Consider the following 115,343-nt stretch of genomic DNA (forward strand, 5'->3'; position numbering starts at 1 on the left):
AAAAGAAGCAGGAAACAAAGGAGGGTGAAAATATCAAAAAGTTTATCCTTGGGAGGGAAAAAGAACATTATATTATCACCAAAGCAGTTAGGGATGCTGTTCACGAAGAAATTGAAGCACAGCCCTGGCAACGCAGGCGTGTAATCAGGCTTTTTTTTTGCGGTCAACCCACCAAAAAAATCGCAGAGATCATCGGCAGGGATGAACAGACAGTGAGGAATGAAAAAAGGTTAGCCCGCATAGCCATATTTGAAGCCCTGCAACAAAGGAATTTATTATTCAGCGATACTTTACCCCCCTGTAATTCATCAGGCCTTAATTCAGAGCCTGAAGTATAACCTTTATTTACCTTAAACTAAAACAATTGGAAGCCCAAAATAACAAAATTGCGAGTCTTATAATTAAGTATCGCAAAACAACATTAAACAATAAGGAACAGGAAGAATTGAATGCCTGGCGCAGCCTTTCCGAAGAGAATGAGACGTTATTTCAAAGTCTTACAGACGCCCCCTATTTGTCGGAATTGAAGGTAGATCTTCGGGCAGACTGGAAAAAAGTAAAGCAGCTTTATAAAGCAGAAACAGGCAGGCCCTACCCCATGGGCAGGTCGAAATTCCTTTCTATTGCAGCCAGTATAGTCGTTCTTCTAACTGCAGGAATTATCTGGTTATCGCTCCCTTCTTCCCGTAACGAACCCGTTTTATCGAAAATTGAACCGCCTAAACAGCGCAATACACCTTTAATTGTAAAGAATTCGCCGCAGCTCCCAACAGAAGTAACCCTGACCTTTTCAAACGGCTCTACTTGTCAACCCGACAAAATGGATAATGGAAGCCATATAGATTACAAAAGCAGCCGGGTTGTAAAAGTATCAAACAAAAAACTGAAGATCATCCCGCTTCCTGTAAAGATCAATACACCCAGCGGTGAATTAAACGAGGCGTTCCATACACCCAGCAATGAATTAAACGAGACGTTCAATACACCGGGCAGTGAATTAAACGAGGTGACAGACATTGCTTTAAACACCCTGCAAATACCCAGCGGCAGAACGTATGAATTAGAACTATCAGATGGTTCAACGGTATTGCTGAACGCAGCTTCCACTTTTCGCTTCCCCACTGTTTTCAGCCCCACACACAGAAATGTTGAATTGATCGGGGAAGCTTTTTTTAATGTCAGACAAGTAACATTGGACGGAACAAATAAAATACCCTTTACGGTCAGTGCTTTAGGAACGATCGTCAATGTACTCGGTACTCAATTTAATTTAAACGCTTATGACGACGAAACTATTACAACCACGCTTATTACCGGGGAAATAGATCTTATTCATGAAGGATCAACTACTCATATACAACCGGGCCAAAAGGCTGTATTAAATAATGGGCATTTTTCTATCCGGGAGAATGTGAATATAGCAGAAGAAATTGCCTGGAAAAAGAACCTGTTTGAATTCCGGGATACACCGTTAAGGAATATCATGCAACAGTTAACCCATTGGTATGATGTGGAGTTTGTTTTCAACTGTTGCGACTCAACCTCCTATACTACTACTGCATCACGGGGAGAACCATTGCCTGAGTTCTTAGAGAATATGGAGGAAACAGGGGATGTTCATTTTGAAATAAACGGAAGGAGAATTCTTGTAACCAGTAAATAGGCCATTGTTAATGATCGTAAAGTACCTGGTGCTTACCTGCCTGCTTCTGATCTCAACAGCAGGGCTGGCTCAAAAAATTTCTATTTCCGTAAGGAATGCCCCATTGGAACAAGTTTTTGATTTAATTAAAAAGCAATCTAATTATCTTTTCACTTACAATTCCAAACTCTTACTTCAAAGCAAAAGGATTGACGTGCATGTTACCAATGAAACTGTAGAATACACCCTTGACCTTTGCTTTAAGGGCCAACCTGTAACTTATTCAATCAGGGGAAATCAGATCATAATAAAAAAAAGACCGGCCCCGGAAAATGAACCGGCCACATCACCTCAACCACGAACCGCAAATAGTGCAGAAAAGAAAAATCCGGGACCTCAACTTCTTGAGGAAATGGTAAAGACCGGCTATGGAAAAACATCAACCCGGTTGAATACAGGCTCCATAGGAAAAATCCCGAATAGTGAAATTGAAAAGCAGCCAGTAAACAACCCATTAGCCGCCCTGAATGGTATACCCGGCTTATCAGGAAGTCAAAACAACGGGCTTCCGGGTTCAGGTTATAAATTGCAAATAAGAGGTCCAAGTAGTATTGGTACCACACCAGGTATTATACCCGATAGTAAGATATTATATATTATTGATGGCGTACCCAGTGCCACCAACAATAATTCACAGCAGACAATTGGTTCCGGTTCTGCATTGAGTGAAAAAGGCAATAGCCCTCTTATGATCATTTACCCGAATGATATTGAAAGCATAGAAGTGCTTAAAGATGCCGATGCGACGGCCATTTATGGCAGCCGCGGCGCAGATGGTGTAGTGTTGATCACTACCAAACAGGGAAAGGCAGGCAAGCCATATATTACCGCTCATGTTCAAACGGGTGTAAACCTTCTTGCAACCATTCCTTCCATGATGAATACCAGGCAATTTGTTGACATGCGAAACGAAGGGTTAAAAAATGACAGCCTGACCCCTACCCTCGACAATGCACCTGATCTGATGCTATTTGATACAACCCGCTATACAGATCTAAAAACCCTGTTACTTAGAAACAGCGCTAAAACTATGGATGCCCAGGTTTCCGTTTCCGGCGGAGATAGCAATACGGTATATCTGTTCAGTTTAAGTCATTATCTCGAAAACACCGTTTTCACGGGTAACTCAGGCTATAAACGTACCTCACTGCATCTTCGTCTTTCCAATAATTCATTCAAGCGTAAATTATCAACCCAGCTATCCGCAATTTATTCGGCTGACCATAATGAATCTATTATAACCGACCTCGCCTCCACACTGCCACTACCACCCAATATTCCATCCTTACGGGACTCAATAAATAACTTTACCTGGCAGCAGGCTGGCGTGCCCTATCAAAATCCGCTGGCCCTTTTATTGCAGCCCTATCTCGCCAGAACAAGAAACCTGATAACTAGCCTGCAATTGAGTTACAAACTGAGCAAAGGCTTACAGCTTAGATCAAATTTTGGTTACAACGGGGTTTCCTTTATAGAAGAAAGTAAAATACCAGTGAAATCATTGAACCCCTATACTAACAGCAATCCTACCGGATCACTCTTTGCAGGAAAGAATAATTTTAATTCCTGGATCATTGAACCGCAAGCTGAATATTCAGGAGACATAGGTAATAGTAAGTTCACCACACTTATAGGCAGTACTTTTCAGGGGTTGATAAACAACAGAAACAGTCTCAACGCTACAGGCTACACCAGTGATTCACTCCCGTTCGATATAAACAACGCACCTGTTGTAAATACTACTTATGATCAAAACGTTTACCGGTATATGGGCGTATTCGGACGCTTGAATTATAACTGGCGGGATAAATATATAGTAAATCTCACCGGCCGGCGGGATGGTTCCAGCCGTTTTGGCCCTAAAAAACAATTTGGCAGTTTTGGCGCCATTGGCGCTGCCTGGCTCGTTTCCAGCGAACCCCTGTTAAAGAAACTTCCATTCATCAGCTTTTTCAAGTTGCGGGGCAGTTATGGCACCACGGGGAATGATCAGATCGGCGATTATAAATACCTTGACCGGTGGGCCTCTGCTGGCCGTTCCTATCAGGGAAATTCCGGAACAGTTCCCACGCAGATCTCCGACTCATCATACAGCTGGGAAATCACGCGAAAATTAGAAGGCGCACTTGAACTGGGCTTATGGGAAGATCGGCTATTTATAGTTGTTAATTATTTTCGTAATCGCACCAGCAATCAGCTCATTACCTACGAGGTGCCTTATACAACCGGGTTCAGCAGTATTGCAGCCAGGAACTCGCAGGCTGTTGTTCAAAACTCGGGTTTCGAGATCCAGCTGAAAAGCAAAAATATAGAGTTCAAAGACATAAAGTGGACAACTGAAATGACGGCCACTATTCCCCGCAATAAATTATTGGCGTTTCCTGGCCTTGCCAATTCCAGCTATGCCAACTTCTATGAAGTGGGATATTCACTCACCAGCACCAATGGATATAAATACATGGGTGTTAATCCCAACACGGGCGTATTCCAATTTGAGGACCGGAATAAAGACGGGCAACTGAATTACCAAAACGATTATATCCGCATTGGCAACCTTGACCCTGCTTTTTATGGATGGTTCAAAAACAGTGTCACAATTAAAAACTGGAATTTAAGTATAGCCATAGAATTCAAAAAGCAAATGGGCTATAGCGAGTTGTATAAAGTTTACGCATTAGCCTTACCAGGCACGGCCATGCTAAATCAGCCGGTGGCGGTTTTAAACCGGTGGAGAAACCCTGGAGACAAGGCTATCTTTCAACGGTATACTACGGTTTCCAATTCGCCGGCAGCGGAAGCCAGTTATAGATTATTGCAGTCTTCCGGCAGTTATGAGGATGCCTCCTTTATACTTTTAAGGAACGCGGATATCAGCTTTAACTTTCCCGAAAAATGGTTTAAGGGACGTTATTTGAAAAAGGCAAAGGTGTATATGAAGGCGCAGAACCTGTTTACCATAGCTGGCCAAAAGATCTTCAACGAACAACAGCAAACGCCCTATAGCCTGCCCCCTTTAAGGACCTTTGCAGCAGGATTTGAGTGTAGCTTTTCTAAATAGTATATCCCCATGCATAGAACGAATAGAACGATCGCGTGCTTACTCGCGCTTTTTTGTTGCATCGGCTGCGAAAAGTTTATCAAGGTCGATCCACCCAAAAATGAACTCACCGCAGGCGCCGTTTTCAGCACTGACTCCCTGGCCCAGGAAGCCGTTACCGGTATCTACATAAAGATCATGAGCACTAATCAATGTTTATTGAACGGTGGTATGAGCGTTTATCCGGCGCTTTCTGCCGATGAATTAATCCGGACGCGTTTTATTATCACCGAAGACCAGTTCTTCACCAATTCACTGCTTCCCGATAATTATTTGGTTCTATTTAATTTTTGGCGATCCGGTTATGCAACCATTTATCAAACCAATATCTGCCTTGAAAACCTGTCGAGATCAACGGCAATAAGGGAGACAACCAAACAACAGTTAACCGGAGAAGTTAAATTTATCCGCGCCCTTTGTTACTGGTACCTGGTAAATTTATTCGGCGATGTACCGCTAACAACCACTACCAATGTAGATGTAAATGCTACGTTACCCCGTGCCCCGGCAGACCAGGTCTATCAGTTGATAACAACCGATTTGCAATCCGCCCTTTCCCTTCTTTCTGATACAGGCACCAACATAAAACCCACCAAATTTGCAGCAGCGGCGTTACTGGCAAGGGTATATTGTTACCTAAGCAACTGGAGCCAGGCTGAAGCGTTTGCCGATTCTGTGATCAATGCCGGGTTGTATACCCTGCCTGCCGATTTGAATAAAGTATTTTTAGCTACCAGCCCTGAAACTATTCTTCAATTTGCACCTGTTTTAAACAATAACAGCACCTCCGAAGGTTTGAGTTTCGTACCTGCGAATAACAGCATTCCGCCCACCTATACCCTGACAAATTCGCTGTTGGCTTCTTTTGAACCCAATGATCACCGCCAGGGCTACTGGACCCGAAGTGTTACTATAAACAGGCAAACCTATCACCATCCTTACAAGTATAAAATAAACGCTTCTTCAAGTGCCGCTACAGAATTTAATGTAGTGCTACGCCTTGCAGAACAATACCTCCTCAGAGCAGAAGCGGAAGCCCATAACAATAAAATTGAAGACGCAGTAGCGGATATAAATACGCTCCGTAACCGGGCAGGACTGGCGTCGATACAAAGTAATATAAGTATGGACAGCTGTTTATCCGTTATTGAACAGGAAAAAAGAAAAGAGTTTTTCGCTGAATGGGGACACCGTTGGTTCGACCTGAAAAGGAGCACCAGGATCGATACAGTATTAACGATCAATAAAGGCAATGCCTGGCAGTCAACCGACCGTTTATACCCTATCCCGTTATTGGAAATGCAGCAAAACGCTTACCTTACGCAAAACATGGGATATTGATCACCTTTATATGTTGCTGTGTGAAATTAAAATCAGGGATGGATATACAGTTTCTTAGCAGGTAAATAAGGATTGTGAGGTTGTGGCGGCCAACCTGAAACCGCAGCAGGCGGATACCCTTTTTCCATTAATGTGAAGGGTGCAGCCTGTGACTGATCGTACCCCGTTAGGTAGATCTCAAAATCGATGGTATTTTGCCGCCAGGTATAATCTCCCGAAGCATCAAACCAATAGTACTCCGTCCAGTCATCTTTGGGTTGCACATTACTTCTTTCATAAAATGCAACAGCCGTTACAGAAACGACCAGGATACCTGTCAAAACCAGGACATGTGAGACATGTAATTTTTTCATGATCTATCATGCTTTGTTACTCAAAAGCAAGAAAACTTTCTAAAAGGTTGATGAATCATGCTGATCCATAAGGATAGTTACGAAGTAATATTCGTTTTGGAGGGATGGGAAATCATATGTTGTTAGAACATCTTCCTATACCATAAATACAAACGGACGCAATATTTGACAACAATAAAATTGAAAAAAATAAAAATAAAAGAGATTTATCAGGCCTTATTACCTTTGATCCTTACCGGTCAAAACAAGTGCCGATGAAAATAAGCAACCCATTGCCATGCGAAAAGATCAGCAGTTATGTGGACAGGATCCTGGTCATTGAAGAAGTACTGGTCACCAACCCATTCACATTACCCTTATACGCCAATGGGGCGCCTACCCTTTTATTTCAAACCGCTAAAGGAACTATCAGGAACAACAGCAACAACCTCACGCTGTTTGGACAAACTGTTTTTCCCGAAACGCTTACCATTCGCGACAACTTCACCCTGATAGCTTATTTCTTTAAACCCTTTGCGTTGTTTACCCTGTTTGGCGTTTCGGCCCAGGAACTCACCAACAATCCCATTGACCTGAATTTACTGGATGCTATCAAAACCACGCAATTGCAGGAACAGTTATTGAACGCGGCCACTACTACCGACATGCTCAACCTGCTTGATGAGTATGTATTCAGCCTGATCACCAAAACCAGGGCTGATTGTCAGTTGATCCGTTTCGCGACCCTTGCCATTGCACAAAACGCTTCCAAAGACGCCCTGTTAAAAGTGCAGCAGGAATTACACATTACTGAACGCACCTTTCAACGGATGTTTGAAAAGAACATCGGGATTGCGCCCAGTCTGTTCAGACGGATCTCCCAGTTCAACAACGCCTTTCAGCAGCTTAATAACCGCCAATTCTCCAAACTCAGCGACATCGCCTTTACCAATGGCTATGCCGATCAAAGCCATTATATCCGCGCTTTTAAGGAATTTACCGGCATTACGCCCAAAGAATACCTGAAATTCGGGCAGTCTGAATAATGTCGGGTTTGTTCTATTTTGAGGATTGGATCCGCCGTTTCTTTGTGTTATCAAATTACAACACAAACAAACAAAACATGACCAATCAAATTTATCCCTGCCTTTGGTTCGATGGAAAAGCGCAAGCTGCCGCCACCTTTTATTGCTCCATTTTCAAGAACTCAACAATCACGGCCGACAACCAAATGGTAGTGACCTTTGAACTGAATGGCAAAAAATTTATGGGTTTGAATGCTGGTCCACAATTCAAATTCAATGAAGCTGTTTCTTTTGTAGTGGATTGCGAAACCCAGGAAGAGATTGATTATTATTGGGAGAAACTTACCGCGAATGGTGGCAGCGAAGGCCAATGCGGCTGGTTAAAAGATCAGTTTGGCGTAAGCTGGCAAATTGTGCCTACTATATTACCCAAACTGTTAAGCGACCCCGCCAAAGCACAAAAGGTGATACAGGTGTATATGCAAATGAAAAAATTTAATATAGAGCAATTGAAGAATGCGTAAATAATAGCCGTGCCACGGTTTTGAACCGGGCCACGGCTATTATTGCTAGGCTTTCACCGTATATTGCAGATAGCGTTTGTTTGAGATAAAATCTTTTTCAAACGCTTTCCTTTCTTTATCCGTCATACTGTTTCGTGCATCCTCAATTTTATCTTTCATCGGCACTTCTTCATTAAAATCGTAGAACAACCCTTCTTCATTCATGATCATCAATCGGCCCCTGGTGCGCAATAACAGTTCCTTTATCAACGACCGGTTAGGCATGGTACTGGTCCACCCATCGTTTATTTTATTATAATCCAGGGTAGCCATGGCTGCCAGGTCTTTGTGTTTCATCATTTCCAGTCCCAGCCGTTGCGCCGTACCATTGTGGCTCAGGTGGTGGGCCACTTTATAAAACACCGTACGGTTGAGCAGGTCTTCGGTGAGGTGTTTTTGTTTTTTACCATCCGTATTTCCATTACTGCGATCGTCTTCTTTCCAGTCAATGGTGTGCCAGCTTGCCCAACTGCCAAACTCTGCATCGCCCGGAAACAACATCACCCGGCCGCTGTCGACAAATTCAATGGCCACAGCCAGGCTCAGGTTATTGGTAAGCCCGTTCATGCGAAGCGCAAAAGCACCTGCACTGAAGAGCCAGTCATAGTCGATGCGACGCCAGTCTTTTGCTTCATATATTTTTTTTATCGTGTCCATACTGTCTACCTCTTTAAGTATTGCTTCCTTCCCTTCTGGTTCCTGTATATATTCCAGCCTTTTATCTATATCATAATACTTCTCATCAAATGGCAATACCCCCGCATCCATTCCATTATCATTGCCAGCTAAATGTAAGATGGCAGCGCCAAATGTATCAGACTCCCGTAAGACCTTGTTGTGTTGATATGACTCCCCTTCGCCTCCTGCTTCCTGTGCAATTTCCTCCTGCAATTCGGGCGGCCCCAATACATAGATCCTGATCCCTTCCACATTGCCGATACCCTGAATTACATCTCCGGGTTTGTAGTATTTGACCTCCTTTTTCTTGATGTCTTTTTTTACCACCTCCATACCGGCCAACCCTCCTTTGTACACTTTCCCTGTGGACGATGCCTCGAAAGCAACATGCAGATCGGCAAAGCCATTGAGTACCTTGCCAAAGGTTTCCCTGGCGCCCAGCATTTTTGCAGCATCTCTATTACCTTCAAATTGCTTTTTAAATTCAGGAGAGGCCATCGTTTCCTGAAGTGTTAAAGCCGCTATACCAAGGGCCTTCTTTTTTTCACCATAATCTTCTTTCCATTCCTTTACCTTTTTTAACCGGTCGTTTTCGGTCCACCCCATCCACAACTCACCCACTTCAAATTGTTTTCCCTTTGTATCTTTTTCCGTGAAAAGCTCCTTACAAACATCAAAGGCATGCACATGGTCTTTGTGTTCATGGGTTACGATCAGCACATCGGCATAATTGTCCAGGTATTGCTTCAGGTCCTTGATGTAGGGCTCCAGGTCGGTGCCTGACCCGGACCAGGTGCCGGCATCGATCATTAGTTTACAAACAGGTTCTTCCTTTTCTTTTGAAAAAAATTTTATAGCAAAACAGTCGCCGGTACCCAGGCGGTACATGCGCACTTCCGCGTGTGAGATCTTTTGCATATAATAAGTTTAATGATTGTGCAGGAAAGCGAATGGCTCGTTAAAATTATTGTTGATCCCTGCACCAAAATACAGGCTTTGTTCGCTAAGGTGCAGTATTGCTTCTTCTGTCTGATACCTGAACTGCTTCAAGATCCTTTTCTCATTCAATTGCCGGATACCCTGACGCAATTTATCAGGATCCAGTAAAGGCTTGGTTATGGCATAACGCAGACTGGGATTAGCCATATCAAAGATCATGGTACAACCACCCCAGCATTCAAATCCTCTTTTGGGCGGTTCCTGCGCATCATCGGGCACGTAAGTGCTTATGGTGCCATCCTCATTCACAATAACCCCGGCACGCTGGGTCAAAGAAAAAATGATATAATTTAACTGATCACCATCAGGACCAACCCGGGATACCAGCCGTAAGTTCTCAATTCTAAAAGATGGACCTTTGTATTTTGGGGAAGTGCGGACACCATATTGCTCCCAGTTTTGGGTCAGGAATACCAAACCCGTAAGCTTTTCAAATTCCCCGGGATCTTCCATCGAAAAAACGATCTTCTTATTCAAGCCTTCACTGGTTGTAGAACCACTAATGTGAGATTTTGATAACCGGTAGATCTCCGCCCTGTCTTTAGTATAGATAGTTGCATCCCGGAATTCTTTCAGGAACTTTAACAGGACCCCAAAAAAGTCCTGCTGTTGTTGCCCCAGGAAAGGTTCCTGAGCATAGCGCAGGCTTTCTTCACTTAATGTTTTGATCCCTTCGGGATAGATGCCCCTTCTTCTGAATGCATCGATAAAGGCCAGCCGATAATTGCGACTGTCATTGTTCACCAGGTCTGCGTCGGCAGTAATAATGGCCCGTAGATATTCACCAAAGGTAATATCTACAGGCGGGCAATAATCCAGCGCCCTGATACACATACTCAACACATGGCTGGCAGCTGCGGATGCCTCGCCCGACAACCGGTTCACCAGGTCTGGATGAAGGTCGCCCTGTGGTAAAATACCCGTGCCATTGGTGGCAATGCGCAACAGATCGGCCACCCTTGATTTATAAATAGTAATGAATGCTTCAAACACGGCGGCCACCAGAATGCTGCCCCGGGCATGTGGCTCCATCTCTCTTTTATAATCATTGGGGTTGGGTTCCCGGGGTTTCCATTCCTTTGTTTTTTCGTCTATTTCACCAATGGCATCGCGCAGGCTGCCGTAGTTTCCAATGGCGGCGCCAAATTCCTGGGCCAGTTTTCCCAATAGATTCTGACTGCCCAGATCACCCCTTGTTTGTGCGATCTGGTGTTGTAAAACGGAGGGGAAAGTAAAATGCTGGAACAGGGCTACAATATCGGCAAACGCTTCGTGAAAGGCCAGCACATCGGGGTTGGAAGGTTCGTTATAATGATATTGCATCCCATCCAGGATGGCATGGGTGGTCTCATGCGCAATAATATCGTGGCTTAAACAGGTAAACACCAGCGCATCGGGCATATGAATGACATTATTGGCGGGAAAAGAAGAAAAATAACCAAACAGCAATGATTTCTTCACCGGGCTGTAATAGGCGTTGGCTTCGCGTAGTGCATGGGGATAAATGCGGAGTTTTTGAACATATTCTTCAAACTTTGCCCGGTCTTCCAGCAAGCGGGGCGCCCAAAGGATCTTACGCCCAAGGGCCTTTTCAAAATTCATGATGGTGGTCATGGCCACCGCATACACCATTTGCTGATGGAACTGCGGATTGCTTTCACTGGGGTCCAGGCCGTTTTGGGCCAGTAGATAGGGATGATTAAGATCAACTGGTTTGAAATACTTTTTAACGGTAGGATCATAATCCACCACTTCAATGTATTCACCGGAGGGCCCGGTATCCAGATCTTCCCAGGGTACCTTATAAACCAGCTGGTTGATACCGGCGGTGTCTATTTTAAGGGAAAGCGACGGATCGAAAGCATAGGCTTTTAAACTGCGGAACGCAGGTTTTTTAACCGTGTTTGGTTGAATGGCATTCATAACAATAAATCTGATTAATGGTCGAAAAGCTGGATCCTGGGTTAATTTACCAAATCTAAAGCGCTGCTGCAACCGTTAAAACACCCATATTTTCAGACATCCGCCATTCGCCTTTTATCCGGCAAATCCCTTGAAAATGATGTACTTTTGCCGCATGGTGGAATCTACATTTTCTATTGAGAACACGCTTTCCAATTTACAGATCGATACTTTGAACGAGATGCAGCAGGCATCTCTGGAGGCCAATAAAACCTCCAATGAAGTGATATTACTGGCCAATACTGGTTCTGGCAAAACCCTGGCGTTCCTGCTGCCCATTACGCAGCTGTTAAAAAAGGACCAGGTTACCCAGGCCCTGATCATTGTACCATCCCGGGAACTGGCCCTGCAAATTGAAACGGTTTTCAAGAAAATGGGAACAGGGTTCAAGATCACCTGCTGCTATGGCGGTCATAAACGGGAGATCGAAGAAAACAACCTGCTGCAGGCACCTCAACTGATCGTAGGCACCCCTGGCCGGCTGGGCGATCACATCCGCCGCGGCAATATTACCACCAGCCATATTGAGACCCTGGTGCTGGATGAGTTTGACAAATCGCTGGAAGAGGGGTTTGATGAAGAGATGTCTTTTATTATAAGCTCCCTGCCCGGCCTGAAAAAGAAAATATTGACATCCGCTACGGAAGCAGTGGAGATCCCGGATTTTGTGGGCTTGCAAGCGCCTGTTAAAATAAACTTCCTAACAGGCGAGAAATCCCCTGCCCTTGCGGTCCAAATGGTATTGAGTGATGATAAGGACAAAACCGAGACCTTGTTCAGACTGATCTGCCACCTCGGCAACCGGTCAACCATCGTGTTTTGTAACCAACGCGAATTTGTAGAACTGGTAAACACCAATTTGAAAGAGAAAGGGATTGTGAGTGTATTTTACCACGGTGCTATGGAACAACGGGACCGTGAAGTAGCTTTAAGCAAGTTCCGCAACGGCAGCTCCAATGTGCTGGTAACAACAGATCTTGCTGCCCGCGGACTGGATATCCCGAACATCCGTTACATTATACATTATCAACTCCCCCATACACAGGAAGCATTTACCCATCGCAATGGGCGCACGGCAAGAATGGAAGCCAGCGGGACAGCCATTTTAATAGTGGCGCCACATGAAAGAGTGCCTGAGTATATTACGCCAGCACCCGAAGCAATTAATTTGCCTGAGACTGCTGAGTTACCGCAAAAACCAGGCTGGACCACCTTCTTTATTGGGGCCGGTAAAAAAGACAAAGTAAATAAGGTAGACATCGTAGGCTTTTTCACTAATAAAGGACAGCTGAAAAAAGAAGACATTGGCTTAATTGAGGTGAAGGATTTCTTCTCGTTTGTAGCTATCCGTAAATCAAAAGCCAGCCATACATTACATACGATCAAGGATGAAAAGATCAAAAACAAAAAGGTAAAGATCGATGTAGCAAAATAGTTATAAAAAGGGGCCGACGTCGGCCCCTTTTTAATTTCGTTTACTTATTTATGTGGCAAAAATAAGCCGGCTGTTTATACATGTTGTTTTATCAGATCAACCAACTGTTTTTTATTGGCTACCCCAGATTGCCGCCAAACGGGCCGGCCATTCCTGAACAGGATAAGGGTGGGCACACCACTGATCTGATAAGCCTGGGCAATAGCGGGCATTTTATCAACATCTATCTTGATGATCCGGGCGCTGTCGCCTATCTCTGATTTTACTTCTTTCAATACCGGGGCCTGTACTTTACAGGGACCACACCATTCTGCAAAAAAATCAACCAGTACAGGTTTCCCTTCATTCAACACACTTTGAAAATTCTCTTTCATACCATTAACTTTTTTGTTTTTTAAAACTATCCTGCAATTGCTTTATCAGTTCCTTTTGTTCTTCCGTAAACGAGTCCGGCAATTTGGCTTCCACTTTTATATACAGGTCGCCTACGGCCTGTTCATTATAAACCGGCATTCCTTTTCCTTTCAACCTGAACTTCTTGCCGTTCTGTGTTCCTTCCGGAACTGTTATGGTCACTTCGCCTGAAAGCGTGGCAACCGGCACTTTCCCGCCCGTCATTAATGTAAAAGCATCTACCGGAACGTCTATGTGCAGGTCGTTACCGGTCCTTTTAAACACACTGTTGGGTTGTATATGTACCGTTATATATAGATCCCCGGCTTTGCCTGAACGGCCTTTCATTCCTTTGCCTTTCGATTTAAGCACCAGTCCTTCGTAAGCGCCCGGTTTTATTTTTACCTTAAGCTTTTCTGTTCCCAGGTCTATGATACGCTCAGTGCCCGAAAAGGCTTCCTGCAGCGTTATGGCTGCTTCCCCTTCAATACTCCGACCCGGCACCTCCTGTTGATAACCGCCATAACTTCTTTCAGAGCCACTACCGCCAAAGAAAGAATTAAAGAAGTCAGAAAATCCACCGCCGCCAAAAATGTCATCAGGGTTACCGTTATATTCGTAATAACTTTGTCCGCCCCGCTGGCCACCAAAGCCACCACCGCCGGCACCATTAAAATCTGCGTGCTCGTACTGTTTCCAGTTAGCACCCAGCGTATCGTATTTCTTACGCTTATCTGGATCGCTCAATACTTCATTTGCTTCCGATACTTCCTTGAATTTTTCTTCGGCTTTTTTATCACCCGCATTTTTATCGGGGTGATACTTAACAGCCAACTTACGGTAAGCCTTTTTTATTTCGTCTTGTGAAGCACTTTTAGCTACTCCCAATACTTTATAGTAGTCTTTATATTCCATTGGTATCTGCTGTTTTGTCAAGAGAATTGTTTCAAATACTGTACCTTTTCATAATCTGGCGCGGATTTGGGGAATTGTGCATTAACAAAAGTCAAATTGGCATAAAACACAAAATTATAGTAACAATTTGTCCCATTATGCCATCATAGGTTTTACCTATCAAAGTATAGAATTAATTGATTTTGCTTATTTCCCCAATATCCTAATTTTAGCTCCCCTACCCAAAGAATTAAGCAATTGTTTCTTCAATACCATAAACTTAGACAAATGGAAAAAGATCAAAAAGACATTAGTAAATGCCCCTTTCATAACGGCAGCCTGAAGCAGAATGTGGGCGGAGGCGGCACCCGGAATCGCGATTGGTGGCCCAATCAGCTTAAGGTGAACATCCTTCGTCAGCATTCAGCAAAATCGAACCCAATGGGTGATGACTTTAATTATGCGGAAGCATTTAAAAGTCTTGACCTGGAAGCGGTAAAAAAAGACCTGCATGCCTTGATGACCGATTCGCAAAGCTGGTGGCCTGCTGATTTTGGGCATTATGGTCCCCTGTTCATACGTATGGCCTGGCACAGTGCCGGTACCTACCGGGTTTTTGATGGCCGCGGTGGTGGTGGTTCCGGCCAACAACGGTTTGCGCCCCTGAACAGCTGGCCCGATAACGTAAGCCTTGATAAAGCACGCCGGCTGCTTTGGCCCATTAAACAAAAATATGGCAATAAGCTCTCCTGGGCCGATCTAATGATCCTTGCCGGAAATATTGCCCTGGAGTCGATGGGTTTTAAAACATTTGGCTTTGCTGGCGGCCGGCCCGATGTATGGGAACCAGATGAAGATGTGTATTGGGGTGCTGAAAACACCTGGCTGGGTGGCGACGTCCGTTATGCGCACGGCTCACCCGGTGTAGTGGAAAGTCATGGCGTTTTATCGGCTGATGAGCCCGCAGATGGCGATATTCACAGCCGTAATCTGGAAAGACCGCTGGCTGCCGTTCAAATGGGTTTGATCTATGTAAATCCTGAAGGACCCGATGGCAACCCTGACCCGATCGCTGCCGCAAAAGATATTCGCGATACGTTTGGCCGCATGGCTATGAATGATGAGGAAACTGTTGCCCTTATTGCGGGCGGTCACAGTTTTGGTAAAACCCATGGCGCGGCGCCTGCTACCCATGTTGGCAAAGAACCCGAAGCCGTTGACCTGGAATTACAGGGTCTTGGCTGGAGCAATAGTTTTAAATCTGGTAAAGGCGCTGACACCATCACCAGCGGCCTGGAAGTTATCTGGACAAAAACCCCCACCAAATGGAGCAACAACTTCTTTGAGAACCTGTTTGGGTTTGAATGGGAGTTGACAAAAAGTCCGGGCGGCGCCCACCAATGGGTTGCTAAAAATGCAGAGGGTATTATTCCTGATGCCTTTGATGGTTCAAAGAAGCATTTGCCTACGATGCTTACTACCGATCTTTCTTTACGGTTTGATCCTATATACGAGAAGATCTCCCGCCGCTTTCTGGAAAACCCAGAGGCATTTGCGGATGCCTTTGCGCGTGCCTGGTTTAAATTGACCCACCGCGATATGGGTCCACGCGCCCGTTACCTGGGTTCAGATGTACCGAAGGAAGAACTGCTTTGGCAGGATCCTATTCCGGCAGTGGACCATCCATTGATCAATGATAAAGAGGTGGCCGCGCTGAAGGAAAAAGTACTAACCTCAGGACTGACCGTATCAGAACTGGTTTCTACTGCATGGGCTTCTGCATCAACATTTCGTGGTACTGATAAACGCGGTGGTGCCAATGGCGCCCGCATTCGCCTGGCCCCGCAAAAATTCTGGGTGGCCAACAATCCGCCTCAATTACAAAAAGTATTGAGCAAACTGGAAACCATTCAAAAAGAATTCAATGAAGCGCAATCAGGTGGCAAGAAGGTTTCAATGGCCGATCTGATCGTACTGGCTGGTTGTGCCGGGATCAAAAAAGCGGCTAAGGATGCCGGTTTTGATGTAACCGTTCCGTTTACTCCTGGCCGAATGGATGCCTTGCAGGAACAAACCGATGTGGAATCTATAGGCTACCTGGAACCACATGCCGATGGTTTCCGCAATTACCGCAAAACAAGATCGCATGTTTTAACGGAAGCATTGCTGATAGATAAAGCGCACCTGCTTACGTTAACAGCACCCGAATTAACGGTACTGGTGGGCGGTATGCGCGTACTGGATACTAATTTTGATGGCAGCAAACATGGCGTGCTTACCTCTCGTCCTGGCAAGCTTACCAATGATTTCTTTGTAAACCTGCTGGACATGAACACTGCCTGGAAGTCGGCTACTGAAGACAGGGAGCTGTACGAAGGTACCGACCGTACAACAGGTAAGGCCAAGTGGTTAGCTACCCGCGCCGACCTGGTGTTTGGTTCCAACTCAGAATTGAGAGCCATTGCCGAAGTGTACGGCGCTGCTGATGCCCAGGAGAAATTTGTAACCGATTTTGTGGCTGCCTGGAATAAAGTCATGAACCTCGACAGGTTTGAGCTATAGTTGACGGGTTAACCAGTTGACCAGTTAACAAGCGCGAACGTCCACTCGATACATCGGGAGGACGTTTTTGCTTTTTAGACCTACATGCTTGCACTTGCGCCTGTGTACGCGTATATTTGTGATTTTTAATGGACTACCATTAATTCCCTGGTAGTTCAACATAATCCAATATCGTATATTTTCGATCCGGGCCCGTTAGCCGGTAAAACACACAACCCCTACAACCACATGCGATTACACGTTCGCCCTTTACTGGCGATGCTTGCTTGCATCCCGGCTCTTTTGCACGCGCAAACTTTTTCGGTTCCCAGGTATATTGGAAATACGCAGCAAAGCTCAAATCCTGCCCGTTTTGCGGTAATGAATGGCGTTACCTATTTTGCAGCCACCGATGGAATTAATGGAACGGAATTATGGCGTACCGATGGTACTGCTGCTGGTACAGTACTGGTAAAAGATATTAATCCCGGCTCCTCCAACTCCATCAATTCTAACCTTTTTGCTATCAATAACACGCTGTATTTTGCCGCCTCCGATGGCACTAACGGAACGGAATTATGGAAGTCAGACGGTACAGCTGCAGGTACTGTTATGGTGAAGGATATAAATCCAGGTTCGGCCAATTCTAATATCACCCAATTTGTTGCGTTAAATGGCATTGTATACTTTTCTGCCATTACGGCTAATGAAGGCCAGGAATTGTGGCGTAGTGATGGCACCAATGCAGGCACCTATATAGTAATTGACCTATGGCCTGGCAACATCGGTTCCCCTATAACAGGACTGACCGAGCTAAATGGCGCCCTGTACTTTTCAGGAAACGATGGTTTATTGGGTCAGGAACTATATAAAACCGATGGTACAGCCGCAGGAACGGTGCTAATAAAAGATATCATCGGAGGTATCACTGGTAGTAATCCAACCGGAATTGTAAATGTAAATGGCACCTTGTTTTTTTCAGCACAGCCAGTGGCCGGACAAACGCAGTTATGGAAAAGCGATGGTACCGCCGCAGGTACCGTAATGCTTACCAGTACCGCGGGTTCCGGCGCCAATCCAGTTAATTTAACCAACGTGAACGGCACCTTATTTTTTGCCGCAACTGAAACTACCACAGGTACTGAGCTTTGGAAAAGTGATGGTACGCCTGCAGGTACCGTAAGCGTAAAAGATATTTATCCCGGTACCAACAGTTCCAATTGCACCAACCTCTTTAATATGAACGGGACGCTGTACTTTTCCGCAATTGACGGTACTACTGGCCAGGAACTGTGGAAATCGGATGGCACAGCAGGAGGCACTGTTTTAATAAAAGATATTAACCCGGGTACCAATGCCAATAATAGCAGCCCGGCATCCTTTACTGCCGCGAACGGTGTATGTTTCTTTTCGGCCATGGATGGCACCAACGGGATTGAATTATGGAAAACCGATGGTACCGATGCCGGCACTACACTGATAAAAAATATCAATATCCAAAACGCCAATTCCAGCCCTGGTAATTTGGTCAATAACAATGGGGTTATCTATTTTAGCGCTACCGAGGTATCTTCAGGCACTGAATTATGGAAATCGGATGGTACGGCTGCAGGCACCATAATGGTAAAGAATATCAACAGAATAGGTTCAGGTGGCACTGCACTCAATTTAACTGATGTGAATGGTACGCTGTTTTTCCAGGACAATGATAGTTATGGACAGGAATTATGGAAGTCGGACGGCACCGAGGCAGGCACCATTATGGTAAAAGACATTAATGTAGGCAGCGCAAATTCTACGCCCGCCAATCTTTATAATTTCAATGGCACACTCTATTTTCAGGCAAATGATGGCACAAATGGGGTGGAATTATGGAAATCTGACGGTACGGAAGCCGGCACTGTGCTGGTAAAAGATATAAACCCCAACGGGGCGGGCTCCCAGCCTGGCAATTTTACCAACGTTAACGGGACGCTGTTTTTCACTGCTAATACAGCCGCAGCCGGTGTGGAGTTATGGAAAACGGATGGCACCACCGCCGGCACGGTGCAGGTAGCGGATATCTGGTCTGGTAACAACAGTTCTTCTCCAACAAACCTGGTAAATTTAAATGGCACCGTTTATTTCGTCGCCAGGACTACAGCAGCCGGCCTTGAATTATGGAAAAGCGATGGCACCAGCGCAGGTACCGTAATGGTAACAGATATTTATCCCGGCAACACCTCTTCAAACATTAATTATCTGACAGTAATAAATGGCACACTGTGGTTTCAGGCAAGGAATGCTACAACCACCGGAACGGAATTGTGGAAAAGCGATGGTACTGCGGCCGGCACGGTGATGGTAAAAGACATTAATACCAACGCTAACGGTTCTTCCTTGCCCCAATATTTTACAGGCATTGGTAATATCGTTTATTTTTCCGCACAAGATGCCGTTTCGGGAATAGAGCTATGGAAAACCGATGGAACAACAGCCGGGACCGTACTGGTAAAGGATATTAATACCTCAGGCAGTTCCACTCCTGCCCTTCTTGTAAACATAAATGACATCCTGTATTTTACTGCCAATACCCCAGCCAGTGGTACGGAGCTTTGGAAAAGCGACGGTACAGCTGCTGGCACTGTACTGATAAAAAATTTAGATGGATCAGCTTCCAGCTCAACCCCCATCAATTTAACCAATATACGCGGCACCCTGTATTTTACAGGCACAGATGCTGTTAATGGTTATGAACTATGGAAAAGCGATGGCACCAGCGCCGGCACGGCGATGGTCCAGGACATGAATCCGAATGGGAACAGCAGTAACCCCAGCCCCATTGTGTTGAGCGGTGCTAATATTTTTACGGCAGCAGTCGATGCCAATGGAACTACCCAGCTATGGGTAGCTACAGCCCCCATTCCATTGCCACTGCACCTGCTATCGATGAACGCCCGTGAATATAATGGTGATGGTATCTTACACTGGCAAACAACCGCAGAAGAGAATACCAGTCATTTTGAGATCGAGCGCAGCATGGATGGTAAAAGCTTTTCGCGCATTGGCAGCCTTGCAACAACAGGCGGCGTAATGCTTACCAACAATTATTCCTATGTTGATAAGAACATCAGTCAATTGGGCGTACAGAAAATATATTACCGGTTAAAAACTGTTGATGTAGATGGTCGCTATAGTTATTCGGGCATTGTTTCCATTGCGCTTAACGCAAATGCAGCAACGGTCCGGGTATACCCCAACCCCGCACAACAGACTGCACATATTCAGGTTAGTGTGTTGGAGAAAACAACCGTGCAGATGCAGGTAACTGATCTCAGCGGTCACACTATTATAAACAAGCGCTATGCACTGGAAGCGGGCAGCAACCTGCTAAATGTTCCGGTAAATAACTTAAGCACCGGCATTTATACAGTTACTATTTCAGGTAATGGTATTCGCAGCCAGGTGCAGCTGGTAAAAGAATAATCAAGGCCCTTAACTTATAAAAAAACCTCCCCATGATACTGTGAGGAGGTTTTTTTTATCTGATTCGCCAGATAGCCTTTACTTGATATTTTTCCTGCAGCTAGGAGAACATGCACGGATGCTTGTGTTCTTTTTTCTTTTCGATCTTTTGTTCCTGTTTTACCGGAGCCTTTTCCTTTTGAGTTCTGTTTGTCCAGTTTAATCTGGCATATGCTACCGCACCTAAAAGGGCAAGTAGTACAACAATCACTACAGCTCGTTTCATAACCCGGAATTTAATTCTCATAAGTTACGATAAACAGCACAGGTTTCCCTATTTATTGTATGAATGGTAACAATAATAAAAACATGCTTCACCTCTGCTGAGCCGAGGGGGAAGCATGTTTCAACTACTCAAGATATCGTGAACAATTAAGGAACTGCTGTTACCGTATTCTGGTTAACTATAGGCCATACGCCGGGTGTTGGCACACTCACCCCTTTGGTGTTGCCACGCTTTGCAGAGTCGGGGCCAAAATAATAAAGCGGCCAGCCTTTAAAAGTAACCTGGTTCCTTCCGAATACACTTGTCTTATTAAAGTCGGCCGTATTAAAGGTAGAAGGTATACTTTGCTGCATCAACGAATCAATAGGCCAGGTACCGTTATTGCTGAAATCTGACTTGGTATATTTATTCGTATTAAGCCTGTCGTTTGCGAACGCATATAGAGTGCGGCCATAGGCATCAGTGAGGTAGGGAGTTATTTCATCACCTTCCACATACTTACTGGTATAGTGCTTTGTATCTCTACCAATTAACTGGGTATAGGCCAGCATGATGGAATAATCAGGTTTGGCAGTGAACCATTTACCGCCCACTCCTTCGCCTTTTACATCGCCTTTTGTTGAATCCTTTACATAGTAATACAAGGGCCAGCCTTTGTATGTTGATTGGGGTGATCCATCTGCGCGGGTAATGGTGCCAAAATCAGTAGCGGTGAGGCCTGCAGGAAGATCCGGCGTTTCTACAAAATAAGGTGGCCAGTTGGTGGCGCAACCGCCGCTACAGGCCGATTGCCCGTTGGCATCCATTGAATAGAAATAGAGCGTTTTGCCTTTACCATCGGTGATGATGGTACCCAACTTAGCATCTGATGTCAATTTGAAATTATTAGGATCAGGATGTTCTTCCGCTTTATGGGTACAGGCAGCAGTTAGCAATAACAGGCCACCCCCTATCAGGAGCATGGATCGTTTCATGTTAGAATTTTAATTTAATAGTTATGGTTAACGTATTTGCAGAGCGCTCTGCAAACAAAACCTTCTGGTTATTAGCAACCAGATACGCTAAATTGTTAATGCGGGTTTCCTTGACCAGATAAAAAAATTAAAAAGCCCTTAAACTGGGGATATCTTTCGTTAAAAGGGCATGGTATAATTTTTTAGGTAATACTATCCAGGGTCTGAACCGATGAAGCAATTAAAGAACATAGGAAAAGCACTGGTGCAGTGTTTCAAAAATTTGATGGATGACAAGCTCCTCAAATTGAGTGCCTCACTTGCCTATACCACCGTATTTTCCTTTGGGCCTTTGCTGGTAGTTGTTATTTTTTTATGCAGTATTTTTTTGGGGCAGGAAGCTGTACAGGGGAGAATTTATGATCAAATGAAACAGTTTGTAGGCCCTGATGCGGCGCTTCAACTGCAAGACATTATAAAGAATGCTTCTCTAAGCGGTAAAGGCACTACAGCGGCCGTAATTGGCATAGTGACCCTTATATTCAGTGCAACGGCCGTATTTGCTGAAATACAGGACTCTATCAATACCATCTGGGGCTTTAAGGCAAAACCGAAAAAAGGGTTATGGCTTTTCCTCAGGACCCGGTTCTTATCTTTTTCTCTTGTCATTAGCCTTGGCTTTTTATTGCTGGTGTCACTTGCAGTAACTACCATTGTGGAAGGGCTGAGCGACCGCCTTAAAAGCCACTTCCCTGATGTTACGGTCGTTATCTTCTATATTTTAAACCTGGTGATCTCCTTTTTAGTGATCACCGCCCTGTTCCTGATGATCTTTAAAGTACTACCCGATGCAAAAACCAAATGGAAAGATGTGCTGCCTGGCGCCATTGCCTCCAGCGTGTTGTTTATGATAGGTAAATTTGGCATCAGCTTTTATATTGGTCAAAGCAAGATCGGCACCACATATGGGGCGGCAGGTTCATTGGTGATCTTGTTATTATGGGTATATTATTCTGCCATTATTTTATACCTGGGCGCTGAGTTTGCAAAAGCATGGAGTGCACAAAAAGGCACCTACCTCCATCCCAATGATTATGCAGTGGCGTTGAAGAAGATTGAAATAGAAACAGACAAAGATCATAATACTACAGTAAAAGAAATTAATAAACAACCCGATGTTAAATAAAACAGGCCGCACCCTGTTCAGATGCGACCTTTATTGCTCATTAATTATTTATTGTCTTCCTCTTCCCCTTCCCCATCAACATACTCTTCTCCTTTTTCATCTATAGCCTTTCTTTCTTTATTCAGCAGGGAACTGAGCGGTCCTTTCATATTTTCCTGGGGATCAGTTTTATGAAGCGTTTCAGGATCGGGTTGTGAAACCGGGTTGTCTTTCTTTTCCTGATCCTTGTTGAGATCCTTCTTTTTATTGTCTTCCATAATCAAGCTTTACCCTGATCACGAAAAAAATTATGCCACCCTACCTCTTATAATACACGTTATATGTTTGAACAAGTAGCGAATCATCATTTAATATATTCGTGGGGAATTTTTCATCAAATACAATACTAATGCGCAGCAACTGATGAAAATAACTACAAAGAACCACTTATTAAAAGACAAACTCATATTTAGTTTCTTAGGGGTAAGACAAAGCTAATATTCCATTTTAATATGTGCAAGCGAACGTACGAGGCCGATAATGATCATGATATTTCACTATCTTCCAATATCAAACGCTTTTATATGGCATCAGTAAACAGAAGAGACTTCCTGAAAAATTCCGGATTAGCCACCTTACCTATGTTGGTTGCCAACCCTGTTTTGGCGGCCATGAATACCGGCCACCAACAACCGGCACCACCAGCCACACAAGTGATCAAATTCATGGGCGATGGTGAAATGTTTGAACCAACCGAATACCTGAACATTTTACAGCAGGCAACCATTGTGCGGGATTCCTATGGTGCCGGCGGATCAGTGGAAGCGCTGGAAAAAAAGTTTGCTGGGATAACCGGTAAGGAAAAAGCCATTTATATGCCAAGCGGCACTATGGCCAATCAACTGGCCATTGCCGTATTGAGTGGTGAGAACAGCAAGGTGTTTGTACAGGAAACCAGCCATGTTTACCGGGATGAAGCCGATGCGGCACAAGCTGTTTTTCAAAAAAGACTGATGCCGCTGGCAAAGGATGAACCATTTTTTACTGCGCAACAATTACAGACAGCGGTAGAAGCCCTTCCTTCAGAGGAGGTATTTAAAACCGGCGTGGGTGCCGTATCGATAGAGAACCCCGTTCGGCGAAGTAGCGGACGAATGGTGCCTCTTGAAGAATTAAGAAAGATCAGCACCTATTGCCGCGCCAACAATATAAAGCTGCATTTCGACGGGGCCAGGATCTATATGGCGGCTGCCTGGTCGGGCGTATCTATAAAAGAATATGCCTCGTTGTGTGATACGTTCTATATTTCATTGTATAAATACTTTGGCGCTGCAGGCGGCGCTGTACTGTGTGGCGATAAAGCCGTAATTGATAAAATGCCGCACCTGATAAAAGTGCATGGCGGTAGCATGTATGGTAATTGGACCAATGCCGCCATGGTCCTGTATCGCCTGGAAGGTTTTGAAGACCGCATGAAAAGTACCGTACAAAAAGCCAATGAGCTTTTTGACGCATTAAATAAGATCTCCGGCATAACGATCAAAGCTTTGCCGGGTGGCACCAATACATACGCTTTTGCGTTATCGCCTAAAATAGAGATCACCAAACTAAGAGATGCATTAAATACGAATTATAATATCCGCATCGGTAGGGTGAACGAAAAAAACGAAGGCTTTTTAACAGTAAATGAAACCCTGCTGTACCAGGACAATAACTACATCATCAATGCATTTAAGAAATGTATAGGATGATCCTAATTTATAAGTTTTTAAAGCGGGCAGACCTGTCGATCTGCCCGCTTTATTTTTAATGAACGTTACAAAGCCACAATCTGCCATTGCTGGTTCCGTCCTCCATTGGAAGGCCATTGAATAATAGTGGCCCCATTGGCGGTAGAAGCGCCATTTACATCCAGCACCTGATTACTATTCTGGTTCAGCAGCTTATAGTAACCAAAGCCGATATCGATCACCCGCCATCTTTGACTGTTCCCGGTACTTACGGTATTTTGAATAACGGAAGCACCATTGGCAGTAGAAGCGCCGGAAACATCCAACCGAAGCGAGCTGTTGCGATTAGTAAGATTAAAATAACCGCTTCCCAAACCAGCGAATGACCATTGCTGATTATTGCCCCCCCAATATGACCATTGTATGGCACTGGCACCAGCCGCAGTGGATTGACCGTTAATATCTACTACCGATCCACTGTTGCGATTGGTTATCCGGTACCAACTGCCGGCGGTAAATGAACCATAGGGCTGGTTGATGCTCACATTATTCCAGGCATATTGCAACCGGCTTAATCCGCTGCTGTTGGTCACTGAAACCGTGCTGCCTGAAAGGGTCAGCAAGCTGTAGGTATCACCCGTTCTTAACCCCGGCCAGTATACGCCCCCGATACCACTTGCCCGTAACTGATTGGTAATACCCTGGAAATACGCAATGTCTCTGTTGGAACCAGGAGCATTGAGATAATTATTACCGGTGGTCATGGGAATCCCAAACTCCGTCATGATTGTACGCGCCGGATAGGTGATCCCCTGTATTTGTCCTTCCCAATCGGCGGCGGTGTTTAAACTGGAATTGAACCAGGTGTAATTGTGATAGGAAAGCAAACAGGCGCTTAACCGCGAGTCGGCCCCTACGCCATTCACATTGGTGGAGTAACCGGCTCCATCCAACAAAACCCGGCTGTTGGGTACCGAAGTGTATTTACCAAGCCATTGCGCATATAGGTTGTTCAGCGCCGTTACCGAATAGCCATGTGGCTCATTGAACACTTCAAAATAAACAGTTGCCGTGCCGCTGTATTTATTGGTTACAGTTCGCCACATGTTCCAGAAGCTGGCCGTATCGGCAACAGTGCCATTGCCACCAGGTGCTTCCCAATAGGCAAGGATCACATTCATGCCTTTTGAAATGGCTGCATCTATAGCCCCTGTATAGGCGTTCCACCAGGTGCCGGCAACGGTAAACGTATTAACAGGCAACCGCACCGTGTTGGCACCTTGTTGTTGAAAAGCAGTGAGGATAGTATTGGCTTTCGATTGGGTACTCGCATAATTGTCAGTGGCGCTTAAACCAGACGGCACCACATTACCACTGGAAAAATTATCATTGGGATCGGCCCAGTTCAATCCTTTAAAACCGCTGGTGCTTTCCACCGCGGGGGTTACCGCTGCAACACCGGTGCTTGTTGTAACCGGATCTTCACTGGTTATTGATTTTTTACAGGACGACAGGCAAAGCAAAGAACAAGCGATCACACCGATGTAAAAGACGGCGGCGCTCCGTACAGGCAATCGTTTCATGTTAAATAGAATTTGGTTTAATAAATATTGATCAATGGGAATGTTGTCTATCAAATTACAACCTAACCAGGGGTAACACGGGGGATAAATCCACTAAATAAAGGGGGTAAACCGGGTTTGTGGTTTGTGGTCTTGACGCGATCTTCCCCTTTGCCCATTCCCCATTGCCTATTGTATTTCTGTCTGCCGTTTGCCGTCTGCCGTTTGCCGTCTGCCGTCTGCCGTCTGCCGTTTGCCGTTTGCCGTCTGCCAGCCCACTGTTAAATAAAAAGCCCTGACGATACCGCCAGGGCTCTTAACAAACAAGAATATACTTATATTAAACTGTTGCTTTCTTCGGCCGCTCGATATTCGGTAGAAACCCGGTGATAATACCTAACAGGGGTAAAAAGGCACATACTTTAAACACGTAGGCTACGCTGGTCATATCCGCCAGTTTTCCCAATACGGCAGAACCAAGTCCACCCATGCCAAAGGCAAAACCAAAGAACAGACCGGCTATCATTCCCACTTTACCAGGCACCAGTTCGGTAGCATATACCAGGATCGCAGAGAATGCCGAAGCAATGATAACGCCAATGATAACCGATAATACCCCTGTCCAGAACAGATTGGCATAGGGCAGTAACAAAGTAAACGGCGCCACGCCCAGGATAGAGATCCAGATGATATATTTTCTTCCAAAACGATCGCCCAGTGGACCACCCATTAAAGTACCAGCGGCAACAGATGCCAGGAAGATAAACAGGTGTATTTGCGATTGCTGAACGGAAAGATGGAATTTATCGATCAAATAAAAAGTAAAATAGCTGCTCATACTGGCCATGTAAAAATACTTTGAGAAAATAAGCACCAGTAAGATGGCCAGGGAGGAGATCACTCTTGACTTTGTTAAATGCACCTGTACCACCGGTGCAGCCACTTTGTTTTTCTTTCTCAGCTCTAAATGATCTCTATACCAGCCGCCTACCTTTATCAAAACAACAATGGCCAAGATGGCCGCCAGTCCAAACCAAATAATGTTGAATTGTCCGTAAGGCACCACGATCAATGCTGCCAGCAATGGTCCAATGGCGGAACCGGCATTGCCACCTAACTGGAAAATAGATTGTGCCAGTCCTTTTTTACCCCCAGAAGCCAGGTGTGCCACGCGTGAGGATTCAGGATGAAATACAGAAGACCCCATACCAATTAAACTTACACTAATAAGTATGGTAATAAAGTTAGAGGCCAGTGATAGTAAGATCAGTCCTGTTAAGGTAAAACCCATGCCTATGGCCAATGAATACGGGCGGGGTGTTTTATCGGTAAAATGCCCTACAAATGGCTGCAGCAAGGAGGCTGTTAATTGAAAAGTGAACGTGATCAATCCGATCTGGGTAAACGACAAATGATAACTGTCTTTTATCATCGGGTAAATAGCCGGGATGACCGACTGCATCATATCGTTCAGCAAATGTGAAAAACTGATCGTAAACAGAATGGAATAAACAGTTGTTTGCGCCAGTGTTTTGGGATCAATAACTGCGGGGGAATTGGTTGTCTTCATCATAACTAAAGATCATCTGATGGTTAATTAGAAATTTTTTTATTGAGCAGTATGTCCTATAATTTTTGCAGCTATGTTCCAGGCCTTTCTGGTATCATTTGCCTCAATGGCCTTTAACAATTGTTCATGCATAGTTTGTGTTTTCCTGAAATCGGTGGCATCGTTATAAACTGTCAGGAACCAGTTTTTTATTTGGATCGTTAGGCTTTTGTACAGATCGGCCAGCACTTCATTTTTGGAAGCCACTGCAATGGCCGTATGAAACCGGATATCGGTCTCAACACTTTCTACCAGATTATCTTCTAAGGCCGCTTTTTTGCGAGCCGCCAGCCAGTGCCTTATTTCTGCGAGGTCATCATCTGTACGATTGGCCGCGGCCTTTTCAGCGATCTTCATTTCTATCAGTTGCCGAACCTCATCCAGGTCTTTAAAATCGGCGCGTTTCAACCGTTGCGGCAATGGCTCTTTTATTCCTTCCGCGCCTTCTACAAATGTGCCCAGCCCTTGCTGTACCCGCAACAGCCCCGAGTTTACCAGGGTTTTTATCGCCTCACGAATGGTAGAACGACCAACTCCAAAAGTTTTCATCAGCTCGGGTTCAATAGGCAGCTTTTCCCCGGTCTTATACTTCCCCAGGGTAATCTGTTGTTGTAATTGGGCAGCCACTTCATCTGCCAGTGATCGGCGTGGAACTAAATTATTCATCATATCATCTGATGATTACAAAGGTAATCCCTCTCCTGTTAAATCCTACATTTATTTCTGCCTATCCCAAAATTTAATCACATTAACTATTTATTTAGTTGTTCAACTAAACAAATAGTTATAGGTTTGTGCCATGCAGCAGATACTTCGATGTGCCCTATTCATTTCGGGATTGTACTCTTATTACAATGCAAACGCCCAACAGGATACAACCTCCGTAGGAAGGCCGGCCATGGACTCAGCCAAAACAAAACAGTTGAAGACAGTGGTGGTGACCGCACAGAAGACCAGGCTTATCGAACATCAGCTTGACAAAATAGTAGTGAACGCCAATGCATTGGTTTCAACGGCTGGTGGCAATGCCATTGATGTGTTGAATATGGCCCCTGGGGTACTGGTTGATGAAAATGGAAGCATCAGTTTAAAAGGCCGGGAAGGCGTGATCATCTATATCGATGATAAACCCACCCGGCTTACCGGCACAGACCTGGTAAATTATTTACGTTCCCTGTCCGTTTCCATGATCGATCAAATTGAATTGATGCCGAACCCCTCATCGCGGTACAATGCAGATGGCACCGCTATCATTAATATAAGACTGAAGAAACTAAAGACTGGTGGGTTTAACGGAAATGCCACTGTTAGCGCCCGACAGAGCCGATATTTCAGATCGAACAACAGCCTGCTGCTTAATTACAGGAATACTCACTTTAATATATATTCAACAGCGGGGTATAGTGTCTTTAACGGCTATTTCAGTTCGCACCGGCAAAGAGTATACACCTATCCTAATAATTCATTGTCGTATACGTTGTTACAAGATGTACACGAGAATAATCATGACCAGAATTTCAATTATAATGTGGGCATCGATTATTTTGTAAGCAAGAACACTACGGTGGGTGTATTGTGCAATGGGTACAGGCAACCTTATAGAGAAAAAGGTAAATACAATAACCAGTTTTATGGCAATACAGATAAGTCCGACTCGGCTATTAGCTCAAACAGCCGCTTCACCACTAATACGCATCGAAATGCGCTAAACCTAAACCTGCAACATTTTTTGGCAGGACATCGCCGGGAAATAAACGTTAACCTCGATTACCTGCAATATGCCAATCAGGCTAATCAACACCTGGAAAGCGAAGTTCATCACCCGGATGATCCAATCGCAACACCTTCTGTATTGATAACTGCAAGTCCTTATACAGCCCTTATTTATAGTGCAAAAGTCAATTACACTGATACGTTGTTCGGCAGCCTTAAATGGGAACAGGGAGTTCAAACCATTTATTCAGAAAGAAACAATACGAGCAATTATTTCAATCAATCGGGCAATGATTTGTATCCTGACCACCGGCTAACCAACAAATTCCGGTACCGGGAAAATATTCATGCGGCCTTTGTCACGTTGCAAAAGAGCTTCAATCGGTTTTCTGCACAGGCAGGTATACGGATGGAAAGTACAGCCGGGAATGCCTTACAATATAATATGGCCCTAAAACCAGACACCGCATTCACCCTACACTATACTAACATGTTCCCTACCCTTTACCTGCTGTATAAGCTAGACAGCAGCGGTAAAAACACCCTGGGCTTTTCGGCAGGCAGAAGAATTGAACGGCCCAGTTACAACGATCTGAACCCCTCTTCTTTTTATTTCGACAGAAACACATCCAATACAGGCAACAGTCTGCTGCAACCAGCTTTCAGCAATAATTTTGAATTAACCTACACCCATAACAGGTTTATCGCCGGTATCAATTACAGCCGTACCAAAGGATTGATAACCCGGGGCAGTAAACAGGTAGGTGATGCTTTTATTACCATGCCAGTAAATGTTGACCTATATACGACCATTGGCACCAGCATAAACTGGACATTCAATATTACCCGCTGGTGGACAGTAAACATTGCTCAGGAACTTATTAACAGTCATTACAAAGGGGAAATTTTTAATGAGGGTTTATATAACAATGAAAACCTGACTACCTTTTATTTAAAGACCTATCACCAGTTCAAATTCAACAACGGCTGGTCAGGCGATCTTACCACCACCTACAGAAGTAAATTGCTGTTGTGGCAAACGACCAATCAGGGTCGTTCGATGATATATGGCGGCATACAAAAAAAGCTTACTGAGAAAGCAACCATTTCCTTAACTGGTTCAGATATTTTTCATACCGCCAAAACAAGAAGGCTTACAAAGATCCAGCATGCAGAAGTATATTATTATTTGGAATCTGACACACAAGGTCTCGGCATTAGTTTCAGTTATCGTTTTGGAAAATCAGTTAACCGGAGGGAGCGAAAAACGGGCATTGAGGCTGAGGCGGGAAGAGTGAATTAATTCCTGCTTAATAATCAACATTTACCTTATGCCGGTATGTCTCAACTTTTGTTAGATCAATCGCATCAATATCCGCCAGGTAAACATAATTTCCACCCTGACTGCCGCTTTCCAGACAGACAATAAAAATATACTTCATATCATTTGAATATTGAAAAGCCCTCATTGAGAGACTTTGCAGTTTAATACTTCTCCAAATATTGCTGCCAATTATTGGGATGAAGCCTTTGGGCTTTCTTTTTGACGAATTCTGAGATGGGAACAGCGTTGCAGTCTACGCCCCTGGTTTTTAAATAATCCACCACCTGCTTTTTGAGTTGGTGATCTTTTGAGCCAAGATCAGGCATAAAAAATCTTAATTCATCTACTAAATAATATGTTTTATGCTGCGTCTCATTGTATGTAATTGGCAGTTTGTAATCAACGCCATTTTGCAATAAAAACAATAACACGTCATAATGTTCGAGGATCACGGCCTGGCTTAATGCTGATTGCTTATATTCATTTTGGTAATCGATATTTGCTCCATTTGAAACAAATAATTTAACCATATCCAACCTACCCTCTTTAGCGGCCTCCATTAAAGGCGTAAACCTTGTAGAATTTCCTTTCCTTCTTTCACCCACTTCCACATCATTTACGTTGGCGCCATTTTGCACAAGTATTTCTGCAAACCGGATGTCGTACCAGGGATACCGACAGGCTTCAATAAGAGCAGAAGTACCGTCGTATGTATCATGAATATGTATATTGGCCTTATTAGCCAACAGCAATTTAAAAGACTCCAATTGCTGGTTCCTTATAGTAAGTTGCAAAAGTGTATGCCCAAATTTGGGTTCCTGAAAGTTTACCAATCCAGGGTCTTTCACTAAAATCCCTTTTATCCTGTCTTCGTTCTCATCCTGCACTGCTTTTGCCAATTCCCAGGCCGGTGTATTTTGAAAAAGGCGATAATCATCTCCTTTTAATTTAGCCTTATTAACTGGCTTCTCCCTGTCAATACAGGAAAGCAGCAAAAAGGAGATCAAAAAATGAAGTGTAAATATTCTCATCTTTGCATTTTTAATTCCTCCGGGGATGTAGAGGAAGCTATTTTTTGGCCCAATCTTTTCCTCCTATCGATCACGATCATATCCAGATTATACATGTATTCTATATTCCGGTCAAGTGCGCTTTTAATAGATCTGCTTAACTGAGCTGATTTAACCAGCACCACTGTACGATCCAATGTATCTACGCAATCATTTAAGCTGTTCTTTAGTAAGCATATTCCAAACTGACTGTTTGGCGGAATAAGCTTAACAAAAGACAGTCCGGTTATATTTAACCTTTTGTCAAATACCGATTCCTCATTTAAGATGTCCAGCAATGAAAAATCGCCTTTTAGCAAATAAAAGTATCGTTTCAAATTATCATACACACGCTCGCTCTTCTGTGGATCGAACCACATCCATACACTGTCTTTCGAATCATTTTTTATTACGTACGATACCATAAAGACAGAATCATTTTGAGGGGTAACATAAAAGTCTTCACCCCTTTTTATGACTTTCTGAGCAAACAGACCATTAGCTGCAAGAACAGATAAGATTAAAATCAACTGCAATTTCAAAGTTATTTGGCCTGCCATTTCTTCTTCTTATTAAAGCTGTTAACCAGTTTCCGGATCTTATTTTTTAATACAAACACCTTTGTTTTACGATTGCTATCATAATAGATATTTTTCTCGCCTTCTTCATCAAGCTTGTTTACATCATTTACATCAATCTGGATCTTCGGGCTGCGGCAGTTGCCACAGCCAATAATAATTAATTGTATAATACATTATTTCGTAACCGAAAAAGGAACCAGTCCTCTTACATCCTTACCTGCACCCGACCAGAAATAATTGAACACGCTTTCGGACCTGTCACAGACACAACCATGCGTATAATTGACAACGGCTTTTTTTCCATGCAGGTAATAGCCCGCAGACTGCTGGTCCATAGGGATCATATTCAGATTGCCATCCGTTTGATTCAACCGGATACGTCCATTTCCATAAGGGCCAGTTATACCCTCACTCATCGGTTTAATTTTCCCATCGTTAGCAATGTATGTATTATTGTCAGGTATTGCCTGAATACCGCCATATGGCATCGGGTTGTCGTCATTGGGCTTTTGCCTTTTAGGCCCTCTTGCATCTCTTTGGTTCAGGTTCATCATATAATTGCCGGATGGAAGAGGAGCAAATTTGTCGATACTATTTGCTCCGGAAAACGCATCAAACGGAACAGGTACTTCTTTGTCCTGATCATAAATGGTAATTTTTCCAGTTACAGCGCCCATTTCGTTTGTACCGGTTATCTGAAAGGTCACTAAATGGGAAAATCCTTTAGAAGTAGTCACTTGTTTTCCTTTTGTATTGGTATAAGTGGCCGTGTGCCCATCATGATAATGCCATGACTTGCCTTTCTCATTCTTCGCCTGATAATAGAACCAGTCTTTACCATCGGGATCGACCATCACCACAGGATTGTCGCCGGAAAACACATAAGGGCTCCACCGGTTGTTCTTTTCCGCTTCGGGGTCTACACTTGCCCAAATACTTGTTCTTGGGTCATAATACCGCGCCCCATAATAATATAATCCTGTTTCCTCATCCAGTTCCTTTCCGTTGAACAGATAAGGTGTACGTTCAGTATTGCTATGCTCTTCCACAAAAGTTTCACCAAACGGAATGTATTCCATATGCTGATACACTTCGCCTGTAGCATCTGTAACATAACCGGTGCTGCCCAAATGATCGGCATGATAATAATACAGGAAGTGAGAACTGTCGCTGTTACCTGAATTTCCCCCCTTACCATTCTTGTAATGCCCGTAAGCGTAGTGATTGCCGGGATTAGTAGCGCTGCCATTACCATTGTTGCCATTGTTGTTCGCAACAACATTATCACTATTACCTCTGGCATCCTTGCCAGTAACACTGGCTGAATTCGATCTGCCATTATTCTGCAGCGCCTGCTGATCACGAACGATACCCGCTATCATGGATTTTTCCTTCCTGGTAAAAGAAATCGTATCTCCTGCATCTGCCGCAGTAACCTGCTGGTCCCAGCCATGCATTAACCTCGTTGCAATACGTTGGGTGCCTACAAAATAGTGATTGGAATATTCGCCACTTTTTACCACTACGTATGGGCTCACATATACTGTAAAATTCCCTACGCCACCCGACATGCTGCTGATATCACCGTTTACAAACACTGATTGTCCTGCGCCAATGCCCTTCAACACGCGTTCACCACCAGCATCATATACATAGCTATTGAGCTGCCCGTTCACCGATACGCTCCGCAGCCTGTTTTCCTCATCCCATACCAGTTTCTGCCGCTGTCCTGTTTTATCATCCGTCCAACCGGTCTGGTTGCCATCAGCATCATAAGTATAGGTCTGCCCGCCAATATGCGTGGCCGTATGCGGCTGTTTGGCATCATACTTATAAGCTATATCATAGGTCATTTTCTTTTGCGGGATCCACTTGTTATTTCCATTGGGGCTCTTGTCGCTGGTTTGTACCTTATGAGTAATACCACCCACACTATTATACTCCATGGTAAGGCTGAACCGGTCTTGTTCATTGCGCGACTTATACTCACCAGAGGTGGTCGTTAACCGGTACAGATCATCATATCCATAGCTATACTGTGAAGAACCGCCCATCTGGTTGCTGGAAGGCACGGGAGCGTTATTGGTAAGGCTAAGAATATTGTCCATCCTGTCATAGGCATAGGTGTTATCCATGATACGCCGGCCATTTCCGATTGTAACAAGCAGGTTTTGCAAGCGCCGGCGATCGGGTTCATAGCTATAACTGGTATGCGTTCCGTTGGCATATTCCTGGTAAACACGGGACTCGAATTTATCCCACCCAAGCTGAGCTATATAATTAGTTACCCGACCCGCCCTGTTACCGTTCATCGACAACAGCGTGCCACCCACATTATACGAGTAGTTCACCACCTCACTATCGGGATATATCATGGATGTAAGGCGGTTCCAGGTATCATAAGTAAACTGGCTTACATAGGTCTGCTGACCAAAGCGGGGGATCACGACCGTACGTACATTCTTTACCGTTTCACCCAATGGTCCATAAAAGAATTCCTGCGCCCCCGATCCATCTTCCTGTACAATTACCCTGCCCGCCCGGTTGAATGGGTCCCCTGCTTTTCCAAAAATACAATGCACATTATTCTCCGGGTTTTGCGGATAATTGATATCAGTAATGCGGTTAAAATCGTAACCATAGTTAATGGCCATATTTTCCTTTTGCAGGTTCGCCGTTACCCGTTTTGTTACGTTACCTGCCAAATCAAAACTAAAGAGCGTGGCACCTTCATCGGGATGTGTACGCCTGATTCGCCGGCCCAGCATATCATACTCCGAGCTGGTAACAGCGCCAATGTCATCGGTAGCGGTTAACAGCTGCTTCATGGCATCATAAGTAAAGCTGGTCCACACGTCGCCATTTGAAGTATAACTCCTTGTGGCGGTCGTTAGTTTGCGCACATTGGTAAACTGTTCGCTCATCTTGCCATTAGCATCCTGTACTTTTGAACTGAACTGTGTCTGTTGCTGACGGTCGTTTCCAAAACCATATGAATTCTTTGTGATCGAACCATCCGGAAGTGTGGTACTCAGCACCCGGCTTAGCACATCATACGTTTTCACGGTCGGAGCAATATTATCGAAGCCGGAGTTGAATACGCTGTCTGTTCCTTTATCTTCCGTCATGGGATAATAAGCGGCTGCAGCACGACCCAGGCCATCGAAGAGCATGCGGCCCGAAATGATCATCTGCTCTTTATCGGCTTTTCCATTGCCCTGGAAAATGGCGCCGTCCTTCTTTGTTTGCAGCGTTCTTTTCAGGCCATCCATAAAGGTCACCGTCTCCATGTCATTGCCGGGATGCGCTGGATCATAATGAACTGTATGCGCCCAGGGTACCTGTGATCCAGGATGATAGTCAAAACGAATGGTATATGGTATCCCGGCGGCCAGTTCATAGGGGCCTGTTACCTGAATTATCCGGCCAAGATCGTCTAACTGATATTTAATGGCATTATTGTTTTCATCCGTTTTTTTTAGCAACTGTCCGAAACGGAAGTCATAACCAGCCTGAGAGCTGTAGCCATAACTATCGGCTGCCTTAATAATATATTGTTGCACCTGGCTGTCATAAGTATAGTCGATCCTGAACCGTTGCCCCTTCACATTGGCTGGTCCCGTAATGTTTATCAGATTACCATACTCATTATATCCCATATCATCCACTGCAACCTGGCCATCCTCTAAAAACTGCCGGATGCTTGTTACATCGCCGTTCTGTGTATTGATCGTTGTTTCACGTTTGCGGTAAGTGATGCCAGTCCCTGTTACCAATATCGATTTCGGCAAACCGACAATATATTTATCTGTAATAGCATGATAGGTAATGGCTGCACTGATGTCGTCTGTGGTCCCCGGATCTCCAAAATCAGTATATTGAACAATATTCCCTTTGTTGTCATAGCCATAGGTCATATAGGTAGCTTTACCAGGGTTTGGCTGACCTTCATAAAACAGGCGATCTGTGCGCGTGAGCGCCACAAACGCAGCGCCGGCATCATTATCTTTGTAAGAGGCTGGTAATTCCGCACCCGTTTCTATATCGTGCAGCTCATATTTATTGACTGCCTCCGTATATTTTTTCCCGGCTCCATCCTGCACCAGTTCATTCAATACTATTCCTTTGGTATAATAATTATTATTGGCATATGCCTCAGTCGTTATGGTATACACGGCATTGCTATGTGCAGCGTCAAGACTTTTCGTTTTTACCGTCTTAAAACCATAAAACTGCCGTTCATTTCGGTCGAAAAAGCCGTCTTCATAATCAAAAGTCGTCATCAGGGTATCAGGACCATCACCCACAACGCCGTCATATATTTTCACACCTGATAATGCCCAAACGCTATTCGGCATGGCATAAGTATTACCAAGCCGCTGATATTTCAGTGAGAAAAAGGCGCCCATTGGCCGGCTAACTGATTTCAGCAGGTTGGTACGGCCGATGGTTGAAAGTGATACCGTTAAATTATCGTCTTTTGAAGAAGCGGTAAAATCAGGATACCCGTCACCGTTTATATCCTGCATTTTCACCAGATCACGGCTCATGCCATCTCCCAGGTTCGCACTGGGGTTCACCGTGAATTTTAAGCCAAATATGGTAAATCCTACTGTAAAGGCCAGGTTACCCGATTCAGTTGAACTGCTGCTGGTATTCAGGGCATAGGCATTTGTCCAATTGAGAATAGCAGTGCTGAACCCGTTGCCGGTATTGAGCCGCACCTGTAATGAATTCGGACCCACAGTTACCAGGTCGGGCAAACCGTCTCCGTTCATGTCCTGCAGCATCTGGTTTGATTTATTGTCTGAACGCGACAAACTAAAACCGATATTTATGCTGTTAGCTCCTTTCACATAACCCAGATTGGCGCCACCGCTCACCGACTTGCTTTCGCCAGACTGTATCTGATCGAAGCCCCAGTCTTCTTCGGCAGCAAAACCATAACCCAGATTGAGCGACACCAGGTGGGTTGATTGGTTAACGCGATCAAGCAATCCGTCGCCATTCATATCGAGATAAGAAAAATTAGCAGTATTGGTGCCATTTACCACTCCGGCATTGCCACCTACACTGATTTGCCCACTTCCGGCATTTGATTGTGCACTTCCCGCATCTACCTGCACATCACCTGAAGGCTTTTTACGGAAGATGGCAGTAGGAATATATGCTGAACCCGTAAGACTTATACCAGTTGTTTGGGTAGTTGTTTCCTGAATAACGCTACTGGCAATCGTTCTGTTCGACAAACCACCTCTGGCATCTGTATATTGGATAGTTTTCTCACCAACAACATCAGGATAGTGATCTCCGTTCAGATCAATGTAATCAGTGAGCGTTTTTGAGGTAGCATTGGAAATGCTGGCACTTCCGCCTACTATCCCGGCACTGGCGCCAGCCGTAAAAGAAATGCTTGTTACCTTGCTCACTTTATCTACCGCAGGCGAACCGCTGCCCCCCCCTGTATTGATCTGTAACATACTAACGTCATCTGCACCCTCCCGGCTGCTGCTCATATTGGCGCCCTTTACAAATACCTGCTGGTCGTATCCGCTCCAGCGCTGATCATTCCCATTACCGATGAGAATAATAAACCGGTCCTGTTTGGGATCATAGGTTTGCGAAGGGTTCAGCTGGTCACCATTCTGTTGAGAAAGCGCATCAGGATCTGTACCCTCCTTTTGTTTTATCTGGTCACTTGGTCTTACCAGGCTTTCATCGATAGGGTCTGTTTCCCAGCCATTGTTGCCATTCCAGGCAAACTGTCCCCACCCCCGGTAGAAGCTTCCAAAAATCAGATCTTCTTCTTTATTATTCTTTGGTACAGTTGAAAATAAACCGGCTGTTACCTGGGCAGAAATATCGCCTCCTATCGAAGCATTCGCATTGGTAATGGCCGCAGCAATGGTATCATTGGCTACGTGGTATTCAATATAAAGCTGGTCCTGATTGTGCACATCCACACTCAGCACATAAATTCCGCCTTGCAAAACACCATTTTTAACCGGCAAACTCACTTTACCCAACAATTTGCCAGATGCCTTTACCGAGAAAATAATCTCACCTGTAGGTGCATGACCCGAAAAAGCCAGCGAAGGGTTAATGCTCAGTTGCGGCGTTACTGAAATGGTATGCAAAGAAGTGTCTGACAAGCCAATCAGGTAAGGTGTGCTTGCCTGCAACATGTTGGCCAGTATCGTATATTTCGGCACTGCATTTGTCTGCAAAGGTGTAACAGTCAGATCGATGCCAGGATCATTGGTTGAAGTAAATATCATGGAAGGCTGCCATTCAATGGCCGGCCAGTCGATATTTGTTTGGGAGGCTACCACAAAACTATACTGGTCAGTATTGCTAACGGGGATATTGGGTACTGAGATCGTTGTGGCAATAACCTGATCGCGGGTATATGTCTGTTTCCACAAGGTATCTGTTCCATTTGAACTGGTATGCAGTACCACCAGCATCACATCATCAGTTGTTACTGGTTTTTTAAATGGCCCACCGAAAGTTGCCTGTCCGTTGATGGGCGGGGTAAGGGTTTGCGCACTGCTCAACACAAATTCTTTGACTGCGTCAAAACGATACAATGCTTTTCCATTGGCATCGGCCACCTGCAGGTCCTGGCCCACATAATCGATCACGGGCGCCCAGTTCACCGAGTCATAAGAGCCATTCTCAACAGAACCGATGCGGAAATAAATGCGATCACCTTTTTGTACCTGCAAGCCAATCAACCCTGCAGGCTGGTGAACGGTATAATCATCGGCTGCAATATTTTCACTCCAAATTACAGCGCCCTTTAACTGTACGCTCGCCCTTATACCATCCGCAGGTGTCTCTGCCCGGTCAGGATCATTGCTCTGTAACAATTGCAACGGGGCGGTTATATTGATGGTACCGCTATAGGGCGCCTGCCACATTCTCACAATGTCCTGCAGGGGATTGCTGTTTATAGCTTCCTGCTGTTCGTTGGCCAGTTCGGCCGCATCCACCAGGTCCTGCGTAATGGTGACACCCGCAAAAATGGGACTTGGAGTACCTGTACTTGTAGGCGTAAACGTTATAATACCTGTTGTGGGATCAATATGATTAAAATACACCTTACCCTCCTTCACAATATCCATTAACTGATCACCATTGGCCTCAGTAAAAAAAATCGTTGTCTTTGTGGTCGACTTGCTCACATTGGCTCCTGCCATCAGACCTCCGAGCGCAAGGGCCTCCAATCCTACGGTGTATCCTTGTGTTTTATCTTTCTGGAATACATTTACACCGGTAATAGCTATTTTATTACCAAAACCGGTATTGCCAGTTACACCACTCAGGTTTGGCCGGTAATACAAGGTGTTGTTCCCGGCATCGAGGAATAATTTATCGGGCAGCCCATCACCATTGATATCCACCATTGTAAGCATACCCTGGCTTTGTGATTGAGAATAGGAGAATGAACCACCTACCGAATTATTTTTACTGGTAACCACACCGCCAATCCCTACAGACACGGTTACACCGCCACTCACATCTTTCGAAACCGTTCCGCCTAAAGCCGACGCCTCATCGGTAAAACCGTTTACATGCGTGACCATTTTTCCGTGCACATTATCCGAACCCGCCTGCCAACTCTGAGCACTTGCCAGCGGTACCAGCGTTTTGCCAGATGCCACATCGTTGAAATAATCGAAGCTATGCTGGTTGAAAAATTTGCCGGCTGCATCGAATTGACGAATGCTTTGCAGCAGTGTTTTATAAAAAGCGCCTTCATTATACGACAGTTCATAATGACGAATATTCGTGCCATCCAGTTGAACATCTATCTGTTTCAGCAGATCGGCCGTAACCTGCTTGAAGCCATTATTGGCAGTAATGCTTATATCTTTTCTACTGGTATGGCCGTCCAGGTCCCGGTCTCTTCTGAACAACACGGTATATCTTCCATCCTGTCCATTGAACCCGGTGTAACTAATTTTACTAATGTACAATTGAACGCCCATCACAGTTCCATTTGCCAATCCGGCGTCATTCACTTTGGCATACTGGTACCTTACAAAGTTACCATGCAGGTCCAATGTCTTTTTCAAGGCCCAATAGGCAATATTTCCGGCAGCATCGCTCAATATAGATTCCTGATCAACACCAGTAGCGGGGTCACCACCATAAAAATACCTGGTGCCTTGTTTATCGGTCACTTCCCACCAATAAGTCTGTGGGCTGTTGCCATGTCTGATGATTTTGTTAAAAGCTCCTTCAATCCTGGGGTAAAATTGCTTTTCGCCGGAGCGGGCTATCAAATTACCGCGGTGCGCCACAGGGCTTAACTGCTCACCTGTAAACGTATAGGTCTCCGTTTCATTTTGGGCATCAAACCTTGGAACGCCCCAGCGCGTATCAATGCCAATAGACGGCACCGAAATATCCCAGCCTAACCCCAGCCAGCCATTTCCCCCGCCACTGTTGTAACTGATCGATAACTGGGGCTGCATGCCTTGTCTGCCCGTCGGCAATTCAATCGGATATCCCAGCGAGGCGTTCCCCATAGAGCCTGCCTTCGGCGGTGCAATCAGGTTCACCGCCGCGCTCGGATCAGCAGCCTTTATACCCTTCATCGTATTCACATTAAAGGACTCTACCTGCGGTGATTCCGGCACTTTGATAATACCATTGATCATATCGGTAAAATGTAACGTGCGGGAAAATACCTTACCTGCACACACCGACACACTGTCGCGCGACAACGCCACCCAATGGCCCTTCCTCTCATCAAAATAATAGGTGCGAATATCTTTTTCGGTATATCCTTCAGGAATTTTTGTTACATCATATTCAAGCGCCAGTTTCGCTGCTTTGGTAAAACGGGTACCATGGGGCAGAAAGCGAAAACCAGCCCCCCGGGTTACATTCACCATACCCAGGTCCATAGCAGGTAAGTCTACTGCACGTAAGGCAGTAACCGAAACAGTGGCCACTTCATTCAGGGCTGCTTTGGGGATCATAATTGCAGCACCACCCGCAGTAAGTACTGCGGCCTGGTTTTGCTGTAAGAATTTCTGGGTATGAATTACCTTTCCATCCAGTTCAAACCGGTAGTCGGCCTTTTGCTCACCGTCAAAATGAACAACCTGTGTTTTTTTTCTGCCATCCGCATAGCTTATTGCTATCATGGATTGCCAGTTACCGGTAGCATTGGCCGGACGGTTCACCACTGCTTCAAATGCCCCTTTCCAAACCCGGGCGGCTTTGCCATCAACGGTAACGCTAACTTTGTTTTTTCCAGCGCCTGTTACAAAACCCCGGATATACCCTTTGTTATCATAATAAGCAGCCGAAGGTTGCGTGATGATCACGCCACCTTCGCCTACTTCCGGGGCTGCAATTTCTATGGAAAGATTTTTTATTCGATAGCTGTAACCAGCTGCGTCCGGCAATGTAAAGCGAATGATGTTATCACCCTTTTTCAACCAGGAAGTGCTAAGCCGTTCTTTTTGTAATGCCCAGCCCTGCCGTTTTTTAACCAGATACCCACCGGCAGCAAACTGATCGTTCACACTCCGGCTTACTGCTGTATAGTCCTGCACACCATCCAGCTCATATTTCAACCACACACGTTCATTTCCCCGCAACGCTGTGGGCAGGTATACGTGGAAAGAATTATCTGCCGGGTTATCAATTGAAATGGTGGCATTCATTCCGATCACGCCCTCACGTTGTGGAGAATTGTATTGGCGATGGGCGGAATGATTGTCGTTTGTTGGCGTTTTACCATAGCTGATCGAACCAAATGCTAATGCGATCAGGGAAAAAGAAATATTTCGAACAGAATTGGATCTCATGAGATAGGGATTAGAATGGATAAGGTTTAAAAGGATTGGGGTAATAGGGTCTGAATTATAATATTAGTGTTAAAGGATCAACAGGGTACGGGAATCAACCCCGCCTTTGGTAACTACCATTATCGTATAGGTGCCGGCAGTAACGAGGTGACCAGGGAAACGATATTCAGTATTGTTCTTACCAGTCATCTCCTGTACCTTATTGCCTTTCACATCATAGATGCCCACCTTTACATTGGTTGATCTTGGGAATGACATACTAACGGTAAAATTGCCATCTATAGAGGGAGAGGGATACACAGCAATATGCTGTAACGCTTTACCTGTTACATTTACGGTGTCGCTGAACACACAACCGGCCTTGCTGGTTGCCTTTACTACATAAGTACCAGGTTGCTTCACTGTTACCTGGGGCGTTATAGCATTGAAACCATTCTCACAGGTCCATTGATAGCTGGTAGCATCGCCGGGTGTAATATGTTTCGCCGCATCCAGCAGTAACTCTCCACCGGTTGGCAAAACCTGGGTTGGTTCCAACCCGATCAGCAACCGCTGTGCAGCAGGCGCCGGCATTACAAGCGTACGCAGGCTCTGGTGCCCTTTATTGTCTTTGAGCACTACCCGGTAATTACCTACACTCAGTTTGCTAACATCAACTGATGTGGTATTAAAGAACTTACCAGTTGAAACCACCTCACCTTGCGCATTGGTAACGGTATATACATAAGGGCTTTGACCACCTATGGCTTGTAACCTGGCACTGCCTGCCTGGGCAGCAACACAGGAAGGCGTATCGACCACGTTCAATTTCAGCAACAGGTCTTTGGCTACCGCCAAACCAAACAGATCCTTGCCCGACTGGTCGGCATCCCACTTCACATTGCGATACCTAACCTGACCATTGGCGTCAATACTATCAGGGAAATAATAATCAAGACTATCTACCGGAAAACCGGCATAAGCACCGCGGTTCACCACCAACCAATATTTACTGTTTCCAAGCAATTGCTGGTTCAGTTGTACGGTTGTATTAAAACTATTGGTTGCAGTGCCGCTTGCATTCATCAACCATTGCCGGTTCAGCATTTGCAACTGACCATCGGCAGTAGCCGATTTACCAAATGATTTATTGTTATCACCCCATACCAGGTAATTGCCATTGGCAAGGGTATCGGTATTAGCTGCATTAGTTGCTATGAATTGACCATTGCTGATAGCGAGCAAGCCATCCGGATCAATAGCACTGATCGATTGCTTTTGATGAAGGGAAAAGAAGTCTTCCCGGCCAAGTCCCGTCAGGCGATAGGCGAAGTCTTTATTTTTATCGGCATTCCACAACACCGATTCACCCGCACTCACATAATTTCCCCGGGTAAGCGGAAGACCATATTTGATCGCTAAATAAGTTTCGTATTGTATTTGCGTGAGCACATCGAGGCTTCGGTCGAACACCAACAGTTCGGCAATGGTACCCTTAAAAGGCCTGGTATTGTTTTGAGTGGAACCGAACAACAGGTATGCATTCTCACTTAATAACGTGGTGGATGGCCAGTTTTGAATAACGGTGCTCAACAGGGCATAGCCACCATTCACACCAATGTTATCCACACTGCTATCCGGGCCCATCACCCGCCGGGTAGTCATCATCATTTTATGCGCCATGGCGTTGCCTGCGCCCCATACACCGGTTTCAACGGTGTCTGCCGGCTGAAATACAACTATCACAGTTACCGCAGCCATGCTATCTACATTGCAGGGAATACTTAAAGAATCATTAAAGCCATTAAAACTAAAAGCGGGATTGTAATTGAGTGAGCTGTTCACACGCACGGGTTGTCCAAAGACCGATGCGTCGTGGCCCTGACCGGTAGCATCTTTCCAAAAGCCATTCAGAGCGCCGGTACTATCGGCCCGCAGCCATACAACCGGGTAGTCTGCCGGACTGAGGTTTTGGCCATATGAGCATACGCTCGCCAATAAAAATAAAGTAAAGAACAAAGGTTTGCAATATCGGTGCAGACACGCCGATATTACTGCCAGGTCTTCGCTGGTCATCAGGGTACGATTTAGGTTAATATTCAGGGGTATGATTAACAGCCGCGAATGTATGGCGTGAAAATTACATATGCAAGTCAGTTAACAAAAATTACTCATATGGTGCTGGAAGAAAGCGCATAAACCTTTCAGTTTATGAGCGTTAGAACCTTACCCTTTTTACATTTTTTTAGTCACTTAACCTTAATATAAAACCGAAAGGAGAAGAACACAGTTATAGATGCTGACGTTAACCATCAGTTTCTGCATCCTCATTTCATCAACTAACCTTACTTTTTTCTGCTGAAAAAACTTTGTCGTCTTCCATTATCACCAACACCCAGAAGAAATATGTTCCCGCTTTCATTCCATTGATTATCTATAATTAAATTTCCCTCAGGCGTGCATGCCAATCTTACCCTATTAATATTATGCTTACCAAAAATGATTGGAAATACAGGCGGGATCTCTATCTTATCATTACGTAAATATACCTGGTAATAACCCTTTTTCCCGAAGGAGCCTTTAAACTTTTCACTTTTAACCGTTCCTAAGCTGTCCATAAAGGTTAGTTCAAGCCTACCAGACGTATCAAACAGTATCGATACACTGTCCGCTTTCTCATTGTAGCGTTCAAATAAGCCTAGCAACGTGGGCGATCCATACCTACGTCCATTCACATCATAGGCATTGTTATCAAACGTGCCGGTGAATTCCTTATTAAAATATACAATCTTTGATTTCCTTACATTCAGGCCTGTACTGCATGAGCAAAGAAATAAAGCGGTCAGCATTATTATTAAAAGCATTCTCATATTGCATCTAATTAATTCGCCAGGCAGACACAACAAGCGTATCATACCGGTTTTGCTTGTTATACAATTCAGGGGAGAACTTTTTCATGAAAAGCGTATCCTCTTTTATTATTTACCGAATGCGCTCCTGTTATTAGAAACGCTAATGTATGGTTGAAAAGAAATATATTCAAATCGATCCGGCCCAACGGGATTAAACATTTCCATTTTTCACCATTTTTTAGTATTCTCACATCCGGAAGCGCACTATATGCGCTGCCAACCTGGCTTCAGTTGTTGCACGACTGTGACCAAGGGCCAAGTTGGACATTCATAATTATGCTGATAAAAAAATTAACCCTTTTGAATAAACCGTATGAAGCTCATAACAATCACAACATTAATCCTTTTCAGTTTACAGGCCACTGCACAAAACAAGCCTTTATCCCTTACAACCAGTCAACTTTCTGTTAAACAAATAGACAGCCTGGCGGCCTCTATCGATACAACAAACGGACTGCGCACGGCTATCACGGATGGCTACCAAACACCAAAAGGAAAAAGAAAACCCAAAACCTCCTTTTCCGATACCTATTATGCAAAGCCAGCAACGCTTCAACTATGTAAGGTTGAGCATGGCGAATCATTGCTTATAGAATACTTTTATTTCTACAATGACAGCCTGGTACTTGTATCAACAAGCACGTGGACAAAAGACGGCCAGGTGGTACAAAGCGGGCGTTATTACTTTAGCAATGGCGTTTTGTTCAGCAAAAAGGAAGAAGGCAGTCCGCTAAGTAAACCAGAAGCGTTTCTGCAACACGCCGCCCTGTATCTGAAGGATGTAAAAACTATGTTCATTAATTAGGAACTGAATTTTGTAAATTTATTCTCCTGTTAGTTTTATCATCCTTCAATACATTATATGAATACAATTGGGTATTTCGAAATTCAATCTTCCGATCCAGCCCGGGAGATCAGGTTTTACGAAACCGTATTTTCCTGGAAGTTTATAAAAGAAGAATATGTACCTATTGAATATTACCGGATTGAGACAAACGGCATAAATGGCGGCCTGCTGAAACGCCCGGCAGCCATACCACCCACCGCCTGTGGAACCAACGCATACGTTTGTTCTGTTATGGTTGAAAACTTTGATAAAACAGCGGAATCGATCCTGAAAAACGGTGGTATTGTCGCCCTGCCCAAATTTGCAATACCGGGCAGATGCTGGCAGGGTTACTTTATAGATCAGGATAACAATACATTTGGCATTTTTGAAGTGGATGCTAACGCCCAATAAACACAACAACTGGTGGCACTTACCCTTGTTTATACCTTATTGATCTATTCTAAATTTTTCTTTATCATTACAGAATAAATGATACCCGACCTATGAAACTATTATTATTGCTGCTTCTCGCCCTTACAGGAATTTCACAGACCACCAGGGCTGATACCATTGACTATTGGCATGTTTATTACAACAAGATAAAAATCAAAGAGTGTAACGACTATAATATCCGGGATATAATTATCAAAACCGACAAGGTTAAAAGTGGAGATGTAATAACTGTATATTATTTCCGGGATACCCCCGGCTCAGAGGCAATTACAAATCTGAGTATTGAGGATGGAAAACATCATGTTGTATTCGCCAGTAAGGGGAAAGGTACAGGGAATCCAATTTCCTTTTCACTAAAAGATCTGCTGGCATATAAGCAAAAGAGCGGAGGTAATGATTTTGAAATATTTTACTTTTACAACGCAATTGGGAATATAGCTGATCCGAAATTACTCTTCCGGATAAAATTTAAGTAAAGCGAGGGTAGCCGCTTATTTTTTTGCCACAAAATAAAACAAGGCCAGCCAGATAAGGCCTTTTATCAAAAAGAAAAGAAATCCCCAAAAGCCAAGCCTTTTCAACCAGGTAATCAAACGTTGTTTCCTGGAAATAGTTTTATTTTCTGGAGCTGGACTGGCCATGGTGGTCTGGTTTCTACCCTAAAGTTATGAGTTATTCACTAAAAACAATTCCCATGACCATCCTGCTTATTATCCCTTAGCAATAGCTGCTATTCTGATAATAGTATACTCCGTACCGCATTATGTATCTTTTTTGAAAACTCATCTTCTTCAATTATATCAGGAATAACCAGCAGATAGTAATTTACATGGTTTAAAACCAGGTTGATATCATGAGGATCAAAGTTAGAATCACCTTCAAATTCAAAAAGAGTGGCAATTCCTATTAATTTTGTGTTTTTTTTGGCCTCAATACCAAAACATCCTTCTCCATTGAGTGCTGTATTATATCCTTTCTCATCATGATATTGAAGCATTTGTTCATCCTTATAAAAGAAGATGTTTTCCCATTCATGAAAAGTATGAATGTTAAATTTATACCCTATACTTTCTGCAAATTTCTTCAATTCTTCAAAAACAACTGGCAATTCTCTATTTGAATAAAAGCCATACATCTCCCCTGTTAGTTCCATAATTTTTTATTATTCTGCTTATAAAACAGCCATCTACATAACAAATTTCATTCCTATCACCCTAAAGCATACGTTTTTTTATTTTCATATACAGATTGCTACAAATTTGGCATTAAGACAATCATTAATAAGACTTGCTTAATTTTGCAGCATGGCAACCCGAAGCACTTTAGAGAACAACCAAGCTGACAATTTACTGTTCGGTGAACCCGAAGCGCAGGAGCGATTACAATACGCCCTGGAGGATATGTATTACCTGCTTAGCAGGGATTACCCCCTCAAGGCTTCCCTGACGCTTGCAGGCAACAGGTATCAGCTGGTAAAACGCCAGCAACAGGCCTTGCAGGGAATGTCCTGTTCTGCCAACGAGCTCAGCCTACGGAAAAACAAAGAAGTATCACCCACCAAATTAAAAGGGCAAACCATTTTACTTGATGGATTTAATGTATTGATCATACTGGAAACAGCTTTGTCGGGCGGATTTGTATTTGAAGGATTGGACGGCTGTTACCGGGATATTTCCTCCGTTCACGGTTCTTACCGGACCGTACAAACTACTGAAGACGCATTGATCATTATAGGAAAGACCTTACAACAACTGCAACTTCAAAAAGTGATCTGGGTGTTTGATGCACCCGTTTCAAACAGCGGTAAACTTAAGGGTACCTGTTATGAAATAGCCGAAAAACATCATTTCCCCTGGGAAATACTTCTTGAAAACGCCCCCGATAAATACCTGATAGAAAACAGCGGATTAATATGCAGTTCCGATGCCTGGGTGCTCGACGAATGCAAAACCTGGTTTAACCTGGGGGCGTATCTCATAAAAGGGTTACCGGAAACAAAGATCCTTTCCTTTAATAAGCGGCTAAAACAAGAAACGCTCAACAAAAACAAACGGATAATTGATCTGGTGGAGCATCTCCAAAACAAATACGGAGCTACCAATATCGTCATTAACGATCATTGGGAAGGCGATCTGGAAGCAATTGGGCTGACAGACAAAACCGGGAAATATTTAGTTTATATCTCCACATTCAATCTTGACTACTATCATTACTTTTTGTCTTTGGAAAACCCACCTGCAGACAACGAATCACCCTATTCACCTGCCGGTGATTATGATTATATTACTTTAGAAGAACTGGAAAGTATAGTGGCCCGGCATTTAAAGCTCTGATAGGCCACTTGCCACATTTATTATAACGCCTTTTTTATTGGTGTGGGTGCGGGTTCCTCTACAGGGAGCTCCATATCTTCAATGGCTGCTTCTTTCGGTATTGCCCGGCTAAACGCCTTCGTGCTGATCCTTTTATAGGTTTCTTTTACCACCTTCTTTTGGGCAGGCTTTTTTGTTTCCACTACCATTTCCTTTTTAACTGTCGGCTCAGTAACAATGGGGGCTGGTGAGGTAACCACTTCAGGAGTGGGTTGTTGTACTACCGCTTTTTCTTCTCTGTATAAAGATCTAAACGCTGCACTTTGTTCCCTTTTCTTATAATCAACAAACCCATAAATGCCTGCGCCAACCATTAGTGTGGCGCCGAGGAGTAATAGCGATTTCATATTATGATGTTTAGGTTTACAATGCAAAGGACCGCAGGTATTTCCGGCACTTCCGGAAAATGATGAGCTCAGCAAAAAGCATATTACCGATCACACTGATCCATAACGACAACTCGTAGTTTTCCAAATGCCCCCAATTGAGCAGAAAGAACACGATATGATAAATGCGAAATGTGACAGCCGTCATAGCCATTGCATAGCTTCGGATCATCCAGATCTTGTGCGCCAGTACATTCTTCTTAAGAATGGTACTAAGTCCATAATAGGTAGTCATAAACCAGCATACCGCCATGAACATAAACAGCACTCTTTCCCAAAAACTTCCTTTGGCAAAGAACGACAGGTAAAAACCGGTAGGTGCGCCAAGGAATAACACCACAAACACATACAACCGGCCCGACCAGCGATGGATGGCTTTTGATCTCTTTAAAATATATCTGGAGAACTGAATGACGGCAGTAGTAATACAAACTACACCGGCAAAAATGTGAATATAGAAGCAGGCGTTGTACAAATGGCTTTGGAACAGCAGGCTTCTTTCCTGAATAAAACCAAACCCTTTATTGAAAGAGAAATACGGCAACGTATTATACACTAACAAAAGGCTGAAAAATGTGACCGGTAGCCAGAACAACATCCGGAAAAAATAGCTTACCGCCTTCCGTAAAGTGGTTATCCGGGTATTTGCCATACAGTTAGGTTTTACTCAGTTGACAATAAGATGAAATGTCCGGAAAACTCCATAAAGAGAAACTGTTAGAAGTTTGTTAAGGCAGCGATGGGAAATCGAAGTAGGAAGTAAGAGATATGAAGTAGGAAGCAGAAAGTTGACGAGTTGGCCAGTTAACAAGTTGACGAGTTAATACAAAAAAGGCGAGTCTCTAATTTGAGAGCTCGCCTTTTAACATCAACTGTTCAAACTTATCTCTTATTTTTCACCTCATATTTCGTACTTCTTACCTCTTACTTCTTACTTCCTACTTCTTACTTTCTACTCCTTAAACTTGTATCTGCACCTACTTTTTCAAGAATTTTTTAGTAATTATCCGCTGCCCATTGTACAACCGGACGATATAAGTACCGGGCACAAAATTACCCACCGGGACCTTACTGATATTTCCTTTAAGTGTTGATGCCAGTACCTGCCGGCCCAGGTTGTCAAAGATCAGCAGGCGGACATCTTTATTTAACACCTCCCCTATCGCGATCGTGATCTCCTGATCGGCCGGAGATGGGAATAATTGGACCCGATCATCTACCGGCTCTGTGGATGTACCTGTGGCATCTAAACGAGCGCCACTTGCTGTAAATACAAAATGATTCAGGTTAAAAAGATAGTCGCTGGAAGAGCCTGAAAACGACAGGTACAGATCGTGCACACCGGTAACACCACTGGCCGTACCGGTAACTGTGGTCCAGGTTTGCCAGCCACCCGTATTGGCAACATTACAAGCACCTATCTGGGTGCCCCCGGCAGCATCGAGGCGAAACTTGATCGTTCCCCCGGTTGCATTGGAAGCAACCCGGACAGAGAAACCACTTACACCCGTGCCAAAATTCACACTGCCAAAACGGATCCAGTCACCATTGTTGATATACGCTACATCTGAACCGCCTTCACTACAGGTTTCCGTTTGTACACCCGACATGCTGCTATAGCTTTCTGCCTGGATAGTGGAGAAAGCACTGACCGTACTCCCACCGGTTGCTTTAATAGTGGTCAATGGGTTCCAGTTATCGGTCACCTGCGGATTGGCGTTATTAGCTTTCAAAACATTCAGCATGGTGTAAGCGGATGCCTGCGAAGCCGTTAAGATGTGCACCCAGGAAGGTCTTGAAGCAGGCACATAACCACTTCCTGAATTACTGTATTCGCTGAAGCGGGCAGTTGCCTGGTTAGCGGAATTACCCCAGTCGTTCCAGCCAGCCGCTTTTATAGCTGCCGACATACTGGTATTCCTGAAGGTAACGGACGCATAGCCACCCCAGGGGCGTCCCAGATCGGTAATGGCAGTTCCTGCACCCGTAATGCGGCAATTATTGAATACATATCCGTATGCGATATTCTGGGCCGTATTCGCAGCAGTAAGTGATGTACCGCCTTTGGAATAAATGTCGCAATTCTCGAACCAACCAATGGCGCCACCAAAAACAAAATCGGTGGTCCCTTCAAAGTAACAACCTTCATGATAGGCCCTGCCGCTGTGCGCATAGTAGGTGTCCTGATTACCGAGGAACCGGCAATTCTTAAAGATCGCTTTATCGGCCGTACAACGAACTGCTACAGCCTGCCCCACAGGACCCGCCGAGTTCGCAAATGCTATATTTAACGCATAAAAACCCGCCCCATTAATAAAAGTACTGGCCGAATTGGAGGTACCATAGGCCTGGCCTGTTGCCGGGTTGATCTTACTGGCGTAATTGTCGTACGTTAACACCGTACCGGTATTGCTCTGACCAATAAAAGTCAGATTGGTCTTGTTTGTTGGAATGGTAAGCACTTCATAATACGATCCGTTCTTAATATAGATCACAGTACGGGTAGTACTGTTTGAAGGGGCTGCATTGATCGCAGCCTGAACCGTGCTGTAATTACCCGAGCCATCCTTGGCCACCACGATATCGTACTGGGCGTATACAGGCGCCAAAGAGATCAATAATAAATACATTAAAAAAAACAGCCCGTTCTTCTCCAGCAGGGAGAACATTAGTAGAATCTTTTTCATATGCAAGTTGTTTAATGGTGAGAAAAAAGTAGCCGTAATCGTTTTAAACGGCTGATCCAAAGCTATTCAATCAATTGCGGGTGCGAGTTCGTTAATTGGTCAATTAGGTTTAAAAATTAGCATTTCCAATTACCTATCTCTAACATATAATCGCATTTTACAGTGCATATTCGCAAGGGTATCTGCATAAAAAAAGGCGTCAACAGGTGACGCCTTATATAGAACATTTGAGCTCAATTATATTACCGATGCACGTTGCAACGTAGACCAGGTGGCATTCCCCTGCGCAATGAACAATTCAGCCAGTTTAGCCCGGCCCTCAGCGCCATTATTGATCACGTATTCCAGCTCGGGAAGCGTTAACAATTTTACATTCACCATTTTAACCGGTTCCAACGATAATTGTACGTCGCCAGGAATGGCAGGATCGGGCAATCCAATAAAGGCACCTACCCTTCCATCGGCATTTCTGAATTCAGGCACATCAACATCATAGAATTCAGTAGTGATGTATTTGAGGTCATTGATGAGATTGATAGCATTCCCCTGATCCGCGAGCACCTGTGCAGCCTGGTATACCAGTTGAAATTGCCACGTGGTGTTAACCGGAACGGTGAGTTTTTCTGTTGCAATGTATACTTCCAGTCCAAAGCCATTATAGGGAGCATTGGCTGTATTGGTTTCCATATCGTCATAAGGATCGCTCAATCCATCGCTTGCCAGAATGGTACGCTCAGGCGTATTGATGGTCACAAACGCCTGACGAAGCGAAGGCCATGCCGGGCCACCCATAAAAGCAGGATTGATAATATGCGAGATCACATAGGGGTCTACTTCGCCGATCGCTTTCCAATGGCTGTCTCTTAGTTCGCAGCTTTTATCGAAATGTTCCTGATAGGTCATAGTGATAAGTTTGGGCAATAGTTGTTAAAGAAGAGGAAAACGCATGGCGTAAACTTTAATTATCCATGACCAAAAAAAATAATAACAATTTAATACCTTTCGTAAAGCACCTTATTGGAATTCCCTAAATTTGTTCTCCCTACCGATTCCGTATTAACTTTATCTCCAGTTCCTACTTTATTTAATTACTTCCGCTCCCTTTTGAGATGTATGGATCCGATGCCTTCCTATTTCCTAACTAACAGTCTTATTATCTGTTATGAAACCTGGCAAATTAAAAGGCATTTTAATCATTAACTATCTTTTTATTATAATAGGTACACTCCCTGTTTCGGCACAGAGCTTACCTAATAAGTCATTTGGCGCAATTCATCCGGAGAATATTAAATGGATGCCCTTTCCTGCATTTGGACAAGCGGCGCAATTGGCAGTGATTGTAGGCAATCCAACATTGCCTGCACCCTATGTGGTAAGAGTAAAGGTTGGGGCAGACATGAAACTCCCGCCTCATCTGCATCCAGAAGACAGGATCTATACTGTTATCTCCGGAGTATTCTATATTGGATTGGGAAAAACATTCGATTCTACAAAACTGGTTGCCTATCCTCCGGGAAGTGTGATCGTACTCCCGGGTAACACACCGCATTTTCATTGGGCCAAATCGGGAGAATATATTACACAGGTATATGGAATGGGCCCGTTGGGCATTACTTATATAGACCCCGCAAACGACCCACGGAATAACAAATAGATCTTTCACCATTTAAAAAATAGAAAATGGAACTTAACAAAGTACTATTTGTGGTTACGAGCCACGACAGAATGGGTAACACTGACAGAAAAACAGGCATCTGGATCGAAGAATTTGCAGCGCCGTATTATTATTTCCTCGACAACGGCAAAGAGATCACCATTGCTTCACCCAAAGGCGGTCAAACGCCAATCGATCCTAAAAGTAATGAACCGGAAAACAGAACAGAAGCCACCATTCGTTATTTCAATGATCCGGAAACACAAAAGCGCCTCAGCAATACCAAAAAGATAAGTGAGGTCAATGAAAAAGATTTTGACACGGTGTTTTATCCTGGTGGACATGGACCTATGTGGGACCTGCCAGACAATGAAGATTCTATCAAATTGCTTGAAAGTTTTAACCGCGCCGGTAAGGTAATGACCCTGATGTGTCACTCTCCGGTAGCGTTGATAAATGTCAAGGATACCAATGGGGAATTGCTGATAAAGGGAAAACGGATCACCGCTTTTACCAATGGTGAAGAAACTGCGGTGCAGTTAGATAAGATTGTCCCCTTCCTGCTGGAAGATAAGTTGCGCAGTAAAGGCGCCAACTATATGAAAGGGGAAGACTGGAGCCCATTTGTAACCCGTGATGGCAGGTTGATCACCGGACAGAACCCGGCCTCCTCCGTACTGGCAGCTGAAACAGTGATGGAAGTATTTAAAAGAATGCAGGAAAGCATGCTGGCCGAGGCCATGTAATTTCCGCTGTAGTTCCATTAATGAAATAGCCGTCACTGCTGAAATACACTTTACCAATACCCGATGCCTGCATTTGCGGATCAACCCACAACATGCCCAGGTAAAGGGTATTTTCTTTTTTCATACGAAACCTGCAACCTTCAACCTGAAACCTGGAACCGGTAACATAATTAAAACAACCTCAACTGCCTGTTTGCCGGAGGCTCGCTTTCATCAACGATATTGGACACTCCAATACCCAGCAGTCTGATCTTTGCATCCTGAATATCGGTCTTTAACAACAGCTGCAGCGCAGTGTCGGCAATGGTTTCGTGATCAGATATAGCAGCAGGAAGGGTTTGACTGCGAGTAAGTGTTTTAAAATCGCTGTACCTTATTTTGAGTGTAATGGTTCTTCCTTTGAACTCATATTCCTGTAGGCGGTCGGCAACAATGGCAGCCAACCGGTCTAAGTGTTCTTTCATCTCAGCCGGATTGCTGAGGTCGTTTAAGAAAGTATCTTCCGCACTGATCGATTTTGTTTCCCGGTTAGGCTCAACCGGCCGGTCATCGACACCGCGTACAATTTTAAAATAGAAACTCCCCTGTTTGCCAAACAACCGGATCAATTCCACTTCAGAAAGTTTTTTAAGATCGGCGCCTGTGAACAGGTTCAGCGTATTCATTTTTTCTGCCGTCACCTTTCCTACTCCATAAAACTTGTTCACCGGCAAACTTTCCATAAACGATTCCACCTTGTCGGGCGGAATAAAAGTAAGCCCATCGGGTTTGTTCATATCGGAAGCGATCTTGGCTACGAACTTATTGATGGATACCCCGGCAGATGCCGTCAATTGCAACTCCTCCCGAATGGCTGTTTTTATCTGCCTCGCAATACCTATGGCGGAGCCGATCTGTTGTTTATCTTCTGTTACATCGAGATACGCTTCATCAAGCGATAAAGGCTCGATAAGATCGGTATAGCGATAAAATATTTCCCTTACATGGTCGGAAACGGATTTATACACATCAAACCGTGGTGCAATGAATATCAGTTCCGGACAGATCTGAATAGCCCGTTTGGATGGCATGGCAGACCGCACGCCGAAGGTACGCGCTTCGTAACTGGCAGTAGCCACTACACCACGATTTTCAGGCAAACCACCTACAGCAATAGGTTTCCCCTTTAACTCCGGGTTATCACGTTGTTCAACTGAAGCATAGAAGGCATCCATATCTATATGAATGATCTTTCTTTGGGACATAGCTATTGCAAGGTACGTTAATCAGCTTTTCCAGCGTATTTGGGTATTAGGAAATGCCTGATTGATCTGTGTCTGGATCTCCTCGGGAAATTTATTGTATCGCAGATCGACGTATTCCAGCCGCTGCAACTGGTAAAAAGTATCGGGCAGTTTGGTAAGATCATTGAACGAGAGATCAAGATATTTCAGGTTTTGCAGCTTATGAATATCCTGCAGCTCTTCCCATTTCATCCCGGCCGAGATCAGGGTTGAAAAACGTCCTTTGGGTTCAACTTGTTTATTGTTCAGCATCCACTGAATGTGTTCCCGAGTGGCCTCATCACTATCAGCAAGCATGCTTGTCCAGATATCAATCGTATCCTGATCAAAGTATTCCTTTTCCTCTTTATTGCGGTCTATGGCCAGGTGTTCTAAAGTAGGAATATTAAAGACCACCTCTTTCCAGGCATTGAACTTTTTACTGATCACTAATTTTTTGAGATTGGTAAAGCGCGTGAAGTCGGGGAACGGTACATTATGCAGATGATTCTGTGTAAGACCATCCGTCCAGCGAAATTCCTCCAGCATTTGAATATTAAGAATACTTTCAGGCAATACCCTGATCGTGTTGTCGCGAAAATCCCAGCGCTTCAGGTTTTTCAACCGGGTCAATACTTCGGGGAATGAGGCTGGAATGTCCCTGTTTTTATAACATTGGTACATACTTATCTCCTCCAGCTTATCGAGGCGCGACATACTTTCAGGCAATGGCGCTGCTATGTAATCGATCTTCAGCACCTGTAAGCTTTCAAGATCGCCTATAGCGTCAGGAAAAGCTTCCAGGTGATGATTAGCGTTCAGGTCCAACACCCGCAGGTTTTTACAATTACCGATCGCCTCAGAAATTGTTCTTATATCATTGTTTTTGAGGATCAACTCTTCCAGGTTCTTCAACTCACCAATGATGGCTGGTATTTCACTGAGTTTATTTTTTGACAGGTCGAGCTTTTTAAGGTTTTTCAGTCTGGTAATGGAGGCTGGAAATTCCTTTACCTTCTTCTCTGACCAATTCAGTTCAAAAATCTCGTCCACATTCCCGGAAGTGATCCTTTCCAGCTCTTCTTCAAAGACAATGCGGGTTGGTTTTGCGCCTTCCTTAAAAGGTGACTGGTCCGTTTTAAGAATATCAATAAAATTCCATGCATCAAAATTGCCTTTGGCATTGTAGCAAGCAGGCACTAACACCTCCTTCAACACCTCCTCGGTATAGTCATACTCAAAGAAATCATCTCTATCGCCGTACGTATTGATCAGAATGGCCCCTACCGGCGTAATGCTGGAGTGATGGTCCGAGTTCAACACATAAGGAACATACGTTTTTCCATCGATGGTTATTGAACCATCATTATAATAGCCATAAAATGCATATTTAATATGCGCATCACCGGTAATATGGATCATTTCATCGGCGCTTTGTAATACATCACAATAAACATTACCCATCACGAGAATCAGCGGATGGTATTCACCGATCACTATATCGCCCTCAACCGTCAGGTTACCATTCACCATGACCAATACAGGGTCTGTATCCGGATCTTCACCCAGGGCTTCCAACGTCGCCCGCGTCCAGTCGGTACTTAGGTCGCCGGCAATAGTTGCATCCCCATCATAAAAGATGATCCGCTCATGATCGAGACAGCTAAAAACATCGTACGGGCTCATATCAAATCTTTCCGCTATCTCTTCTTTCGTAATTATTTTCGGATTAACAGTATTCATTGTGTAATTTGGATTAGTGCGTATATTTTGAAAGTCAACTTAAGCTAAAAGCATCATCAATACTGAAGCGTGAAACGTCAAACATGAAATAGTGCACGACAATTGAGATTAACAACTATCTTGCGCCGCCGAAATCCACTCACCACTCACCACTCACCTGCTAATATTATTGATTAATTCGACATATCCTACAAAACGAAATGGATTATATAAAAATAGCATATCAACCCTGCTGACATAGGGTTGTCAGTCCTGCTGTATAATTTTGTGGTAATAAAGCTTCATCATGGAAAAACTAGACCTGACAAAAAAATACAAAGGCTACTATGCAGCAAAAGCCACACCAGAAATAACAGAAGTAGGACCGGCGCAATTCCTCGCCATAACAGGCATGGGTGACCCATCAGACAAACCGTTTGCCAATAACATTGAAGCGCTTTATTCTACGGCCTATGCAATAAAGTTTGCGTTCAAAGCAAAGGAGATGGATTTCGTAGTGTCAAAACTGGAAGGACTGTGGTGGTATGATGAAATAAAATACCCCGGCAAAACCATCGAGACCGCGGTTGACATTCCAAGAAGCGAGTGGCAATACAAACTCCTGATCAGGCTGCCTGATTTTGTAAGCGAAAACGAATGCACAAAAGCCAAAGAAACTGTAGTCACCAAAAAGAATATTCAGCTTGCAAAAGAAGTGGAGTATTTTGAAATGACAGAAGGGAAATGTGTTCAAATGCTTCATGTAGGCCCTTTTTCAACGGAACCCCAAACGTTGCTGAAAATAGGGGCGTTTATAACAGCCAATAACTTTTTGAAAAACGGGTTACATCACGAGATCTATTTATCTGACTTCAGAAAAACCGAACCAGCCAAACTAAAAACCATTTTAAGAGAACCGGTAAGAAGTACGAGGTAAGAAGTAAGAAGTATGAGGTAAGAAGAGCATAAATTTCCTACTTCTTACTTCCTACTTCTTACTTCTTACTTCCTACCTAATCCCCACACAAGGCCGCTGCAAAGTTTTTTGTAGTCCGCGCTTTCAATATTTTAATAGCAGTTGATGTCATTTCAGCCGCTTTATTATCAGCAGGGATAATTTGCTGGTTTTGCATAAACCGGATCACCCTGCCATCTTTTACATATACGCGGTATTCGCTTTTTTCAACTTTTCCAATAGCCGGGCCACCGATCTGGGTTTCATAAATAAAGATCAGATCGCCATTGCGGTAATAATATTCGGTTGCCCAGCTGCCATCACCCATGCTGCCAGATTCCTTTATTTTCACGATCTGTTGTTTGTCGAGGAAGTAGTCTACTACCCCATCCTCAGCACAACCGTCGCCTGTATAAGTATAATGTTCCTTAGTAAGGTTTTTGCTGTTTATTTCCTTAAATGCGGCACGGATCTCTTCAATGGCGGCATCAGCCGTTCTCTGCTGGGCATATATACAGGCGCCGGGGACAAAGATCAATAAGGCTACGATCACATATCGGGTCATTGGGTACATTCGGGATAATTATAAGCAGTGAAAATAGTGAATTCTACGATTATCTGCGGCTGACCAATGGCCAGATCCTAAAAATAATACAATGACGTTTTTAACCCTACGAATGTCGCATCCGCCCCTCTTGTGTCAAGGTATAGTTCGCGATATTTGTATCCTCATTAACCAATAATAACGAATGCCATGCAAAAGATCATTCCTCATTTATGGTTCAATACCGAAGCCAAAGAAGCCGCTCAGTTTTATACATCCGTGTTCCCTGGATCAAAGATCACCCATACCAGTGTGCTTAAAAATACCCCATCTGGTGATTGCGACATAGTTGGGTTTACATTATGGGACCATGAGTTTATGGCCATCAGTGCCGGGCCTTATTTCACTTTTAATCCATCGGTCTCATTCATCGTAAATGTTGATCCCCTGTTTTTTGGTAAGGCCCCCGACCGGGAAAAAGCAGCCCGGGAAAAATTGGATGCGATGTGGGATCAATTGATGGATGGCGGCACCGCGCTCATGCCCCTTAATGAATATCCTTTCAGCAAACGGTTTGGCTGGGTGAAGGATAAATACGGTGTCTCCTGGCAACTGATGCTTACCAATCCCGAAGGCGAGCAAAGGCCAGCGATAATACCTACCCTTGTGTTTGTAAATGACAATTGCGGCAAGGCGGAAGAGGCGATCAACTTTTATTTGTCGGTCTTTAAAAATAGTAAACCGGGCAACCTGCGCCTTCGGCCAAAGGGAATGGAACCAGACAAGGAAGGCACTGTGCTATTTGGTGATTTTATGCTGGAAAATAGCTGGTTTGCAGCTATGGACAGCGCCCATGATCATAAATTCAATTTCAATGAAGCCATTTCCTTTTTGGTAAACTGTACCGACCAGACTGAGCTCGATGCTTATTGGGACAAACTCTCTGCCGTTCCACAATCAGAGCAATGCGGCTGGTGTAAAGATAAATATGGCCTGTCGTGGCAGATCTCATCGGCTGAGATGCAGGAAATGATGAGCAAAGGGTCGCAGGCACAAATAGATCGCCTGGTGAAGACATTTATGCCTATGAAGAAACTGGATATCGCCAAATTGGAAGCGGCGTATGCAGAAAAATAACCCTTCTTTTTTGCTCAGGAGATAATATAAAAAATGGGACCGAATACAGACGGAACAAGGGTTTTATGACCCAGCCCAGGCGTTTGGCATCATAAAACGGACGCTTAGTTGATTTTAAGCTGCCACCGGGGTGTATTACTTTTACATCATCAACGGAGCGGGAATGTGAACGAGGAAAAGGACGAGGAAAGAGAAGCGCTCCCTACTACACAGATTTTACGTTTTTTTTCATATGGCAAGCAATCGTTAGAGGTCGGCTGTTTCTACAGAGGACCTTTTTTCTTTTATGGCCACGCCCCAACGAAAACAATATTAATACCAGGCACACGGTTTGGCCGGCACCGGTAAAAGCCGCGTTTTAAAGATTCCACATCGATCCTGTTTCACCCGCCTGTAACGCTACAAGAAGCCATTCCAGCCCTTATTTTAGCTTTCCAATACAAACAGTCATCAACGCAACCAAACAGATTATAGGGCACGGTAACGCGCCAGTGCTACCGGTAGAAGTGCACCCTTGCAAAGGAATCGCCTGAGATTAAATTAAGGCACTCCGAATCTTCAGTTGTAGGGGATGCTTGCGCCAGTTGTAGTGAAAGCCTTGTCAGATTCCCGCCAGATATACTAAAACAGGCCATTTACCCGGTCAGAATTGCATAAGAATTGCATAGGAATTGCATAGACTATGCAATTCTTATGCAATTCTGGTGGCATTCTGGTGGCATTACCAGGCGAAAAAAGGCTTGTTTCAGTATATCTGGAGTGAATCCGGCAGGGACTTTCAGCCCTATTTGTTAGGGTCTGCACCGGGTATGCCCTGGGTATTCTTTGGGTCTTGTTCGGGATTTGCCAAAGAAAAGGCCCTGTTTCTCCAGGGAAGACCAAAAGAAATCCCGAACAAAAACGGGTTGGAGCACTATTAATTAACTGCCTTTCAGTTAATTATAACTTTCAAAAGACAATACATGCAGCTTAACCAATTATTAATCAATAAGTATTACAGTTTCCTCACTCCCATCAATGACCGTTATGCCTCTCTTTTACCTGTTGCTTTTTGCCCTGTTTGTCATGGTGTGATCAATGTAAATAACAGTACCGTTAACCGATTACAGGCACCCCGTTTGCTATATAAGTCCTATAGCCCAAACATTGGTATATGATCAACGAAACAGACCATACGTGGGAGCAACCATCCGGTGAGGAAAGGGCTGCCCCTACTTACTGGCTCACCCGTTTTATGATCCTTCGTTTGCTGGGCGTCATTTATGCCGTCGCCTTTCTGGTGGCCATCAACCAGGTGCTTCCCCTCATTGGCTCTCATGGGTTGCTTCCGGTAGATTTATACATAAAAAGCATCAACCAATGGCTGGGTTCAACCGGCGCCAGCTTTCTTAAATTGCCTTCCCTTTTTTGGTGGTGGCATTCCGACACAGCGCTTTTGACCGTGTGCTGGACCGGCTTTATTGTATCATTGCTGGTGGTGGCAGGCTATGCCAATGCCATAACTATGGGGCTGCTGTGGGTACTGTATCTATCGCTGGTGCATATAGGACAGGACTGGTATGGCTATGGCTGGGAGATCCAACTTTGTGAAACCGGTTTTCTGGCCATCTTTCTTTGTCCTTTGCTCGATATGCGTCCCTTTCCACGGGTGGCGCCTCCCCTACCCATTATAATTTTGTTCCGCTGGCTGGTTTGCCGGCTTATGCTGGGGGCCGGACTGATCAAATTGCGGGGTGATGTGGTATGGCGCAACGGTACGGCATTGTATTACCATTTCGAAACACAACCCATTCCCGGACCACTGAGCCGCTGGTTCCATTTTCTGCCGCACACGGCTTTGAAGACCGGGGTATGGTTTAACTGGCTGGCAGAACTGATAGCCCCATTGTTTGTTTTCTGGCCCCGGCTGGCAAGACAGACAGCAGGTATTGTGATCATCTTATTTCAGCTTACCCTTATTTCAAGTGGCAATCTTTCCTTTCTGAACTGGCTTTCCATCGTTCCGGCACTAGCATGTTTCGATGACGGTTTTTGGGCAAAACTGCTCCCCAAGTGGTTTGTAAACAAAGCAGCTGCAGCCCGGCAGATCGCCGGTTATTCAAAACCCATGCAAACGACCGCCTATGTGGTGACAGTGATCGTTGGCCTGCTCAGTATTCAACCGGCAGCCAATCTTTTCTCTTCCCAACAGATCATGAATACCTCTTTTGACCCCTTTGAACTGGTGAATACCTATGGCGCCTTCGGGTCTGTAGGACGGGAACGCGAGAACATCGTATTTGAAGGCACCGCCGACAACGACTCAACCGATAAAGCCCACTGGCAGCCTTATCTCTATAAAGGACTACCTGTGTTACTTAACCGTCGACCGCCGCAAATTGCGCCCTATCAGCTACGGCTCGACTGGCAAATGTGGTTCGCCGCCATGTCTACACCCGACGAGTATCCATGGACCATACACCTTGTATATAAACTGTTGCACAACGATAAACCGGCAACCAGTTTGTTTGCGCACAATCCTTTTCCCGGTAAACCGCCCCGCTACATCCGGGCAGTATTGTACCGTTACCGTTTTGCCAAACGGGGCAATGTACAAGGCAATTGGTGGACGCGTGAAAGGATCAGCCTTTGGTTGCCGCCATTAGCAGCGGATGATCCGAGCCTGCTGGCATTTTTAAAAGCACAAAGATGGTTACCGTAGTGTAACGTTATTGGTTTGGTAATTGCATATGCTATACATTTGCAATAAATATTCAATTAAGATAATATGTCGAATTTATCTTTGAACATTCCTCATGCACAAACTCAGGAAGAAGCATTGAACCGGGTTAAGCAATTATTGGGTCGTTTACAGGAAGAACAAAAAGGCACCGTTACCAACGTACAGGAAAACTGGAATGGTCCTAATGGCAGTTTTAGCTTTTCAGCCAAAGGTTTTAACATTGCCGGCACTATACAGGTGCGGGATAATGAGGTTCACCTGGAATCAGACCTGCCTTTTGCGGTATCGTTCTTTAAGGGACAAATTGCCGCTTTGATCACCGAAAAAGCCAAAGCACTGCTTGCTTAAAGCAGAAAAATTACATTCTCACTATTTTTTAATGCAACCATAGCACGTTTTTGAACATCTGGCATAGTTTTAATTGCTACAGGTGATCCCTGTACACCTGAAAATAAAATCGTATACCTAATTATGAACAGAATATTGACTGTAGCGAAGATCTCCATCGGTACCCTCGTTCTTTTAAGTAGTTGTGTTCCTACAAAAAAGTTTAAAGCCTCCCAATCAGCCTTGCAATCTGCCAGAAACGACAGTGCTGCGCTTGCCAAAAATGTGAGCGATCTAAAAGCCAACGTTGCCCAGTTGCAACAACAGATAGCTGATCAGCAAAAAACGATCGATTCAAAAAACCAGAGCATAACTGACCTGGACCAGGAAATTGACAAATTATCAAAAGACATTTCTGATCTTAACAATGAAAAAGTCAAATTGATAAATGAGTCCTCCAGCAAATCATCATTGATCTCCAAGAACGGACAGGAGTTGCTCAGTCAAAAGAAAAAACTGGAACAGTTACAGGCATTGATGGACCAACAGAAAATGGCAATTGAAGAGATCAGAAAAAAGATGGCTGCTGCCCTGAATGGTTTCAAGTCGAGCGAACTGACTGTAGCCACTAAAAATGGTAAAGTGTATGTGAGCCTGCAGGAAAATTTACTGTTCCCTTCTGGCAGTGCGGTAGTAAATCCCAAAGGAAAAGAAGCGCTGCATAAACTGGCCGACGTATTGAACATTAATCCTGATATAACCGTTGATATCGAAGGCCACACAGACTCCATTCCCATCCGCGGTAAATACCAGGATAACTGGGACCTGAGCCTCGCACGGGCGGCCTCTATTGTAAGAATTCTTACGGTCGATTATAAAGTGACCCCTGAAAGAGTTGTTGCTTCCGGTCATAGCCAGTTTGAACCCGTTCAAACAAACAGCACCGCTGAGGGAAGGGCCCAGAACAGAAGAACAGACATCATCTTATCGCCCAAACTGGATGAATTGTACAAGTTGTTACAAACATCCTCAGCCAAGGCAAATTAATATACTTCAAAGTTCTATCCAAGGGCATTCCGTTTCGGGATGCCCTTTTTTTATTTATTTTATAATATAACGCTAACACATATCCCACTTACAAACGAATTGATATATTTACAGGTACAATACCTGTATCGAACTTGAAATCAGAGAAATGCCCCTCGACTCCGCTAGGTTGGCGTGCAAGTCCTTCGACTCCGCTCAGGACATGTTCCAATGCCAAAGAAAATAACCATGGTTTCGGGGATTGTATTAACTTAGTTGTATGTCCAAGTCAATTCTCAAAGAAGCGCCCCCTTTGACCAAGTCAGACTGCTTCTCGTTGTTTGCCAGGTATAAAACGGAATTTGATTTCCCATTGCATTTTCATGAAGAATATGAGTTGAACTTTATTGAAAATGCCAAAGGCGTAAAGCGGGTGGTGGGCGATAGTATGGAAGAGATCGATGACCTGGAACTGGTATTGGTGGGCCCTAATATTCCACATGCCTGGTTCACCCACAAATGCCAGAGTGATAAGATCTTTGAGCTTACCATTCAATTTCACCGCGACCTGTTTCCTGAAACCCTGCTTAAAAGAACACAACTTACTTCTATCCGGGAACTGTTTGAACAATCCATCAAAGGGATCCTGTTCTCAAAAGAAACTATTCAACAGATAGCGCCCCGCCTGAAAGCACTGGAACATAAAACCGGTTTCGATTCGGTAGTGGAACTGATGATCATTTTGAACGAACTGTCCATAGCACCCGGTTCCCGTTGGCTTTCAGGGGAAAAGATCTATAATGCCGATTATATTTATATGGATAGCGTTCGAATGGAAAAACTGATCGAGTTCATGAACGCCAACTTTAACCGCCCCGTACGGCTGGCAGAAGCGGCCACGCTGGTAAACATGGCCGAGACTGCATTCAGCCGGTTCTTTAAAACAAAAACAGGCGTAAACTTTGTTGATTTCCTGAACGACATTCGCCTGGGTCATGCCGCCCGTTTATTGATAGACACAAAAGATTCTATTGCAGAGATCGCCACTGCCTGTGGCTTTACCAATATTTCCAATTTCAACCGCACCTTCAAACGTCAAAAAGGACTTACGCCAAAAGACTTCCGCTCCAAACACGGTAACGTTGGCGAAAGGATCTTCTTTTAACTGGTCTTTACTATTCTGATGGTATGTTTCTTTGGCTGGTTAAGAATATAGATCTCATTTACCAATGCATCTATTTGCCGTTGCCAGCTGGCCCGCACCGCTGCATAACGCGCTGCGCGATAGTTATCCCGCTTTGAAGCCACTGCCCAATCCCTCGTTGCTCTTGACGCTACAGAATCCATTGCCACTTTGTTATCGTTAAATTGCATGCCTATCTCCTTAAGATAATTGAACTGAAGCCAGTAATATGCGCGTAGCTTTGATTCCAGGGCCATGCGCTCCTCATTCAACAACAACACCGTCATGGCCTGATCGTATTGCGGAGTAGTGTTCACCAACGCCAGGTTTATACCGGCGCCTAGCTGCCCGCCAGTCCAGTTACCAATCGGTTTGCCATCTATGGTAACAGCATAATTACCATTGTCCAGCCCATGCACGGTCAGCATTTCGCGGTTCATTTCTTCCGTAAAGGGAATTACACGTAACGCATCGGCCTGCCGCTGGGGGTTCTCCCACATGCGCGAAACGGTATCTTGCGGAAAGGGTAAGGAATTGGCCAGGTAATCGACCCGCACCTCACCGGGTGTTATGGACAGGCCCGAAAGCTGGCAATTGTCAGCACGCTGCACTTTGCGGGCAGTGGCATCGATGGCTACATCGGCCACGGGTTTACCTGCCAGCCCCTGTTGTTTTAAAAACAACCAGGCCATTACAAAATGTCCGGCATTACCGGGATGTATGCGATCAGAACTGGTGAGGGTAAAAGCGGAATCTTTGCGTTGCTCCCGCAGGGTTATCTCCGTCATGGGATGCAGAAAGTCAACAAAACCCCAATGATTGTCCTGCGCTGCTTTTTCCTGAAAGGCTGCAATGGCATTCATGGACAGGCTTTTCTTTGGAAAATAATTCTTTGGGTTCTTCATCGTTTCATCGTACAACGAAGAAGTGATCATGATCTTCTTTGCAGGCGTATACGCTTTTAATTTCTGCGCAATGGTATCAAAATAGCGTTGGCTTTCCTGCGCTCTTTTCCTTCCGGTTGAATCGCCATTACCCGATAGGTATTCAAAATAACCGCTGTCGTTCATGCCAAAGGTCACACAAATGGTAGTGGGCTTTTTTGCCAGTACATCGGCATCGATGCGGCCCAGGATGTTTTGGGCCCTGTCGCCTCCGATCCCACAATTGTACACGGTGATCCTGCGACCCGGAAAATGAAGCATGTAATACAACCATACGTACGACTCATAATACCCTGCTTCTGTAATACTGTTGCCTACAAAACAGGCCCGCTCACCCGCCTGAAAGGGCGTCAGCGGTTGTACCTGGGCCATCAGATCGGTTGACGAGAGCGCTGCAACGAGTAAGGGGAAAACAATCTTTTTATACATGTTCAAATTTTATGGTTCGTATTGCAAATCGAGGCATGGGCATTTCCACCCATTTACGTCCTGTTTTATCGGTATGAATGGATAAGGTCTTTATCAGGCGGCCATCTAGCTCTACCTGCACAGCCCTTTTGGCGCTAAAGCCCAGATAAACTTTCACCACCGGGCTTTTGGCGTCGGCATTGAACAATCGTACCAACGTTGCATTACTGACTGAAGTTATAGAAGAGACTTCTATCCCCTGCTCCGTTTGCAACAACGAGCGCTGCCCTTCACCGGTAGCAGTGGTGACTATTAGCGGCTCATTCCATTTTGTGCCTTCTGCCCAACAACCAGCCTGGTCCCAGGTACCCTTATGCGGTAGTAAGGCATAATGTATTTCGGTAGGGCCATCCAGCGTGTAATTGCGATAAAAGATGCCATTGCCAGAATACTGTATGGTCAGCCCCAGCGGAAAATTTTCTCCATGCGTATAACTGGTGGTATGATCGGTGAATAATGCCAGGCCGTACTCCCCTTTTCCGTCCTCCACATCCACCCAGTTCAACAACACATTGTTCTTGATGCTATCCCAACGATTGTAAAAAGTATTGTTGAGTTTGCTTTGGGTCACGTCAAACGGCGCATTCTTTACTATTTTTTGACTGGAAAGATCAACCGGGAACAAAGCCAGCAGTTTGAACCGATCGTCGTAATACGCTTTTCTAACCTGAGTATCTTTGGGTTCGTCATAATATTCGCCGATGGCGGGATTGTCTTTCCAATCTATTTTTAAATGGATATCCACCCGGGCTTGTCCTTGTTGTACTGTAATCGTTTGTGTAAAGGGAGTACCGGCTATGCTGCCCTTTATGGCCAGTTTTATTTCCGCCGCACCATTCTCCAACACTTCCACTTCAGCGACTTTATCGGCACTGGATTGCATGCCGCCGTTGTTGTAAAAGTTACCACGCAGTTCATTCAACCGATTTCCTGGTTCTATAAACTCTTTGTTGCTTAATTGTTTTGCTACCCAGCTGGTAATGGTACCGCCCTTTGCCGGGTCAATTAACAGCCGGTACAGATCCGTTTCTACCTGGTACACCCCATTTTCCAGTTTGGTTACAACGGCGCCTTTTACCAACGGCAGGGCATTTAGTTTATAACTTACATACCCCATCGGTGGCACTTTGGCGCGGAACAACTGATCGCCATAGCGCACCAACTCATCCCGCTCCACAGCCGTGGTATTGAATACGCGCACATAGGCACCCGCACTGCCCGACAGTTGCCGGGTGGCGGTTTGTGTTATGCTATCGCTTATATGATTGGTGAAACCCGTCCATTTAACCACTTTATCGGCCCAGGTATCGTTTTTCTTTCCATTGTAGGGAACTATCCAGCAATCGTGGTGCTGTGATAATAACAACGTTCTCCAGGCGTCATTGAAACTATTGGCAGGCCAGGTTGCACCTGTCCATATTGTTGCCATGGCCGCCAGCTTTTCTGCCTGCACCATCGTATTCTCTGAATGGCGCACGGCCTGTGCGATCCGCTGTAATACCTGGGCACCCCACATCAGTCCTACCTGCACATCCTCCTGGGAGAACCGCCAGCTTTTGGCTTCTTTGTTCCCGATCTTCTCGAAATATCCCCGCCAGGTAGTATACTTCGTTGGTGCATACACGCCATTGCTGCCGGTTTCATTGGCGCCCTTTAACCAGGGACCAAAGGACCAACCGGCATCCTGTAAACACATGCCTACCGGATGTTGAATGCCATAGGCAAACGCCTTTTGTACATACTCCCTGCTGTTGCCTGAAGCAATGGTTTCCCAAATGGAATGTGGTTTGAAGGCTTCTATTTCATATCGTGGTACAGTGAGTATAGAAGTGCCATCCGGACCGGTCCAGTTCACCAATTCGCCGCCAAAGGCGCGGGTATAACCGCCCCAACACGTATTGGGGTTTTTCAGGGACGCATACCGGAATCCATATGAGCGTAAGACCTGCGGTAAAGCGCTGGTAAAACAAGGCTCCTCCGATGAATAAGTGGTAAACTGAATAGCCGGAAAATGCTGCCGCAGTTTTTTCATTCCATAATAAAACTGCCGGATCATACTTTCACCGGAAATATTATACATATACGCCTGGCCGTATGCCGGGTTAACATATTCGATACGGGCATTGACCGACTGATCGGTCATCAGCTTTTGAAATGCCGCGTAGTTTGCTGCATCGTGCACGGCAATGCTGTCCCACGATTCGGGTTCCAGCTCCAGGTTAATTTTCCACTCGGGGTACTGTGCCAGTTTTTCCACCATGAATTTGGTTTGCCATGGTGGAATATGTCCATAAATCCCCCCATGATAGCCATCGATAAACCAGGCGGTTTGCGCTGCACCCTTCAAAACAAAAAACAATAATATCGGGACCAGTAGTTGCTTCATTAATTTGTTTTTGGCGCTGGTTCTGTCCAGTCATCAGTGCGAAAAGGAATTACAGGCCAACCTTCCCTGTTATGTAAGGAGGTAACTGCATAATTGGTAAATGCATATCGCACCGCTACCGGCTTTTTTACTTTATCACTCCACACAATAATGGTAGAACCATCGATGGTCGCTTCGGCCGGATAGAATTGCTGATCGGCACCAGCGATGAGAAAGAATTTCGGCGCGCTGCCGTCATCGGTTTGTAATCCACCTGTTGTGGTACCCCGTTCAAAATGAATAATGGCTTTTTTGCCAGTTACTTCCATATGCTGGTATTGCGGCCCACGCCAAACAACATTCAATTGCCCGTACGTACGGTTCAAGGCCGTTTTTGCCAGCCTGATGCCAATGGGCTTTTTATTATGCGGGTGCAGGTTCTTTGCTTCGCCCACATCAATGGTGGTGACCATGGCCGTATTGTTCAGCGTGGCAACCTTTTCCTGCGCTTCGCGAAAGAAGGCATAATCAGCCAGCGTTGGATCTTCCATTTCCAGAAAGTAAGGTGCCACCTGTACATAATAGAAGGGCAGCTCATTTTGACCGAAGGTTTGCCGCCAGCTTTGTATCAGGGTTTGGGTAAGCTTTGTATAGGGCTCGCGTTCTTTCCGGTTGGCTTCGCCCTGGTACCAGCAAACACCCCGGATATTGAAATGCCGCAACGGGTAAATAAGCGCGTTGTATAACAAGAAGGGCCGGGTTACTTTTTCAAAGCTAAAGCCGCCATCTATTTTCTCTTTTGATCTGGGACTGTTCAAATAAGGTTGCAGGTATACCCGGTACAGCATAGTATCTGCCGCCAGCACGGGTTGTGGTACATAGGCCTGCGCGGCAGAAGCGCCAATACCGGAAAAGATGATCCCTACCGGTACGTTCAGTTTTTGTTGCAGCTCACGGCCAAAGTAATACCCCACGCCGCTGAAATCTTTTACCGTGGCCGGACGGCAAGCCGTCCATTTGCCTGAAAAAGAATCATAGGGTGTGGCGCTGAAGTTCAGTCCAACGTTTAACAGCCGCAAATTGGGATGGTTGGCTGCCGCCACTTCATTGTTGGCGTCCACCACTTCTTTCATGCTGAATTGCATGTTCGACTGCCCACTGCATAACCATAATTCACCTATCAATACATTGTGTAAGGTAATTGCTGCCGCACCATCCGTTACATCAATCCGATGCGGGGTGTAATCACCAGGCTGCACAGCCGGAACAGGCACCATGCATAAGAAATCTCCACCGGGAGCCGCTTTTACCAATACCGGCGAATCCATCCAGTCGGCCTGGATAGATAATGACTTGCCGGCCGGTGCTTTGCCCCAGATGGTCAATGGCCGGTTCTGTTGCACCACCATGCTGTCCTGCAAACCGCTGCCCAGTTGAAAATCCGGCTGATCCTTACCGTTGCTGGCCCACACCATTACCGGATAAAAACAAACACCCAGCAAGGTCATCAATACTTTTTTCATGGCTACTTATTATAGGGTTCCACAATTAGTTTATAACCGCCGCCCTGTAACAGGGCAGCATCAAATTCAATCTCAATCTTTTTACGCTCACCTTTGAACAAGGTAAAATAGTTATCATTCATAAGGGCAGGCAACAATCGCTCACCGTCGCTTGTTCTTATTGCCTGTACCCGGATGGCAAAGGCAACAGGAGCAGTTGGGTTACTCACCGTCACTTCAATGACCGCCTTTCCATTTCTGTTCGTCAGCTTCGACTCATACTTCAGTGTTGCTTTTGGCAGTTTGCTCAGGGCGGTGTAGTCGGCCAGTTTATTGCTGCGCCAGTAAAAATTATCCGACACTAATTTCCCCTGTTCATCGGTGAGCAACAATTTTATAAATTGTACTTCAGTAAGGGTCGGCCGGTTGATGCTGTATACTTCCAGGTCGTACAGCGAATAACCAAAGTCAGTAGCCCGCCGCAGTCCCTGCATTTTTACAAAGCGTGCTTTTACCGGCGTCAATGCAACCTGTTCTACCCCACCCCGGCCCTCGCTGGTGCTGTATACATCTGTCCAGTGCACCGCATCGTTCGACACCTGTATTTTATAAGCGCTGGCATAGGCGGCTTCCCAATTCAATGCCACTGTTTTTATGGTTTGTTCAACACCCAGGTCAACATATACCCATTCGTTATCTGAATACCCACTGCTCCATCGGGAACCGCTGTTGCCATCTGTAATGGCGGCAGCATCCGGCGCTTCCACCGCTCCGGAAGAGGCCACCGCAGTTTTCTTATACGCAATATTTTCTGTACTGAAGTTAAGATCAAAACAGGAAGTAATGGTGTCCGATGGAGCATCTATTGTTACGGTTTTACCATACTTTGTTTGCACCCGGCCATTGAGATCATAGATGATCGCTTCCGCCTTTAGTCCTGGCCGGTTTTTCAGCGTGGTGTTGATCACCTTTACCGAATTATCAGCATAGCTCCATTGTATATGCAGCGGCTCACCTGCCTTTTTTACGCCCCAATAAGCACCGGTGAGGTCATAATAATAATCGTAGGTCTGCCATACAAACGAGGGGTAGGCCGACTGGCTCATCCAGGTCATTACGCCCGAGGCATCATTCCACATGTGATGCTGCCAGCCTTCATATAAAGCCTTGTTCGTTTCTATATTTACCAGTTGCGCCTTGCGGCAATAATCTTCAATACCCGTTGGCGTACCATAACTTTTCACTGCAGCGTCGTAGTTATCGGGTCCGGCATTGGTAGCCGACCTGCCAAAGAAATGTTTATCCCACATGGTTGATCGGGGCCAGGCGTCAGCGTCAGGCATAAATTTCTTAAAGCTCTCATAGGTGGTGAACACCGCCGTTCCTATTTCCGTACGAAAACCCCAGCCTGCATTTCCACCAAAACCACCCGGGTACTTTGTAAAGTACCAGTTGGGATGAAAATTGGTCCAGGGGCCGCTGCCTGTCAATGCATCGGAATGCGAGTTCGGCTGATACCAGCGATCGCCGCCATCAAAGGTTGTTACATTTTCCCGCAGCCAGCCATTCAAAGGTGGTAACGGATAACCTTCATTATCGCCACACCAAACGGCAATGGAAGGATGGTTCCGCAACCGCTTTATTTTTTCAACCGCATTTTTATTAAATGCGTAAACGTCATGGGGCAAATTGGGATGTGAGTTCAACCAGAAATCATCCCAGATCATAATGCCATATTTATCGCAGGCATCGTACAGCTCCTCGTCGGTTACAGAACCTATCCAGTTGCGGATCATATTAAGATTCATCTCCCGGTGCAGCTTTACTTTTATGTCGTATTCACTGCCACGGCAACGCAGCAGGTACTCACTCATGCCCCAGTTGCCACCACGCACATATACTTTTTCTCCATTGATCCGGATATGGAACACACCGCCTGTCGTATCGTAACTGTATTTCCGGATGCCGAATTGCACCCGCTGGCTGTCGGAAACCCTGCCCCCCGCAGTATATTTAATAGTACAGGTATATAAGTTTGGATCGCCATAACCATTTGGCCACCACAACAACGGTTCTTTTATCTGGAGCTGCGAAAACTTACCGGCATTGAATTGTAGCTCCGAATGTTCTCCGGCACCCAGATGTACGGATTGCTTAACAACGATATTTCCCGGTTGGATAACAGCTGTCAATTCACCGGAATCTGGTTTGTCACTTAAATTGTTCAAACCCAGGTTCAGTGACAAAACGGCTTCGCTTTTTGACGGCAGGTCTGTGCGTACCCACGGATCGGAAATAACAACCCCACGGGAAACCGACAGGTACACATCGCTTACTATACCTTGTAACAAACCGGGAACAGATGGCATCCAATCCCAGCCATCGCTGGAGATATAGGTTGGGCTGGCATGATTGGCGATGGGTTTGCCCGGCCAGGATACCAGTACTGCCAGTACATTTTTCCCCGATGAGGACAGCAATTTCGTTACATCAAAATCGCCTCTTTCCATAAATCCATCCAGCACGCCTACCCTTACTCCATTGAAAAAGACTTCGCCCTTTCGGTTGATGCCTTTGAAATGAAGCCGGCAAATAGTACCAGATCCTATTGCCGGACTGGCAAACTCGGTGCGGTACCAGAAATTTCGATTGTATTTTTGCTGATCAACCTGGTATATATTATCACCGAAATTGGGGTCCTTTTCCAAACCAGCCTGCACATAAGAAGTAAACACACAACCGGGCACCACGGCGGGCACCCAACGTTTGGTATCATATCCTTCCTTAAAAGCGGGCACACTGTCCCGGCCTATCTCCGCCTGCGGCATCAATTTCCATTGTATGCGGGGTGAACTATTGAGATCGATCTTTTCCTGTGCTGTTGTTGTTAAAGCGGTCAATAATAAAAGACCGCCTGCCATTCGTAAATAAAAACTAGCCATCCTATTTTGTTGTTAAAGAAAACGGTTTATCAGCGTTCAAAATACCGCGCCCGGTGGCCGGTTTATTGCTCATCTCAAAATGTAAAACACCGCCTTTGACGATGTCGGCATGGGTGATCCAGTTATGCGTATACACCTTTCCGTTCAGGGTGGCGTTTGCTATGTAGACGTTACTGGCACTGTTGTTTTTTGCCTCTATAATAAATTGCTTTCCATTTTCCAGGGTAATGGTCACTTTGGGAAACAGCGGACTGCCGATCACATACTGGTCCGTACCGGGGCATACTGCATAGATACCCAATGCACTCAGCACATACCACGATGACATGCCCCCCTGGTCTTCATCGCCGGGAAAACCTTTTTCTGTAGCATTGTACAAACGGTCCATCACGGCCCTTACATGCGCCTGCGCCTTCCAGGGCTGCCGGGCGTAATTGTACAGGTAGATCATATGTTGAATGGGCTGGTTGCCATGCGCGTACTGCCCCATGTTGGCCAACTGCATTTCTTTCATTTCATGAATAACGCCGCCATAGGTACCGGGCTTTATGGTATTGGGAAGAGAAAATACCGAGTCGAGTTTGGCGGTGAATTTTTGCTCGCCCCCCATCAGGTTGATCAGTCCCTGCACATCGTGAAAAACAGACCAGGTATAATGCCAGGCATTGCCTTCGGTATAAGGACCTCCCCAATCGAGCGGATCGAATTGCGGCGCCCATTGACCATTTGTTTGCCGGCCACGCATAAAATTGGTAGCAGGATCAAATACATTCCGGTAATTATATAGCTGGCGGGCAAACACGTTTGTATAGAACCGGTTGCCCGTTTTGGTGGCCAACTGCCAGGCGCAAAAGTCGTCATAGGCATATTCCAGCGTTTGCGCGGTGGATCCCTGCGATTCGGGATAGGTTACATAACCCAACTGGAAATAATCCTTCCAGCCCTGGCGCCCATTGGCGCCGCCCCAGGGACCTTTATTGGTGGCTTCATGATAATAAGCTTTTAGTGCTGAATCGGCGCTAAAGGATCGAATGTCTTTTACCCATGCATCCGTTAACAGCGAGATGGCATGGTTACCCAGCATTCCCCCTGTTTCGGAAGGAAATGACCAGGCAGGCAGCCAGCCACATTGTTGCTGCGCTGCCAACAGGGCCTGCATATACTGGCCTTCCATGGTAGGGTGCAAAATGGTATTGAGCGGAAACTGAGAACGAAAGGTATCCCAGAAACCATTATCGGTATACATATAACCATTGTGAATGGCACCGTCATATGGACTGTAATAAACAGGTTGTCCCTGTTCGTTATATTCGAAGAACTGGTGCGAAAAAAGGTTGGCCCTGAACAAACAGGAATAGAAAGTAGCTTTTTGTTCTTCCGTTCCGCCTTCTACCAATATGCGGTGAAACAGTTTGTTCCATACCTGTTGCGCCGCGCGGCGGGTATCGTCGAAACCGGCGTACGCCCCCAACTCCCGTTGCAAGGTAGTGATCGCCTGTTCGGGACTGATATAGGAAGAGGCGATCTTTACCTGCACCACCGCCCCTTTTGGAAATTGCAACCAGGCGCCAGCGCCTTTGCCTTCTTTGTAAACACTGTCTTTAAAAACGGTATTTTTTTCGTTCTCCCAGGTCCCGTAACTAACAAAGGGCTGATCAAATTCGAGCACAAAATAATTGCGGAATTTGGCAGGTACCCAACGGGCATTGTTCACCCAGCCGGTAATGCGGTGGTGACTGGCGTCGATATTCACTTCGCTTAGTTGCGTATAGCCATCCAGCACCAGGTAGCCCTCTCCAGTTTGCGGATAAGAAAATCGCATGGCTGCACCACGTTCTACCGGAGTAATTTCAGTAGTAATGCCATTATCGAACGTTACTTTATAATAATCAGGCCGGCCGGTCTCATTTTCATGATGAAAGGCCGCGGCTCTTTTGTTCTCATCTACTTCCAACGTACCGGCAAGGGGCATTAGGGTAAACACGGCATAATCATTCACCCAGGGACTGCATTGATGGGTTTGACCAAAACCACGGATGGAGGTAGCGCCGTATTGGTATTTCCAGCCATCGCCATTCTTCCCCGTTTGCGGGCTCCAGGCATTCATACTAAATGGAAGCGCGGTGGTAGGATACGTATTCCCGTAACTGAGGCCAAAATCGGAAGCCGTTCCCTGCAGTGTATTGGCGTATTTCACCAGGTCGTCGTTTGCTTCAACACCCCAATGGTTGTTGGGGGCAGGTCCCATCTCCAGTTCCAGTACCCCGCCTGCTGCTATATCGGCATGATCGATAAAGCATGCAGCGTACGGCTTTCCATTCAGCCAGGCCCGCTGAATGTATACGTTCTTTGTACTGTTATTTTTGGCTATCACCGTAAAGGTCTTGCCTTTTGCATATTGCGGATCAAGCTGTAATTCAATTTTTGTAAACACCGGACTGGTGATCTCGTACCGCGTATCGCCCGGACAAACCGGATGAATACCTGCAGCGGCCAGCACATACCAGGCCGACATTTGCCCAACGTCTTCATTACCCACCAATCCTTCTACTTTATTGTGATACGCGCGGGCGCATATTTTGCGGCTCCATTCCTGCGTTAGCCAGGGCGCGCCCAACCGGTTAAAGAGAAAAGGAACATGGTGTACCGGTTCATTGGCATGGTTATAATAATCGTTCCATAAAAGGTCTGCGGGGGCATTGTTAAAGAAATGCAGCAGGTCGGCGATCACGCTGTCGCGGCCACCCATCAGTTTTACCATGCCCGGTACATCATGCGGAACAAACCAGCCTTGCTGATAAGGATTGCTTTCCACGGTACCATAGAATTGTTTCAACCGGCCTTCAGCTGGCCAGTCTTCCCAACTCCCATCTTCCTTCCGTGGCCGGAACCAGTTTTTGGAGGCGTCAAATACATTTTTATAACTCAACGCCCGTTGCGCATATTTCAATTCATCTTCCTTTTTCCCCAATGCTGCTGCCAGGCGCGACAAACACCATTCTGAATAGGCGTTCTCAAGTGTATTGGAAATAGGGAATGGCGAATTGCCATAGGAATTACGACGGTTATCTTCTGGCTCGGTGCTGAGGGTCCAGCCCTTATCGCCATTCCCAAATCGTTCGCAGCTATTGCGCGCATAGGCATACGCTTTCGTCATATCATAGTTCCTGATGCCTTTGGCATACGCATCGGCCAGTACCGACACAGCCGGGTTACCGATCATACAGCCTGAATAGGCATTCAATAATTCCCAGCGTTCAAAATAATGCCGGCCGGTCTCATCGGCCAGGTCGGTCAATGAACGTATCAAATCGTTCACCAACGACGGATTTATTATGGTTTGCAAGGGCATCTGGCTTCTGAATACATCCCAGCCGCTGAAGACGGTCCTGCGGTTTTGCCCAACCCCTCCGGTATGGATCTTTCCATCCCCCCCGGTATAGGCACCATCTACATCCGATGCCGTGCGGGGATCGATCATGGTATGATATAAGGCCGTATAAAAAACCGATCTTTCTTCTTCGGTGCCGCCTTCAATTTTTATTTTCTCCAATGCCTGCTCCCATTGTGCACGCGCTTTTGTATGTGTTTTGTCAAAGTCCCAGCCAGTGATCTCCTGCTGCAGGTTCATTTTCGCATGCGCCACATCGGTAAAGGAAATACCGGCTTTCATCAGCACCTGCTCGTTTTCTTTGGTGGTAAACTCGGTAAAGAAACCCAGGTGTTTGCCCTGTTGCTCCTTTGGTTGTTTGGTAATACCGTTGGTGGCAGCTTCCGCAATCCGCTGCTGGTAACGCTGGCTTTCGAGATCTTCTCTTTTGCGGGTCCAATCGTCAGGGATAGCGGCATTCCATACCCCATATTGTTTTAAGGGTTTACTAAACTGTGCATAGAAGTATACAGTATAGTCGGCATGGCCTTCGCCATTCCCCCAGCCACCGCCTGCGGGGGTGCACTTCATCCAGCCTTCAATAGTATGTTCATCCACTACCCGTACATATTGTTCGGTGGAAGTTCCCCCTACCCGTCGGGCCAGATCGATCTGGATGCGCGAGCGGTCATTTGCCGGAAAGGTAAAACGCAGCATCCCACTGTGTGGTGCGGCCGTCATTTCTGCCTTTACCCGGTATTTTGATAATTCAACTTTGTAATAACCGGGGCTTGCCGCTTCCGATGTTTTGGCAAAACCCGAACGATAGCCTTCTGCTTCATGCCCGGGCCGGCCGGCCGATGTTTTTAATACCCCTGTCGTTGGCATTACCAGAAAATTACCCAGGTCGCCATACCAGCCAATACCGCTGAGTTGCGTAAAAGCAAACCCTTCAATGGAAGTATGTTCATAGCTATACCCTGAGCCGTTGTCGCCGCCTGTTATCGTATTAGGGCTCACCTGCACCATGCCATAAGGCGTAGTAGCACCGGGAAATGTTTTTCCTAACCCATGACTGGCGCCTGCTTTATCAATACTGGTGCTGGCACCAATAAACGGGTTTACATAGGATACTGGTTGACGTGACAACTGCCCAGCGCCTGATAAGGTTGTTAACAACAGGGACGCCATTAAATACTGTTTCTTTTTGTTCATATAATATTGACCGAAAGATTAAATTTTTGTCCTTCGAATTAGGGCAACTACAAGCTACAAGCGGCAAGCAAAAAGGCAGGCAGCATTCTAAGCAAATGCAACCTGGCCGCGATGGCCTGAAGCTTAAGGCTTGAGGCTTGAAGCTTATGGTTTACAGCTAAAATCCAAGCTGCAAACCAATATTCACCACGCGTTGCGCCAGGTAGGCATCACCCGCTGTATTGCTGGCTACCTCAGGGTCGGCCTGGTATTTTTTGCTAACATTACTCCAGGTAGCGAGGTTATACGCACTCAGGTACAAACGGCCATTATTCATTCGTAAGGGCAACCACCGGCGTGGTAAAATATAACTTAGCTCCACTGTTTTAAGCCGGATATAGTGTGCATTGATCACCCAGAAATCGGAGTTGTAAGCACCCGGGCTGTTAATAGTAGTGGGGTTGCTGGTAAGCCTGGGGAACGCAGCAGAAGCCGCCGTGGCGGGCGTCCACCGTTTTTCATGCAGCGGTTGAAACTGCCCTTTGAATGGTTCAATAGCAGTACCCGTAAGACCCAGACTATAACCAAAGGCGCCCTGGAAAAGCACACTGGCATCAAAACCTTTGTACCCGATCTTTATCGGCAATCCGATGGTGGTATTGGGCAGGTTAGGTTTTCCAATGTTGGTAATATCATTCTGATCAATAATACCATCTCCATTCAGGTCTTTGTATTTCAGATCACCGGGTTGAATAGTTCCCGCCCCAACCGGCTTGGCCACCTTAGGGTCGGCAACGTCTGTTTCATTATAGAACCCATTGAATAAATAGCCTTGTGGCTGATTGATGGATTGTCCGGTCTTTGCGAGCCAGGGAAACCGGGGCGACGCTTCTGCCATATACAGGATCTTATTCTTTGCATACGACCATACCAATCCTACACTGTATTGTACGTTCCCTACTTTGTCGTGGTAGTTAAAGGTTTCCTCCCAACCGCTGTTCCTGGTAATACCCACGTTGGTTGGTGAAACGCCTATACCCAATATCAGCGGCGTATTGCCGGGCGTTACCAACTGATCATAGCGATGCTCATGAAAATAATCGGCCGACAAGGTCACTTTATCATTGAACAGGTTCACATCCAGGCCCACATCAAACTTCCTTGCCTTTTCCCAGGTAACATTGTTGTTACCCAGAGCCCCTTCATATATAGTACCGGCCCCCTGGTTGGTTTGTCCAAAGCTATACCCCACGCCCTGGTTGTAGATCTGGTTGTAGAGATATTGATTGCCCGGGGCCACATCAGAGCCCACTACGCCATAAGTACCGCGTACTTTAAACAGGCTTACAGCAGGTAACAGGTTGTCGAAAAATTCTTCTTTCGCTATGTTCCAGCCCACGCCTACTGCGGGGAAGAAGCCATTTCGTTTGTCGGCCTGAAAACGGTCTGACCCATTGTATGCACCGTTAAAATCGATCAGGTATTTTTGTTTGTAGTCGTACCCTATCTTTAATGAATAGCCGCGGTATTTATGCGGCACCTGGCCTACAATCGGAAAAAAACCTGTATTATCTACATCCACACGGTAACTTTCCTGGTTCCATAAGAACAATCCGGAAAAATGGTGATCGCTCCCAAATACGCGATCATAATTCAGATAGATCTGCACGTTGGTACGCTGGTTATCAAGATCGGTATTGCCCAGTGTTCTGTAAGTGCCATAGGTATAGCCACCGGTGCTTACCCCTGTATTCAGGTGATAACTGCCATCCCGCGGATCATAATGATAGCTTGGCGGGAAGGGCCTGAACAAGGTGAGGTTGTTCTGCTCCACACTGGCATAGGCCACCCGGCCTATGAGCGACAGGCCGCGGGTAATATCATCCAGCTTTTCGGTAAAACCCAACAATACGTTATAGTCGGTACGGCGATCGCGTTTATACCCCTGCGTGGCCAGTTGTGCATTGATAGTTGGCAACTGGTTTTGCGTATCATAGGCATAGGCCCAACTGCCATCCGGATTAATAAAAGGCGCCGAATAAGGATGTATTTTGGAGAAGTCGTAAATATTGCTGATCACATTCATGGCATACGGCTGGTTTATATCGCCAAAACGTACGGTAGCGTCCAGCCGCAGCGTAAGGTTCTTTGTTGCCTGGATGTCGAGGTTCGAGCGGGCATTGTAGCGTTTGTAAAAATAGTTGCTGTTAACGCCATCAGCATTGGAAGAAAAGTTCCTTACACTGCCGTTTTGGGTAAAGGCGCCGCCGGAAATAAAATACTTCACATGGCTGGTGCCACCTGAGATATCCAGGTTGGCATTCCCCTGCATCGAATAGGGCCGGTTGATCTCTTTATACCAGTTCACATTAGGATGGCCATACGGATCATTACCTGTTTGAAACGCATCCAGGTCAGCCTGGCTGAATAATGGGTTGAGGCCGTCATTGGTATACGCCTCGTTCACCAGTTGTGCCGTATGATAGGAATCAAGGAACTTTGGGGTCCTTACCGGCGCCTGGGCACCACCTTCCATCCGCACATTAAAGGTTGGTTTTCCTGCTGCGCCTCTGCGTGTAGTGACCACCAATACTCCATTCGCGCCTTTAATTCCGTAAATGGCGGTGGTGCTGGCATCTTTCAGAATAGAAATGCTTTCAATTTCATTTACATTTATCTGCGCCAGTTGTGCATAGGTATATTGAATATCATCCACCACAATTAAAGGCTGGTTGCCGTCGGGGTTCAGGGAACTGACACCACGAATAAAATAATCCGAGGCGTCTTTACCCGGCTGACCCGAACGCTGCTGGGTAAAAAAACCAGGCAGCTTACCGGCTAATGCATTTTGTACACTGGAAGTGGGCACATCGCGTATTTCACTGGCATTAATGGAACTAACGGCCCCAGTGTTCGTAATACGCTTCTTTTTACCAAAACCCACTACCACCATTTCATCCAGGCCCTGTACCGACTGCTGCATGATCACCTCCACATTACTTTCCTTTTTAACGTTCACTTCCTGTTGCTGATAATTCAGGTAGGAAATAATAAGCACGTCGGAAGTTCCATGTAAGGCGATCCTGAAATGCCCGCGGCTATCCGCAGCCACCGCATTGCGCGTTTCCTGTTTTTCTGTGATGGTTGCTCCCGCCAATGGGCCATTGGCATCTTTTACCGTACCCGTTACCACTTTTCCCTGGGCATCGGCAAGAAGCGGCAATAAAAGAACAGCTATTGTAAAAAGAACTATGAGCTTGTTCATATAAAGAAGTTAAGTTGTTAGTATTGGTTTGTTTTTACCAAAGCGGGTTTTGCTGCATTTGGTTGTTCTTGATCACTTCACTATAAGGAACGGGATACAGGTACATCTGCGGATCGCGGAAAACAGTTTTAAGCACGGAAATTGGATTGTAAAAAAGCTGTCCGCTGCTGGAGAGTTGCAGATCAAGTCCACGCAAGGGTGCATTATTATACGCCGTCGCTGCTATTTTCCACCGCCTGATGTCCCAATAACGTTGTTCTTCAAATGCCATTTCTACCCGCCGTTCATTGCGAATAAAGGTGCGCATCTCCTGCTGGCCCATCCCGGCTGGCACGCCATAGGTATTGCTGGCATCGGTTAAAATACCGGCCCTTTTCCTCAGGGCATACAACACATTATATACCTCCGTTGAGGGGCCCGAAAACTCATTGAGAGCTTCTGCATAATTCAACAGCACACCGGCATACCGGTAATACACCCAATCGTGATAAGTTCCGGAATAAGAAGGCGGGTTGTTACTTACATTTTCAAAAGCGCCCATGAATTTGCGCAGGTAGTACGAAGTTTTTGTTTGTTGCACTGTACCACCTGGTTTGTCGAGCCCATTGTTATACGTTTGTACAGATCTGTTCAGCCATACAGAGCCATTGTGAAAGACGGTCATGGCCAGTCTGGGGTCTCTGTGCGCGTAGGGGTCATTTGTATTATAATGGGCTGCCGGATCGGTGATGGCATATCCTGAATCGGAAGCAAAAGCATCTACCAGGTTTTGGGTGGGACTGGTAGCACCGTTACCACCGGCAGAAGTATAACCTACCGGTGCATTCGACTGTTCTACCCTATTGTCGGGCGTACCTACCTGCATCCAGCAAATGACCTCAGTATTGGGGCCAACCGGCGCTGCCTGGGTAATAAATACGTCGTTGAAGTTGGGCATCAATTTATAGGCGCCCTCATCTATGATTGCTTTGGCAGCATCGGCTGCCAGCTTCCAGCGGTTTATATCATAAGCGGGATAACCGGTGAGCACATTGCCTGTTTCCACATTGCCTCCATTAAACAAGGGACTTGCAGCGTACAACAACGCTTCCGCTTTTAAAGCCATAGCCGCCCCTTTTGTAATACGTCCATAGGTGTTGGCAGTAACCATAGCGGCGGTGCGAAGACTGTCTTTTATATTATCACACTCGGTGACAATATAATTTATACAATCACTAAAGGAGGCACGCGGCAGCTGCACGTCCTCTGTTATCTGGCGAATGGAATCACCCAACAGGGGGACCCCGCCATACCGCTTCACTAATTGAAAATACAACCAGGCCCTTAAAAAGCGGGCTTCGCTGCGATAGGCGGCCCGGGCTGGCTGGCCGTTGGGCAGCTTCTCAATCATGGGCACGCGGTTAATATATACGATAAACACAGTGGCATTTCGAATAGCGGTATAATTACGCGACCACATATCATCTGCATTGGTAAGCGTAGCCGAATAAGCGCCCGTAGCCATTGCCTGTACTGCCGGAATGCCGGAAGCCGAAGCAACCGCATCATCCGAAGCAGCATCCAGGTAATTGCCACCAATTCTGTTATGGCCATTATAAAAAGCCTGCTGGTAAGTAGTGAGCAGATAGGTCATGGCCTGCTTGCCCAGCGAATCGCGGGTGTCAAAGGCCAGGTCAAGCGTTATTTGCTGCCCCAGCGGAACGCTTTCATATGTTTTACGGCAAGCACTGAACGGGGAGCCAACCAAACACAGTATAATAGTTATATAAAGTAGTTGCTTCATGTTGTTTACAGTTTAACAGTGATGCCGGTATTGATAACTTTTTGTATGGGATAACTGGGGAAAGACACTTCGGGATCTATGCCTTTGTATGCCGCATGCGTAAACAGGTTTTGTGCGTTGGCAAATATTTTTATTCCCCGCAGTTTTAGTTTTCTTATCCAGGCATAGGGAAGATCATAGCCCACGTTTACATTTTTTATGCGGATGTAATTGCCATTGCGCAGGAAATAAGAGCTTGATTGAAACAGCGGTGAATAATTGTAGCCATTACCGCCTGCAGTCAATCGGGGATAGCTGGCTGTGGTGGCCGTTTCAGGGATCCAGCGGCCCAATGCCTGGATATAGGCTTGCGAATACCCATTGTTCTGCCCCTGAAAACCGGCATCGAGGTAACCATTGCTTACGTAATTTTCCCGGTTGGCAACACCCTGCAACAAAATGCCTGCTTCTATTCCTTTGTAGTTGATCCCGGCCGACAGGCCATAATAAAGCAATGGCCGCTCTTTGCCGATGGGCGCCACATCAAACTGGTCAATAACATTGTCACTATTGAGGTCTTTGTATCTTATATCACCGGCATGCGGTGTATAACCTGCAATGGTAGGTGCAGCAACTGCTTCTGCTCCCGTTTGCAACAACCCATCTGCAATAAGACCATACCGCTGTCCAACGGGATGACCGGTATGTACATTCCAGGGATAGGCCTGGTATTGCTCATCCATGAACAGCGCTTTTGATTGTTGTATGGCCCCATTGCCGGTAACAAAATAATGAAGGCTGCCAATGCGGTCCTGGTAGGTGAGCGTTGCTTCACCACCCTGGTACAGATCGATGCCAATATTTTCTACGGGATAAGCAATACCCATCAGGGCAATGCTGCGTCCCCGTGTTTGCATCACGTCATAATAGCGTTCGTGATAATAATCTGCAGTGAGCAACAGCCGGTTATTAAAAAAAGCCATGTCAACACCGGCGTTCAGTTTATCGGCCTTTTCCCAGGTGGCGCTCACATTGGCCAATACCTGGCTGCCGGGAACACCCTGTTCACCCAAACCAGCACCATTGGGATAATTGCTGCCAATGGGATAGGTTCCCGCCACTTGCGTAAAATGCTGGCGCCAGATAAAATATCCATAGTTATCTACATTGGCATTGCCGGTACGGCCATAAGTGACCCGCCACTTCAACTGATTAAGCCAGGTTGCGGATTGCATCCAGCTTTCCTTTGCCATATTCCACCCTGCTCCACCGGCATAAAAAAGTCCGTACTGATGACCAGGCGCATACCGGTTGTACCCACTGTAGTTTATGGCACCTTCTACAAAGTATTTTTCTGCATAATTATAGGAGCCCTTCGCGGCGTAGTTGGTAAGCGCCGACGGGATATCATAATTCAATAACACATTCTTTTGATCGAACAACAACATACCGTCGATGGTATGATTGCCAAACTGCCGGTTGTACCCGGTCGATAGCTGTACAAATCGATACCTGGCCCAGGAAGTGTTGGTGAAATTATTAACCTGGTTCACGGTACTGCCATAGCGGTGATACGCTGTATCGCCTCCGGTGGAGATTGACTGCGAAAATACAGGTGCCTGTTTGCTGCGGTCCTGATTGCTGGCTTCCTGTACCGACACATTCCCTTTTGCTTTCGCCCACCAGCCTTTTATCCAGTTATCGAGTTTATAACCAAGATCAAGGTTAACCATTACATCACGCAGGTGATCGGCCATATAACCGGAAGCAATGGTTTGCGCCAGCAGGTTCTGCGTATAATTCGCGGAACCACCAAACAACCCATTCGGGTTGTATACGGGATAAGCATTGTTAGGGGTGCTTAACAAGCCCTGTAAAATGGTGGCAGTACCCGCTCCGGGTTGGTTGCCATCCTGCAAACGCCCGAAGAGCTGTAAGCCTACATTGAAATTCTTATTTACGTCTATGTCAATTCTTGAATTGATCATATACCGTTTCAACTGCGCATTGGTATTGTAGGAGTTGGTATCAGAAGTAACAAACAGCCCGTTCTGGTTCATATAGTTCAACCCCACCACGTACTGCGCGGTAGCACCGCCGCCGGTAACACTCAGGTTATACCGGTTCATACTTGCCTGATCGCGCAAAATGGTATTGTACCAGTTCACATCAGGATGGCCTATGGGATCGGTTTGACTGCGATAGGCCGCAAAATCCGCCGCGGTATAAGCTGGGTTTTTGCTATCGTTCAGCAGTGCCTCGTTTAACAGATAGGCATACTGGTAAGCCGGTAGCGGTTTTGGCAATTGCAGGGGTGTTTGCACACCGGTCTCTGCCGTAAAGGCAACACGGGGGGCACCGGAAACTGGTTGTTTTGTGGTAACTATCAACGCACCGCGGGCACTGTTCTGCCCCAATAGAATAGTTGACAGCGCATCTTTTAACACACTCACGGAGGCTATGTTTTCCGGATCCAGCGAATAGAATTCCCGCTGTACGCCATCGATCACTACAATGGGCGATTGCCCCATACTGGCATTATGCCCCCTTAGCTGAATATTGAACTCCGTATTATCAGATGGCCCGGCCCCGCTTGTATTGTTTGGAATGTTCCCAACAAATATGTCCCTGCTGGTAAGGCTACCCGTTAATGGTGTATAAAAGCCGCTGGTTTGTATCACATTCAATCCGGCCAACCGGCCAGGTAAGGCATACGTATAAGAAGAGGCAGGTGTAGCGCCAAGTTCATTAGCTCCTACTGTGGCAATGGAACCTAAAAATGAATGGGCATTGGTTTCACCATATAACACATGCAGTTTAGGTACCAACTTCTTTTGGATATAGATCGTATCACCGGCCGGTGTGGTCTTACTGGCAGGCGGGATCGTTTGTGACAGGTAACGAACAGGCAGGCGTACGAACAGCGGCCGCCGGCTGCCCGCTTTTACTTCAATCGTATTATAACCCGGGTATTCAAACACCAGCACGGCGCCTGGTGTTGTCACTATTTCAAAAACACCGTCCTTATTGGTAATCTGTGCTATTTTTTCCCCTTTCAAATGTACCATGGCTCCCTGTACCGGGTAACCGTAATCATCCACCACCGTTCCATTAACAGTAGTTTGCGCCAGACAGCTATGCGGCCAGGCGAGGTACAACAGCGTAAGGAACAACACGCTGCCTGTTTTTACAATGTTTTTATATATGTTGGAGTGAGCCATAAAAAGCAGTTAAAATGAGCAGATAGTTGTTATTGGCATTTGAATGTATACAGGAACGGCGATGCACCACCGGCATACCCCACTTTGTTGTTCCCATTTGCATCAGTAAAAAAATACCGCAGCCCGGTAAGGTGCTGGTTATCGGTTAAATTAAAAAGCTTTCTGGGCCAGATGTCTTTCTGCCATTTGTTTAACCCCAAGGAGGTCATCCTGGTGGCATCGGTCTGGGTGCAAACAGAAAGACTGTCGCCCGTATCTGTAATACCGGCAATGCACAGGTAAACCTGGGAAGCATTATCCAGCGCAGTTGATTGCACCCCGCCGTCAAAAGTGAGCGTGATGATATCGTTGTCCAGCGAAGCCCGTGGGTCAACCGTAGAGATCTGCGGATTACAGAAATCGATTGGGTCGCCGGTACCAATGGCCTGAAAACAACCGGGGAAAGCAGTAGCATACCGGTCAGAACTGCTCAGACCATCCGTGCTGTTGGCCACACAGAAACCCAATTTGAACATCAGGTTATCAGGACTTGTTTTGATCTTTATACTTACGGTGGCGTGTATGGTTGCATTCGCATCCACCGAATAACTGGCGTTGGAATAAAACGCCACCCATTCATAGTCGGGCAACAGGTTACCACCGTTCCCTATTTTAGTGGCCAGCAGCGTGGGCCAGTCCATACCACCACCTTGCGGCGCCGGGGTACCCGCCGGGATCACCGTCATGGCCTGGTCGCCGGAAGTAATGTCGCTGGTGAAAGTGATGGTAGCATTTTGTGCCACCTTCCACACTTTAGGCACCAGCACCGCCGTCATGAAATTGGAGGTTTGTGTTTGGTTGGTGGTAATGGTCACATTCAAGGTTATGGGTAGTACATCGCCGCTTTTAATGCTACCGGGAATTGCCACATTATCAATTGTTATGGAACAAGCCGCAATGATCAGCAGCAGCAGTGCGCCAATGACCTTCCAGATAACCCCGGCGGATGGTTTGCGTTTAACCAATGGTTTATGTTGTACAGGCTGGTGTTGCATTAGTTCGCTTTTTGAAGGGTGTATTGATAGGTGTTCAAACTGCAGCCGGGGCTGAAGGAGATGATCAGGTTCCGCTGCCCGCCCGTAACAGGATACTGCAGCGGAGAAGTTCTGGCACTGCTGTCCGTGGGCTGAAAGCTCAGGCTAAAAGGAAACGTGGGATCATCAAACGACCATTTTCCATTCCGGCTTACGATAAATGGCACCAGGCTATCAATGGTATAGCTGCTGTCGGTAAAATTGATCCTGAACCTGGAGAAATCGAACCGCGTGGTAAGGTCTGTACCGTTGCGCGTGGCTTTTATGATCTGCCAGCTGCCAGACAGGCCTTTTGTGGGCTCCGATGGCGTAACAAGCAGTTCCGGTTTACAGGCAACAAAGGCCAGGGAACAAAGTATGGGCAATAAGAATATCTTTTTCATATGACTATCGCAGTTAGTATAATGGATTCTGTAACAATTCAGGTGACTTGGCTATTTCCGACAGGGGGATCGGCCACAGGTACATAGCCCTGGTGAAATTGTGTTTCCGAACAACGAAAGGCTTATACTCCACAACAGGGCCGCGGTTGACTTCCATGCCATGCATGGTCTGGTTCTCTGTTTGATCCGCAATCAGCCAACGGCGTACATCCCAAAAACGAAACCCTTCAAAAGCCAGTTCCAGCCTTCTTTCTTTTTGAATGACGGTGCGCATTTGCGACTGGTTTAACCCTGCCGGCAATTGCCAGGGCCGCAAACCAGCCCGTTGCCTGATGGCCTCTATCGACTGGTACACTTCCGTGGCAGGACCCACTGCTTCATTGGTAGCCTCTGCAAAATCAAGCACTATTTCCGCATACCGGATCAACGGCAACACACGGGAAGTAGCCCCCACGCTGTTGTTGATCACATTGGGATCAACCATCTTATAAATGTAGAGCCCCGTTGGGGTGCCCTTATACACTGCATCTCCGCTGGATGCAACGGCCGGTTTCACCGCCGTATTGATATAGAGCTGTAAAGGGGAAGGCTGGTTGGTGCCAAAGGTTACCCGCATCGTGGAATCGTGCATGATAGAATAACCCAACCGCGGGTCGCGGTGCTGGTAGGGATTGTTTGCATCGTACCCCGAGGCCGGGTCGGTGATCGCCAATCCGTTGCTCATCGGGAAGGCATCTATCATTTCCTGGTAAGGGAAAGAACCGCCCGATCCGCCACGCGAAGGCACATCCCACAATGACTCCAGGTATTTGTTATCGCCCATCATCCGGGGAAGGATGTACTCGGTATTATAGCGTTTGGTGAACAACTCCTGAAAGCCAAAACCCGGCTCACCAGGTTTAGAAGTGGAGTCTACAAACAATTGATACGCATTAAGCGCGATCACTGCTTTCGCCGCATCAGCTGCCAGCTGCCAGCGGTTAGGGTCCGCATCGGGATAGGCCACAATGCTGGCGAGGTTGGCATCACCAGCGGCCGTTCCACCCTTATTGAATAAAGGGCTTGCAGCGAATAATAATACCCTTGCTTTAACTGCCATACAGGCGCCTCTGCTGGCCCGGCCATATTGTGCGCCGGTCCAGGTAGTGGGCAGCACGGCCGCGGCCGCATCCAACTCCGACAAAACATAGTTTACACATTCCTTATAGGTATTACGTTTTACCTCGATGATATTGGCCGATGCATAAATGGTATCGCCAATCAGGGGCACGCCGCCGTAGTGCTGCATCAGCATGGCATAGTACCAGGCGCGCAGAAAACGGGCCTCGGCACTCACCTGTGCTTTCAGGGCGTTGTTGAATGGGATAACCGGTATATGCTTCAGGAACTGGTTCACCGCACGAATGTTGCTGTAACAGATCTTCCAGGCATCGTCCGGCACCACAGTTGGGTTAACCGATCCGGTGGCAAACTGGATAAAGCCGTTGGTGCTGGCGGCATTCGGCCCCTCTGCTTCATCGCAGGCGGCTTCCAAACCAGCGCCAAATGAACCGGCCGTGTTGGTAAACCGGCGTGGATCGGTGGCAAACCCGATATTTACATAGATATTATTCAGGAACTGCATGGCGTTCGAGCTGTCGCTGAAAGTGCTGTTCTCATCCAGGCTCGAGGTTACGGTCTGGTCAAGAAAACTCGTTTTCTTACAGGCAGTCGTCAGGGCCATCAATACAGCAATCAGTAATACTGCTATGGCAGGTTTTTTCATTTCTTAGCAGGAGTTTAAGTAACCTATGTTAAAATTGTACAGATATTTAAGCCTCAATTGGCGAAAAAAAGTTTGGTCACCCCGGTAGAAAATGGTCAACCGATGGCGTTAATTTGGTGGATAGTGATAAAAAATGATTTGACCGGTTCAATTCGGAAGGCCGGATTACCGGCTGGTGGTGGTAGTGATCCGGGACCAGAACACGGGAGTGGTGTAATAACAGTTTTGATATCATACACAAGCAATTAGCGTTAAAAATGGTGGCGGTGGCGCCTTGTTGAATTTGGCTTTTTGATCGTGGCAAATCGTGATTGCCTGTTTAAATGTAGAAAGAAAAACCGTTTTAGGAAGTATTTTTATATACTTTTCTGCCAGCATCAAAATAAGCAATGTTATAATAGTACAATGTTTACACCCTTTGGATTTTTCCTGTTGCTGGCGTTTGCTGCCGCCTATATTACCTTCCGGATGGAATACCGGCATAGGGAGGCAGCAGGCATTATTCAATCTTTTGCCGGACCGGCCCGCGTAGTGCATCCCGTTATCTGGGGCCTACTGGGTTTTGCGGCCGGCGCCAAACTCGTTTACTGGTGGCTGCATCGTTCCCTGTTTATTGGCACACCGCAGGACTTTATCTTCTCCACCCGCGGTAACTGGATTGCGGGTTTGGTGGCCGGACTGGTGGTATGGTTTATAGCCAGGCGCCAATCACCAGCTTCTGGCGGGCGGGAACCAATGCATCCCTATCAGTTAATGGACTATCTGTTATTGTATTGCGGGTTGTTTGGTTTTGGCGGCGCCATTCTTTTTGCGACACTGGAAGGCCATTTCACTGATGGACGCCTCTTCAACGGATTGAATTATTATGGCGCCTTGATAGCTGGTGCCCTTACTTATTTATACATCAATAAGCGGTACGGTATACGCCCCGCCATTGCTGCAGACATTGGCAGCCCCGGCATGATGCTGGCGTATGCCGTTGGCCGAATGGGTTGCCATGTGGCAGGCGATGGTGACTGGGGTATTATAAACGACCAACCTCGGCCAGCCTGGCTGCCCCAATGGTTATGGGCCAGCTATTACCCGCATAACAGCGTGCATCAGGGTATTTATATTCCCGGCTGTACCGGCAGCCATTGTACCATCCTGCAAGCACCCGTATTCCCTACACCCCTGTATGAGGCTATTATTTGCTTTTGCCTGTTTTTACTGCTCTGGCGCCTCCGCCGTTCCATAAAAAAACCAGGAATTCTTTTTGCGTATTTTGCCATCCTCAATGGTGCAGAACGCTTCTTCATTGAATTCATCCGCATAAATCCCCGTTATCACATTGGTTATTGGAAGCTAAGCCAGGCACAGCTTCTTGCCCTTGGCTGGCTCTTTACCGGTCTGATCGTGCTCCTGCTTTCCGCCCGCAAAACAGGCATCCGCAATTAATACTATTTTACCATAACGCAAATTCGTGCTGATAAAAAAGTATTCTAATTCAATATTTAGCACTTACTTTTAGTCTATACATCCTTGCTGATTGCCTGCTTATGAACCGTTATACACCAAAAGGAGGAGCTATTATCGCTGGCCTGTGCCTGTTTGTTGCCGTGCAACAGGCGGTGTTTATGTTGGGCTGGGTAGCATTGGTCCCGTTGTTCATAACACTATTTGGCAGATCGTCGCTTTCCCCTTTCCGGGCCGGACTCATTACCGGCGCCACCTTCTGCTGTTGCGCCTTTTCCTGGATGATAACAGGGATCCCTGCTTTTACCGGATTAGCTTCCATTTATGGGGTGGCCGCGTTCCTGTTATGCACCGGGCTGTTTTCGCTCGGTTGCGCATTTGTATTACGATTAGCTTTTCTTATACCCAATCCACTTTATATAGCAGCTGTTTGGACACTGGCAGAAGTTGTATTGCAATGGCTGGCGGGCAGTTTGCCCTGGTTCCTTTTTCATGCCGGCAACGCGCTTTCAGCAAATCTGTACGCCATACAACCGGTATCTGTAATGGGGGTTACGGGGTGCAGTTTTGTAATAGTACTGGCAAATGCCCTTATTGCAAAAGCGATCGCACAACGCCGCTATAAACTATTGTGGTTTCCATTATCGCTATTTGTTGTTTTTATGTGCTGGGGCTGGTTGCTGCTGATGCTGTTTGAACGTTCTCAGCCCAATGTCACCCAACAACCTACTTTTAAACTGGCTATTCTACAGCCGCACATACCGCCTGAGGCCCAATGGGACCAGGCGAATGGCAATGCACTGGTGCAACAGTTATTGCAACAGGAACGCCAGTGTGTAGCACAACACCCCCAGGTAATTTTATGGGGGGAATCGGCTATCCCCTGGACCTACTCGCACACCGACGACCTGGTACAGGAACTACTGCGCACCTCCGACCCAGCTACCATCACGCATGTCCTGGGCATGAACACCGCCCTTTCAAATGACGTTGTCGGTAACTCGGCCTATTGTTTATTACCCGGAGGAAAACTGGCAGGCCGCTACGATAAAGTAACCCCGCTGTTGTTTATTGAACAACCCTGGCAGGGATGGTTACTCCCCTTCTTTTCTGCCAATGGGTACGCGGTATTCCCAGGCAACAATCATTTACCCCTGCGCACCCCGTATGGGAAGGCAGGTATACTTATCTGTAATGAATCGGCATTGCCGGGGGCCGCGGCAGTAACCGTTCGCCAGGGCGCACAATTTCTATTGAACCTGAGTAACGATGGCTGGTTCCGGGAAACGTACCTCGTAAAAAGTCATTTTTATAATGCACGCCTTAGGGCGGTGGAAACGCGTAAAGACCTTGCCATTAATAGCAGCAATGGCCGGTGCGGACTGATCCATGCATCGGGCCGCATCGATGAGGCTGATCTGGTTACCATTCATCCCAATAATATTGAACCCATCGCCGTACGTTTTCCTGCCCTTCCCATTTGCCTTTGTTTTATTGTACTGATCACCACCATTATCATACACCAGAAAACCAAAATAACATGAGATCAAAACGATTACTTGCTGTATGCCTGTTGCTGCTTATCTGCGGCAGCCAGGCCGTTGCCAACTTTAGCCAGGCCCATTGGCGCTGGCGCAAAGACAATGGCACTGAAAATAAAGCTACCTGGATCAGTCCCCAGGACTTTCCTGCTACCATCGCCTTTGTAGCCGGTTCACCAGTACGCCTTCGCATAGAGGTGTATAACAGTCTTACCAATACGGAGACCGGCACCGTTAACCTGCAATACCAGCGCGGCAGCGCCGGTGCGTGGACGACCATTAATACCACCACTGCCGGACATGATTTTGTAATGGCCGGCTCCAGTGCCTATGTCGCAGACAAACAAGCGACCACCCTGCAGATCAGGGACGATGGCGCCGGCACCTTTACCGGCGGCAAGGTGCTGGTAAATACCTGGCAATTCACCGATACCATCAATGCGGGCACCAAAAAAGAATACGAATGGTGTATAAAACCAACAACTTCCTTATCGAAGGACAGCATTTATCAATTCCGGTTATTATTCACTGGTAGCCAGGACGCATTCAATTACGGTTCACCGGCGCCGAATATGATGTTGCGCGCCAACACCACCATTCCCGGCAATGCCGGTATTTATAAGGACCCGCAGGTGACCGCCTTTTTCGACAGAAAGACCGGCTGGATTGCCAGTGATGGCGCCCTTACGATCCCGTTATCAGACGGACGTGTTTTGTGGGCCATGAATGATAGCTACATCGACCACCTGGATACCGTGGCCGGCACTACGCCCTGTTTGTTCCAGGTAAGAAATGCCGCGCTGGTGCAGCCCTTGGGCAACTGGAACTGGACAGCTACCAGCACCCGCATTGGTACCAGTTCGGGCATCCCCAGTTTGTTCAAGAACAATACCGATGACAACTATCTGCTATGGCCAACCGGTGGCTACCAGAATGGCGACACCGTGTATGTGTATAACAGCAATATAAAGAACAGCAATGAAGGGCTTGGTTTTACCAGGGGCGGCAACGACTTCCTGGGTAAAATGATCATGCCCAGTCTTGCCGTAACGGGCTTTGATGCCTTGCAAAACTTTAATGACATCACCTTCGGTATAGGCTTCGACACCAACGAGCCGGACAGCTATATTTATACCTGGGGCGTACAGGGTGCATTTATCACCAGCAATATTGTAGTGGCACGTTTTCCCCGCAACAATCCCCGGGCCCCCTGGTCATTCTGGAATGGCTCAGCCTGGGATACCGCTATTTCACACATTGCCCCTGTTACCACCGGTGCTTCAAACGGCGTATATGTGGCCAAAGTGCGTAATAAATATGTGGCACTTAGTACGGAATTCAGCGTAAGCTGCGATGCCGGCACCCGCATCTATGTAGCCACCAGTAACAGCATTACCGGTCCGTTCACCAACAGAAAAGTGTTGTATACCATACCGGATAATGAGTTGGGACATACACCATTCTTTTATGCACCGGCCCTTCATCCTGAATACATCAATGCAAACAATGAGATCCTCATTACCTATGACATCAATACTTTTAGCAACTGCGTACCGGCCTGTATCAATAATGGGTTTAATCCTGATTATTATCGGCCACGCGGATTGCGCGTGCCATTGAGCCTGATAGATTCCAGTATCTCCTTATCTGGCGCACGAACTGTTGTTATACCAGTACATGGTGGCCGGGTTACGGTTTATCCCAACCCTACTCATTCGTGTATTACTGTATCTCTGAAAGACTTCAAAGGAAGAGCTGCCAATCTGGTCTTGCGTACCACAGAAGGCCAGGCCGTTTACAGAAACAAAGTAGCGGTCAGCGGTGCTTCGGCCAATTTAACCGTTAACTTACCTATAGGATTAAAACCCGGCACGTACGTGCTACAGGTACAAAACGAGGAATACAGCCAGGTAACCAAAGTAATGTTACAATAAAGTAATATAAAGGCGTGTCACGGTTTCAAACCGTGGCACGCTTAATAATATAGTCACCAAATGAAATGCACATTCACGCTTATCATTACCGTAGTAAGTTTATTCATTAGCGCATCCGCACACCCAACACCCAGACCGGCGGCCAACAGCAACACCCCCTCGCCAGTTGCCTGGAACGCCAGCTGGATTGCAGCCCCCGGCGATGATGGGCGTGAATATGGGATCTATTATTTTAGAAAACATCTGGAACTGGCAACCAAACCAGCCAGTTTCCTCATACATGTCTCTGCCGACAATAGGTATAAGCTATATGTGAACGACAGCCTGGTATCGTTGGGGCCGGCACGAGGTGACCTGTATAACTGGAATTATGAAACAGTTGACCTGGCGCCATTCCTGGTTTCAGGAAAAAATACCATTGCAGCCATTGTTTGGAATGAAGCCGATTACCGGCCAGAAGCGCAGCTGAGTTTCCGCACTGCTTTTATTGTTCAGGGAAACTCCAAAGCAGAAGAATTACTTAATACCAATAACAGCTGGAAATGTATGCGCGACAAGGCCTACCAACCCATCGCAGGATTTTTTGCCGCTACTGTTGGGGAGTTTGTAGACAGGAATAAGACCATCAACCACTGGATGAGCACCACGCTTGATGACAGTGCCTGGCCCTTTGCCAACAACCTCATTGGCGGACAGCCAAAAGGGCAATCAGATGGCTTTGGATGGATGCTGGTACCTTCACCATTGCCACCCCGGGAAATGACCTATCAACGCATTCCGGTTTGCCGCAAAGCCACAGGTATCACTATGCCATCCGGTTTCCCCGCCAATAAAACAGCTGTAACCATTCCGGCAAATACCACCGCAACTTTACTGCTCGACCAAACCTTTCTTACCAATGCCTATGTAACCCTGCATTTCAGCAAAGGAAAAAATGCCGGCATCTCGCTTCGGTATGCAGAATCACTGGTGACTGAATTCACCCAATACGGCGCCCGTAAGGGAAACCGCAATGAGGTGGAGGGAAAGCTCTTTTCCGGGCGGAAGGACAGCCTGGTATCTGATGGCAGCGATGACCAGGTATACACCAATCTTAACTTCCGTACTTATCGCTATATACAGTTACTGGTACAAACACAGAATGACCCATTGGTGATCGATGATCTGTTCGGCACCTTTACCGGGTATCCATTTCAACAACCTTCCACCTTTGTTACTACCGATACTGGCATCAACAAAATACTGGAAACAGGCTGGCGAACTGCCCGCTTAAATGCCTGGGAAACGTATACCGACTGTCCTTATTACGAGCAGTTGCAATACATTGGCGATACCCGGGTACAGGCCATGATCACCTATTACAACAGCGCCGATAACCGGTTGCCCCGTAACGCCATTGAGTTAATGGACCATTCCCGGTTAACAGACGGCGTTACCCTTAGCCGGTACCCATCAAAGGGCACACAGATCATTTCCACTTTTTCGTTGTGGTATATTGGGATGTTGCACGATTACTGGATGTACCGCGGCGACAGCAATTTCATCAGCAGCAAACTGGCCGGCGCCAGGGAGATCCTTTCCTTCTTCAGTAAATACCAGACAGCCGATGGTTCATTAAAAAATACGCCGTACTGGACATTTGTAGACTGGGCCAATGGGCAAAACTGGTTTGTAGGATCTCCACCAAAAGGAACAGATGGCAGCTCCGCCATTCTTGACCTGCAATTGTTATGGGCCTATCAATGGGCCGCCGGTCTGGAAAACAAATTAGGCATCCCTTACTATGCCAATCACTATAGCCAGCAAGCAGCACGGTTAAAACAAACCATTCAACGTAAATACTGGAATGCGGCACATGGGTTATTTGCTGACACCAGGGAGCAAAACAGTTTTTCCCAACATACCAATTCGCTGGCCATCCTGACCGGTATGCTGAACAAAGCAGCTATGACAGCAGTGGCCAACCGAATGCTGACCGACAGCACGCTTACGCAATGCACCATTTATTTTAAGTATTACCTGCATCAGGCCCTTGTTAAAGCAGGATTGGGTGATAACTATATGGATTGGCTGGGCATCTGGTATAAAAACCTGGCAGCCGGGTTAACCACCTGGACGGAAGACAGCAACATAGACTATACCCGCAGCGACTGCCATGCCTGGGGCAGCAGTCCAAATATTGAATTTTTCAGAACGGTGCTGGGTATCGACAGCGATGCACCAGGATTTAGTAAAATAAAAATAGAACCACATGTAGGCAAACTCATCAACCTGGCTGGTGAAATACCCCATCCCAATGGAAGTATTTCCGTTCACTATCAATTACAAAAAGGCAAATGGACGATGCGCATTAACCTGCCCATCAAAAAATCGGGTACCCTGATCTGGAAAGGAAAAGTCTACCCATTGAAGGCCGGTGAGAACAAGGTGATAATATAAAGTAAGCGTGCCATGGTTTGAAACCGTGGCACGCATTTTCTGTACTGGTTTTTCATCTATTTTTTTGCAGCGTTGCCTTCATTTCCAGTGGTAGTACTGGCAGCTGTCTGTTTCGCCGCCTGCGCTCTTCTCTTCCACACATCAGCCCAGTCGATCAATGGATAGATATTGTATTTTTTCGCCGTTACATCAAAAAGCCCCTGTAGCTCTTTTAACTTTTCCGGGTACTTTTTAGCCAGATCTGTCCGTTCATTAAAATCATCATTCAGGTTGTACAATTCCCATACATCTTTATCGAAATTGCGTTCAACGGAATCTTTACCCGGCAACACATTGATGTCTATATAATCCGGGTGGTGTGCAGCAGCGGCTTTCCAGCCATCTTTATAAATAGCCCGGGAACCGAAAATATAGTAATACTGTTCTGTATGACGGCTTTGTGCAGTGGCATTATCCAGTGAATAATACAACGAGGTACCCTGCAGTGTATCCTGTTTAATGCCTTTGATCTTCTCCGGTAATGAAAGCCCGGCAAATTCCAACGTGGTCGGCAGAATATCAACCACATGTCCGTATTGATTTCTGACACCGCCTTTATCCTTTATGCCTTTGGGATAAAAGATGATCAGTGGATTGTGCGTACCACCTTCAGCATTGGCATCCTGTTTCCAGTATTTGAAAGGCGTATTGGTTGCCTGTGCCCAGCCAAGCGGATAATTGGTATTTGATCCGGAAGGCGTACCTATTTCACCAATTTTTTCCAGGTTGCTCTTAAACTGTTCTTCATCGGAGACCTTACCACCCAGCGGTCCCCTGTTGAGCACGCCCTGGAAGGTCCCTTCTTTACTGGCGCCATTGTCGCCAATGATCACAAAGAACAAGGTATTGTCCAGTTGTTTTATTTCTTTTAAGTGATCAACAATACGGCCCACCTGCGCATCGATGTACGTAAGGTAAGCGGCATATATTTCCATAAAACGGGCATACACTTTCTTCTGATCAGGGGTTAAGGTATTCCATGCCTTTATATATTGATTGCGGGTTGGCAATTGCGCAGTGGCGGGAATAAGTCCCAGCTTTTTCTGATTAGCGATCACTTTATCGCGATATACATCCCAGCCTTCATCAAATTTCCCTTTGTACAGATCAGCCCATGATGGCGGCACCTGATGAGGCGCATGGGTAGCACCGGGCGCATAGTACAGGAAGAAAGGTTTATCAGGGGCTGCTTTTTTTTGTTTTGAGATATAACTGATAGCCTTATCCGTAATGGTCTCATTCAGGTTCCTGCCATCAGGAGTTATATGTGCATTATCTTCTACCAGGTCAGGTTTGTACTGATCGGTTTGCGATCCCAGGAAACCATAGAAATGATCGAACCCTTTGCCGGATGGCCAGCGATCAAAGGGGCCTGCATCGGTTGCATCTTCATCGGGTGTTACACCATATTTGCCCACGGCAAAGGTGTTATAACCGTTCTCGCGAAGTATTTCCGCCACCGTTCCCTTATCGGCAGGGATCCGGCCATCCCAACCGGGAAACCCAGCCGACAATGCTGTATGAGCAAATCCGCCCATATGCACGGAGTGCTGGTTGCGCCCTGTTAATAAAGCAGCCCGGGTAGGTGCACAGATAGCGCATGTGTGAAAGTTGGTATAGCGTAAACCCTGGTTGGCCAAACTATCGAATGTAGGCGTAGGGATCAATCCGCCAAAAGCGCTGGCGGCGCCAAAGCCAACATCGTCGAGCAGTACCCATACAATATTGGGCGAACCGGCTGGTGCTTTAACCGCAGGCTGCCACCATTCTTTTGAATCGGCATAGGTTTTACCCACTACGCCCTGGTAAGACTGGGGAGCTGTTTGCGCCTTACCATCAAATGGCAGCGCAGTAATACCCGCAAGCATTGAGGAGACCAATACCATTTTGGTTACCCCGTTGATTTTGTGAAAATGCATGTTGATGTATTTAATGATTGATGAATTAAGTTTTGTTAGTTTTTACCACCCCGGATTTTGGGTTAAACCGGCCAGATCAATTTCAACCTGTGGTATAGGATATAGTGTGTCTTTAAGCGCCGCACCTGTTTTAGCCGGGAACTTTTTCAACGCATCGAACAAATAACTGCCGCCTCTTCTCGACAGATCGAACCAGCGGTTCCCCTCCAGGATAAATTCTTTTCTTCTTTCATGGAAAACAGAATCCCGGAAAGCAGTCTGCGATAATCCTGTTGTAAGATTGGCAATACCGGCTCTTGTTCTCACCTTATTGATGGCAGTATAGGCATCTGTGGTGGGACCGCCATTGAGTTCATTCAGGGTCTCAGCATATAAAAGCAATACATCGGCATAACGGATCACCGGAGTATTCAATCCGCTTTGTGCCTGACTGGTCAAGGGAGATACACTGTAATCGATGAACTTATTCCACCGGGGTGCGCCAAAATTTATGGTTTGTCCGGTTGACGTATTTAACAGCGTAGTAAAAAAGGTAACACCCCGCCGCGTATCGCTGGCATCGAAGAGCTGATATACAGTACTATCGGCCGGAATATCGCCAGGATAAACCGCCGGGTTAAACGAACTAAAGCTTCCTGAACTGATAAACTGGGTACTGTTTTTGGCGCCCAGGTTGGTTTCAAATTGTACAGAGAAAACATGCTCTACCCCATTCTTTGTAGCCTTTTGAAAAGCATCTTTAAAATTGGCAAACAGGTTATATCCATACCCCCCGGTGGCATTCGTAAATGTTCCGGCAGTTATTACTTTTTGCAATTCAGCAAGCGCGTTCGGCCAATCCCGCCTGGTCACATATACTTTTGCCAGTAAGGCATGCGCAGCGCCGCTGGTAGCCCTCCCTATGTCGGCCCCGGAATATGACTTTGGTAAATTGAATCCTTCCTTCAGATCGGCAACGATCTGCTGATAAACACTATCCTTTGATGTTCTGCCGGTCTTTAAATTGTTTACATCAACCGTGGTGGGGTCATGCAATACCAGGGGCACATCCCCGAATAAACGTACCAGGTTAAAATACAACAGGGCCCTTACAAACCGGGCTTCGCGTACCAGGCGTTCGCGCAGTGTGGTATCTATAGACATACCTGCTACATTATCTACAGCCACGTTCGCCCTGCTGATGCCATAATAATGTTGCTGCCAGATCTTTCGTACCCGGTCATTTGCCGGTACATAAGTAGTTGTTCCCAATGCCCGTACATCCGGATTGGTATTGCTGGGACTGAACACCAACTCATCGCCTCCATTACAGGTAAGCAGGTTAAGATTACGGCCGTAAATAGGGAAATCACCGGCCGGGTCGCTGTTCAATGTACTATACACCGCACTAACGGCGGCAAGCGCATCAGCAGGTGTTTTATAAAACTGACCGGCCACGGTTACAGAAGCGGGGTCTTCTGTGAGTTTGTTGCAGGATAGCAGTAAACCTGCTGCAACAACTCCATATATGATTCGTTTCATTATTGCGGTTTTAAAGAGCGTTTAAAAAGTAATATTTACACCCGCCAGAAAAGTTCTGGTAGCAGGATAAATGCCATAATCTATTCCCTGCTTGGTATTGTCGTTATCGTAAAAATTCACTTCGGGATTATACCCCGTATAATGCGTGAGGGTAATCAGGTTTTGCGCAGAAACATATACCCGCAACTGTTTGGCCCGGACCTTTGAACTAATGGTGGCAGGAAAGTTGTAACCCAGGGTGATGTTTTTGAGTTTGGCATAAGAACCATCTTCAATATAGCGGTCGGTAACCTGCGGTACCGGCGAATTGGTGGCCCGGGCAATGGTACCATTGGGGTTTGTTGTACTATACCTGTTTAACAAGGCAGCCGAAGCGTTCAATGAGATGGTAGGAATTTCCAGCTTCTGTTGTAACAGGTTAAACAATTTGTTACCAAAAGAACCCTGGATAAAAAACGACAGATCGAAATGCTTCCAGGAAACATTATTTGAAAAGCTGGCCGTGAATGTTGGCTGTGCACTTCCCAGGTTGTGTTTATCGGCAGTGGTAATAAACCCATCGCCTGTGTTGTCAATATATTTTGTATCGCCCACCTGTTGCGATACACCAGCCAGCACAGGCACGCCTTTGGTCAGGTCTTCAGCGGTTAACAGTCCATTGGTTGAATATCCCCAAAAGGTACCCACAGGCAATCCCACCTGTACTATGACCGGCGACACCTGACCAGTAGGTGCTATGGGAAAAAAGCTGGAACTTTCCCCGAGGTTCAATACTTTATTCCGGTTTGCCGCTATTAAAAAAGTTGAGCGCCAGGTGAAATCCTGGCTTTTAATATTTTCGGTACTTAGTCCCAATTCAAATCCTTTATTCTCCACACTGCCCACATTCTCTAACTGACTGGCATATCCGGTATATAATGGAAAAGGCACATACAGCAGCAGATCGGTTGTCTTTTTATAATACGCATCAAAAGTGACATTTATACGATTGTTAAATAAACCGAGATCAACACCGGCATTGTACTGGCTAGTGGTTTCCCATTTCAGATCAGGATTGGCTAACTGAACCGGCGCAATACCCGTTACCAGGGTATTGTTGAAATAATAGTTGGTGGGCGCCAGTGCGGCCAGTGAACTATAAGGCGGCACTTCGGAATTACCGGTCTTACCGGCCGTTACCCGTAATTTAAGGTTGCTGATATACCGGTCGAACCGCTGAAAGAAATCCTCTTTGTTTATATTCCATGAAATGCCAATGGAAGGAAAATAGCCCCATTTGTTGTTTGCCCCTAACCGTGAGGAGCCATCGGCGCGTTCAGACAAGGTGATGTTATATTTATGTAGGTAAGAATAATTCACCCTTGCCAGAAAAGAATTCAGGGTCGATTGGTGCGCATCGGAGAGGGACAACACCGCCGATCCGGCATACGACAGATTATTATAAGTGGTAAGGTCGTTAGGGAATTTCTGGGAGCTGGCTACTGCGGATTCATCTTTTGAAAACTGCGTGGTATAGCCAGCCAGTACATTCAGGAAATGTGTATTTTGCCAGGTATGGTCCCAGGTAAGGGTATTTTCATTCAACCAGGAAACAGCGGCCACCGTACCTACAGAACCATAACCACCCATTGTATAACCATTCGAAGAACCGGCCGGTGAATTGGTGTAGGCGCATAATAATTCTGTTTGGTATTCAGGATATCGACGCCGCCGGTGATCTTAAGCACCAGCTCCTTTAGTATTTTATATTCGGCAGAAGCGCTTCCCATAACCCGGGTAAGATAACTACGGTTGGTAGTAGCTACTATATCCTGTAATGGATTGGTGGGCGAAGCGGTATACGGACTGGTAGTATTGTAAGTACCATCACCGTTCTTTATCAATGCTACGGGTGAAGACAATACCAGGCTGGGATAGGCGCCGCTGAAGTTAATACTGTTGTAGCCACTTCCTGTTAATTTATCTTCCAGCGACCGGCTGCCGAAAATATTGGCAGCCACCTTAAACCGGTCGGTCACATTCCTTTCGTAGTTGATGCGTGCCGAATACCGCTTAAACCCTGAATTCAACACCGTCCCCTGTTGATTAAAATAATTCCCGGAAATAAGGTAGCGCGATTTGTCATCGCCACCCGCAAGGGATAATTCATGGTTTTGTACTGGCGCATCCCTCAGCGCGGAACTTTGCCAGTCAGATCCATCGCCTGCAGCAGCAATTGCCGAATCGGTGAATGTTTTGGGTTTACCATCACTGAGATTGATATCGTTTACCAGCGATGCCCACTGAGCAGCATTTAAAAGGTCCAGCTTTTTAGACACCTGTTGTTCACCGTAATAAGCACTATAATTAAATTCGTCGGTGCCCTTTTTTCCCCGGCGGGTAGTGATCACCACAACCCCATTGGCACCGCGTGAGCCATAGATGGCAGTTGCCGAGGCGTCTTTCAGTATCTCAATTGATTCAATATCGCTGGGGTTAATAGTGGCCAGCGCATTCACACTGGCGCCATTGGAAGCGCCTGTATTGGTAAAGCTGTTATTGTTGTAAATGATAAACCCGTCAATAACATACAAGGGTTCATTGCCGAAAGTGATGGAATTGCCACCACGCACCCGTATGGTGGCTGTACTGCCAGGTTGCGCTGAACTTTGCGTTACCGCCACACCGGGCACCGCTCCCTGTATGAGGTTATCGAAAGAAACAGCAGGCTGGGTAAGCAGGTTTTTGGGAACACTTGTAACCGCGCCAGCTACATCACTTCTTCTTTGCGTGCCATAGCCAACTACTACAACATCACTCAGCTGGGCATTACCTGGTTTTAAACGGATATCAACAGGCTTATAATCCTTCACGGTTATTTCCCGGGACTCATACCCCACATGGCTTACTTCATAAACAACGGGAATTTTTTGACCGGTAATAAAGGTGAATGCCCCTTCGTCATCGGCAACCACATGGTGCGTGGTGCCTTTAATATGCACCACTGCACCCGCCAGCGGTTCTTTTGTTCTGTCATCCACCACCTTGCCAACCAACTGCACATTATTGTTTTGGGCAGAGGCCGAAAGTGAGACAAGGGAAAGAAAAAGCATTGTCTGAACAGATAGTCGCAGCAATGCAGGGTCATTGACCGGCAATAGCTTGCCAGCAAGGTATTTTTTATACCTTTGAAACAGATTCATGTTAATGATGTTTTATCGTTAATGTAATCAGGATGAAGACCAGTAAGTGATTGGCGTTACGGACTGATCTCATCCCGGAACCGGTAGGAATTATTCTTACCGGTTTTTTTATTCTCTATTTGACTGACGTTTATTGGTTAATTACAATGCACGGCTATTCATTCATCTGGTGCGGAAGGGGTCAGAGGTTGTATGCAGGCAATCTTGTATCAGTATGGACAATTATCAGCGGAGTAAGTGTTAACAGCAACAACAACAGCATTCTTTTAACAGAATACTGCTATAAGATCCTGCCTGGGTGGCAGGTTGAAAAAAAATTATATTGTTCGAGGTAATTCCCATAACAATAGTATTGGTTTTAACATTTCCTGATACAAATATAATGAATTCATTTAGTCTACCAAATTAGTCGGAATAACAAACAAAAAAAAACAGCCTCGCCCCATAGCGATGGCTGTTACAGATACCTGACCAGGAATGATCAGCGTGTTACTATTTACGGGTTAGTGTTATTTTACTGCTAAATTTACCGGCGCAGGATCTAATGAGTTTACCTGTTGCACTGCCGGTTTATATATTTTGCCACCGATCTTTTCTACAAATGATTTGGGAAAGAACCGGGGGAAGAAGGCATGTAACTTGTTACTACGACCCGGAATGATCTCCACTTTTCCCTTAAATAAACCACGCACTGCGATCTTCCCAACCAGGTCGGGCGACATATTAAATCGTTCTGCCGTTTTTTTAACTTCATCCGACATGCGGGCCCGGTTCACAAAATCGGTATCGGTGCTACCAGGGATCAGCACGCTTACCGATACGGAAGAAGCTTTCAATTCAAACCGCAATCCCCTGGTAAACGATACAACAAAGGCTTTTGAAGCAGCATATACATTTAAATAGGGTACAGATTGAAAACAAGTAGTACTGCCAACATTCAACAAAAAAGACTGGCGGTGCTTTTTCAAAACAGGGATATAGGCATGCGACAGGGATACCTGTGCTTTTATATTCACGTCGATCATATTCAATTGTTCTTCCAGCGACAATTGTTCAAACGAACCGTTCAAACCATACCCCGCATTGTTAATCACAACCTGCAGTTCATTATGCCAGATGGAAGTCCATGAGGTTATGGTTTCCAGGGAACCGGCAACCGACAGATCGAGAGGCAGTGTATATACTATAGATCCGGATGTTGATTCCAGTTCCTCTTTTGTGGCAGCCAATGCAGCCCCATCTTTATCAATAAGCAAGAGGTTAAAACCCTGCCGCGCCAGTTCTCTGGCTATCCCTTTCCCAATACCTTTGGCTGCGCCAGTCACTAATGCATATGACATAATGTTTTATTTAATGGTACAAAAATGATCAACCTTCAATCGGCAATCGGCAATCGGTCTCGGCTCAGCCGAGAGCAATCGGCAATCGGCAATCTCCGACTAATAGCTAGTTTCGCTTTGGGCAATCGTGAAACGGCAGACGGCAGACGGCAGACGGTTCGCGACATTGGAAATTAATAACTTTCTTGCACCGCCAAAAACCTTCTACCTTCAATTCCCACACATCCCATTAATCCCAACCATCCCAGTTCAGACTTTCTACGCCCTCACCTCCTGTGCCTTCTCTGTATTCAGAGAAACAGCCACGCCGGCTAATTTAATGGCAGGTTTGGCTTTTAACTGCGCCAGGCGATGATAGAATGGAGTTGGACTATCCTTGTGTTTAGGTTGATATGCCCCGGTTATTATCGGAATATACATTACCCTTCTACGGCTTTTTTCACCGATATGAGGTGATTGTTGTACCCGGTGCCATAACCGGCCGTCGTGCACGGTTAAATCACCGGCCTCAATATCAAACCCAACTTCTTTTTTATCGGGGGTATTGTCAATAAAGTATTTCTTCCTGAATAACAACCGGAACAACCCCTGATTATGGGTACCCGGTAAAACCCGCAAGCCCCCATTCTCAAAAGGGCAATCATCCAGGTGAACGCCCACATTCAACATGGGTAAAATGCGGGAGCCTAAAAACAGGTCCCGCGGACTATCCGTATGCCAGCCCAGTTGTTTATACTGGCTGTTAATGGTGTTTACATAATGATTTACCACCAGGCCGTCCTTTTCATTTTCACCCACCCGGCCTTCATAAGCGCCCAGCAATTTTACAAGCGATTGGATACGGCCGTCATTTAAAAAATCATGTAGTTGTTGACTGTATTGTGAGGCAAACGCCAGGCGTTGAATAAAGGGACTACCCCATTCATCGTGCCCGAACTTAAGCGGAATGCCGTTGATCTTATCAATATTATTGCGAAGTAAATATTGTTGTACGCTTTCAATTTCTGCAATAAATCCGCGTACGGTTTCTTTGCTTATAAAATTCCTGAACTGGATAAAGCCGTATTTATTGAAATATGCGAGCTGTGTATCGGTAATAGTTTCTTCCAGGCGAAAAGCCTGCTGTTCAAACTTCTTCATATAAAAAGTTTTGCGAGGTAAATATAAACGCAGCTATGACCTTATGCAAGCCACAGATGCAAATAATGTATTACTAAAATGGAAACACCGGGACAAATGAGCTGGAGGAATTATTTCCCGGAAAAGTAATTAGCAACAGCAGGCACAACAACGGCCGGAAGTAGATTGAAGGACAATAACAAATGGAGCAGCTATTCGGATAGCCAGGCCCGGAGGCCACCAATCAGTCTTTGAAGTATAAGGTTCCATAAAGAGGATGTTTATTAGTCTACTATTTTCATAGGCTAATATACAAACATTCTTACAGCTTGCAAAAATCTTTCATTTTATTTCTTTCTTTTAACAATAAAAAAAGCCCCGCTTCGGAGCGATGGCTTTTACAATCTTTAATTAAAAACTAATTAGTTATGCTATAATCAGATAATGATCTCCTATTTATTATATGTTAGTTCCACCGCCACATAATTCTTTCCTTTTACCTGCATGGTGAGCGGATAGTCATCTTTATTATAGGTCCAAATGTATTCCGTCTGTTGGCCACTGCCATTTTCGCCTTTGACCGGATTGTTTACAGACCTGGTTGCAGCGGGAAATCCCCAAGCCATAAAAATGTAATTCAGCCTGGACAGGGTGCTGAAAAAGTTCTTTTTCTGGTCATACCCTACGCCCCTTGTCTGTAGTTGTGAAGGCCCAATAGCAGGGATAAGCGTATTCTCAAATTCATTGCCATCGCTATTGTAAGTAAGGATCGATTTTTGTAAAATGTTCATTGGCGGATTAGCCATGTTTAAATAGGTCCACGCTTCCCGCAATTGAGTGCCCGACCATTTATAGGTGATCAGAACGGTATCAATACCCCCATTGTTACCTGGACGGGTAAAATCCATGAACATCGTGTTGCCGCCATCAAAATACTTTATGGAATTTCTGAAAGTATCGGTACGATTATTAACTCCATAATATATTATAGTCGCTAACGAATCATCTGCATAAATATATTTTGAATCAGTCAATTTCGTTTTGAGGTTTGTTATAAGTGTAAGATGGCCGGCCGTATCATAAGAATAGGATACTGAATCCACTGTAACCTGCCCGCTAATTTCATAGCGTGTTATCTTTTTAACAAGTTGCAGCGGTCTGTTGTCAGGTGGATCCGGCGTTGGAACCGGATCATTAGAAGTCTTTTTACAGGAAAAGAAAGTACAGATCAATAAGGCTACAAAGGGCACGCAAATACGTTTCATTAGATAAGTTTGGAATGACAAGCTATAAAGAAAAATCAATCTCTGCAAATGGGATTCCTTGCTGCTCAACGAACCCGCACAGTTATCGCCTAAAACAACACGCTTTTTGCCAGAATCAACGCACCTGTCAAGTTACCTCCAATAAATTTTTTTATCTGAAAAAATGTGTTTACAGCGAATCCTTATACCGCTCTTATAGCTATCTCTTACTTGTATTAGTCTCATTGGTTGAAACAAATAATCTTTTACATTCGCGTAGCTATCGTGGGTAAACTATAACTTGCCAGATTTGCCAATTGACTTTTAACCTTAAATATTCGATGAAAAAGAAAAGCCTGTTAATCCTTTCCATTTTCACAATTATACTTTTTGGATATTTAACCATCACAACAGCAGAATTAAAGGGAGCGTCTGATGGTGACGACAATTACGGTTTCCCTTTAACATTTTTCAACAGAGTAAATGGATGTGACCCCTGTCCGCCAGATTCCGATCTGACAACATTTTATTTTTGGCCATTAATAGCCGACTTATTATTTGCAGCAACAATTTCTTTACTGGCCTGGGCAGTTCTTAGTAAAATAATAACCGTCATAAAAAATAAACAAAATGAGATATAAATCACCACTCACCTCTTCTTCACATAATTCACCAGATCACTGATTGAATGTACCTTTAATTCATTGGCCTGTCCTTTACGCATCATGAGCGCATACGTATTATTGAATCCTATTGGCTTCAACCAGCTGATCTGATACCGTTCCTGAAATTCCTTTTGTACATAATCATACACGGCATCTTTGTCCTGGTTCAGCAAGGCAACTTTATCTGCAGCCGGTTGCAGGATCACCAGCAAACCTGTACCGGTATATTCAGGATAGAGATCTATTTGATCGTTTGTCATGGCATCAAAGCATATTTTAGTACCGCCCAATCCTGTTTTGGTTTGCACACCCAAATCGCTGTACCCTTTTATAAGCTGGGTATACATACTCGCCAGAATATACTGTTCTGCAAAGATCTTTGACCCGATCCTGACCGTTGCATTTTTCCCATTACGCGGGATCTTATACAATCCCTGCTCCTTTAAAAAATCCCGGGCTATTTGTTCGGGTGCCTGATGCAGGTAATCTGCTTTATAATTCAAGGCTGTCATAAGGGAATCATTGATCCGCCCGGCCAGCAGATTCAGTATACTCATCAACTCAGGGTGTTGGTCCAGCGTTTGTTTTCGTATTATTGGTGCGCAATAATAAGGCGGAAAGATCTTTTTATCATCTGTAAGCGTCACCAGGTCAAAAGCTTTGATGCGGCCATCGGTACCGTATCCGCTGATCACATCCAGTTGTTTTTCCATGGCCGCTTTGTACATGACCGCGTCACTGATCACTACTGTTCGGATCTTCAGTCCGTATGTTTTTTTCAAACCCAGATACCCATCCTGCCTGCCCATAAACTCCGGCGTAAAACCGGCTAATAATCCACTGGCTCCCAATGAAGGCAACACATAAAAGGCAGACAGCAGCAATATAAGTGGGAATATTACAAAAACAACCCGGCCCCGTTTTATTGTCATATGCTGCAACCTCGCCAATAAAAAATCAAATAACAAAGCCAGTAATGCCGCAGGAATAGCGCCTGCCAGGATCATATCTGTATTATTTAACGAGATACCACCAAAGATAAATTCACCCAATCCTCCCGCTGCAATATAGGCGGCCAGGGTAGCTACGCCTACATTGATCACCGTAGCTATTCTGATCCCTGCAAGTATGACGGGCATTGCTAAGGGGATCTCCACTTTTAACAGCGTTTGTCTGTCGCTCATTCCGAGACCTGTCGCCGCTTCTTTTATATGCTTGTCTACATTTATTATACCGGTGTATGTGTTGCGGATGATTGGCAGCAAGGCATACAGGAACAATGCCACTATAGCTGGTCGCGGGCCAATGCCAAATACCGGGATCATAAAACCCAGTAAGGCAATGCTTGGGATGGTTTGCATAACGCCGGCAACCCCGAGCACTATACCAGCCAGTCTTGTCCTTCTTGAAATTATTATCCCCAGGGGAACACCTATTAAAATAGCTATCAATAACGAAATAAAGGTAAGGCCTGTATGTTGCAAGGTCTCATCAAGCAATTTCCCTGACTGTTCCTGTATAAAACTCCAGAATGTTTGCCTTTCTATCATCACTGGTTCCGTTGGTATTCACTGAATGCATATAAGATCCCTTCACTGGTAATTATTTTCTTATTGGAAGTATTGTCCTTTACAACCAGCATGGTCCTTTTTTCATGTTTATCCTTTATAAGCTGCATGGCTTTGGACAAACTGTATTCCGGTGTCACCTCCACTAAAAATACATCTTCCGGCGCGGGCTCATCAACAAGAAATTGCCAGACATCCGCCAACCTCACCACTATAAAGCATAGTTGAAGCCACGCTTCCGAAAAAAACTCCCTTACAAAATTATTATACGGACGAAAAAGCAGTTCAGCCGGTTTACCTGTTTGCATAATGCGACCATTATCCATCAAACAGATCCGGCTACCCATTTCAAATGCTTCCTGCACATCATGTGTTACCATTACAATTGTTTTCCTTTTTAATTCATCGAGTTGCGAAAACTCTTTTCGAATAGCAGTCCGGGTAATGGTATCCAGTGCGCCAAACGGTTCATCCATCAACAGGATCGGTGGGTCAGCCACGAGCGCACGGGCAAGATTAACCCGTTGCGCTTCTCCCCCGCTTAACTGAGCAGGATAAACATTCAAAAGACTGGATGAAAGATGTAATTTTTCAATCAATGTAACAATGCGGGTATTCGTTCTTACTTTATCCCATGAAAGCAGATTGGGGACCACGGCAATATTTTCAGCAACGGTATAGTGCGGAAAAAGGGTGTTATGCTGTACTACATACCCTATTTTTCTTCGCAGTTGTTCAGCGGGCTGATCGAGGATATTTTTTCCATTTACAATGATCGTCCCCTGCGTGGCATCAATAAGCCTGTTGATCATTTTCAGCGTAGTGGTCTTTCCGCAACCACTGGTGCCCAACAGGATGAAGTTTTCGCCTTCGTCAACAGTAAACGAAATATTGTTTACCGCCGGACGGTTTGCAAAAACCCTGGTAACCTGTTGCAGACTGACCATTACATTATTCATTTAGGCTCATGAATAAGTTATTAATAGATTCAGACCAGGCAGGATGCGCAAAAATGTTATCTTTTAACTGATCGCTGGTGACCTTTCCCAACATGGCTATTTGCAACAGTGACATTAATTCACCTGCGCCGAACCCTATAATGGCTACCCCCAGGATCAACTTGGTGTTGGCATCAACAACTACTTTCATAAATCCCCTGGTTTCACCTGTTTCAATACCCCGCGCAATATATGCCATAGGTAATTTAGCTATTTTATATGAGATTCCTTTGCGTTGTGCTTCTTCCTCAGTAATACCCACTCGTGCCAACTCGGGATCGGTAAAAACACAATATGGAACAAAGCGATCTTGTATAGTCATACTGGCATTTTCCAACAGGTTCTTTGATACCACCAGATAATCATTGTATGAGATATGGGTAAATGCAGGACCCGGTTTCACGTCTCCCAACGCATAGATCCCCGGCACATTGGTCTCCAGGCGATCGTTTACCTTTATAAATCCTTTATCATCGGTAATTACGCCGGTTATATCAAGGTTTAATGAATGGGTGTTGGGCGACCTGCCCGTGGCAATTAATAAATGAGTGCCTTCTATCTCAAAGTCTTTTCCTTCTGCGGTTACAGACACCGCTATTTTTTTACTGGCTGAAAGTTGCACACCCTGGAGCTTTACCCCCAGTTTGAATTCAATGCCTTCTTCTGACAAGATCTTTTTCATTTCATCTGCTACGTCGGGATCTTCTTTTGGCAGGAATCTTTGCGAAGGCTGTAGTATGGTTACCTTACTACCAAAGCGAAGGAACATTTGTCCAAACTCCAGGGCAATATACCCAGCGCCGATGATGATCAGGTGTTCGGGAATTTCCGCTAATTCCATAATGGTGGTTGAAGTGAGATAAGGCACCGACGACAGACCCCTGATCTCAGGGATGATTGTGGTGGCGCCTGCATTTATAAAGATCAGGTCGGCTTTATATTCCTTTACAGACCCGTCGCTCCCCTTCACCTTAACAACCTTACTGGCTGAAAAAGCAGCTTCGCCAGATACGATCTCTATATTTTTCTCATTCTGCAGCCGCTTTTCACCCCCGGATCGGAACATGGTCACTACTTTATTTTTCCGGGCAATAATTGCGGGAAGATCTACAGATACGGCACCTGTAGAGAAACCATATTCCCCGGACCGTTTAGCCTGATAGATATTCTTTGCTGAAGCTACCATTGTTTTTGTTGGTGTACATCCCCAGTTGATACAGGTGCCGCCGATCTCATTTTTCTCTATTAAGACCACCTTCTTCCCTTTGTGGGCCAGCTGTATGGCCAGTGGTGTAGCAGCCTGACCTGACCCTATAATAATAGCATCACATTGTTGCATAAACTATATTTTAAAAGCTGGCTTACAAAACAGGCTGTTTCTCACATCGCTCTCCAGAAAGCATCTACGAACCAACCTTTACTATCATAAAAAAAACCGGCAATACTAAATCCGGCTTGTTGCGCCATGCGATTAATTTCATCGATAGTATATTTATGCGACAGTTCCATATAGACCGGTTCCCCTTTTTTGAAAGAGATCATTTCCAGATTATCCCCGGCTATCAAAGAAACCACCTGGTCTTCCAGGCTTACCAGGTAACTTTTACAGGCGCCTGTTGCCGGGTCATACGTTGGATAGTGTTCAAATTTTGACAGGTCAAAATTTGCTTTCAGCTCCCTGTTGATCCGTTTTAGCAAGTTTAAATTAAACTGGCGGGTTATCCCTTCCTTATCATTGTATGCTGCCAGCACTATCCTTGGGTCCTTTTTAAGATCCAGGCCAATAAGGATAAGATCGCCTGTATGTAAATGACTGCGTATTTTCCGACTAAAAGTGAGCGATTGTTTTGGCGTCATATTACCGAGATTTGATCCCAGGAACAGGATCACTTTCCTGTGCGCCGACAGGGCCGCAGCCTTCGTCAGCATGTCGTCATATTCTCCTTCCAGGCTGGTTATTTTTATTCCGGGAATGCGCTGAGGCAGCTCCGTTTCAATATACCTGATAATGCTGGCGGAGATATCGATGGGAAAATAAGTAAAATCGGCGTTCGCTTTAACAAGGTATTCCAACAGGTAACCGGATTTGGTGCAATCACCAGGACCTAATTCTATCAGATCAAAAGGCCCGTCCTGTTGTAGTATTAACGAAGCAAGATCGGCGGTACGCTTGCTGAATATTTCCAGTTCGCAGTTAAAAAGATAATATGCTGAGCTTTTCATAATACGCTGAAACAACCTGTCGCCCATAGCATCATAAAAATATTTCGACTGCAGGTGCTTCATGTCGGCCTTCAGTCCGTCCACCACATCCCGGTAAAAGATCATGTTTTCGCTTGTAGTACCATTTGTTACGGCACTGTTTATTCGGTTGGGTCTTACCATTTTCTTGGATTTAACTGTTGTTTGAATCGATCAGCCGGTAACAGATGGTAAGGGTAATGATTGTGCAGGATCACCTGGCCAGTCGGATCCCGGTAAACTGCCAGCGTAGGTTTGTTTGAAAAAAGTTTCGATACGTATTACGGCTATGCCCAACTGGGGTTACTTCCGATGCACCACGCAAAACATGCTGGTTCACCATAAATTTGCCATTATATTCGCCCAATGCACCAGAAGCTTTTGAATAGTGCGGATAAGGCAGGTAGGCGCTCTCCGTCCACTCCCAACGCAGCCCCCAGTCAAATTGTGGGGAAGCCACTTCCCATTCAAATTCAGTCGGCAACCGCATTCCCTTCCAGGCAGCAAAAGCATAGGCCTCAAAATAACTTATATGACAAACCGCTTCCTCTTTACGCACCGGCTCCAATCCCCTGAATGTATAATTCATCCATTGGGCATCAACCCAGTGCCAATACAGCGGCGCATTGATCTGCTGTTTTTTTACCCAATCCCAGCCTTCTGCATGCCAGTGACTGAAAGTATGGTAACCACCATCTTCCATAAATTCCAGGTACTCGCCATTTGTCACGAGCGTATCGCTGATCTCAAACGCAGCCAGGTAAACTTTGTGTCTTGCCAGTTCATTGTCCCAGCAGAAACCATTACCCTGGTAACCGATCTCATAAATGCCTTCCTTTACCAGGATCATCTCTTCTCTGGGATCTTGTGTTGGTATGTTTAAGGGATAATCAACCCTGTATGCAGGGAAAAGGGGGTTATGCCCCAAAATGTATTTGATGTCGGTATACAGTAATTCCTGGTGTTGTTGTTCATGATTAATACCCAGGATGATCAGATCAAAGATCCAGGTAAATGGATCGTTGTTTCGCATAAATCTCATCATGGCTTCATCAACATACAGGCGATAACGATAAATATCTTCTACAGTTGGACGGCTAAGGTTGCCACGGTCCGTTCGGATCACCCTTGCACCAATGGATTCATAATAACTATTGAACACGTAATTATAGGTGGGATCAAATTCTTTGTAATCTGTAGAGTATGGTTTTAACAGAAATGTTTCGAAGAACCAGGTGGTATGCCCCAGGTGCCACTTAGGCGGACTTACGTCTTCCACCGGTTGAATAACGTAATCTTCCCTTTTCAGAAAGTGGCAGATCTGCTCACTGGTTTTCCGAACCTGTTGATAGTGAAGAATCGTGTCGTGGTTGGTGATCTCCCGCATCATCACTGTCTTATTTGTTTGGAGAATCCTTATTAAAGGTAGGTTGTTTACTGAAGAACTACCGCAATTAATTTATGGCTTCCATTTTTTGATAAATATCAATTACGTCTTCGCTGTTCCCATTTACATGGTCAGTTGTAAATTTGTAACCGGGAAAATACAACTGACTTTTAAAACTTTTTTTATGAAGACAGTTGCTTTGAAAAGCACAGCAGGACGTTGGCTTATGACCTCCACCATACTTGCATCGGCTATGGCATTTATTGATTCTACCGGACTTAATGTTGTTCTGCCCTCCCTTCAAAAAAGCCTTAACGCAACTGGTCCCGATCTGTTCTGGGTATTAAACGGCTATCTTTTAATGGTGGCTTCCTTTATTTTAATTGGCGGTGCATTAGGCGATAAGCTTGGGCGGAAAAAGATCTTCATGGCAGGCATCTTCATTTTTATCATTGGTTCTGCCTGTTGTGGATTTGCCGCTACCGTTAACCTGCTTATTTATTTCCGGGTATTGCAGGGAATTGGCGGCGCTTTGATGATCCCGGGTAGTCTTTCTCTTATCTCCTCTTCCATTGAACCAAAACAACGGGGGAAAGCAATTGGTATCTGGTCGGCATTAACTACTGTATGTACAATGGGTGGCCCAATACTCGGAGGTGCATTGGCCGATGCCAGTCTTTGGCGTCATTTTTTCTTTATCAATATTCCGATTGGTGTGCTATCACTTATTATGCTCCATTTCAAAGTAAGTGAAAACCGGGACGAGGGCGATAAAACGATCGATTACCGGGGAGCTCTTATGCTTGTATCAGGATTGGGACTACTTACATTCGGTCTTCTTCGCATCCCTACAACTGGCTTACACAATGCCAGCGTTTATACAGCCTTAACAGGCGGTGTACTCTTTCTTATACTTTATATTGTTGTAGAACATAAAAGCCACCATCCTATGATGCCGCTCTGGCTTTTTTCCAATCCCGTGTTCAGTGGCGCTAACCTGTTGACCTTTTTTCTGTATGCAGGTCTGGGCGCCGGTCTTCTTTTTCTTTCCCTGAATTTTATACAGGTCCAGGGATACTCACAGTTTGAATCGGGTTTAACTTTTTTACCCTTTACCATACTTATGGTTGCCATATCAGGTTTTGCCGGAAGCCTGTCAGACAAATATGGCTCCCGCTTTTTTCTGATAGCAGGCCCCATCACCACCGGCATTGGACAGTTATTACTTTCCATGGTTACACAAACAAAGGGAGCCAGTGAATATTTTTCTACTTTTCTCCCCGGCATCTCGGTATTGGGTTTTGGCATGTCTATAACAGTAGCCCCACTGACGGCAACTGTAATGACGGCTGTCAGTGATCAATTTGCAGGTATTGCATCGGGCATAAACAAT

The 115,343-nt window shown here is 45.6% G+C and carries 78 protein-coding genes (2 of these 78 only partly in view); 30 read left to right on the plus strand and 48 right to left on the minus strand.

Annotated features, from left to right (window positions below; genetic code table 11):
- The 4 genes in view from J7I42_RS19125 to J7I42_RS19140 are tightly spaced (at most 26 nt apart) and all read left to right on the plus strand, a layout consistent with a single transcriptional unit that may run on beyond the window.
- A protein-coding gene (locus tag J7I42_RS19125) for an RNA polymerase sigma factor (protein WP_209140451.1) crosses the window boundary here: on the plus strand, positions 1-338 show its 3' portion. Its footprint begins 280 nt before the window's first position; the window shows 338 of its 618 coding nt (coding positions 281-618); the start codon falls outside the window, past its left edge; it ends in the stop codon at positions 336-338.
- A 26-nt stretch (positions 339-364) separates the two neighbouring features.
- The gene (locus J7I42_RS19130) at positions 365-1,663 is read left to right on the plus strand and encodes a FecR family protein (protein WP_209140452.1); all 1,299 of its coding nucleotides are present in this window, start codon (positions 365-367) and stop codon (positions 1,661-1,663) included.
- Between the two features lie 10 nt (positions 1,664-1,673).
- Positions 1,674-4,760, plus strand: a complete 3,087-nt coding sequence (locus tag J7I42_RS19135) for a SusC/RagA family TonB-linked outer membrane protein (protein WP_209140453.1) — start codon at positions 1,674-1,676, stop codon at positions 4,758-4,760.
- Between the two features lie 9 nt (positions 4,761-4,769).
- Positions 4,770-6,140 carry a RagB/SusD family nutrient uptake outer membrane protein gene (locus tag J7I42_RS19140; protein WP_209140454.1) on the plus strand — a complete coding sequence of 457 codons (1,371 nt, stop codon included), beginning with the start codon at positions 4,770-4,772 and terminating at the stop codon, positions 6,138-6,140.
- A 32-nt stretch (positions 6,141-6,172) separates the two neighbouring features.
- Here J7I42_RS19140 and J7I42_RS19145 read toward each other — a convergent pair whose 3' ends face one another.
- A complete protein-coding gene (locus tag J7I42_RS19145; RefSeq protein WP_209140455.1) occupies positions 6,173-6,493 on the minus strand; it encodes a hypothetical protein in 321 nt (106 codons plus the stop codon).
- A 254-nt stretch (positions 6,494-6,747) separates the two neighbouring features.
- Between J7I42_RS19145 and J7I42_RS19150 the strand changes: the two genes are divergently transcribed.
- Both J7I42_RS19150 and J7I42_RS19155 read left to right on the plus strand, forming a co-directional pair.
- Positions 6,748-7,518 carry a helix-turn-helix domain-containing protein gene (locus J7I42_RS19150; protein WP_209140456.1) on the plus strand — a complete coding sequence of 257 codons (771 nt, stop codon included), beginning with the start codon at positions 6,748-6,750 and terminating at the stop codon, positions 7,516-7,518.
- Between the two features lie 77 nt (positions 7,519-7,595).
- Positions 7,596-8,021, plus strand: a complete 426-nt coding sequence (locus J7I42_RS19155) for a VOC family protein (RefSeq protein WP_209140457.1) — start codon at positions 7,596-7,598, stop codon at positions 8,019-8,021.
- A gap of 45 nt (positions 8,022-8,066) precedes the next feature.
- Here the strand turns inward: J7I42_RS19155 and J7I42_RS19160 are convergent, their stop codons facing one another.
- Both J7I42_RS19160 and J7I42_RS19165 read right to left on the minus strand, forming a co-directional pair.
- A complete protein-coding gene (locus tag J7I42_RS19160; protein ID WP_209140458.1) occupies positions 8,067-9,656 on the minus strand; it encodes an MBL fold metallo-hydrolase in 1,590 nt (529 codons plus the stop codon).
- Positions 9,657-9,665: 9 nt separating this feature from the next.
- Entirely contained in the window at positions 9,666-11,660 is a 1,995-nt protein-coding gene (locus J7I42_RS19165) for a gluzincin family metallopeptidase (RefSeq protein WP_209140459.1), read from the minus strand.
- 136 nt (positions 11,661-11,796) lie between these two features.
- Here J7I42_RS19165 and J7I42_RS19170 point away from each other — a divergent pair, with 136 nt between their 5' ends.
- Positions 11,797-13,134, plus strand: a complete 1,338-nt coding sequence (locus J7I42_RS19170; RefSeq protein WP_209140460.1) for a DEAD/DEAH box helicase — start codon at positions 11,797-11,799, stop codon at positions 13,132-13,134.
- A 74-nt stretch (positions 13,135-13,208) separates the two neighbouring features.
- Here the strand turns inward: J7I42_RS19170 and trxA are convergent, their stop codons facing one another.
- Positions 13,209-13,508 (minus strand): thioredoxin, encoded by a 300-nt coding sequence (gene trxA / locus J7I42_RS19175; protein WP_209140461.1) that lies wholly within the window; start codon positions 13,506-13,508, stop codon positions 13,209-13,211.
- A 4-nt stretch (positions 13,509-13,512) separates the two neighbouring features.
- The gene (locus J7I42_RS19180) at positions 13,513-14,442 is read right to left on the minus strand and encodes a DnaJ C-terminal domain-containing protein (protein ID WP_209140462.1); all 930 of its coding nucleotides are present in this window, start codon (positions 14,440-14,442) and stop codon (positions 13,513-13,515) included.
- Positions 14,443-14,709: 267 nt separating this feature from the next.
- Here J7I42_RS19180 and katG point away from each other — a divergent pair, with 267 nt between their 5' ends.
- Both katG and J7I42_RS19190 read left to right on the plus strand, forming a co-directional pair.
- Positions 14,710-16,983, plus strand: coding sequence for a catalase/peroxidase HPI (gene katG, locus J7I42_RS19185; RefSeq protein ID WP_209140463.1), 2,274 nt, complete (start codon positions 14,710-14,712; stop codon positions 16,981-16,983).
- A 228-nt stretch (positions 16,984-17,211) separates the two neighbouring features.
- A complete protein-coding gene (locus tag J7I42_RS19190; protein ID WP_209140464.1) occupies positions 17,212-20,427 on the plus strand; it encodes an ELWxxDGT repeat protein in 3,216 nt (1,071 codons plus the stop codon).
- A 100-nt stretch (positions 20,428-20,527) separates the two neighbouring features.
- Here the strand turns inward: J7I42_RS19190 and J7I42_RS19195 are convergent, their stop codons facing one another.
- Positions 20,528-20,692, minus strand: a complete 165-nt coding sequence (locus tag J7I42_RS19195) for a hypothetical protein (RefSeq protein ID WP_209140465.1) — start codon at positions 20,690-20,692, stop codon at positions 20,528-20,530.
- 146 nt (positions 20,693-20,838) lie between these two features.
- Positions 20,839-21,666, minus strand: coding sequence for a hypothetical protein (locus J7I42_RS19200; protein WP_209140466.1), 828 nt, complete (start codon positions 21,664-21,666; stop codon positions 20,839-20,841).
- 211 nt (positions 21,667-21,877) lie between these two features.
- Here J7I42_RS19200 and J7I42_RS19205 point away from each other — a divergent pair, with 211 nt between their 5' ends.
- Positions 21,878-22,831 (plus strand): YihY/virulence factor BrkB family protein, encoded by a 954-nt coding sequence (locus J7I42_RS19205; protein WP_209140467.1) that lies wholly within the window; start codon positions 21,878-21,880, stop codon positions 22,829-22,831.
- Between the two features lie 44 nt (positions 22,832-22,875).
- Here J7I42_RS19205 and J7I42_RS19210 read toward each other — a convergent pair whose 3' ends face one another.
- Positions 22,876-23,088, minus strand: a complete 213-nt coding sequence (locus tag J7I42_RS19210) for a hypothetical protein (RefSeq protein WP_209140468.1) — start codon at positions 23,086-23,088, stop codon at positions 22,876-22,878.
- Positions 23,089-23,322: 234 nt separating this feature from the next.
- Between J7I42_RS19210 and J7I42_RS19215 the strand changes: the two genes are divergently transcribed.
- Positions 23,323-24,561: a threonine aldolase family protein gene (locus J7I42_RS19215; protein ID WP_209140469.1), complete on the plus strand. Its 1,239-nt coding sequence runs from the start codon at positions 23,323-23,325 to the stop codon at positions 24,559-24,561.
- A 65-nt stretch (positions 24,562-24,626) separates the two neighbouring features.
- Here J7I42_RS19215 and J7I42_RS19220 read toward each other — a convergent pair whose 3' ends face one another.
- From J7I42_RS19220 to J7I42_RS19230, 3 genes are all read right to left on the minus strand, one after another.
- Entirely contained in the window at positions 24,627-26,123 is a 1,497-nt protein-coding gene (locus J7I42_RS19220) for an RICIN domain-containing protein (RefSeq protein WP_209140470.1), read from the minus strand.
- A gap of 319 nt (positions 26,124-26,442) precedes the next feature.
- Positions 26,443-27,675 carry an MFS transporter gene (locus J7I42_RS19225; protein WP_209140471.1) on the minus strand — a complete coding sequence of 411 codons (1,233 nt, stop codon included), beginning with the start codon at positions 27,673-27,675 and terminating at the stop codon, positions 26,443-26,445.
- A gap of 36 nt (positions 27,676-27,711) precedes the next feature.
- Positions 27,712-28,380: a FadR/GntR family transcriptional regulator gene (locus tag J7I42_RS19230; protein WP_209140472.1), complete on the minus strand. Its 669-nt coding sequence runs from the start codon at positions 28,378-28,380 to the stop codon at positions 27,712-27,714.
- Positions 28,381-28,510: 130 nt separating this feature from the next.
- On the opposite strand from J7I42_RS19230, the gene J7I42_RS19235 reads away from it, so the two are divergent.
- Positions 28,511-30,727 carry an outer membrane beta-barrel family protein gene (locus J7I42_RS19235; protein WP_209140473.1) on the plus strand — a complete coding sequence of 739 codons (2,217 nt, stop codon included), beginning with the start codon at positions 28,511-28,513 and terminating at the stop codon, positions 30,725-30,727.
- 7 nt (positions 30,728-30,734) lie between these two features.
- Here J7I42_RS19235 and J7I42_RS35420 read toward each other — a convergent pair whose 3' ends face one another.
- The 6 genes from J7I42_RS35420 to J7I42_RS19260 form a co-directional block, all read right to left on the minus strand.
- The gene (locus tag J7I42_RS35420; protein WP_262898137.1) at positions 30,735-30,866 is read right to left on the minus strand and encodes a hypothetical protein; all 132 of its coding nucleotides are present in this window, start codon (positions 30,864-30,866) and stop codon (positions 30,735-30,737) included.
- Between the two features lie 43 nt (positions 30,867-30,909).
- Entirely contained in the window at positions 30,910-31,779 is an 870-nt protein-coding gene (locus tag J7I42_RS19240; RefSeq protein WP_209140474.1) for an ankyrin repeat domain-containing protein, read from the minus strand.
- The gene (locus tag J7I42_RS19245) at positions 31,776-32,222 is read right to left on the minus strand and encodes a hypothetical protein (RefSeq protein ID WP_209140475.1); all 447 of its coding nucleotides are present in this window, start codon (positions 32,220-32,222) and stop codon (positions 31,776-31,778) included. The genes J7I42_RS19240 and J7I42_RS19245 overlap by 4 nt, the downstream gene beginning before the upstream one ends.
- Before the next feature lie 329 nt (positions 32,223-32,551).
- Positions 32,552-42,208: a SpvB/TcaC N-terminal domain-containing protein gene (locus J7I42_RS19250; protein WP_209140476.1), complete on the minus strand. Its 9,657-nt coding sequence runs from the start codon at positions 42,206-42,208 to the stop codon at positions 32,552-32,554.
- A gap of 69 nt (positions 42,209-42,277) precedes the next feature.
- Positions 42,278-44,263 carry a T9SS type A sorting domain-containing protein gene (locus J7I42_RS19255; protein ID WP_209140477.1) on the minus strand — a complete coding sequence of 662 codons (1,986 nt, stop codon included), beginning with the start codon at positions 44,261-44,263 and terminating at the stop codon, positions 42,278-42,280.
- A 269-nt stretch (positions 44,264-44,532) separates the two neighbouring features.
- Positions 44,533-45,057, minus strand: a complete 525-nt coding sequence (locus tag J7I42_RS19260; protein ID WP_209140478.1) for a hypothetical protein — start codon at positions 45,055-45,057, stop codon at positions 44,533-44,535.
- A gap of 355 nt (positions 45,058-45,412) precedes the next feature.
- Here J7I42_RS19260 and J7I42_RS19265 point away from each other — a divergent pair, with 355 nt between their 5' ends.
- The 3 genes from J7I42_RS19265 (at position 45,413) to J7I42_RS19275 (ending at position 46,857) form a co-directional block, all read left to right on the plus strand.
- Complete coding sequence (locus J7I42_RS19265; protein WP_209140479.1) at positions 45,413-45,904, plus strand: hypothetical protein; 492 nt, start codon at positions 45,413-45,415, stop codon at positions 45,902-45,904.
- Positions 45,905-45,961: 57 nt separating this feature from the next.
- Entirely contained in the window at positions 45,962-46,339 is a 378-nt protein-coding gene (locus J7I42_RS19270) for a VOC family protein (protein ID WP_209140480.1), read from the plus strand.
- Between the two features lie 92 nt (positions 46,340-46,431).
- Positions 46,432-46,857 carry a hypothetical protein gene (locus J7I42_RS19275; protein ID WP_209140481.1) on the plus strand — a complete coding sequence of 142 codons (426 nt, stop codon included), beginning with the start codon at positions 46,432-46,434 and terminating at the stop codon, positions 46,855-46,857.
- A gap of 254 nt (positions 46,858-47,111) precedes the next feature.
- On the opposite strand, the gene J7I42_RS19280 is transcribed toward J7I42_RS19275, so the two are convergent.
- Positions 47,112-47,534 carry a hypothetical protein gene (locus tag J7I42_RS19280; RefSeq protein WP_209140482.1) on the minus strand — a complete coding sequence of 141 codons (423 nt, stop codon included), beginning with the start codon at positions 47,532-47,534 and terminating at the stop codon, positions 47,112-47,114.
- A gap of 151 nt (positions 47,535-47,685) precedes the next feature.
- Between J7I42_RS19280 and J7I42_RS19285 the strand changes: the two genes are divergently transcribed.
- Positions 47,686-48,714: a DUF434 domain-containing protein gene (locus J7I42_RS19285; protein WP_209140483.1), complete on the plus strand. Its 1,029-nt coding sequence runs from the start codon at positions 47,686-47,688 to the stop codon at positions 48,712-48,714.
- A gap of 20 nt (positions 48,715-48,734) precedes the next feature.
- Here the strand turns inward: J7I42_RS19285 and J7I42_RS19290 are convergent, their stop codons facing one another.
- The 4 genes from J7I42_RS19290 to J7I42_RS19305 form a co-directional block, all read right to left on the minus strand.
- A complete protein-coding gene (locus tag J7I42_RS19290; protein WP_209140484.1) occupies positions 48,735-49,100 on the minus strand; it encodes a hypothetical protein in 366 nt (121 codons plus the stop codon).
- A gap of 16 nt (positions 49,101-49,116) precedes the next feature.
- Positions 49,117-49,791: a DUF2306 domain-containing protein gene (locus J7I42_RS19295; RefSeq protein ID WP_209140485.1), complete on the minus strand. Its 675-nt coding sequence runs from the start codon at positions 49,789-49,791 to the stop codon at positions 49,117-49,119.
- Positions 49,792-50,116: 325 nt separating this feature from the next.
- Positions 50,117-51,826 (minus strand): pectinesterase family protein, encoded by a 1,710-nt coding sequence (locus J7I42_RS19300; protein WP_209140486.1) that lies wholly within the window; start codon positions 51,824-51,826, stop codon positions 50,117-50,119.
- A 237-nt stretch (positions 51,827-52,063) separates the two neighbouring features.
- On the minus strand, positions 52,064-52,729 hold the full coding sequence (locus J7I42_RS19305) for a hypothetical protein (protein WP_209140487.1): 666 nt from the start codon (positions 52,727-52,729) through the stop codon (positions 52,064-52,066).
- A gap of 259 nt (positions 52,730-52,988) precedes the next feature.
- Between J7I42_RS19305 and J7I42_RS19310 the strand changes: the two genes are divergently transcribed.
- Positions 52,989-53,480, plus strand: a complete 492-nt coding sequence (locus J7I42_RS19310) for a cupin domain-containing protein (protein ID WP_209140488.1) — start codon at positions 52,989-52,991, stop codon at positions 53,478-53,480.
- Between the two features lie 26 nt (positions 53,481-53,506).
- Positions 53,507-54,226 carry a type 1 glutamine amidotransferase domain-containing protein gene (locus J7I42_RS19315; RefSeq protein ID WP_209140489.1) on the plus strand — a complete coding sequence of 240 codons (720 nt, stop codon included), beginning with the start codon at positions 53,507-53,509 and terminating at the stop codon, positions 54,224-54,226.
- Between the two features lie 170 nt (positions 54,227-54,396).
- Here J7I42_RS19315 and dinB read toward each other — a convergent pair whose 3' ends face one another.
- Together dinB and J7I42_RS19325 are read right to left on the minus strand one after the other, a co-directional pair.
- On the minus strand, positions 54,397-55,470 hold the full coding sequence (gene dinB, locus J7I42_RS19320) for a DNA polymerase IV (RefSeq protein WP_209140490.1): 1,074 nt from the start codon (positions 55,468-55,470) through the stop codon (positions 54,397-54,399).
- 21 nt (positions 55,471-55,491) lie between these two features.
- A complete protein-coding gene (locus J7I42_RS19325) occupies positions 55,492-57,231 on the minus strand; it encodes a leucine-rich repeat domain-containing protein (RefSeq protein ID WP_209140491.1) in 1,740 nt (579 codons plus the stop codon).
- A gap of 286 nt (positions 57,232-57,517) precedes the next feature.
- On the opposite strand from J7I42_RS19325, the gene J7I42_RS19330 reads away from it, so the two are divergent.
- The gene (locus J7I42_RS19330; protein WP_209140492.1) at positions 57,518-58,147 is read left to right on the plus strand and encodes a GyrI-like domain-containing protein; all 630 of its coding nucleotides are present in this window, start codon (positions 57,518-57,520) and stop codon (positions 58,145-58,147) included.
- 76 nt (positions 58,148-58,223) lie between these two features.
- Here the strand turns inward: J7I42_RS19330 and J7I42_RS19335 are convergent, their stop codons facing one another.
- Positions 58,224-58,739 (minus strand): hypothetical protein, encoded by a 516-nt coding sequence (locus J7I42_RS19335; RefSeq protein WP_209140493.1) that lies wholly within the window; start codon positions 58,737-58,739, stop codon positions 58,224-58,226.
- A gap of 180 nt (positions 58,740-58,919) precedes the next feature.
- Here J7I42_RS19335 and J7I42_RS19340 point away from each other — a divergent pair, with 180 nt between their 5' ends.
- The 5 genes from J7I42_RS19340 (at position 58,920) to J7I42_RS19360 (ending at position 65,086) form a co-directional block, all read left to right on the plus strand.
- Positions 58,920-59,846 carry a VOC family protein gene (locus J7I42_RS19340; RefSeq protein WP_209140494.1) on the plus strand — a complete coding sequence of 309 codons (927 nt, stop codon included), beginning with the start codon at positions 58,920-58,922 and terminating at the stop codon, positions 59,844-59,846.
- Between the two features lie 1,153 nt (positions 59,847-60,999).
- Positions 61,000-62,547 (plus strand): lipase maturation factor family protein, encoded by a 1,548-nt coding sequence (locus J7I42_RS19345; protein ID WP_209140495.1) that lies wholly within the window; start codon positions 61,000-61,002, stop codon positions 62,545-62,547.
- A 66-nt stretch (positions 62,548-62,613) separates the two neighbouring features.
- A complete protein-coding gene (locus J7I42_RS19350; RefSeq protein ID WP_209140496.1) occupies positions 62,614-62,916 on the plus strand; it encodes a polyhydroxyalkanoic acid system family protein in 303 nt (100 codons plus the stop codon).
- Positions 62,917-63,039: 123 nt separating this feature from the next.
- Entirely contained in the window at positions 63,040-63,942 is a 903-nt protein-coding gene (locus J7I42_RS19355; RefSeq protein WP_209140497.1) for an OmpA family protein, read from the plus strand.
- A 259-nt stretch (positions 63,943-64,201) separates the two neighbouring features.
- The gene (locus J7I42_RS19360) at positions 64,202-65,086 is read left to right on the plus strand and encodes a helix-turn-helix domain-containing protein (protein WP_209140498.1); all 885 of its coding nucleotides are present in this window, start codon (positions 64,202-64,204) and stop codon (positions 65,084-65,086) included.
- On the opposite strand, the gene J7I42_RS19365 is transcribed toward J7I42_RS19360, so the two are convergent.
- From J7I42_RS19365 to J7I42_RS19415, 11 genes are all read right to left on the minus strand, one after another.
- Entirely contained in the window at positions 65,083-66,477 is a 1,395-nt protein-coding gene (locus tag J7I42_RS19365) for an SGNH/GDSL hydrolase family protein (protein ID WP_209140499.1), read from the minus strand. The genes J7I42_RS19360 and J7I42_RS19365 overlap by 4 nt on opposite strands.
- Positions 66,470-68,902: a glycoside hydrolase family 38 C-terminal domain-containing protein gene (locus J7I42_RS19370; protein ID WP_209140500.1), complete on the minus strand. Its 2,433-nt coding sequence runs from the start codon at positions 68,900-68,902 to the stop codon at positions 66,470-66,472. The genes J7I42_RS19365 and J7I42_RS19370 overlap by 8 nt, the downstream gene beginning before the upstream one ends.
- A complete protein-coding gene (locus tag J7I42_RS19375; RefSeq protein ID WP_209140501.1) occupies positions 68,902-70,404 on the minus strand; it encodes a sialate O-acetylesterase in 1,503 nt (500 codons plus the stop codon). The genes J7I42_RS19370 and J7I42_RS19375 overlap by 1 nt, the downstream gene beginning before the upstream one ends.
- Before the next feature lie 2 nt (positions 70,405-70,406).
- Positions 70,407-73,325, minus strand: a complete 2,919-nt coding sequence (locus tag J7I42_RS19380) for a discoidin domain-containing protein (protein ID WP_209140502.1) — start codon at positions 73,323-73,325, stop codon at positions 70,407-70,409.
- Position 73,326: 1 nt separating this feature from the next.
- Entirely contained in the window at positions 73,327-77,910 is a 4,584-nt protein-coding gene (locus tag J7I42_RS19385; protein ID WP_209140503.1) for a GH92 family glycosyl hydrolase, read from the minus strand.
- 157 nt (positions 77,911-78,067) lie between these two features.
- Complete coding sequence (locus J7I42_RS19390; RefSeq protein ID WP_209140504.1) at positions 78,068-81,154, minus strand: SusC/RagA family TonB-linked outer membrane protein; 3,087 nt, start codon at positions 81,152-81,154, stop codon at positions 78,068-78,070.
- A 34-nt stretch (positions 81,155-81,188) separates the two neighbouring features.
- Positions 81,189-82,937 (minus strand): RagB/SusD family nutrient uptake outer membrane protein, encoded by a 1,749-nt coding sequence (locus J7I42_RS19395; protein ID WP_209140505.1) that lies wholly within the window; start codon positions 82,935-82,937, stop codon positions 81,189-81,191.
- A 5-nt stretch (positions 82,938-82,942) separates the two neighbouring features.
- Complete coding sequence (locus J7I42_RS19400) at positions 82,943-86,137, minus strand: SusC/RagA family TonB-linked outer membrane protein (RefSeq protein ID WP_209140506.1); 3,195 nt, start codon at positions 86,135-86,137, stop codon at positions 82,943-82,945.
- A 29-nt stretch (positions 86,138-86,166) separates the two neighbouring features.
- A complete protein-coding gene (locus J7I42_RS19405) occupies positions 86,167-87,171 on the minus strand; it encodes a DUF4961 domain-containing protein (RefSeq protein ID WP_209140507.1) in 1,005 nt (334 codons plus the stop codon).
- Positions 87,171-87,593, minus strand: coding sequence for a DUF5004 domain-containing protein (locus tag J7I42_RS19410; protein WP_209140508.1), 423 nt, complete (start codon positions 87,591-87,593; stop codon positions 87,171-87,173). Before J7I42_RS19410 ends, J7I42_RS19405 begins: the two co-directional genes overlap by 1 nt.
- Before the next feature lie 13 nt (positions 87,594-87,606).
- A complete protein-coding gene (locus J7I42_RS19415; RefSeq protein WP_209140509.1) occupies positions 87,607-89,358 on the minus strand; it encodes a RagB/SusD family nutrient uptake outer membrane protein in 1,752 nt (583 codons plus the stop codon).
- 405 nt (positions 89,359-89,763) lie between these two features.
- Between J7I42_RS19415 and J7I42_RS19420 the strand changes: the two genes are divergently transcribed.
- The 4 genes from J7I42_RS19420 (at position 89,764) to J7I42_RS19435 (ending at position 96,727) form a co-directional block, all read left to right on the plus strand.
- Positions 89,764-90,795, plus strand: a complete 1,032-nt coding sequence (locus tag J7I42_RS19420) for a prolipoprotein diacylglyceryl transferase (protein WP_209140510.1) — start codon at positions 89,764-89,766, stop codon at positions 90,793-90,795.
- Positions 90,796-90,896: 101 nt separating this feature from the next.
- Entirely contained in the window at positions 90,897-92,357 is a 1,461-nt protein-coding gene (gene lnt, locus J7I42_RS19425; RefSeq protein WP_209140511.1) for an apolipoprotein N-acyltransferase, read from the plus strand.
- A complete protein-coding gene (locus tag J7I42_RS19430) occupies positions 92,354-94,288 on the plus strand; it encodes a DUF5005 domain-containing protein (protein ID WP_209140512.1) in 1,935 nt (644 codons plus the stop codon). The genes lnt and J7I42_RS19430 overlap by 4 nt, the downstream gene beginning before the upstream one ends.
- Positions 94,289-94,348: 60 nt before the next feature.
- On the plus strand, positions 94,349-96,727 hold the full coding sequence (locus tag J7I42_RS19435; protein WP_209140513.1) for an alpha-L-rhamnosidase-related protein: 2,379 nt from the start codon (positions 94,349-94,351) through the stop codon (positions 96,725-96,727).
- A 56-nt stretch (positions 96,728-96,783) separates the two neighbouring features.
- Here the strand turns inward: J7I42_RS19435 and J7I42_RS19440 are convergent, their stop codons facing one another.
- The 7 genes from J7I42_RS19440 to J7I42_RS19470 all read right to left on the minus strand — a co-directional run bounded on the left by J7I42_RS19440 (position 96,784) and on the right by J7I42_RS19470 (position 107,112).
- Entirely contained in the window at positions 96,784-98,685 is a 1,902-nt protein-coding gene (locus J7I42_RS19440) for an arylsulfatase (protein WP_209140514.1), read from the minus strand.
- Between the two features lie 42 nt (positions 98,686-98,727).
- Positions 98,728-100,206 (minus strand): RagB/SusD family nutrient uptake outer membrane protein, encoded by a 1,479-nt coding sequence (locus J7I42_RS19445; RefSeq protein WP_209140515.1) that lies wholly within the window; start codon positions 100,204-100,206, stop codon positions 98,728-98,730.
- 21 nt (positions 100,207-100,227) lie between these two features.
- Positions 100,228-101,835, minus strand: a complete 1,608-nt coding sequence (locus J7I42_RS35425) for a SusC/RagA family TonB-linked outer membrane protein (RefSeq protein WP_209140516.1) — start codon at positions 101,833-101,835, stop codon at positions 100,228-100,230.
- The gene (locus tag J7I42_RS35430) at positions 101,814-103,388 is read right to left on the minus strand and encodes a SusC/RagA family TonB-linked outer membrane protein (protein ID WP_209140517.1); all 1,575 of its coding nucleotides are present in this window, start codon (positions 103,386-103,388) and stop codon (positions 101,814-101,816) included. The genes J7I42_RS35425 and J7I42_RS35430 overlap by 22 nt, the downstream gene beginning before the upstream one ends.
- Before the next feature lie 509 nt (positions 103,389-103,897).
- Positions 103,898-104,728 (minus strand): SDR family NAD(P)-dependent oxidoreductase, encoded by an 831-nt coding sequence (locus J7I42_RS19460; RefSeq protein WP_209140518.1) that lies wholly within the window; start codon positions 104,726-104,728, stop codon positions 103,898-103,900.
- A 258-nt stretch (positions 104,729-104,986) separates the two neighbouring features.
- Positions 104,987-105,868, minus strand: a complete 882-nt coding sequence (locus J7I42_RS19465; protein ID WP_209140519.1) for a phytanoyl-CoA dioxygenase family protein — start codon at positions 105,866-105,868, stop codon at positions 104,987-104,989.
- A 431-nt stretch (positions 105,869-106,299) separates the two neighbouring features.
- Positions 106,300-107,112 carry a hypothetical protein gene (locus J7I42_RS19470; RefSeq protein WP_209140520.1) on the minus strand — a complete coding sequence of 271 codons (813 nt, stop codon included), beginning with the start codon at positions 107,110-107,112 and terminating at the stop codon, positions 106,300-106,302.
- 320 nt (positions 107,113-107,432) lie between these two features.
- Here J7I42_RS19470 and J7I42_RS19475 point away from each other — a divergent pair, with 320 nt between their 5' ends.
- A complete protein-coding gene (locus tag J7I42_RS19475) occupies positions 107,433-107,732 on the plus strand; it encodes a hypothetical protein (RefSeq protein ID WP_209140521.1) in 300 nt (99 codons plus the stop codon).
- An 8-nt stretch (positions 107,733-107,740) separates the two neighbouring features.
- Here J7I42_RS19475 and J7I42_RS19480 read toward each other — a convergent pair whose 3' ends face one another.
- The 5 genes from J7I42_RS19480 to egtB form a co-directional block, all read right to left on the minus strand.
- Positions 107,741-109,306: an ABC transporter permease/substrate-binding protein gene (locus tag J7I42_RS19480; RefSeq protein ID WP_236065546.1), complete on the minus strand. Its 1,566-nt coding sequence runs from the start codon at positions 109,304-109,306 to the stop codon at positions 107,741-107,743.
- Positions 109,306-110,283, minus strand: a complete 978-nt coding sequence (locus J7I42_RS19485; protein ID WP_209140523.1) for an ATP-binding cassette domain-containing protein — start codon at positions 110,281-110,283, stop codon at positions 109,306-109,308. The genes J7I42_RS19480 and J7I42_RS19485 overlap by 1 nt, the downstream gene beginning before the upstream one ends.
- Entirely contained in the window at positions 110,276-111,661 is a 1,386-nt protein-coding gene (locus tag J7I42_RS19490) for a mercuric reductase (RefSeq protein WP_209140524.1), read from the minus strand. Before J7I42_RS19490 ends, J7I42_RS19485 begins: the two co-directional genes overlap by 8 nt.
- Positions 111,662-111,702: 41 nt before the next feature.
- On the minus strand, positions 111,703-112,707 hold the full coding sequence (locus J7I42_RS19495; protein ID WP_209140525.1) for an L-histidine N(alpha)-methyltransferase: 1,005 nt from the start codon (positions 112,705-112,707) through the stop codon (positions 111,703-111,705).
- 70 nt (positions 112,708-112,777) lie between these two features.
- Positions 112,778-113,953 (minus strand): ergothioneine biosynthesis protein EgtB, encoded by a 1,176-nt coding sequence (gene egtB / locus J7I42_RS19500; RefSeq protein ID WP_236065518.1) that lies wholly within the window; start codon positions 113,951-113,953, stop codon positions 112,778-112,780.
- A gap of 181 nt (positions 113,954-114,134) precedes the next feature.
- Between egtB and J7I42_RS19505 the strand changes: the two genes are divergently transcribed.
- On the plus strand, positions 114,135-115,343 hold the 5' portion of the coding sequence (locus J7I42_RS19505; RefSeq protein ID WP_209140526.1) for an MFS transporter. The gene runs 333 nt beyond the window's last position; the window shows 1,209 of its 1,542 coding nt (coding positions 1-1,209); its start codon is at positions 114,135-114,137; the stop codon falls past the right edge of the window.

The organism is Niastella soli (assembly GCF_017742245.1).
GTDB classification, from domain to species: Bacteria; Bacteroidota; Bacteroidia; order Chitinophagales; family Chitinophagaceae; genus Niastella; species Niastella soli.

Coding starts and splice junctions, on each gene's coding strand:
- J7I42_RS19135 (WP_209140453.1), top strand. CDS start 1,674: ATGATCGTAAAGTACCTGGTGCTTACCTGCCTGCTTCTGATCTCAACA.
- J7I42_RS19140 (WP_209140454.1), top strand. CDS start 4,770: ATGCATAGAACGAATAGAACGATCGCGTGCTTACTCGCGCTTTTTTGT.
- J7I42_RS19145 (WP_209140455.1), bottom strand. CDS start 6,493: ATGAAAAAATTACATGTCTCACATGTCCTGGTTTTGACAGGTATCCTG.
- J7I42_RS19150 (WP_209140456.1), top strand. CDS start 6,748: ATGAAAATAAGCAACCCATTGCCATGCGAAAAGATCAGCAGTTATGTG.
- J7I42_RS19155 (WP_209140457.1), top strand. CDS start 7,596: ATGACCAATCAAATTTATCCCTGCCTTTGGTTCGATGGAAAAGCGCAA.
- J7I42_RS19160 (WP_209140458.1), bottom strand. CDS start 9,656: ATGCAAAAGATCTCACACGCGGAAGTGCGCATGTACCGCCTGGGTACC.
- J7I42_RS19165 (WP_209140459.1), bottom strand. CDS start 11,660: ATGAATGCCATTCAACCAAACACGGTTAAAAAACCTGCGTTCCGCAGT.
- J7I42_RS19170 (WP_209140460.1), top strand. CDS start 11,797: ATGATGTACTTTTGCCGCATGGTGGAATCTACATTTTCTATTGAGAAC.
- trxA (WP_209140461.1), bottom strand. CDS start 13,508: ATGAAAGAGAATTTTCAAAGTGTGTTGAATGAAGGGAAACCTGTACTG.
- J7I42_RS19180 (WP_209140462.1), bottom strand. CDS start 14,442: ATGGAATATAAAGACTACTATAAAGTATTGGGAGTAGCTAAAAGTGCT.
- katG (WP_209140463.1), top strand. CDS start 14,710: ATGGAAAAAGATCAAAAAGACATTAGTAAATGCCCCTTTCATAACGGC.
- J7I42_RS19190 (WP_209140464.1), top strand. CDS start 17,212: ATGCGATTACACGTTCGCCCTTTACTGGCGATGCTTGCTTGCATCCCG.
- J7I42_RS19195 (WP_209140465.1), bottom strand. CDS start 20,692: ATGAAACGAGCTGTAGTGATTGTTGTACTACTTGCCCTTTTAGGTGCG.
- J7I42_RS19200 (WP_209140466.1), bottom strand. CDS start 21,666: ATGAAACGATCCATGCTCCTGATAGGGGGTGGCCTGTTATTGCTAACT.
- J7I42_RS19205 (WP_209140467.1), top strand. CDS start 21,878: ATGAAGCAATTAAAGAACATAGGAAAAGCACTGGTGCAGTGTTTCAAA.
- J7I42_RS19210 (WP_209140468.1), bottom strand. CDS start 23,088: ATGGAAGACAATAAAAAGAAGGATCTCAACAAGGATCAGGAAAAGAAA.
- J7I42_RS19215 (WP_209140469.1), top strand. CDS start 23,323: ATGTGCAAGCGAACGTACGAGGCCGATAATGATCATGATATTTCACTA.
- J7I42_RS19220 (WP_209140470.1), bottom strand. CDS start 26,123: ATGAAACGATTGCCTGTACGGAGCGCCGCCGTCTTTTACATCGGTGTG.
- J7I42_RS19225 (WP_209140471.1), bottom strand. CDS start 27,675: ATGATGAAGACAACCAATTCCCCCGCAGTTATTGATCCCAAAACACTG.
- J7I42_RS19230 (WP_209140472.1), bottom strand. CDS start 28,380: ATGATGAATAATTTAGTTCCACGCCGATCACTGGCAGATGAAGTGGCT.
- J7I42_RS19235 (WP_209140473.1), top strand. CDS start 28,511: ATGCAGCAGATACTTCGATGTGCCCTATTCATTTCGGGATTGTACTCT.
- J7I42_RS35420 (WP_262898137.1), bottom strand. CDS start 30,866: ATGAAGTATATTTTTATTGTCTGTCTGGAAAGCGGCAGTCAGGGTGGA.
- J7I42_RS19240 (WP_209140474.1), bottom strand. CDS start 31,779: ATGAGAATATTTACACTTCATTTTTTGATCTCCTTTTTGCTGCTTTCC.
- J7I42_RS19245 (WP_209140475.1), bottom strand. CDS start 32,222: ATGGTATCGTACGTAATAAAAAATGATTCGAAAGACAGTGTATGGATG.
- J7I42_RS19250 (WP_209140476.1), bottom strand. CDS start 42,208: ATGAGATCCAATTCTGTTCGAAATATTTCTTTTTCCCTGATCGCATTA.
- J7I42_RS19255 (WP_209140477.1), bottom strand. CDS start 44,263: ATGACCAGCGAAGACCTGGCAGTAATATCGGCGTGTCTGCACCGATAT.
- J7I42_RS19260 (WP_209140478.1), bottom strand. CDS start 45,057: ATGAGAATGCTTTTAATAATAATGCTGACCGCTTTATTTCTTTGCTCA.
- J7I42_RS19265 (WP_209140479.1), top strand. CDS start 45,413: ATGAAGCTCATAACAATCACAACATTAATCCTTTTCAGTTTACAGGCC.
- J7I42_RS19270 (WP_209140480.1), top strand. CDS start 45,962: ATGAATACAATTGGGTATTTCGAAATTCAATCTTCCGATCCAGCCCGG.
- J7I42_RS19275 (WP_209140481.1), top strand. CDS start 46,432: ATGAAACTATTATTATTGCTGCTTCTCGCCCTTACAGGAATTTCACAG.
- J7I42_RS19280 (WP_209140482.1), bottom strand. CDS start 47,534: ATGGAACTAACAGGGGAGATGTATGGCTTTTATTCAAATAGAGAATTG.
- J7I42_RS19285 (WP_209140483.1), top strand. CDS start 47,686: ATGGCAACCCGAAGCACTTTAGAGAACAACCAAGCTGACAATTTACTG.
- J7I42_RS19290 (WP_209140484.1), bottom strand. CDS start 49,100: ATGAAATCGCTATTACTCCTCGGCGCCACACTAATGGTTGGCGCAGGC.
- J7I42_RS19295 (WP_209140485.1), bottom strand. CDS start 49,791: ATGGCAAATACCCGGATAACCACTTTACGGAAGGCGGTAAGCTATTTT.
- J7I42_RS19300 (WP_209140486.1), bottom strand. CDS start 51,826: ATGAAAAAGATTCTACTAATGTTCTCCCTGCTGGAGAAGAACGGGCTG.
- J7I42_RS19305 (WP_209140487.1), bottom strand. CDS start 52,729: ATGACCTATCAGGAACATTTCGATAAAAGCTGCGAACTAAGAGACAGC.
- J7I42_RS19310 (WP_209140488.1), top strand. CDS start 52,989: ATGAAACCTGGCAAATTAAAAGGCATTTTAATCATTAACTATCTTTTT.
- J7I42_RS19315 (WP_209140489.1), top strand. CDS start 53,507: ATGGAACTTAACAAAGTACTATTTGTGGTTACGAGCCACGACAGAATG.
- dinB (WP_209140490.1), bottom strand. CDS start 55,470: ATGTCCCAAAGAAAGATCATTCATATAGATATGGATGCCTTCTATGCT.
- J7I42_RS19325 (WP_209140491.1), bottom strand. CDS start 57,231: ATGAATACTGTTAATCCGAAAATAATTACGAAAGAAGAGATAGCGGAA.
- J7I42_RS19330 (WP_209140492.1), top strand. CDS start 57,518: ATGGAAAAACTAGACCTGACAAAAAAATACAAAGGCTACTATGCAGCA.
- J7I42_RS19335 (WP_209140493.1), bottom strand. CDS start 58,739: ATGTACCCAATGACCCGATATGTGATCGTAGCCTTATTGATCTTTGTC.
- J7I42_RS19340 (WP_209140494.1), top strand. CDS start 58,920: ATGCAAAAGATCATTCCTCATTTATGGTTCAATACCGAAGCCAAAGAA.
- J7I42_RS19345 (WP_209140495.1), top strand. CDS start 61,000: ATGATCAACGAAACAGACCATACGTGGGAGCAACCATCCGGTGAGGAA.
- J7I42_RS19350 (WP_209140496.1), top strand. CDS start 62,614: ATGTCGAATTTATCTTTGAACATTCCTCATGCACAAACTCAGGAAGAA.
- J7I42_RS19355 (WP_209140497.1), top strand. CDS start 63,040: ATGAACAGAATATTGACTGTAGCGAAGATCTCCATCGGTACCCTCGTT.
- J7I42_RS19360 (WP_209140498.1), top strand. CDS start 64,202: ATGTCCAAGTCAATTCTCAAAGAAGCGCCCCCTTTGACCAAGTCAGAC.
- J7I42_RS19365 (WP_209140499.1), bottom strand. CDS start 66,477: ATGTATAAAAAGATTGTTTTCCCCTTACTCGTTGCAGCGCTCTCGTCA.
- J7I42_RS19370 (WP_209140500.1), bottom strand. CDS start 68,902: ATGAAGCAACTACTGGTCCCGATATTATTGTTTTTTGTTTTGAAGGGT.
- J7I42_RS19375 (WP_209140501.1), bottom strand. CDS start 70,404: ATGAAAAAAGTATTGATGACCTTGCTGGGTGTTTGTTTTTATCCGGTA.
- J7I42_RS19380 (WP_209140502.1), bottom strand. CDS start 73,325: ATGGCTAGTTTTTATTTACGAATGGCAGGCGGTCTTTTATTATTGACC.
- J7I42_RS19385 (WP_209140503.1), bottom strand. CDS start 77,910: ATGAACAAAAAGAAACAGTATTTAATGGCGTCCCTGTTGTTAACAACC.
- J7I42_RS19390 (WP_209140504.1), bottom strand. CDS start 81,154: ATGAACAAGCTCATAGTTCTTTTTACAATAGCTGTTCTTTTATTGCCG.
- J7I42_RS19395 (WP_209140505.1), bottom strand. CDS start 82,937: ATGAAGCAACTACTTTATATAACTATTATACTGTGTTTGGTTGGCTCC.
- J7I42_RS19400 (WP_209140506.1), bottom strand. CDS start 86,137: ATGGCTCACTCCAACATATATAAAAACATTGTAAAAACAGGCAGCGTG.
- J7I42_RS19405 (WP_209140507.1), bottom strand. CDS start 87,171: ATGCAACACCAGCCTGTACAACATAAACCATTGGTTAAACGCAAACCA.
- J7I42_RS19410 (WP_209140508.1), bottom strand. CDS start 87,593: ATGAAAAAGATATTCTTATTGCCCATACTTTGTTCCCTGGCCTTTGTT.
- J7I42_RS19415 (WP_209140509.1), bottom strand. CDS start 89,358: ATGAAAAAACCTGCCATAGCAGTATTACTGATTGCTGTATTGATGGCC.
- J7I42_RS19420 (WP_209140510.1), top strand. CDS start 89,764: ATGTTTACACCCTTTGGATTTTTCCTGTTGCTGGCGTTTGCTGCCGCC.
- lnt (WP_209140511.1), top strand. CDS start 90,897: ATGAACCGTTATACACCAAAAGGAGGAGCTATTATCGCTGGCCTGTGC.
- J7I42_RS19430 (WP_209140512.1), top strand. CDS start 92,354: ATGAGATCAAAACGATTACTTGCTGTATGCCTGTTGCTGCTTATCTGC.
- J7I42_RS19435 (WP_209140513.1), top strand. CDS start 94,349: ATGAAATGCACATTCACGCTTATCATTACCGTAGTAAGTTTATTCATT.
- J7I42_RS19440 (WP_209140514.1), bottom strand. CDS start 98,685: ATGCATTTTCACAAAATCAACGGGGTAACCAAAATGGTATTGGTCTCC.
- J7I42_RS19445 (WP_209140515.1), bottom strand. CDS start 100,206: ATGAAACGAATCATATATGGAGTTGTTGCAGCAGGTTTACTGCTATCC.
- J7I42_RS35425 (WP_209140516.1), bottom strand. CDS start 101,835: ATGGGTGGTTATGGTTCTGTAGGTACGGTGGCCGCTGTTTCCTGGTTG.
- J7I42_RS35430 (WP_209140517.1), bottom strand. CDS start 103,388: ATGAATCTGTTTCAAAGGTATAAAAAATACCTTGCTGGCAAGCTATTG.
- J7I42_RS19460 (WP_209140518.1), bottom strand. CDS start 104,728: ATGTCATATGCATTAGTGACTGGCGCAGCCAAAGGTATTGGGAAAGGG.
- J7I42_RS19465 (WP_209140519.1), bottom strand. CDS start 105,868: ATGAAGAAGTTTGAACAGCAGGCTTTTCGCCTGGAAGAAACTATTACC.
- J7I42_RS19470 (WP_209140520.1), bottom strand. CDS start 107,112: ATGAAACGTATTTGCGTGCCCTTTGTAGCCTTATTGATCTGTACTTTC.
- J7I42_RS19475 (WP_209140521.1), top strand. CDS start 107,433: ATGAAAAAGAAAAGCCTGTTAATCCTTTCCATTTTCACAATTATACTT.
- J7I42_RS19480 (WP_236065546.1), bottom strand. CDS start 109,306: ATGATAGAAAGGCAAACATTCTGGAGTTTTATACAGGAACAGTCAGGG.
- J7I42_RS19485 (WP_209140523.1), bottom strand. CDS start 110,283: ATGAATAATGTAATGGTCAGTCTGCAACAGGTTACCAGGGTTTTTGCA.
- J7I42_RS19490 (WP_209140524.1), bottom strand. CDS start 111,661: ATGCAACAATGTGATGCTATTATTATAGGGTCAGGTCAGGCTGCTACA.
- J7I42_RS19495 (WP_209140525.1), bottom strand. CDS start 112,707: ATGGTAAGACCCAACCGAATAAACAGTGCCGTAACAAATGGTACTACA.
- egtB (WP_236065518.1), bottom strand. CDS start 113,953: ATGATGCGGGAGATCACCAACCACGACACGATTCTTCACTATCAACAG.